At 61.2% G+C, this 96,335-nt stretch carries 81 protein-coding genes, 1 tRNA gene, 1 pseudogene and 1 other annotated feature; of the genes and pseudogenes, 41 read left to right on the top strand and 42 right to left on the bottom strand.

The features are described 5' to 3' along the window. Nucleotides 1–723 precede the first annotated feature (723 nt). Entirely contained in the window at nucleotides 724–1,398 is a 675-nt protein-coding gene (locus V6L75_RS17535; protein WP_334252772.1) for an MBL fold metallo-hydrolase, read from the top strand. Between the two features lie 48 nt (nucleotides 1,399–1,446). Here V6L75_RS17535 and V6L75_RS17530 read toward each other — a convergent pair whose 3' ends face one another. The 7 genes from V6L75_RS17530 to V6L75_RS17500 form a co-directional block, all read right to left on the bottom strand. Further along, nucleotides 1,447–2,445 carry a DUF1402 family protein gene (locus tag V6L75_RS17530; RefSeq protein ID WP_334252771.1) on the bottom strand — a complete coding sequence of 333 codons (999 nt, stop codon included), beginning with the start codon at nucleotides 2,443–2,445 and terminating at the stop codon, nucleotides 1,447–1,449. A gap of 324 nt (nucleotides 2,446–2,769) precedes the next feature. Beyond that, nucleotides 2,770–3,123 (bottom strand): DUF6665 family protein, encoded by a 354-nt coding sequence (locus tag V6L75_RS17525; protein ID WP_334252770.1) that lies wholly within the window; start codon nucleotides 3,121–3,123, stop codon nucleotides 2,770–2,772. 31 nt (nucleotides 3,124–3,154) lie between these two features. After that, nucleotides 3,155–4,483 (bottom strand): MFS transporter, encoded by a 1,329-nt coding sequence (locus V6L75_RS17520; RefSeq protein WP_334252769.1) that lies wholly within the window; start codon nucleotides 4,481–4,483, stop codon nucleotides 3,155–3,157. Further along, complete coding sequence (locus V6L75_RS17515) at nucleotides 4,483–5,124, bottom strand: chalcone isomerase family protein (RefSeq protein WP_334252768.1); 642 nt, start codon at nucleotides 5,122–5,124, stop codon at nucleotides 4,483–4,485. The genes V6L75_RS17520 and V6L75_RS17515 overlap by 1 nt, the downstream gene beginning before the upstream one ends. 201 nt (nucleotides 5,125–5,325) lie before the next feature. Then, nucleotides 5,326–6,006 (bottom strand): substrate-binding periplasmic protein, encoded by a 681-nt coding sequence (locus tag V6L75_RS17510; protein WP_334252767.1) that lies wholly within the window; start codon nucleotides 6,004–6,006, stop codon nucleotides 5,326–5,328. 716 nt (nucleotides 6,007–6,722) lie between these two features. Then, on the bottom strand, nucleotides 6,723–9,644 hold the full coding sequence (gene uvrB, locus V6L75_RS17505) for an excinuclease ABC subunit UvrB (protein ID WP_334252766.1): 2,922 nt from the start codon (nucleotides 9,642–9,644) through the stop codon (nucleotides 6,723–6,725). Between the two features lie 64 nt (nucleotides 9,645–9,708). Continuing rightward, nucleotides 9,709–10,620 (bottom strand): HNH endonuclease, encoded by a 912-nt coding sequence (locus V6L75_RS17500; RefSeq protein ID WP_334252765.1) that lies wholly within the window; start codon nucleotides 10,618–10,620, stop codon nucleotides 9,709–9,711. A gap of 858 nt (nucleotides 10,621–11,478) precedes the next feature. Here V6L75_RS17500 and V6L75_RS17495 point away from each other — a divergent pair. The 7 genes from V6L75_RS17495 to V6L75_RS17465 all read left to right on the top strand — a co-directional run bounded on the left by V6L75_RS17495 (nucleotide 11,479) and on the right by V6L75_RS17465 (nucleotide 17,257). Beyond that, the gene (locus V6L75_RS17495; protein ID WP_334252764.1) at nucleotides 11,479–11,895 is read left to right on the top strand and encodes a very short patch repair endonuclease; all 417 of its coding nucleotides are present in this window, start codon (nucleotides 11,479–11,481) and stop codon (nucleotides 11,893–11,895) included. A 102-nt stretch (nucleotides 11,896–11,997) separates the two neighbouring features. Then, entirely contained in the window at nucleotides 11,998–13,764 is a 1,767-nt protein-coding gene (locus V6L75_RS17490; RefSeq protein ID WP_334252763.1) for an alginate export family protein, read from the top strand. 26 nt (nucleotides 13,765–13,790) lie between these two features. Further along, a complete protein-coding gene (locus V6L75_RS17485) occupies nucleotides 13,791–14,813 on the top strand; it encodes an SDR family NAD(P)-dependent oxidoreductase (RefSeq protein ID WP_334252762.1) in 1,023 nt (340 codons plus the stop codon). Between the two features lie 60 nt (nucleotides 14,814–14,873). After that, the gene (locus V6L75_RS17480) at nucleotides 14,874–15,914 is read left to right on the top strand and encodes an SDR family NAD(P)-dependent oxidoreductase (RefSeq protein WP_334252761.1); all 1,041 of its coding nucleotides are present in this window, start codon (nucleotides 14,874–14,876) and stop codon (nucleotides 15,912–15,914) included. Between the two features lie 139 nt (nucleotides 15,915–16,053). Further along, nucleotides 16,054–16,467, top strand: coding sequence for a nuclear transport factor 2 family protein (locus tag V6L75_RS17475; protein WP_334252760.1), 414 nt, complete (start codon nucleotides 16,054–16,056; stop codon nucleotides 16,465–16,467). After that, on the top strand, nucleotides 16,464–16,877 hold the full coding sequence (locus tag V6L75_RS17470; protein ID WP_334252759.1) for a MerR family transcriptional regulator: 414 nt from the start codon (nucleotides 16,464–16,466) through the stop codon (nucleotides 16,875–16,877). Before V6L75_RS17475 ends, V6L75_RS17470 begins: the two co-directional genes overlap by 4 nt. Beyond that, on the top strand, nucleotides 16,874–17,257 hold the full coding sequence (locus V6L75_RS17465) for a carboxymuconolactone decarboxylase family protein (protein ID WP_334252758.1): 384 nt from the start codon (nucleotides 16,874–16,876) through the stop codon (nucleotides 17,255–17,257). The genes V6L75_RS17470 and V6L75_RS17465 overlap by 4 nt, the downstream gene beginning before the upstream one ends. A gap of 48 nt (nucleotides 17,258–17,305) precedes the next feature. On the opposite strand, the gene V6L75_RS17460 is transcribed toward V6L75_RS17465, so the two are convergent. Continuing rightward, a complete protein-coding gene (locus tag V6L75_RS17460) occupies nucleotides 17,306–18,082 on the bottom strand; it encodes a VOC family protein (RefSeq protein ID WP_334252757.1) in 777 nt (258 codons plus the stop codon). A 37-nt stretch (nucleotides 18,083–18,119) separates the two neighbouring features. Continuing rightward, complete coding sequence (locus V6L75_RS17455; protein ID WP_334252756.1) at nucleotides 18,120–18,605, bottom strand: DUF1579 domain-containing protein; 486 nt, start codon at nucleotides 18,603–18,605, stop codon at nucleotides 18,120–18,122. Between the two features lie 128 nt (nucleotides 18,606–18,733). On the opposite strand from V6L75_RS17455, the gene V6L75_RS17450 reads away from it, so the two are divergent. Next, nucleotides 18,734–19,180 carry a MarR family transcriptional regulator gene (locus V6L75_RS17450; protein ID WP_334252755.1) on the top strand — a complete coding sequence of 149 codons (447 nt, stop codon included), beginning with the start codon at nucleotides 18,734–18,736 and terminating at the stop codon, nucleotides 19,178–19,180. On the opposite strand, the gene V6L75_RS17445 is transcribed toward V6L75_RS17450, so the two are convergent. Continuing rightward, on the bottom strand, nucleotides 19,177–19,470 hold the full coding sequence (locus tag V6L75_RS17445; protein WP_334252754.1) for an Rdx family protein: 294 nt from the start codon (nucleotides 19,468–19,470) through the stop codon (nucleotides 19,177–19,179). The genes V6L75_RS17450 and V6L75_RS17445 overlap by 4 nt on opposite strands. 139 nt (nucleotides 19,471–19,609) lie before the next feature. Between V6L75_RS17445 and V6L75_RS17440 the strand changes: the two genes are divergently transcribed. Then, nucleotides 19,610–20,533 carry a choline/ethanolamine kinase family protein gene (locus V6L75_RS17440; RefSeq protein WP_334252753.1) on the top strand — a complete coding sequence of 308 codons (924 nt, stop codon included), beginning with the start codon at nucleotides 19,610–19,612 and terminating at the stop codon, nucleotides 20,531–20,533. A gap of 9 nt (nucleotides 20,534–20,542) precedes the next feature. Here the strand turns inward: V6L75_RS17440 and V6L75_RS17435 are convergent, their stop codons facing one another. The 6 genes from V6L75_RS17435 to V6L75_RS17410 form a co-directional block, all read right to left on the bottom strand. Beyond that, the gene (locus V6L75_RS17435) at nucleotides 20,543–21,541 is read right to left on the bottom strand and encodes a heparan-alpha-glucosaminide N-acetyltransferase (protein ID WP_334252752.1); all 999 of its coding nucleotides are present in this window, start codon (nucleotides 21,539–21,541) and stop codon (nucleotides 20,543–20,545) included. Between the two features lie 87 nt (nucleotides 21,542–21,628). Further along, nucleotides 21,629–21,757, bottom strand: coding sequence for a hypothetical protein (locus tag V6L75_RS17430; RefSeq protein ID WP_334252751.1), 129 nt, complete (start codon nucleotides 21,755–21,757; stop codon nucleotides 21,629–21,631). A 140-nt stretch (nucleotides 21,758–21,897) separates the two neighbouring features. Continuing rightward, complete coding sequence (locus tag V6L75_RS17425; RefSeq protein WP_334252750.1) at nucleotides 21,898–22,308, bottom strand: DUF3775 domain-containing protein; 411 nt, start codon at nucleotides 22,306–22,308, stop codon at nucleotides 21,898–21,900. Nucleotides 22,309–22,372: 64 nt separating this feature from the next. After that, nucleotides 22,373–22,648, bottom strand: a complete 276-nt coding sequence (locus tag V6L75_RS17420; RefSeq protein ID WP_334252749.1) for a hypothetical protein — start codon at nucleotides 22,646–22,648, stop codon at nucleotides 22,373–22,375. A 208-nt stretch (nucleotides 22,649–22,856) separates the two neighbouring features. Further along, nucleotides 22,857–23,153 (bottom strand): hypothetical protein, encoded by a 297-nt coding sequence (locus tag V6L75_RS17415; protein WP_334252748.1) that lies wholly within the window; start codon nucleotides 23,151–23,153, stop codon nucleotides 22,857–22,859. 4 nt (nucleotides 23,154–23,157) lie between these two features. Then, nucleotides 23,158–23,424 (bottom strand): hypothetical protein, encoded by a 267-nt coding sequence (locus V6L75_RS17410; protein WP_334252747.1) that lies wholly within the window; start codon nucleotides 23,422–23,424, stop codon nucleotides 23,158–23,160. A 243-nt stretch (nucleotides 23,425–23,667) separates the two neighbouring features. Between V6L75_RS17410 and V6L75_RS17405 the strand changes: the two genes are divergently transcribed. Continuing rightward, the gene (locus tag V6L75_RS17405) at nucleotides 23,668–24,807 is read left to right on the top strand and encodes a PAS domain-containing protein (protein ID WP_334252746.1); all 1,140 of its coding nucleotides are present in this window, start codon (nucleotides 23,668–23,670) and stop codon (nucleotides 24,805–24,807) included. A 33-nt stretch (nucleotides 24,808–24,840) separates the two neighbouring features. Here the strand turns inward: V6L75_RS17405 and V6L75_RS17400 are convergent, their stop codons facing one another. Further along, nucleotides 24,841–26,316, bottom strand: coding sequence for a methyl-accepting chemotaxis protein (locus tag V6L75_RS17400; protein ID WP_334252745.1), 1,476 nt, complete (start codon nucleotides 26,314–26,316; stop codon nucleotides 24,841–24,843). A gap of 328 nt (nucleotides 26,317–26,644) precedes the next feature. On the opposite strand from V6L75_RS17400, the gene V6L75_RS17395 reads away from it, so the two are divergent. Beyond that, nucleotides 26,645–27,844 carry a pyridoxal phosphate-dependent aminotransferase gene (locus V6L75_RS17395; RefSeq protein ID WP_334252744.1) on the top strand — a complete coding sequence of 400 codons (1,200 nt, stop codon included), beginning with the start codon at nucleotides 26,645–26,647 and terminating at the stop codon, nucleotides 27,842–27,844. A gap of 120 nt (nucleotides 27,845–27,964) precedes the next feature. On the opposite strand, the gene V6L75_RS17390 is transcribed toward V6L75_RS17395, so the two are convergent. Next, nucleotides 27,965–28,306 carry a hypothetical protein gene (locus V6L75_RS17390; protein ID WP_334252743.1) on the bottom strand — a complete coding sequence of 114 codons (342 nt, stop codon included), beginning with the start codon at nucleotides 28,304–28,306 and terminating at the stop codon, nucleotides 27,965–27,967. 333 nt (nucleotides 28,307–28,639) lie between these two features. Between V6L75_RS17390 and V6L75_RS17385 the strand changes: the two genes are divergently transcribed. Beyond that, nucleotides 28,640–30,700 carry an elongation factor G gene (locus tag V6L75_RS17385; protein WP_334252742.1) on the top strand — a complete coding sequence of 687 codons (2,061 nt, stop codon included), beginning with the start codon at nucleotides 28,640–28,642 and terminating at the stop codon, nucleotides 30,698–30,700. 203 nt (nucleotides 30,701–30,903) lie between these two features. Further along, on the top strand, nucleotides 30,904–31,875 hold the full coding sequence (msrP, locus tag V6L75_RS17380; RefSeq protein ID WP_334252741.1) for a protein-methionine-sulfoxide reductase catalytic subunit MsrP: 972 nt from the start codon (nucleotides 30,904–30,906) through the stop codon (nucleotides 31,873–31,875). Between the two features lie 851 nt (nucleotides 31,876–32,726). On the opposite strand, the gene V6L75_RS17375 is transcribed toward msrP, so the two are convergent. The 3 genes from V6L75_RS17375 to V6L75_RS17365 form a co-directional block, all read right to left on the bottom strand. Next, nucleotides 32,727–33,623, bottom strand: a complete 897-nt coding sequence (locus V6L75_RS17375; protein ID WP_334252775.1) for a LysR family transcriptional regulator — start codon at nucleotides 33,621–33,623, stop codon at nucleotides 32,727–32,729. Nucleotides 33,624–33,685: 62 nt separating this feature from the next. Next, on the bottom strand, nucleotides 33,686–34,648 hold the full coding sequence (trxB, locus tag V6L75_RS17370) for a thioredoxin-disulfide reductase (protein ID WP_334252740.1): 963 nt from the start codon (nucleotides 34,646–34,648) through the stop codon (nucleotides 33,686–33,688). A 17-nt stretch (nucleotides 34,649–34,665) separates the two neighbouring features. Then, nucleotides 34,666–35,658 (bottom strand): mitochondrial fission ELM1 family protein, encoded by a 993-nt coding sequence (locus V6L75_RS17365; protein WP_334252739.1) that lies wholly within the window; start codon nucleotides 35,656–35,658, stop codon nucleotides 34,666–34,668. A gap of 191 nt (nucleotides 35,659–35,849) precedes the next feature. On the opposite strand from V6L75_RS17365, the gene V6L75_RS17360 reads away from it, so the two are divergent. Further along, on the top strand, nucleotides 35,850–36,320 hold the full coding sequence (locus V6L75_RS17360) for an Lrp/AsnC family transcriptional regulator (RefSeq protein ID WP_019964018.1): 471 nt from the start codon (nucleotides 35,850–35,852) through the stop codon (nucleotides 36,318–36,320). Between the two features lie 35 nt (nucleotides 36,321–36,355). Here V6L75_RS17360 and V6L75_RS17355 read toward each other — a convergent pair whose 3' ends face one another. The 5 genes from V6L75_RS17355 to V6L75_RS17335 form a co-directional block, all read right to left on the bottom strand. Next, nucleotides 36,356–37,150: an SDR family oxidoreductase gene (locus V6L75_RS17355; RefSeq protein ID WP_334252738.1), complete on the bottom strand. Its 795-nt coding sequence runs from the start codon at nucleotides 37,148–37,150 to the stop codon at nucleotides 36,356–36,358. 546 nt (nucleotides 37,151–37,696) lie between these two features. Next, complete coding sequence (locus tag V6L75_RS17350; protein ID WP_334252737.1) at nucleotides 37,697–39,190, bottom strand: tripartite tricarboxylate transporter permease; 1,494 nt, start codon at nucleotides 39,188–39,190, stop codon at nucleotides 37,697–37,699. 1 nt (nucleotide 39,191) lies between these two features. Further along, a complete protein-coding gene (locus tag V6L75_RS17345; protein WP_334252736.1) occupies nucleotides 39,192–39,641 on the bottom strand; it encodes a tripartite tricarboxylate transporter TctB family protein in 450 nt (149 codons plus the stop codon). Nucleotides 39,642–39,644: 3 nt separating this feature from the next. Then, the gene (locus V6L75_RS17340) at nucleotides 39,645–40,595 is read right to left on the bottom strand and encodes a tripartite tricarboxylate transporter substrate binding protein (RefSeq protein WP_334252735.1); all 951 of its coding nucleotides are present in this window, start codon (nucleotides 40,593–40,595) and stop codon (nucleotides 39,645–39,647) included. A 33-nt stretch (nucleotides 40,596–40,628) separates the two neighbouring features. Beyond that, nucleotides 40,629–41,357 carry a GntR family transcriptional regulator gene (locus V6L75_RS17335; protein ID WP_334252734.1) on the bottom strand — a complete coding sequence of 243 codons (729 nt, stop codon included), beginning with the start codon at nucleotides 41,355–41,357 and terminating at the stop codon, nucleotides 40,629–40,631. An 86-nt stretch (nucleotides 41,358–41,443) separates the two neighbouring features. Here V6L75_RS17335 and V6L75_RS17330 point away from each other — a divergent pair, with 86 nt between their 5' ends. Next, on the top strand, nucleotides 41,444–42,229 hold the full coding sequence (locus V6L75_RS17330; RefSeq protein ID WP_334252733.1) for an amidohydrolase family protein: 786 nt from the start codon (nucleotides 41,444–41,446) through the stop codon (nucleotides 42,227–42,229). A gap of 641 nt (nucleotides 42,230–42,870) precedes the next feature. On the opposite strand, the gene greA is transcribed toward V6L75_RS17330, so the two are convergent. The 3 genes from greA to V6L75_RS17315 all read right to left on the bottom strand — a co-directional run bounded on the left by greA (nucleotide 42,871) and on the right by V6L75_RS17315 (nucleotide 47,348). Continuing rightward, nucleotides 42,871–43,344 (bottom strand): transcription elongation factor GreA, encoded by a 474-nt coding sequence (gene greA / locus V6L75_RS17325; protein WP_055454032.1) that lies wholly within the window; start codon nucleotides 43,342–43,344, stop codon nucleotides 42,871–42,873. 222 nt (nucleotides 43,345–43,566) lie between these two features. After that, on the bottom strand, nucleotides 43,567–46,929 hold the full coding sequence (carB, locus tag V6L75_RS17320) for a carbamoyl-phosphate synthase large subunit (RefSeq protein WP_334252732.1): 3,363 nt from the start codon (nucleotides 46,927–46,929) through the stop codon (nucleotides 43,567–43,569). 128 nt (nucleotides 46,930–47,057) lie between these two features. Further along, complete coding sequence (locus V6L75_RS17315) at nucleotides 47,058–47,348, bottom strand: helix-turn-helix domain-containing protein (protein WP_334252731.1); 291 nt, start codon at nucleotides 47,346–47,348, stop codon at nucleotides 47,058–47,060. 419 nt (nucleotides 47,349–47,767) lie between these two features. On the opposite strand from V6L75_RS17315, the gene V6L75_RS17310 reads away from it, so the two are divergent. Further along, nucleotides 47,768–48,814, top strand: coding sequence for a helix-turn-helix domain-containing protein (locus V6L75_RS17310; protein ID WP_334252730.1), 1,047 nt, complete (start codon nucleotides 47,768–47,770; stop codon nucleotides 48,812–48,814). A gap of 815 nt (nucleotides 48,815–49,629) precedes the next feature. Beyond that, a complete protein-coding gene (locus V6L75_RS17305) occupies nucleotides 49,630–50,073 on the top strand; it encodes a MerR family transcriptional regulator (RefSeq protein ID WP_334252729.1) in 444 nt (147 codons plus the stop codon). A 172-nt stretch (nucleotides 50,074–50,245) separates the two neighbouring features. Here the strand turns inward: V6L75_RS17305 and carA are convergent, their stop codons facing one another. After that, entirely contained in the window at nucleotides 50,246–51,439 is a 1,194-nt protein-coding gene (gene carA, locus V6L75_RS17300; RefSeq protein WP_334252728.1) for a glutamine-hydrolyzing carbamoyl-phosphate synthase small subunit, read from the bottom strand. A 254-nt stretch (nucleotides 51,440–51,693) separates the two neighbouring features. Between carA and V6L75_RS17295 the strand changes: the two genes are divergently transcribed. The 5 genes from V6L75_RS17295 (at nucleotide 51,694) to V6L75_RS17275 (ending at nucleotide 60,676) form a co-directional block, all read left to right on the top strand. Further along, complete coding sequence (locus tag V6L75_RS17295; RefSeq protein WP_334252727.1) at nucleotides 51,694–52,161, top strand: GatB/YqeY domain-containing protein; 468 nt, start codon at nucleotides 51,694–51,696, stop codon at nucleotides 52,159–52,161. Nucleotides 52,162–52,361: 200 nt separating this feature from the next. After that, the gene (dnaG, locus tag V6L75_RS17290; protein WP_334252726.1) at nucleotides 52,362–54,389 is read left to right on the top strand and encodes a DNA primase; all 2,028 of its coding nucleotides are present in this window, start codon (nucleotides 52,362–52,364) and stop codon (nucleotides 54,387–54,389) included. Nucleotides 54,390–54,860: 471 nt separating this feature from the next. Further along, the gene (gene rpoD, locus V6L75_RS17285; protein WP_334252725.1) at nucleotides 54,861–56,870 is read left to right on the top strand and encodes an RNA polymerase sigma factor RpoD; all 2,010 of its coding nucleotides are present in this window, start codon (nucleotides 54,861–54,863) and stop codon (nucleotides 56,868–56,870) included. A gap of 425 nt (nucleotides 56,871–57,295) precedes the next feature. Beyond that, entirely contained in the window at nucleotides 57,296–59,110 is a 1,815-nt protein-coding gene (locus V6L75_RS17280; protein WP_334252724.1) for a hypothetical protein, read from the top strand. A gap of 219 nt (nucleotides 59,111–59,329) precedes the next feature. Continuing rightward, the gene (locus V6L75_RS17275; protein WP_334252723.1) at nucleotides 59,330–60,676 is read left to right on the top strand and encodes a DUF930 domain-containing protein; all 1,347 of its coding nucleotides are present in this window, start codon (nucleotides 59,330–59,332) and stop codon (nucleotides 60,674–60,676) included. Nucleotides 60,677–60,705: 29 nt separating this feature from the next. Here the strand turns inward: V6L75_RS17275 and V6L75_RS17270 are convergent, their stop codons facing one another. After that, nucleotides 60,706–61,305 carry a LysE/ArgO family amino acid transporter gene (locus tag V6L75_RS17270; RefSeq protein ID WP_334252722.1) on the bottom strand — a complete coding sequence of 200 codons (600 nt, stop codon included), beginning with the start codon at nucleotides 61,303–61,305 and terminating at the stop codon, nucleotides 60,706–60,708. Nucleotides 61,306–61,404: 99 nt separating this feature from the next. On the opposite strand from V6L75_RS17270, the gene V6L75_RS17265 reads away from it, so the two are divergent. The 5 genes from V6L75_RS17265 to V6L75_RS17245 all read left to right on the top strand — a co-directional run bounded on the left by V6L75_RS17265 (nucleotide 61,405) and on the right by V6L75_RS17245 (nucleotide 65,279). Beyond that, nucleotides 61,405–62,307, top strand: a complete 903-nt coding sequence (locus tag V6L75_RS17265) for a LysR family transcriptional regulator ArgP (RefSeq protein ID WP_334252721.1) — start codon at nucleotides 61,405–61,407, stop codon at nucleotides 62,305–62,307. Nucleotides 62,308–62,430: 123 nt separating this feature from the next. Further along, nucleotides 62,431–62,820, top strand: coding sequence for a DoxX family protein (locus V6L75_RS17260; protein ID WP_334252720.1), 390 nt, complete (start codon nucleotides 62,431–62,433; stop codon nucleotides 62,818–62,820). A 131-nt stretch (nucleotides 62,821–62,951) separates the two neighbouring features. Beyond that, nucleotides 62,952–63,368: a ketosteroid isomerase-related protein gene (locus tag V6L75_RS17255; RefSeq protein ID WP_334252719.1), complete on the top strand. Its 417-nt coding sequence runs from the start codon at nucleotides 62,952–62,954 to the stop codon at nucleotides 63,366–63,368. Between the two features lie 63 nt (nucleotides 63,369–63,431). Next, complete coding sequence (locus V6L75_RS17250; RefSeq protein ID WP_334252718.1) at nucleotides 63,432–64,532, top strand: NAD(P)/FAD-dependent oxidoreductase; 1,101 nt, start codon at nucleotides 63,432–63,434, stop codon at nucleotides 64,530–64,532. Between the two features lie 159 nt (nucleotides 64,533–64,691). After that, nucleotides 64,692–65,279, top strand: a complete 588-nt coding sequence (locus V6L75_RS17245) for a GNAT family N-acetyltransferase (protein ID WP_334252717.1) — start codon at nucleotides 64,692–64,694, stop codon at nucleotides 65,277–65,279. Between the two features lie 103 nt (nucleotides 65,280–65,382). Here the strand turns inward: V6L75_RS17245 and V6L75_RS17240 are convergent, their stop codons facing one another. Beyond that, nucleotides 65,383–66,174: an SIMPL domain-containing protein gene (locus V6L75_RS17240; protein WP_334252716.1), complete on the bottom strand. Its 792-nt coding sequence runs from the start codon at nucleotides 66,172–66,174 to the stop codon at nucleotides 65,383–65,385. Nucleotides 66,175–66,382: 208 nt separating this feature from the next. On the opposite strand from V6L75_RS17240, the gene V6L75_RS17235 reads away from it, so the two are divergent. After that, nucleotides 66,383–66,458, top strand: a tRNA-Ile gene (locus V6L75_RS17235). Nucleotides 66,459–66,623: 165 nt separating this feature from the next. On the opposite strand, the gene V6L75_RS17230 is transcribed toward V6L75_RS17235, so the two are convergent. Further along, the gene (locus V6L75_RS17230) at nucleotides 66,624–68,297 is read right to left on the bottom strand and encodes a BCCT family transporter (protein ID WP_334252715.1); all 1,674 of its coding nucleotides are present in this window, start codon (nucleotides 68,295–68,297) and stop codon (nucleotides 66,624–66,626) included. A gap of 875 nt (nucleotides 68,298–69,172) precedes the next feature. Here V6L75_RS17230 and V6L75_RS17225 point away from each other — a divergent pair. Together V6L75_RS17225 and V6L75_RS17220 are read left to right on the top strand one after the other, a co-directional pair. After that, nucleotides 69,173–70,093, top strand: coding sequence for a cation diffusion facilitator family transporter (locus V6L75_RS17225; protein WP_334252714.1), 921 nt, complete (start codon nucleotides 69,173–69,175; stop codon nucleotides 70,091–70,093). Between the two features lie 537 nt (nucleotides 70,094–70,630). Beyond that, nucleotides 70,631–71,904: pseudogene (locus V6L75_RS17220) on the top strand (IS3 family transposase). Beyond that, nucleotides 70,910–71,026: a sequence feature (AL1L pseudoknot), on the top strand. (Overlaps the previous pseudogene by 117 nt.) Before the next feature lie 230 nt (nucleotides 71,905–72,134). Here the strand turns inward: V6L75_RS17220 and V6L75_RS17215 are convergent. Further along, nucleotides 72,135–73,082, bottom strand: coding sequence for a polysaccharide deacetylase family protein (locus V6L75_RS17215; protein WP_334252713.1), 948 nt, complete (start codon nucleotides 73,080–73,082; stop codon nucleotides 72,135–72,137). 247 nt (nucleotides 73,083–73,329) lie between these two features. Between V6L75_RS17215 and V6L75_RS17210 the strand changes: the two genes are divergently transcribed. From V6L75_RS17210 to ettA, 4 genes are all read left to right on the top strand, one after another. Continuing rightward, complete coding sequence (locus V6L75_RS17210; protein WP_334252712.1) at nucleotides 73,330–74,649, top strand: NAD(P)/FAD-dependent oxidoreductase; 1,320 nt, start codon at nucleotides 73,330–73,332, stop codon at nucleotides 74,647–74,649. A 3-nt stretch (nucleotides 74,650–74,652) separates the two neighbouring features. Then, the gene (locus V6L75_RS17205; protein ID WP_334252711.1) at nucleotides 74,653–75,984 is read left to right on the top strand and encodes an NAD(P)/FAD-dependent oxidoreductase; all 1,332 of its coding nucleotides are present in this window, start codon (nucleotides 74,653–74,655) and stop codon (nucleotides 75,982–75,984) included. A 491-nt stretch (nucleotides 75,985–76,475) separates the two neighbouring features. Further along, on the top strand, nucleotides 76,476–76,886 hold the full coding sequence (locus V6L75_RS17200; protein ID WP_334252710.1) for a hypothetical protein: 411 nt from the start codon (nucleotides 76,476–76,478) through the stop codon (nucleotides 76,884–76,886). Nucleotides 76,887–77,615: 729 nt separating this feature from the next. Beyond that, the gene (ettA, locus tag V6L75_RS17195) at nucleotides 77,616–79,265 is read left to right on the top strand and encodes an energy-dependent translational throttle protein EttA (protein WP_334252709.1); all 1,650 of its coding nucleotides are present in this window, start codon (nucleotides 77,616–77,618) and stop codon (nucleotides 79,263–79,265) included. A gap of 81 nt (nucleotides 79,266–79,346) precedes the next feature. Here ettA and V6L75_RS17190 read toward each other — a convergent pair whose 3' ends face one another. Together V6L75_RS17190 and V6L75_RS17185 are read right to left on the bottom strand one after the other, a co-directional pair. After that, nucleotides 79,347–81,482: a mechanosensitive ion channel family protein gene (locus tag V6L75_RS17190; RefSeq protein WP_334252708.1), complete on the bottom strand. Its 2,136-nt coding sequence runs from the start codon at nucleotides 81,480–81,482 to the stop codon at nucleotides 79,347–79,349. A gap of 306 nt (nucleotides 81,483–81,788) precedes the next feature. After that, nucleotides 81,789–83,243 (bottom strand): beta-1,3-glucanase family protein, encoded by a 1,455-nt coding sequence (locus V6L75_RS17185; RefSeq protein WP_334252707.1) that lies wholly within the window; start codon nucleotides 83,241–83,243, stop codon nucleotides 81,789–81,791. A 179-nt stretch (nucleotides 83,244–83,422) separates the two neighbouring features. Between V6L75_RS17185 and V6L75_RS17180 the strand changes: the two genes are divergently transcribed. Then, a complete protein-coding gene (locus V6L75_RS17180; RefSeq protein ID WP_334252706.1) occupies nucleotides 83,423–84,061 on the top strand; it encodes an MOSC domain-containing protein in 639 nt (212 codons plus the stop codon). Between the two features lie 15 nt (nucleotides 84,062–84,076). Here V6L75_RS17180 and V6L75_RS17175 read toward each other — a convergent pair whose 3' ends face one another. Together V6L75_RS17175 and V6L75_RS17170 are read right to left on the bottom strand one after the other, a co-directional pair. Beyond that, nucleotides 84,077–85,330, bottom strand: a complete 1,254-nt coding sequence (locus V6L75_RS17175) for an alpha/beta hydrolase family protein (RefSeq protein ID WP_334252705.1) — start codon at nucleotides 85,328–85,330, stop codon at nucleotides 84,077–84,079. 217 nt (nucleotides 85,331–85,547) lie between these two features. Next, on the bottom strand, nucleotides 85,548–87,224 hold the full coding sequence (locus V6L75_RS17170; protein ID WP_334252704.1) for a methyl-accepting chemotaxis protein: 1,677 nt from the start codon (nucleotides 87,222–87,224) through the stop codon (nucleotides 85,548–85,550). A gap of 512 nt (nucleotides 87,225–87,736) precedes the next feature. On the opposite strand from V6L75_RS17170, the gene V6L75_RS17165 reads away from it, so the two are divergent. Next, nucleotides 87,737–88,111: a RidA family protein gene (locus V6L75_RS17165; RefSeq protein WP_334252774.1), complete on the top strand. Its 375-nt coding sequence runs from the start codon at nucleotides 87,737–87,739 to the stop codon at nucleotides 88,109–88,111. A 36-nt stretch (nucleotides 88,112–88,147) separates the two neighbouring features. Here the strand turns inward: V6L75_RS17165 and V6L75_RS17160 are convergent, their stop codons facing one another. From V6L75_RS17160 to V6L75_RS17150, 3 genes are all read right to left on the bottom strand, one after another. Then, nucleotides 88,148–88,489 carry a DUF2293 domain-containing protein gene (locus V6L75_RS17160; RefSeq protein WP_334252703.1) on the bottom strand — a complete coding sequence of 114 codons (342 nt, stop codon included), beginning with the start codon at nucleotides 88,487–88,489 and terminating at the stop codon, nucleotides 88,148–88,150. Nucleotides 88,490–88,508: 19 nt separating this feature from the next. After that, complete coding sequence (locus V6L75_RS17155; protein WP_334252773.1) at nucleotides 88,509–90,488, bottom strand: putative bifunctional diguanylate cyclase/phosphodiesterase; 1,980 nt, start codon at nucleotides 90,486–90,488, stop codon at nucleotides 88,509–88,511. A gap of 156 nt (nucleotides 90,489–90,644) precedes the next feature. Further along, nucleotides 90,645–90,863 (bottom strand): hypothetical protein, encoded by a 219-nt coding sequence (locus V6L75_RS17150; RefSeq protein ID WP_334252702.1) that lies wholly within the window; start codon nucleotides 90,861–90,863, stop codon nucleotides 90,645–90,647. A 100-nt stretch (nucleotides 90,864–90,963) separates the two neighbouring features. Between V6L75_RS17150 and V6L75_RS17145 the strand changes: the two genes are divergently transcribed. Continuing rightward, complete coding sequence (locus tag V6L75_RS17145) at nucleotides 90,964–91,599, top strand: helix-turn-helix transcriptional regulator (protein ID WP_334252701.1); 636 nt, start codon at nucleotides 90,964–90,966, stop codon at nucleotides 91,597–91,599. Between the two features lie 21 nt (nucleotides 91,600–91,620). Here the strand turns inward: V6L75_RS17145 and V6L75_RS17140 are convergent, their stop codons facing one another. After that, entirely contained in the window at nucleotides 91,621–92,544 is a 924-nt protein-coding gene (locus V6L75_RS17140) for a LysR substrate-binding domain-containing protein (RefSeq protein WP_334252700.1), read from the bottom strand. Nucleotides 92,545–92,940: 396 nt separating this feature from the next. On the opposite strand from V6L75_RS17140, the gene V6L75_RS17135 reads away from it, so the two are divergent. The 3 genes from V6L75_RS17135 (at nucleotide 92,941) to metF (ending at nucleotide 96,288) form a co-directional block, all read left to right on the top strand. After that, on the top strand, nucleotides 92,941–94,026 hold the full coding sequence (locus tag V6L75_RS17135) for a DUF2336 domain-containing protein (protein WP_334252699.1): 1,086 nt from the start codon (nucleotides 92,941–92,943) through the stop codon (nucleotides 94,024–94,026). A 332-nt stretch (nucleotides 94,027–94,358) separates the two neighbouring features. Further along, entirely contained in the window at nucleotides 94,359–95,372 is a 1,014-nt protein-coding gene (locus tag V6L75_RS17130) for an ArsR/SmtB family transcription factor (protein WP_334252698.1), read from the top strand. A gap of 1 nt (nucleotide 95,373) precedes the next feature. Continuing rightward, complete coding sequence (gene metF, locus V6L75_RS17125; protein ID WP_334252697.1) at nucleotides 95,374–96,288, top strand: methylenetetrahydrofolate reductase [NAD(P)H]; 915 nt, start codon at nucleotides 95,374–95,376, stop codon at nucleotides 96,286–96,288. Nucleotides 96,289–96,335 lie beyond the last annotated feature (47 nt).

Genomic DNA, 96,335 nt, shown 5'->3' with positions numbered 1-96,335 from the left:
CCCCCCCCCCCCCCCCCCCCCCCCCCCCCCCCCCCCCCCCCCCCCCCCCCCCCCCCCCCCCCCCCCCCCCCCCCCCCGCCAGAGGCGTCTCCCCCCCCCCCGCCTAACCCGCCGCCAAATCCGCCACTACGGCGGGGGGCGCTATAGTCACCACCGCCGAATTCACTGCCGCCGCCGCCGAAATCGCTGCCGAAGTCCTGCGGACCGCCGAACTCACGCTTGCCGCCGCGCCGTCCGCGCGAACGCCGGTCCGAATCGCCATCGTGCATTGCTGAAACACCCTATTTGCGTGCCGTCTTCACGGCTCCGACCCATTCCTATCTCTCCCGCACCGAAGTGCGGACGTTCCATGCAGCCTGCTGACCCCGCAAGGCCAACGGACTTGCCACTGCCAACAACATGGTATTGGGAAGAAACAACGCTGCCGCAACCCGATCCAATCCGCCGCAGAATTATCATAGCTGTGAAAAACGGCTCCCGGCAAGCGAATCCTTACCGGACGATGGTCTAAAGGTCACAAATGCCGCAACGTGATTTGGGCGTCCGGGCTCTCGCTGTCAGATTTGCCGGTAAGCGGCAGGGTTCTGCCTTACAATCAGGCATTTCAGGCTGCCTTCTGCCAGTCCGGAGGTGCGCCTTCCGGCCTTCCATCTGATCTGCGGCTTGCGGGGGGAGGGGCTGCAGGCTACTGAAACTGCAGATGCCAGCTTTCAGGAGCCCGAAATGACTTCAACCGACGGTGAAGCGATGCAGGATGGCCTGCCGCCCGTGCAGATTGCCGTGATCCCGGTGACGCCCTTCCGCCAGAATTGCTCCCTTATCTGGAATCCGCGCAGCATGAAGGGCGTGGTGGTGGATCCGGGCGGTGATGTCGAGATCATCCTTGAAACGGTCGCCGCTTACAAGGTCGAGGTGGAACGCATCCTCATAACGCATGGCCATATCGATCACATCGCCGGTGCTGCAGACCTTGCTGACGCGCTCAAGGTGTCCATCGAAGGGCCGCATCTGGCGGATCAGATGCTGATCGACCGTTCGGAAGGTCAGGCACAGCAGTTCAACATGCCGCCGTTCCGGAAGATCGAACCCTCCCGCTGGCTCGACGAAGGTGACACGGTGGAGATCGGCGGGCTGGTGTTTCAGGTGCTGCATTGCCCCGGCCATGCGCCAGGTCATGTGGTGTTCTTCAACGCGGATCTGAAGTTCGCGGTGTCCGGGGATGTCCTGTTTGCCGGATCTGTCGGCCGCACCGATCTGCCGGGGGGCGACCATGCCACGCTGATCCGCTCCATCCGGGAAAAGCTGCTGCCGCTGGGCGATGACGTCACGTTCCTGCCCGGACACGGCGACCCATCTACCTTCGGCCACGAGCGCCTGACCAATCCGTTCCTGCGCTGACATTCAGCCAGATATGAAAGAAGGGGCCTTTCGGCCCCTTCGTCATGTTCACAGAAGCGATCTCAGCTTATCGAGTTTCTCGTTCACGAGCCAGCCGTAATAATTTTCCTGGGGCCAGGTGTTGCCGCTGCGGCGGAACTGGGCCGCACGGCCCCATGGGTCACCAAGATTGTAAAGTGTTGCCGTGAGCCCTGGGTTGTTGGAAATGTCCACGTCGCCAACAATCCGGTAGGCCTCGATGGCGTCCTGGATAATCGCTGCCATGTAATGCAGCGAGATGTTCGGATCCATCGTCGCCTGATAGACGTCGCGGGCATTGTCGGCTGTCAGGCGTTGCATGCGGCTCTGGCGGGCGACCCGGTCCGTCATCTTCAGCACTGTGAGCGGGCTGAGCTGGCCAAGGCCAAAGCTCTGGCCCGAAAAGAGCGGCTGGAAAAAAGTCTCATTGAAATTCGTGCGTGGATAGCGCGTGCCGTCCACGTTCTTGCCGCGGAACTCGCTGTCCCAGATTCGTTCGTAACAGGTCCAGAGCTTCTGGCTGTCGTTCTGGTAAGCTTCGGTGTTGCAGGCACTGAACTGCGGCTTCTGGACGAAGTCCGTCACGTTGACACCGCCATGGGCGAAATTCAGGCTGACGCCGGCATAGGACAGGGCCTTGACATAATAGCTCTGGGCGCTGTCGAGGCTGTCATAGTTGTATGTGTGTTCGCCAACGATAGCGCCGATCATATGGACAGGATCGATGTCATACCGGGCGGCGACACGCTTGATGTCGGAGATAAGCGCCGTATCACGGCGCAGGACGCCTAGGACGCGTTCAAACTTCGCGTCATAGCTTGAGCGCATGGCTGCTGTGCGCCGGGCCGAGGCAAAAGGTATTGCAGGCTGTTCCGCATTGCGGTTGCCGGGAGGTACGCTGCGCGAAGCAGCCGTAGCCTCGGCAAATGCACCAAGGAGAACCGCCGCTGAAAGTCCAGCCGCTGCAAGCTGGCGCGCGGCGAATTTCACACTGCGTCCCGCCAGACGCAATCCATTAAACATGCTCATGCCTGACTCCAGGCCCCCGCCGGGATGAATAGACGGGGCTCTCCGAAAGATACAAGTCCAAAACAAGGAAACTCACCGGAGCAGCCGCGTAACTGGAAGGGTGTTGTCTCCAATCCACAATACAGCGCTCTCAGGCATGCGAACCCATACGCGAGGCCCGCCGCCGAATCAATGTCCGCAGGCAGTTATACCGCATCATCCAGAGCTTTGGCGGCAAGGTTTCCGGCAGGTGTGGCGGTTTTATATCACGTCCCCTTGAGCCGTAACGTCTGCCCTGTCAGGGCCTGCATGATACTGCGGAGAATGGATGGGAGGAGAATGCGGTCACCGGCGCGTCTGCCTTGGTCCCATGCGCAGGCGGACGGATGCCGGCACCTGCAGCAGGTCCAGAAACTCCCGGTGCTGACGCAATCCACAGAGCTCGCGCTGGATCACCACATGCCAGAGTGCTTCGGCGGCTTCCTCCAGCCGCTCCTGATGACGCGATCGAAGCCTCTCGTCTTCTGGGGTTTCAGCCAGACGCCTGCCGGCACCCTCAAGCCGTGCCAGAGCCTCGTCCAGCTTGCGGGTCAGGCGGGCGAGTGTTCCGGCCTTCTCGGCCATCACTTCCTGCGCAAGCGCGGCTGCGAGCGGGTCCTTGTCTTCCATTCTGTACTGGCTGGGCGGGCGTACGCTCATGGCTGCCTGACTCTCCCGGCTGGTTCGTTCTCTATGTCTGGGCAGCGGCGTGACCCGCCGCTTCCCCATGGGCGAGCAGGGCCGACTTGCGCCAGAGCCATATCATTGTAACCAGTTTCAGCAGGCAAGGAACCGCAGCATAGGCAATGCTGAGCGCGAGCGCCGTCTGTGCCGTCAGCGGTTCTCCCGGCTGATAGCCAGCCAGGCCGAGTGCGGGCAGTGTGAGGCCGGTGGCGAGTGCAAGCGCGCCCTTGGTGAACAGCGCCATCACGGCATAAAGACGGCTGGCCGCCCTTTCGCTGCGGCTGCGGGCAATGTGGTCTGCCAGGATCGAGGCCGGCAGCGCCAGATCTGCTCCCAGTGCAAGGCCCGAGAGCAGGCAGACGGCCGTGTAGGCCGCGATATCGCCCTCACCGATGAAAATGGCCCAGACGAAGGTAAGCACGCTCAGCCCCATGGAGGCAGCCCAGGCCTGCAGCTTGCCCATCCGCCGGGACAGCACCTGCCACAGCAGCATTGATGCGGCGCCTGACAGGAAATAGGCCAGCAGGAACAAGCCTGTCAGATCTTCCGCGCCCAGACGGTCACGGATGAAGAAGATGACCAGCACCGCCGGAATGGCGCTGGCGAAGGTATTGGCCAGATAGATGGCAAAGAAGCTCCGCCGCCAGCGGTCACCCGTTACATCCTGCCAGCGGAACGCAGGGCTTGTTCCTTTGGCCTCCTGGGCAAGCGGTGCATGACGCAGCCAGCGCAGCAGCAGCACCAGTGCAAGCGCCAGAAGCGGCAGATAGAGCCAGGCGAGCCGGGCGAAAGCCGTTTCCTTTCCGGCTCCCTGATCCAGCACCGCCGGGGCAATGGAAGCCAGCAGCAGGCCGATCAGCCCCAGCGCCTCACGCCATCCGGCGATGCGGGTGCGCTCATGCTCGGCAGCGATCCACAACCCTCCGAGGGCCTGAAGGTTAATGGCGACAATGGAATAACCGGTGGTGCAGAGCAGGATGGACAGGGCGAACCAGCCGAGTGCCCCCTCTCCTGGAGGTGGTGTGAACACCATGAAGAAGCCGCCACCCAGCAGCAGGCAGCCCAATATAAGCACCAGCCAGCGCAGATGGGCGAAGCGGTCGCTGAGGCTGCCGATCAGCGGATCCTGGACAGCATCCACCAGCCGCAGCAGCAGAAGCACGGTGCCGAGACTGGCGAGCGGAACGCCCAGCGCGGCAGCGTAGAAATCCGGTGCATGCAAATAGACGGGCAACCCGGCAAAGGCGAGCGGCAGCGCCATGAAGCCATAGGCGAAGAGAGCGCCTTTGCCCTTGTGCTGGTCTGCAGAAGATGCCGCAGGCAAAGGGGCGTCCATCAGCGTGCGGAACCGGTCAGGCTGGCCTGCAGGCTCGGGTTCGACGTATTGTTGCCCAGCCAGATCGCAAAGAAGCGTCTGGAGAAATCTGCATCATTGATCGTGCCGATCCGGCGGCCATCCTTGTAGAAAACAGCCTTGCCGGAGGCATCTCGAACGCCGGTGATGGATGCGCCCTCGGACACATCCGGGAAAATGGCGCGCATCTGGTCGCCCCATTGCTTCAGCTTCGCCTCGTCCTTAAACCCCTGGCGGCGCATTTCATCAACCGAGCGCTTGGCAATGTCAGAGCCCTTGAAGTTGCGCAGATACGTCAGCTTCAGCGCGAAGGGTTTCGAGGGCGAGTAGCGGCCCTGCGGCGCGTAGAGTTCGGCGTCGAAGACGCGGAAACCGAAATAGGTCATGCGCCCCTGGCCGACGAGTTCGGCAGACGGAACAAGCCGGACGGCCGGGCCTGCATCGGCTGCCGCCGTGCGGGGTATGGCCGTTACGGCCAAAGCCAGCAGAAGCCCCATGACGAAGGCCATGACCATCCGGCGCGACTGTGTGCCTGTGAAGCCGCCTGCGATGGCCCGGGACATGCTGCGCGCATGTGCGGCGCGGATGGCGCGCTGCTGATCTTGCGGCGGGGTGATGGTCATGAATTCATCCTCCTGTCTGCCATTCCGTTCTTGACCTTTACGCAATGCGGGAGGGAGCGGATCGTTCCGGGCTTGAACAAGATGGCATGTGGAGTGTCACGGGCGTGTGATGCCAGTTCCGTCCGGACTGAAGCCACAACAGCACGCAAAAACCAGGCGCTGCATGGTCTGATTGCGGCTGCGCTTGGCCGGGGAAGGCTGTCAGAGACCTTCTTCGAAGGCTTCCCGCGCGCGGCGGCCTTGGGGGGAGTTCTGAAAGCAGACATGAAAATCTGGAATTGCAAGGAGCCGGCTGTTGAACTGCAACTTTCCGGCTGCGTCCTTCAGATCCTGCGTGGTTGCGATCAGGTGCTCGAACACCTGAAGATCAATCACCGCAGCTGCAATCTTTCCCTGCAATAGATTGCGCAGGTTCTGTTCGTCGCTGGTTGTTTCCACTGCGTGGATTCTGCCCGTTGCGACGAGAAGATCAAACATGTCCTCATTCTTGTAGCCGCGGACAGTGCCGATCCTAAGGTCCGCGAGGTCCCCGATCTTGTCCCATATGACGGGATTGCTGCTGAGCTCGGCCAAGCCTATGGGGCTCTTGCCGAAAGGCCGCGAAAAAAGACAGCGGTGACCGTCCGCTTCTGCATCTGCCCTGGGAGAATAGTACTCGGGAAACACTCCCGCATAGGCCTTGTTCTCAGCCGCAAGTGCAACCGCCCGGTGCCAAGGATGCACCTCTATGGTCACAGCCAAGCCTTTCCGGCTGAAGATTTCCCTGACCGCATCGGCCACAGGGCCCGACCCATCTGCAAATATATGAGGCGGCCATTCCAGCGTCGTCAGGCGCAAGGCTGTTTTGGTCTCTGCAACGGCGTGGCTGGAGGCCTGCAACATAAGAAGGGCTGCGAAAACAGCTAAGTATCTAAGGTAGTTTTGCACTCTGGCCGCCAGACACCTCACCATGCTCCCCTCCCGCAAGCGTCAGATCTCTCGTGCAGCTTGTCTCCTGCCATTTATGGACAGGCAAACTGTATGATGATGCTTGCGTCAGAGTCGGTGAGCCCGTATTGCGCGCGTGTGGTCAAGCGAGAATAATTATCAAGTACTCAAAAATTTATGGTGACAGCTTATTATACTGTCTGGTCTAATCTTAAGAATGCTCAAGCGCGCACAGGATTTTCCGGTTACTGATAAGCAGGGATCAACACGATCTGCTCCAACGCATCAACGCCATCACGTTGCAATCTTAAGGGTTAAATAAAAACGAAGTTCAGTCAACTAGCGTTGCGGAGAAGGCGGGCAGGCAACATCACCGGCCCGTGGCGCCAAGCCTCCGCCCGCAATCACATTGGCTGAACCTGTGGCGATACACCCTTCCTTGGGCGCCGCCAGCCGGACCGCAGGCTGCCCCTCGATGAAAAGACCCGGGACCGTCTCGAACATGCCTGCCGGACACCCCGCCACGTCCGCCAGCCGCAGCGCCGGCCGCCCGTTGATGAACACCGACCTCGCGCCCGTCACAGCACAGGCGGGCATTTCTGCTCCCGCTGCGAGTAGCGGGGTAGGGATGAGAGAGGGCAGAGCGAGAGCGAGAACGGCTGCAAATGACTTCACTGCCCGGGCCTTCCGGTCTTGCGGGAGCGGCCCTTGCGGCGTTTTTCGTCTGCCGGGTCTTCGTAGGAGCCGATGCCGGTCTTGCCGCGCGGGGTGAGATGCGGAGCGTCCTCTGCCTGAATGACGGGCTTCTTCGGCAGCGGGCCTGCATGGGCTGGCACTTCCGTGCGGCCGACGGTCATTTCGTCCAGCGAGTTCTTGCGCACCTTTGAACTGGGCGCAGGCATACTCGAGGACTTGGCCGCCCGGGCCCGGTCTGCTGCCGTTTCCTTCTTCTTGCCGCTGGCGCCCTCCTTGGTGCCGCCCGCGCCATAGAGCCGTTCGCCCCGATAGCTGCCGCCTTGTTCTTCCACCTCGGACTGGCGGGCGAGGGGATCGCTGCTGAGAGCAAGCTCGGTTGCCTGCAGGCGGCGGATCTCGTCGCGCAGCCGGGCGGCGGTTTCGAAGTCGAGATCGGCGGCGGCTTCGCGCATCTGCTTTTCGAGGCTTTCCAGATGGGCCTTGAAATTGTGCCCGACCAGATTGCCGTCCTCGGCAAAGCCCGCATCCACGGTGACGTGGTCCTGCTCGTAGACGCTTTCCAGAATGTCGCCGATGGAGCGCTTCACGCTTTCCGGGGTGATGCCATGCTCGGTGTTGTAGGCGATCTGCTTCTCGCGGCGGCGGGTGGTTTCCGCCATCGCCCGCTCCATGGAGCCGGTGATGTTGTCCGCATAGAGGATGACCTTGCCATCCACGTTACGCGCCGCACGGCCGATGGTTTGCACCAGCGAGGTTTCCGAGCGCAGGAAGCCTTCCTTGTCTGCATCCAGAATGGCGACAAGGGCGCATTCGGGAATGTCGAGGCCTTCGCGCAGCAGGTTGATGCCCACCAGCACGTCGAAGGCGCCAAGGCGCAGGTCGCGGATGATCTCGATACGCTCCAGCGTGTCGATATCCGAATGCATGTAGCGCACCCGCACACCGTTTTCGTGCAGATACTCGGTCAGATCCTCGGCCATGCGCTTGGTCAGGGTGGTGACCAGCGTGCGGTAGCCCTTGGCGGATGTCTCGCGCACCTCGCCCAGCAGATCGTCCACCTGCGAGGAGGCGGGGCGCACCAGAACCGGCGGGTCGATGAGGCCTGTGGGGCGGATCACCTGCTCGGCGAAGACACCGCCGGACTCATCCAGCTCCCACTTGCCGGGCGTGGCGGAAACCGCGATGGACTGGGGCCGCATCGCGTTCCACTCCTCAAAGCGCAGCGGCCGGTTGTCCATGCAGGAGGGCAGGCGGAAGCCATATTCGGCCAGCGTCGCCTTGCGCCGGAAGTCGCCCCGGTACATGGCGCCGATCTGCGGCACGGTGACATGGCTTTCGTCGAGGAAGACCAGCGCGTTGTCAGGCAGGTATTCGAACAGGGTCGGGGGCGGCTCGCCCGGCTTGCGGCCTGTCAGATAGCGCGAATAGTTTTCAATGCCGGCACAGGAGCCCGTGGCTTCCAGCATCTCCAGGTCATACATGGTGCGCTGTTCCAGCCGCTGCGCTTCCAGCAGGCGGCCATGGGCGTTCAGCTCTTCCAGCCGCTGTTTCAGCTCAGCCTTGATGGCGCGGGTTGCCTGCTGCAGCGTCGGCTTGGGCGTCACGTAGTGCGAGTTGGCGTAGATCTTGACGCTCTTCATCTCGCCGGACTTCTTGCCGGTGAGAGGGTCGAATTCGGTGATCGACTCCACCTCATCGCCGAACAGCGAAATGCGCCAGGCCCGGTCCTCAAGGTGGGCCGGAAACAGTTCCACCGTGTCGCCGCGCACCCGGAAGGCGCCGCGCTGGAAGGCTGCATCGTTGCGCTTGTATTGCAGGGCCACCAGATCGGCTAGCAGCTGGCGCTGGTCGATCCGCTCGCCCACCTCCAGCGCGAAGGTCATAGCCGTATAGGTTTCGACCGAACCGATACCGTAGATGCAGGAGACGGAGGCGACGATGATCACGTCGTCGCGTTCGATCAGGGCGCGAGTGGCCGCGTGCCGCATCCGGTCGATCTGCTCGTTGATCGAGGATTCTTTCTCGATGTAGGTGTCCGTCCGCGGCACATAGGCCTCGGGCTGGTAATAGTCGTAGTAGGAGACGAAATATTCGACGGCATTGTCCGGGAAGAAGCTCTTGAACTCGCCGTACAGCTGCGCCGCCAGCGTCTTGTTGGGCGCCAGGATCAGCGCCGGGCGCTGGGTGCGGGCGATGACCTGCGCCATGGTGTAGGTCTTGCCCGAACCGGTGACACCGAGCAGAACCTGCGTCTGCTCGCCGCTTTCAAGGCCGGAAACCAGCTCCGCAATGGCCGTGGGCTGGTCGCCGCGCGGCTCATAGGCGGACTTCAGAACGATCGGCACGCCGCCTTCGGACTTCTCCGGCCTCTCGGGCCGGTGCGGCACCCAGAGCTCGCCGTTCTTGTGCAGCGGATTGCCGCTTTCAATCAGCGCAGAAAGCGCCTGCACGGTGGCCGTGGCGCCCTGATTGCCGGACAGCTCCGGCAGAGCGTTGCGGCCCTTCTTCTTTTTGTTTTCCTTGAGGTGCTGCTCGAGCTTCTCCGCCTCTTCCAGCGAAATATCGAGCCCGGCAACCGGGTTCAGCCCGCCGGCGGCCCGCTCTCGCGCGCTTTCCGCCTTGCCGATGGACGTGCCGCGCGACGACCGGCTACCGCTCTCCGCCTTGCCCTTGCCGCGTGCGGTCTTGCGTGGCGCCGCATCTGCCGCCGGTGCGGGTGGTTCAGCCGGAAGCTTCTCCGCTGCCCCGGCGATCTCTTCCGCCCAGTCGGCAATTGATCCGGACAGGCTGACGCCCGGCAGCGGCGCTCCCTCAAACGCCGCCTGCGGCGCTTCGCCAAAGCCATCTGGCTGGCTGGAGGGTTCCGGAGTGGTGGGGGAGGCAGGCTTCTTGCTCATACCGTGCAGTATGGGCCGAAACCGCAGCGGGGGAAAGGGGGCGTTGCGGCTTTGTTCTGGCTAATCACTGTTTGAAAACCTGTTCCCGATGCCATTTGAGGCAATCTGGATGCGGCCGCAGGTGCGCAAGCTCGGGTACGCGTGCCCTCATATCCTTGTGCAAGAGGTGCGAGACATCGTAGTTCAGGTGCCGTGATGGAGTGATCGTGTAGTCGTCCTGCATGCACAGCAAGCCCCTATCGAACATCCAGTGAACCGTGCCGGAAAGAGCAATGCCGTTCTGGATTGAATCCGAACCACCATGCTCTACAGGCACGATATGTGCAGCTTCCACCTCGGGTCTGCCGCCGCCGTTGATAAGTCGCAGGCCTGTGAATGCGCATGTGCGATCGTAGACCCGACGAATATTCTGTTTGAATTTTGCGTCCCGGAAGCGCCGGTTCAGCAATTGAGGGATGATGGGCCTGTTGACCTCAGGTCCAAAGAATGGTGCCTGCGGCGTTTCGCCAAAGCCGGGCTGAGAGGGCACATGATCTGCATCCTGCGGAGCATCGACGCGATCTGGCCATTCATCGGGGTTCGCGATGCCGGCTGTCACGATAGCCTGAAATTCGGAGGGCTCCAGAAGGCGAACCGCGTTGACCGTCAGTCCACCGTTTGGCCGTCCATCAGGCAGAACCATGCGCTGCTCATAACCGCCGTTCTCCATGTAGTGAACCCATCTGTCGAAGTCGATATAGTCGGTCAGATGGGCATAGAAGTGATTTTCGATCTTGGTGTCGGTAGTTATGTTTCTGACACGTGCGACGCCAAAATAAAAACTACCCTTGGACCGCGGCATGGGGCCGTAATAGACGATCCAGTCTCCAACGGTTTGTTCCATCCGTTTAAGGTACTGCTTTGGGAAGTGATACTGCTTCCCGGTTACGTCGTCGTAGATGCTGTCAACTTTATGATACAGGACGGCTTGTGTCATGGCGGTCTCCTTATTCAATGAGTAGGAGAAAGTCGCAATTAATACAATAGCTTATGCATGTCCCAATTGCACTATCGTCGGTAGCGGTGCCCCGTTTCCTTCGGTTAAAAAGTTAGAAGCATCTGTAGGGGGCGTCAGATCGATCTCAAGTTGAAAAAGACGAACTTCCTCTCTCTGAACAATTCTTGATCGACAAAACTAAGAATAGGCCTCCCCTCAGATGTGGCTGTGCGCCATCATATTCGAAAGTATGAGAGCATGTTTGATCAAATGTTCGATATTTAATCTGAGCCAATTGAAGTGTATAGGCGCAGGAATGGGTTTTAATGGTCAGTAAAGCTACTGTTGACTGCTGGTTCCTCGGGCGCAGTTTAGGCCCAGCGTGTTATTGTTGTGCTGAAGCAAGAGTTTTCGGATATTTTTGTAAGGCCTGAGACGAAGGTCCCGGCAGCCATCGTTGATGAAACGCTGATTGATCTGATGGTAGTGCGTGGCTGGACGTGGCAGCCGTTTGGAAATAGCATTTCTCCGGCATTGCGCCAGAAATTTTGCGATCTCAAGTAGGTACTGCCGACTGAACCTGGATCCGACACGCGTGCTGCGTGCCTGGGCATAACTGGGTGTCGAGGGGCATACGGCCCTGTTTTCAGGCCTGTATCACAGTTCTCTCATTGCGGCACTCGGGCTTCCCGCCTGTGACAGGGAGGAGTTTATTGCGCGCCGCTGCGATGAGGCCGAGTGGGACATGGTGCTTGCAGGCGGGTATCTGGCGGCAAAAGACTGAAGTCACATCAGCTCACGATGAGCTTGGCTCATCGTGAGCTGACAAGCCCGTGCGGCGCATGAGCCTCGGCATCAATGGCAGACAAGCTTTCACCCGAACGGCGGTCGCGCAACATGGCGGCGATCCGGTCGAAGAACACGAAGCCTGAGATGATCGTCCGGTCATTGGTGCACGGGCTGGGTTTCCGCTACCGCCTGCACCGCAAGGATCTGCCGGGCAAGCCGGATCTGGTGTTCGGCCCGCGCCAGAAGGTGATCTTCGTGCATGGCTGCTTCTGGCATCTCCATCCCGACCCGGACTGCAAGGATGCCCGCATCCCCCAGTCCCGGCGCGATTACTGGCTGCCCAAGCTGACCCGAAACACGGAGCGGGACCGGGAACATGTGCAGCAGCTGGAGGCGATGGGCTGGCAGGTGCTGATCATCTGGGAATGCGAAGTCCGCATGCAGGATGAGCTGAAGGAAAAGATCCTTGCTTTCCTGAGACCGTGAGGACAACCCGGCGCCGCCCTTGCGTTCTGCTTCTTTTGATTGATGCAATCGTCAATTGCCATTAATACTTGAGAGAGACGGTTGGTTGGCGAGGTAGCTCCTATGGTTTCGCGGCCCCTCTTGTCACTGCAGGCCTTTGCCTCCCTTGCCCGCGGCATCGCGGTGCTTGTGGTGTCAGCCACTTTCACCTGGATGCCCGGGGCGCAGCAGGCTTGGGCGCAAGCGTCTTTCGGGGCTGATGAAGGTCAGAGGATCGCCGAAATCCGGGTCCGGTTGATGAACCCTTCCCCGGACAAGGCGATTAACGACCGCGCCATAGATCAATTCCGGCGCGGTCTTGCGGTCTATCCAGATGACCATTTCTACCGCACGCTTGTTGATTTTGCGCTGAACCGGGCCACCCGCGCGGCGGGGCTCGCCAGTGCCAGCTACGACATCGGCTTTGGCGATACCGGCGGCCTGACACTGACTTTCGACCTGACGCTTGGTGACGCGGCGGCTGCGGGGGCGCCGCGCGGCATGCTGGCAACGGGCAAGGCGTCCGATTTCCCCGTGCTCTATGACAGCGGCGGCACCTATGTGAAGGTGAAGGCCGAGTCCATCGCGCTGCACTATGGCAACGCGGATGCCTGGTACGGCAAGCCCGATCTGATGCTGAATGGCAATCCGATGGTGCAGGGCAAGCCCTCCGGCAAGGGCTATCAGCACTGGGTCGAGGGCATGGTGCACACCGGCCTCTACGGCATCACGCCGCTCAGCGAGCGGTTCTATGTCTATGGCGGGGCGAGTGTTCTTGCCAGCGGTTCGTATGGCCAGGAGCTGTTCAGCAACCGCACCCGCAGCCATGTCGCCATCGAAGATGCCTTTGCCGGCTTTATCACCGGGGTGACCCGCGAGAACGGTGACCGGCTTCAGCTTGACGCGTCCGCCGGGCGTCAGCGTTTCACGCTGGGCGACGGCTTCCTGATCATCAACACGGCAGCCAATGGCCGGGACCGGGCGGCGCTGCAGGCCAATCCGCGCTGGTCGGCGGATATGGTTGCGCTGGCGCGGCTGCGCTACAACAACACCAAGGTCGAGCTGTTCCGGGTCGATCCGGACGAGCTTCCCATTCTCGACAGCAAGACCGTCATCGATGGTATCAACATCGAGACCCGGCTGAGCAACGGCTTCGAGGCCGCCGCCAGCTTCCTGCGTGTGCCACAGTCCAGCTTCAAGTATTTCACGCCGGAGCAGACTTTCACCCGGGAAGGCCTGCAGGTCTTCGACGCCCGGCTGCGCTGGCAACCCAATCCGGCCGGAACGCCGGGGCCGTTCGTTGCGGCGGAAGCCGCGCTTCAACGCAATGAAAACTTCGACATGCAGGCCTATGGCTTCTATGGCGAGGCCGGCTGGAGCTTTGCCGACCTGCCCTGGTCGCCCACCTTCAGCTACCGCTACGCGCAATTCTCGGGCGATGATCCGAACACTGCCACCTTCGAGCGCTGGGATCCGCTGCTGTCGGGCGGCAATGGCGAGCAGTGGGTGCAGGGCATCAATCATTTCAAGGTGGTGCAGGATTCCAATGTCATCGCGCATCGTTTCCAGCTGCGGCTGCGTCCGTCTGCAAAGTTCGAGCTGGTGCCGCAGGTCTGGCTGTTCCGCGCCGACAGCCTGACGAACCTAGGCGGCAATCCGGCCCTGTCGTTCCTAGGCTCGAAGGACTACGGCTACGAACTCAACCTGACCGGCAAGTACTTCGCCTCGCGCAATGTCTATGTTCAGGGGCATGTGGCGGCGACGTTCCCGGGGGCTGCCGTCAAGAAAGCCTTCAACGCCGATCCCGATCCCTGGCTCAGCACGATGCTCTTCGTGCGCGTGGCCTATTGATGCTTTGCGAAAAGGGAGTTTTTGACATGGACCGCAGGGATCTTCTGAAGACGATGGCATTGGCTGCAGCTGCCCCCGCCGCCGCTGGCGCTGTTGCCGGAGCCTCGGCCACGCAGGCTCAGGCCCAGGCAGGAAACCCCATCGCCGCCATGCCGGGACACCATGACGTGACGCCGGTGAGTCCGGACTATTTCATCTCAGACCGATTTGCCGGCAAGACCTACATCGTGACTGGCTGTGCGCGCGGGATGGGCAAGGTGGCCGCCGAGCGTCTGGCGCGGGAAGGTGCCAATGTTGTGGGCGTGGACTGGATCGCCGATGAGGGCACAGCTGTCATCGCCGCAATCAAGGCAGCGGGCGGCAAGGCGGAGTTCGTGCCGGGTGACGTCTCCGAGAATGCCGTATGCGATCAGATGGTCGAGGTGGCCGTGTCTGCCTTTGGCGGCCTGGATGGGGCGATCAACAACGCCGGCGTCATGGATGCCATTCCGCCCAGTGAGCCCATCGACTACGACAGGCAGAAGGATCTGGCGTTCAATCCGGTTCATCTCGCCAGCGACGCGTATTGGGACGTGGTCATGCGGGTGAATGCCACCGGTGTGTTCCGCTGCATGCGGGCGCAGCTGCGCCATATGGTCGAACAGGGGAAGGGCGGCTCGATCGTCAACGTCGCCAGTGTCGCGGGTCTGCGTGGCTTCAGCTCCACACCGTCCTATGTCGCCAGCAAGCATGCGGTGAATGGCCTGACCAAGAACGCGGCCATCGACTACGCACCCTATGGTATCCGCATCAATTCCGTGAACATGGCCAATACCGACACGCCAATGGTGCAGCGCGCCAAGCAGCTCGTCGGAGCGCGGATGAAGGCCTTGGGCGGGGTGGGCATGGGTACGATCAAGACCCGCAGCCTTCTGCAATACGCCGACACCACCTACCGCGATGCCACGCCGGAGGAGCAGGTTGCGATCATGCTGTTCCTGCTGTCCGGCGAGGCCTCCAACATCACAGGCGCCAATTGGGCGACAGACGGCGGCTTCACCACCTACTGATGGCTGGAGCTGCCCGGACGCTGCGTCCTGTGTATCCCAGTGCCCCAGGAGAAAGCTGAAATGACCCTTGATCGTCGAGACATCCTGAAGGGAATGACCTTGGCCGGTGGCGCCGTTGGCGTTCGTGCCGCCAGTGGTTTGCAGATGGCGCAGGCCCAGGCTCAGCCTGCCGCCGCTGCCTCACCAGCCGGTGGCGGCGGTGGATATGCCGGCGGCCTGGCCATTGCTCCCACTGACCCGGCCTATTTCGTGCCGGATCGTTTCAAGGGCCGCACAGTCATCGTCACCGGTTCTGCGCGCGGCATGGGGCAGGCGGCAGCTGAGCGCCTGGCGCGCGAGGGCGCAAATGTCGTCGGCGTCGACTGGATCGAGGATCAGGGCGCAGCGGTGATCGACGGGATCCGCAAGGCGGGTGGCACGGCCGAGTTTGTTCCGGGAGACGTGCGCGATGCCGCCGTCTGCCAAAAGGCGGTCGACGTAGCTGTCGCCAGTTTTGGCGGGCTGTCCGGCGCCATAAACAACGCCGGTGTCATGGACGGTGTCTACTCCGGTGACCCGGTCGACTACGCGGCCCAGAAGCCGCGCGTCTTCGCCCCGGTCCACGAGGCGACCGACGCGTACTGGGACGCGGTAATGGAGATCAACGCCGGCGGTGTGTTCCGCTCGCTGCGGCCGCAGCTGGCGCAGCTGGTCAAGCAGGGGCAGGGCGGCGCCATCGTCAATGTGGGCTCCATCGCCGGGCTGACCGGCCTTGCCGGCAATCCGGCCTATGTCGCCAGCAAGCATGCGGTGAACGGGCTCACCAAGAACGCGGCCATCGATTATGCCCCCTATGGCATCCGCATCAATTCCGTGAACATGGCCGCCACCGATACGCCGATGGTCGCGCGCGCCGGTGCGCTGGTCGCCGCCAGCATGAAGGACGGCGGCGGTGGCATGGGCCGGATCAAGACCCAGAGCATCCTTGCCTATGCCGATCCGGCGCACCGTCCGGCCACGCCAGCGGAGCAAGTGGCAATCATGCTGTTCCTGCTTTCTGACGAGGCCTCCAACATCACCGGAGCCAACTGGGCGACGGACGGCGGCTGGACAACCTACTGAGCTGAGGTCTGCTGCTGGTGCTGCGTGCAGGTTCCTTCCGTCGAAGCGGCAGACATGTCATCGCCCTTCTGAATTTCGCCTCTTGACCTGAAGTGCACTCCAGCACCTAGGGTCGGCAACTGTTCAGATGGAGACGATGATGACACGGCTTGAACAGTTCTTTTCCTGCTTCGGGTCTGCGGACCTTGAAGGGGCAGGGCGGATGATTGAGGCGGATGCGGAGTTTGTCGCGGTGCGGCCTGACCGCGACGCACGGCTGCCGCTTTATGGCACGTTTCGTGGTGCTGGCGGGTTGGCAGAGTTCTGCCACGGGCTTGCCAGCGCGTTCGAAACACACGCGTTCGAAATCGGTGACGTGGTCGAAACCGGATCGCTGGCCTATGCCTCGGGGCGTTTTCATCACGTCGTCCGCGCGACGGGACTGCCCTTTGCCAGCGATTTTGCCGTGAGACTGCGGTACCGCGACGGGCTCATCACGCATTACCAGTTTTACGAGGACACGGCCCGGCTGGAGACGGCATTCCGGTTGGCCGGGCGGGAGTGCGCGCAATGAAGATCGGTGACCTTGCCGCACGTACTGGACTGAGCGTCGATACGCTGCGCTATTATGAAAAGATCGGGCTGATCCCGGCACCCTTGCGCGATGCCGGTGGCCGGCGTGTCTATGACGCGTCCATCTTGCGCTGGCTGCAGTTTCTGGAGCGGCTGAAGGCGACGGGAATGGGGATACGCGACAGGCTTGCCTATGCCGGGCTGCGCGCAAGGGGTGCGGAGACCGCGCGGGAGCGGCGCGAAATGCTCGAGCGCCATCGCCAGAAGGTCGCCGCCAGCCTCTGGGAGATGCAGAAGACGCTCGAGCTTCTGGATGAAAAGGTTGAGACCTACCGCAAGATCGAGGCTGGCGAGATCGAGGATCCCGGTGCTTTGCCGGCGCCCCGCACCGCGCAAGGTGCCCGCACATGACCTCTGCCCTCGAACGTGGACGCGGCATCGTCCAGACACTGAACCCCCGCCTCGAGCAGGTGCTGGCGGAGCGGTACGACGATCTCGTCGACGGCTTCAGCGAGAGCCTTGTCGAATGGGCCTACGGCCGCCATTACGCACGTCCCGGTCTCGATCTGAAGACGCGGCAGCTCTGCACGGTTGCCGCTCTGACGGCTCTGGGCGGGCAGACCGGGCCGCAGCTTAAGGTGAACATCGCCCATACTCTGGCGGCGGGGGCGAGCCGTGCGGAAATCGTCGAGGCGATCTGGCAGATGGCCGTCTACGGCGGTCTTCCAGCCGCAATCAACGGCCTGAATGCGGCCCTGGACGTATTTGCCGAACTCGACCAGTCAGCCTGAACCATTTTCCCTGCGGCCAGCACGATGGCCGCAGGGAAAATGCCGGACTCAGCGTTTCATCGACACCAGCGAGAACATCGCGCCCTGCGGGTCGAGGGCGTTGACGATCCACGAGCCGCCGGGCACTTCCTGCGGGCCGTGGATGACCTTGCCGCCGGCCTTGGTGACGCGGGCGACAGCCGCGTCGAGGCCGTCCACATTGATGTAGTAGCTCCAGAAAGGCTGCGGCATGTCGGGCATCTTGGTCATGATGCCGCCGATGCCCCGCCCGTTCAGGGCGAAGCACTGGTATGTGCCCATTGGCCCCATATCGACGGCCATGTCGTTCTCCCAGCCGAACATCTTGCTGTAGAAGGTGAAGGCTTCCGCGCCATCTCCGGCATAAAGCTCGTTCCAGCCGAAGGTGCCGGGAAGGCCCATGGCCGGTTCCGGCGGCAGAGGCCCATCCGGCATGTCCGGTTTGAACAGGCTGAGGACGGCGCCATGCGGATCAGCCACGACAGCGAAGCGTCCCACCTGTGGAATTTCCTCTGCGGGTCTGACAATCCTGCCGCCATTGGCTTCGAACTCGGCGGCCTTGGCATCCACATCCTCAACGTTCACATAGCCCATCCAATGCGGGGGTACACCTGAGCCTGCCAGTTCGCCTGGCAGAGCCATCAGGCCTGCGCTGGGCATCGGCTGGCCGGGGATGGTCAGAAGTGTGTAATCGAAGCCCGGCATGCCTGCATCCGAAGCCTGCCATCCGGCCACTTCCGAATAGAAGGTTGCTGCTGCTTCCGGATCCGTGGTCATCAGCTCGTACCAGATGAATTTACCGGTCATGGGAGTCTCCTCATTGCAAATCAACGGAGGCGGGCCGTCAGGCTGGAGCCAGAATGTGGGTCATGAATTCGCGGAAGGTACCGTCCTGCTGCTGCACGCTGCCGGTGAAGCTGCGGGTTCCGTCCGGCAGGAAGCGGATTACATCGCGGTAGACGGCGCTCTTGCCGGGGGTGTCGAAATCCGGGCCATCGGCTTCCAGAACCAGCGTCTGTCCCTCATCTTCCAGCCAGCCGCGGTAAACCCAGAGGTAATCCATCATGGAGCCGGTCCAGGTACCGGTGTAGCGGCCAAGGGCAGGGTCGTAGCCGATGGTCATCAGCATTTCCGCCGGTTCGCCGTCCGGCATGGGGCCGCGTGCTTCGATGATGGCCCAGAGATCCCCAAGCATGCGGCCGGTTTCGGTCCAGCGCTTCGCCGGATCCTCCGGATCATAATCCGGGTGACCGGTGGACGAGACCATCCGCCAGTCGCCCGTGAGCCTGCGCAGGACCTTGTGATGCTCAGTTGCGGTTGAAGGTTGCATGGCGGGCCTCCTCTCCCGGTTGCTGATTGGTGCCGCCTGGCACGAGCGCGCTTGCGCGCCGGATCAGGGCCCTCTATCCCCGAAAACTGCCGATTGACGATGTGAGTTGATATCAACATAAATAGGCTATGTCAAACACTCCGCCCGTTCCCTATGCCAAGACCCTGCAGGTGAAGGATACCTGCCTGTGCCTTTTCGCCCAGCGGGCCGCCCGTGCACTGGCGCGCCGCTTTGATCTGGCACTCAAGCCCACCGGGCTGACGAACCAGCAATTCTCGCTGATGATGGCGTTGAACCGGCCGGAAGCACCGGCGCTTGGGCCGGTGGCCCGGTTTCTCGGTATGGACCGGACGACGCTGACGGCGGCCCTGAAGCCATTGGCGCGTAATGGCTGGGTGGAGATCCTGCCGGACCCCAAGGACAGGCGTGGCAAGCGGCTGCATCTGACGCAAGCCGGGGCGCAGACGCTTGCCGCCGCAGTACCCATCTGGGATGAGGTGCATGGGGCGCTTGAAGCGGGTATGACAGCCGATCCGCAGATCTTGCGGGATGGGCTTGCGGAAATCAGCGGCTAGCCGCCGCTTTTATGTCCATCCGAATGGCCAAGGTCCCGCTCTGGCCAGACGAGATTGCGCAGGCGCTGTTTCAGCACCTTGGCCTCGGGAAAGCCGCCGTCCTCCTTGCGCTCCCAGATCTGCGTACCATCGCAGGTGATGGTGAACACGCCGCCGGTGCCGGGGACGAGGGTCACCGAACCGATTTCTTCGGAGAAGGTGGAAAGCAGCTCCTGGGCCAGCCAGGCGGAGCGGAGCATCCAGTTGCACTGGCGGCAGTAGGTGATGGTGATCGCGGGCTTTTCGGTCATGGCATGAGTATGCGGTGAGTCCGGCACTCCGGGAAGAGGGGCGGGGATACCGCGCTGATGGCTGGCCGCTTGCCGCCGAGCCAAGGATGGAGGAGAAGGGGGCTCTTTGCTGCCCGCCCCGGTTTCATGGGTCCCGTTCATGCCTGATTTGTCGCCCAAGCCTTTGCCTGCGCCTCTTGCGGCTGCTCTTGCGGTCTGCCCTCCGCTGGGTGATGCGCTGCGCCGGGAGGCGGGAGAACGTCTTGAGGTGACAGCAGTGTCGGGCCTCAGCAATCACGTTTACCGGCTGACGGGGGAGGCGGGAAGCCTTGTCCTGAGGGTAGAGCGGGCGGAGAACCGGGGTCTTGTCGGCCGCCAGACCGAGGCTGAGTTTTCGCGCGTGGCTGAACGGCTTGGGCTGGGGCCTCGTGTCATTCTGGCGGCGCCGGAGCAGGGCGTGATGCTGATCGAGGCGGTGCCGGATGCCCATCCGCTTGCGGCAGCGGTGGATGTTGCCGGGGCAGAGCTTCTGGGCGGCTTGCTGGCGCGGCTGCATGGGGCCGCTGCCGCTTTTGACGGGCTGGCACGGCCTCCGGTCTTTGTGCCCTCGCAGCGGCTGCAGGAGATGATCCTTGCGGCAGGGGCTGACGGCGCATCGTCTGAGGATCTTGCCTTTCTGCGGGATGCTGCCGGCCACCTTGCTGCAGTGCCGCAAGTTCTGCCCGCCCCATGCCATTGCGATCTGGTGCCGGGGAACATTCTTTGTGACGGGAAGCGCCTGTGGCTGATCGACTGGGAATATGCGGGCTGGTCCGATCCGGCCTGGGATCTGGCCTATGCGGTGCTGGAATGCGGACTGAACGCGGCTGCCGAGGCGGCGCTTTTGAGCGCCCATGCCGCAAGCCTCGCCCACGGTGAAGATCCGGATCTGATGCGCCGCCGGGTAGCCGCGATGAAACCGGTCTGCGACGGCATTTCCGCGCTCTGGGCTCTGGGGCAGGTGGTGCGCGGCAATGATGCGGCTGATTTCAAAGCCTTCGCGGGAGAGCGGCTGGCGCGGGCGCGGCGTAACGCCGGCGCCTGAGTGCTGCGGTCACTGAGGCGGATTGGCCTCGAACTCCTGCTGCACGCAATCAGCATGGCTGGTGTTCATCCGGCTCAGCAGGCCAGTGTCTTCCGGGCTGGCCAGAAGCTTGTCCCACAGGCCTTCCGCTTTCATCGTGCTGAGGGTGCAGGAACAGATGCGCGCACAGGCGGGCTGCTCCACACCGCCGGCCGTACAGGTCAGGGTGCAGTTTTCCTGAAAGTCACGGGAGGTTCTGTCTTCGATGGCGCCGCTGGCTGCGACGAGCCAGAGGCTGCCGAACAGAACGGGCTGATGGATCAGATAGACCGCCAGCGAGTGGCGCCCGCCCCGGCAAAGCAGGCGGCTGAAAGCCGAATGTGGCTGCCAGCGGGCTGCCTGCTCCCGAAGGCCGGGCCGCTGCAATATATGCCCGGCAGCAACGCCCAGCAGGGTTGCGCCCGCCCAGGGCACTAGCGGCACCCAGTCCACGCTGGAAAAGCCCGGGTCGCCGAGTCCTGTCCAGAGCCAGAGCGGCCCGTCGAAGGCAGGGCCAGCAGCCCAGAAGGGCAGGGAGAAGACCAGCAGTGCAGCCGCAGCAGAGACAACGGCCGGCAGCCGGACAAAGGGCAGGGCAAGCAGGCTGGCGGCGGCAATGCAGTGGAGAATGCCGAAGCGCACCATGCTGGCTTCGAGTGCATACCATGTGCCTGCGCTGACCGCGGCTGCAGCCATCAGGATCACGGCTTTACGGCGCAAGAAAGCGCGCCAGCGGATGCCGCTGCCATGGGCAAGGCTCAGGCTGACACCGGCCAGAAACAGGAAGGTGCCTGCAATCAGCCGGGCATAGGCCTGCCAGCCGTCATTCCCGTTCACTGGCCAGTCCACGATCCCGAACCAGGACAGATCCCAGGACAGGTGATAGGACACCATGGCAAGCAGCGCGAGGCCACGGGCAAGGTCCAGCCCGTGAAGGCGCAACATGGAAGAACCGGTACTTGTGGAACTGGTGGCCGGGCTGGCGGTCATTGCGGAGATCCGTTGAAACTCCGCCTGACATGCCCGGCGCATCTGACAGGCTGCCGGGCGGAGCCGGGCAGGTGCCTGCCGGCAAGCCTAGCCGAGAAAGGCGGACGCCAGAACGCTGGCAAAGGCTGAGATTGCAATAAAGCCCGCTACATAGGGCCAGGGTGAACGCGGACTGCTGACGAGACTATCGGTATCATAACGATCCTGAACGCTCATCTCAGGGCTCCTCCCGGTTGGGTTTGGTCCGTATGTGACATCCCTAGGAACGTTGCATATGGTTAACGTCTGGTTAAAGCCCTATTTGGCTCTCCGGTTCCCTTGTCCTGCATGTTTTTTCCGCGGCTGTGGAAAAGATCCTAAAAGCCGAGTGTTTCCAAGCCATTCTCCAGATAGTCGGCGAGCAGGGGCAGGCCTATCAGATAGCTGGCGGCGCCCTTCATGCCTCTGGCCCGCGCCTCCTCGACGGCCTGATCGAAGTCGCTGGCATCAAAGTCGCCGCGGCCAACCCAGGCAACGGCGACCAATTCGGCCGACTCATCCACGTTCAGGTCCGAGATCAGCTCCCGCAGCTCTTCTTCGCTCAGGTCGATGGATTCTTCTTCCGCAAGGCCATCGTGCATGTGCAGATCGGAGAGATGATCCTCATCAAAGTCGATGCCATTGCCGCGGTCTTCCTCGAAGGCGTCGTTGAGGGCAGCGGTGGCAGCGCGTGCCTTTTGCACCAGCATCCGGATTGTTTCAGGCGACAGGGTCAGTTCAACGGCCATGGCGGAACTCCATGTGTCTTTCTCAGGGATCATTAAGTCACTGGATGGCCCGGGAAGCAACGGGTCAGGACTTGAGATTCCGGCCGCCCCGGGTGGAGCTGATCCAGACGGCTGCATTGATGACGACAAGAAGAATGCTGAGGCTGGCAAGTGCTATTGCGGCTTCATAAGCCCCCTGATTTCTCAGGATGAAACCGAAAGGACGGCGGTCGCACCACTCGCCGCATTCTGAACTGGAAAAATAGGCCGAGATGTTGACGAGCTCGAACATGCACCAGGTCAACAGGCCCTGGTAAAGGACGATAGAAAGGATCAGTACTTTCCAGCGGGCAGCAAGCATGGGAGGGTCCGTTTGCGGGCAGCCGCTCTCGACTGCATGTTCATGTGCCAGTCCAATGTTTGACGGGCGTAATAGTTCCCTTGGCAGGGTAAGGACACTGCCGCGATCTCGCCGTGCCAGGCATGCCAAAGCCCCGGAGCACAGGTCTCACAGGGCTTTGGCAAACCAGCACGTCACGTGCTGGTCTTGAGAGGCTGCGCCGGATGCATCATCCCGTGCGCATCGGCACGGCAGATGGCGTGTTCTTGCCGGCCTGCGCAGGATGCTGGATGGCTCCTTGTGCGGTGTTGTCTCCATGGTGTTCGCGCGCAGACGGCGACGGTCCAAGGAAAGCAACCGCCACGGCCAGTATGACGCCAAAGACGATGGCCATTCCCAGAGGCCGCAGGCTTGCCTCATCCTCGGGCCGCGTCTTGTGTGGTGTCCGGATCGTTGCCATGGGCGGTGTGCTCATGCGTGTGGCCGTCCCGCTGCTGCCATCCGGTTGCGTCGTATCTCCGGTCATGCTGTCAGCTCCAGTCATCATGTGGGCGTCTGGATGAGTGCTGCGGTGCGCTGTCCGGCCGGACAGCCATGTCATGCAGCAGAGTCGCACCAACAGATAGCGTCAGCGGCGCCAAACTGGCGAAGGCGGCGGCCAGAATGGCAATCAGGCCCGGCCCTGTTGAACTTCCGGTGATCGCACAGATGGCGGCAGCCGCAAGACCAAGACCGGCAAACAGCCCGGCAAGCTGCAACGGGCAGGCCTGCCTGCGGCGGATCTGTGTGCGGGGCATCGTCCAGTTTCCCATCCCAAGGCCCTATCATCAGTGCCCAGACGGGCAGAAACTGGCCTGAAAATGCGACGGCCTGCGGCCCGGAACCGGGCGGGTTGCAGCATTTTTCATGGCCATTTCGTGGCAGGAAAGTTTCGGTTTGTAACGATCATCTTCACTGGATTTTTGCCCTTGCAGGCGATACCGGACCTACTGGATATTCCGGTGCGGGGATGGGCCCGCCGCCGGGGATGGGCAAGAGGCATGAGCGGATCAAGCGAGGCGGCAGCGGCAGTTATGCCCGCGCCGGACCAGAAGCTTTTGCAGACTGCGGCCGCCGCGGTGCCGGATGCTCACGCCGGGCCGCATCTCAGTCTCTCCGGTCTCTGGTTTCTGATCGCGGATCCATCCGCAAAGCGGCTGATGTGGCTCGAGACGGCGACAGCCCAGATCGAGGGCAAGGGTGCCGGACTGAAACAGGCCGCCCTGTCCGAGGCGCTTACCGCTCTGGCGCCGCAGACGCAGAAAAATCTTCTCAACCTGTTCAATACTGTCATTCGCAAAGGCAAGTGCGGTCCGATTGATGTGGGCACGGATGCAGAAAGCGGCATCGCAGGTATCAGCCTGACCGGCTGGCGTTACGATGCAGGCGATGGGCGCCAGTTTGTCATTTGCCATCCTTCGACGGTTAGTTCCGGTGGAGAGGGCGGGCATGTGGTGCGCGGCCTTGCGCCGATCCTGAAGCACTTCGTGGAGAATTCTGGCAAGATCGTCATGACGGCGGATAATTTCGGCTATGTCCGATATGCCAGCCCCGGCTTCTTTCACGCCTTCGGCATTGACGATCCGGCGCTTTGCATCGGCCGCAACATTGCCCACATCCCGAAGCGGGTCGGCAAGACGCTCGCGGCTCTGATCCAGACGGTTCTCGCCCGCTCGTCCAGCGCCTCCGGCAAGGGGCGCTTCAAGATGCCGAATGGCGACACCATGGTGATGCACTACTCGGCCCTGTTCTTCCGCCTCTCAGAAACAGCAGGCGGTGTTGTTTTTACGGCCGAGCCGGATGGCCACAGCGAGGCGGACTTTACCCGGATCTTTGATGTGATGACGTCGCCGGTGATCGTCGTGGATACCAAGACACGCAAGATGCTGGCCGCCAACAAGGCGGCACGCAAGGCCTTTCAGCTGACCCAGCAGTCGATGGACGAGCATCCCATCACCGAGACCCTGCTGCATCCCAAGAGCTACGGACTGCTTCTCGAAGCCGCCAAGAAGGCCAATAACATTCCCATCGCGGTGGTTGTAAACAGCCTTGACGGCGCGTCCAGAAACAAGCGCATCCGCGCGCTCTTCATCGACAACGACGAGGATCCGCCGCATCTGGTGCTGGAAACCCGGGCCTGAGGGGAGCGGCCAAGTTTTCCGGGTTTCTCTGCGTCAGCGTGACTTCAGGAAGGCCTCGATTTCGCTGTTGGCCTTCTGCACGCCCTTCACCTTGTCCACCATGCCCATGACGGTCTGTGCCGACATGCGGGTCTTGTTGCTGGCATCCGACACGCTGGAAATGGCGCGGGTCACCTCCTGCGAAGCGGCCTGCTGCTGGGTCATGGCCGCCGCGACAGCGGAAGACAGCGAATCCAGCTCGCGGATCATGTCGATGATCGAGCGGATGGCCGTCATGGCGCCGCTTGTCTGGCTCTGCATGGCCTCGATCTGCGCACGGATCTGCTCCGTCTCACGGCTGGTCTGCTCCGACAGACCCTTCACTTCCGCCGCAACGACGGCAAAGCCCCGGCCAAGCTCACCGGCGCGCGCAGCCTCGATGGTGGCATTGAGCGCCAGAAGCTTGGTCTGGTCGGCAATGGACTGAATGGTGCCCATGATAGTGCCGATGGATTCCGACGCATTCTTCAGCGCCTCAATCTGACCAGCGGTGGAATCGGCCTGTTCCGTCGCGGCGCGTGACTTCTGCGCCGCCGTCGTCATCTGGTGAGCGATCTCGGAGAACGATGCCGCCATTTCCTCGGCTGCGGAGGAGACGGATGTTGCCTGGCTTCCGGCGGCTTCGGCCGTATGCAGCATGCTGGCGGCGGTGTTGTCCAGCTCGGAGCCGATCTCGTTCATGGTCGTGACCACGCCGCTGATCTGGTCGGTCACATGGGTCTGGTCGGTGATGATCGACCAGCTCAGCATCGGGCCAAGATAGCTTCCGTCCGTGTCCTGAATGGCCGAGACGTCAAGGCGGAGGGTTTCCGGCCCGACCTTGATGTTGGCGCGCCAGGGCAGGTTGGAAGGATCGGAGAGGATCTTGCGCTGGTGGCCGGGATGCTTGTGGAACACGTCGATGGAGCTGCCGAGCAGGTCCTTCACCTTGACGGGGAGGTACTTTTCGACTGCCTCCAGGGTCTTGAGACTCGTCTGGTTGACATAGTTGATCTCGAAGGTTTTCGGATCGCAGGTCATCACGTTGATCGGCATCTTGTCGATCATCTGCAGCAGGCGCTTGGTCTCCCTGTCCGCCTTGTACTGCTCGGTGACGATGCTCCAGACCAGCGACGCCTTTGTATAGCGGCCTGCTGCGTCATAGATCGCCGAGATGTGCAGATCGATGACCTCACCGCCCAGCTTGATACGGGCCTTGTGCGGCAGCTTCTTGGGGTCTCCAATGATCCGGCGCTGATGCTCCGGATGCTTGTGAAACACGTCAATGCAGGTGCCAACGATCTTGGAGGGATCCAGATTCAGGATGTGCTTGAGCTTGTCCACCAAGCCGATCGAAGCCTTGTTGGCGTAGTCGATGCAGAAGCTCGAAAGATCGCAGGTCATGACGGCGACCGGCAAATCGTCCAATGCCTGAAGGGCATCCCGGTTGATGCTGCGCTGCATGTTGCCGATGGAGAACAGGCTGGCCATCTGTGGGCACTCCGCTTGGTGTATGCATACGTTCTTCCACGTAGTCATTACTTGAGGCTTAAGTTCACCCTGCGGAATTTTTTCCAAACTGGAAAAATTAAGATGATGATACTGATGATTTCTCGATGATCATTGTTATTTGTTTCAGGGGGAATCGCGGTTGTTCTGGTGAGGCCTCGTCGTTTCTGCCCGGCATATGCCCTTGGCCTGATCTGCAAAAAAAGTGGATGCAAGCCGCAGATCTGCGGTGCTTGGGCCTTGCAGCGCTTCTGTTGTCGGCTTAGGGTCCGCGCGCTCGAATTCACCATGTCTCCTATGGAGGACCCTCATGGGCTTTATTGCCGATGCTCTTTCGCGTGTGAAACCGTCCGCAACGATTGCGGTCACCAACAAGGCGCGTGAGCTGAAAGCCGCCGGCCGGGACGTTATCGGTCTTGGCGCTGGCGAACCGGACTTTGATACCCCGGAAAACATCAAGGCTGCGGCGATCAAGGCCATCAATGAGGGCAAGACCAAATACACCGCCGTGGACGGCATTCCCGAGCTGAAGGAGGCGATCTGCGCCAAGTTCAAGCGCGAGAACGGCCTGACCTACACCCCGGCGCAGGTGACGGTCGGCACCGGCGGCAAGCAGGTGCTCTACAATGCCCTGATCGCCACCGTGAATCCCGGTGATGAGGTTCTGATCCCGACGCCGTACTGGGTGAGCTACCCGGACATGGTGGAGCTGGCTGGCGGCACGCCGGTGATCGTGGAAGCCGACAAGAAGACCTTCAAGATCACTGCCGAAGCGCTGGAAGCTGCGATCACGCCGAAGACCAAGTGGTTCATCTTCAACTCGCCGTCGAACCCCTCGGGTGCGGCCTACACGCGCGCCGAGCTGAAGGCGCTCACCGATGTGCTCGTCCGTCATCCGCATGTGTGGGTGATGAGCGACGACATGTATGAGCACCTTGTCTATGACAACTTCGAGTTCACGACCCCGGCGCAGGTCGAGCCGTCGCTCTACGACCGCACCCTGACGGTAAACGGCGTCTCCAAGGCTTATGCCATGACCGGCTGGCGCATTGGCTATGCGGCTGGTCCCGTGCAGCTGATCAAGGCGATGGCAACGGTGCAATCCCAGTCCACGTCCAACCCCAGCTCCATCGCCCAGTATGCGGCCGTGGAAGCGCTGAACGGACCGCAGGATTTCATCCCGAAGAACAACGAGATCTTCAAGGCCCGCCGCGATCTGGTGGTATCCATGCTGAACCAGGCCAAGGGTCTGGTCTGCCCGGTTCCGGAAGGTGCGTTCTACGTGTTCCCGTCCTGCGAAGGCTGCATCGGCAAGACCACGCCGTCCGGCAAGGTCATCGAGACCGACGAGGATTTCGTGACCGAGCTGCTGGAAGCTGAAGGCGTTGCCGTGGTGCAGGGCTCGGCCTTCGGCCTTGGCCCGAACTTCCGCATCTCCTACGCCACCGCAACCGAAGCCCTGGAAGACGCCTGCCAGCGCATCCAGCGTTTCTGCGGAAACCTGCGTTAAGCCTTATCTGACGGTGCAAGTGAATGAAGAACCCGCCGGTGAAAGCCGGCGGGTTTTTTGTTGTCAAAGCCCTCTCCACCACATTGTCCGGAACGGCGGACAAGCGGGGTAAGAGAGGGCTCACTTCGCCTTTGGCTTCCCATAGACATCCCGGTACTCCGGATTGGTGGGGCAGCCGGGCTGGGTGCAGGGCTGGGCCAGTTCCTTCGCCCGTTCGCGGCGCTGTTCGGCTTCGATCTGCTGGCGCCGGTCGAGGCCTTGCGTTTGCTGCTGCTGGCTCTTGTCCAGAAGCATGCGCCCGGCCTGGCCGCGCATGGACGGGGCGGCGGCGGTGCCGTTGTCGCTGGAGCGGCGCAGGGCGGAGGTCTGGGCCTGAGCCTCGCCGCCCGGGCCGTGTGGCAGCAGGATCGCCGCCAGAAGCAGGGCGGTTGTAACAAGGCCTATGCGCTGATGGATCTGCATTCTGCGAGCGGCCTTTCGCTGCCTTGTCCAGTTGTCTCTGGCCTTGTTGTGGCCCGCAGATGCGGCAGGGGCAAGGCCGTATGATGCTGCAGTGCCGCACATCTTTTGCTTGCAAATGGCGCCTGCGCGGCGCGACGATGCCGTAAACAGCGACGTAGCGGCGACAGATCCGCGCGGAGCTGCAATGCTCAAACGCCGCAGGGCCTGGCCCGGCTCCGGACTATCCGGACAAGACGGCTCATGTCCCTGCAGCGGGTGGAAGGCGCGCATACGCGGCGCCATCTCCTGCCGCGGTGCCCGCGCTGGCAACACAAGCCAACGGGAGACGGCAGCATGAGCGGCATTCAGGAAAGCACCAGCAGCGGCAGACGATCCGGCCCCCGCTGCATCGCGATTGTCGGGCCCTTCGGAAGCGGCAAGACAACCCTGATGGAAGCCATATTGGCGCGTACGGGGGCAATTTCCAGACAAGGCAGTCAGGCAGGCGGCAACATGACGGGTGATGCCTCGCCCGAGGCTCGCGCTCATGGCATGAGCGTCGAGATGAACATAGCCGGGACGGAGTATCTGGGGGATCATTACGCTTTCCTCGACTGCCCCGGTTCAGTCGAGTTTCTGACGGAGACGGAAGGCGCCCTGTGCGGTGCGGATCTGGCAATCGTGGTGGCGGAAGCGGACGAGAAGAAGGTTCCTGCGCTGCAATTGATCCTCAAGATGCTGGAAGAGCGCGGCGTGCCCCGGCTTTTGTTCCTCAACAAGATCGACAAGGCGACCCAGCGGGTGCGCGACGTGCTGCAGATGTTGCAGCCGGCTTCCAGCGTGCCGCTGGTTTTGCGGCAGATCCCCATCTGGAAGAACGGCATCGCCGTGGGCTTCATTGATCTTGCCCTGGAACGGGCCTTTGTCTACCGCGAGCATGCGGAAAGTCTTGTGATCGACATGCCGGGTGATGAACTTGCCCGCGAGGTGGAAGCGCGCTTCTCCATGTTGGAGCGGCTGGCAGACCATGACGATGTGCTGATGGAAACCCTGCTGGAGGACATGGCGCCTGGACGCGAGCGGGTGTTCACCGACCTTGCCGAGGAAATGCGGCAGGGGCTGATCTGCCCGGTATTCATCGGCTCGGCCGAGCACGGCAACGGCATTCAGCGCCTGATGAAGGCTCTGCGTCACGAAGGGCCGGATGTTATGGTAACCCGGGCGCGGCTGGGCCTGAGTGGTTCCGCCGAGGCGGGTGTGGTGGTGAAGACACTGCACACGCTGCATGGCGGCAAGCTATCGGTGACGCGGGTGCTGGGTGGGACCGTGGCCGAGGGGCATGGTCTGCATCTGCCGGATGGCGAAACGGAGAAGCCGTCTGGTCTGCTCTCGGTCTTCGGCCAGCAGGCCAGCCGCCGGGGCGCAGCTGGCACGGGCGAGACTGTGGCGCTGGCAAAGCTCGAGGGCGCGCAGACCGGCATGCTGCTGGGGCTGAAGGAGCCGATCCGGCAGTGGATGCCCTTCCGCCGTCCGGAGCCGGTGATGGGGCTTGCCATCTCCACGGCTGATCATAAGGACGACGTGAAGCTCTCCGCTGCCTTGCACAAGCTGACGGAAGAGGATCCGGCCCTGCATGCGCGGCTGAGTGAGGCGACCGGTGAGACCTTGCTGGAAGGGCAGGGCGAGATGCACCTGCGCGTGGCGCTGGCCCGGCTCAAGGGCAAATATGGCCTTGCGGTGGAGGCGCGTGCGCCGCAGATCGCCTATCGCGAGACCATCCGCAAGGGCACCAGCGTGCGCGGGCGGCACAAGAAGCAGTCGGGCGGGCACGGCCAGTTCGGCGATGTTGTGCTGGAAATCCACCCGCTGGGGCGCGGCGAGGGCTTTGTCTTCTCCGAGAAGATCACCGGCGGCGTGGTGCCGCGCCAGTACATCTCTTCCGTGGAAGAAGGCGTGCGTGAAGCGCTGGGCCACGGTGCCCTGGGGTTCCCGCTTGTCGACATTTCGGTTGTGCTGACGGATGGGTCCTATCATTCGGTCGACAGTTCCGATCAGGCCTTCCGCATGGCGGCAATCACGGCGATGCGCGAGGGGCTGCCGGAGTGCAGTCCGGTGTTGCTGGAGCCGATGGATGAGGTGATTGTTGTGTGCCCGTCCGAAGCGACGGCGCGCATAAACGCCATCATCCCAGCCCGCCGCGGCCAGATCCTCGGCTTTGATGCAAGGCCCGGTTGGGCCGGATGGGACGAGGTGCGCTGCCTGATGCCGCAGGCCGAACTGGACGGGCTGATTGTCGAGCTCAGATCTGCCACGGCGGGAGCTGGCAGCTTCCACCGCCGCTTTGATCATCTGGCGGAGGTAAACGGCAAACTGGCAGAGCAGATACTTGCCCGCGAGCGCCAGAAGGCGGCATAAAGGAACTCTCCAGGCAGCCCGTTGGGCTGCAGAAACAGGAGGGGCGAGGCCGGTGCGGACGGGTGCCGGCCTCATCTTTTCCGGCTCTCAACGTCCCGTATGTTCAATCCTGCGTGCGTCAGGGATCGCCGGATGTCACCAGAGCGTTATTTGCATCTTCAGGGTTTCAGGCGTTTTCTGTTGGCGCTGATCAGGAGGACAAGATGCACATCATCCGCAAGCCGGGCTGGGCCCTGCCCGAGCATATGGCAACACCGGAGCACCTGTTCTGGAACCGCCGCGCGGTTCTGGCGGGCATGGCAGGCGCGGGCGCACTGGCACTGGGGGCGGGGCTGCCATCCGGCGCAAGGGCGCAGGACGGAGCCGCTGACCCGAGCGCCAGCCTCTATCCGGTGAAGCGCAACGAGGCCTATACGCTGGACCGTGCCCTCAGCCAGGAAAAGCACGTTACCAGCTTCAACAACTTTTACGAATTCGGCACCAGCAAAAGCATCGCCCGTGCGGCGCAGGCCCTGCCCATCCGCCCGTGGACGGTGACCATCGACGGCATGGTAGACAAGCCGCAGCAGATCGGTATCGACGACCTCTTGAAGGCCATGCCGCTGGAAGAGCGCCTCTACCGCTTCCGCTGCGTCGAGGCCTGGTCCATGGCCGTGCCCTGGTCCGGCTTTGCCCTGTCGGAACTGGTGAAGCTGGCGAGCCCCCAGGCAGGCGCCAAATACCTGCGCTTCGAGACCTTCCAGGACGCAAGCATTGCGCCGGGCCAGAACATGGTCTGGTATCCGTGGCCCTATGTGGAGGGCGTGACCATGGCCGAAGCCACAAACGAGCTGGCCTTCATGGTGACTGGCGTCTATGGCAAGCCGCTGCCCAAGCAGAACGGCGCGCCACTGCGCCTTGCCCTGCCGTGGAAATATGGCTTCAAGTCGATCAAGAGCATCGTCCGCATCACCTTCACCGATGAACGCCCGAAGACCATGTGGGAAGCGCTGGGCCCTACCGAATATGGTTTCTGGGCCAACGTGAACCCGGACGTTCCCCATCCGCGCTGGAGCCAGGCGCAGGAAGACGTGCTGGGCACCGGCGAAACCGTTCCGACCCTGCTCTACAACGGCTATGCCGAGCAGGTCGCCGGCCTCTACAAGGGCATGGAAGGCGAGAAGCTGTTCATGTGAGGCTGTGTAGCTTCAGGGATGTGATGTGGAAGGCTCCGGGGTATCTCCGGGGCCTTTTGCGTTCAGGCTGAGGTCCTCCTGTGTCCCCCGGCCATAGCGCAGCGGAGAGCCGGGTGACGGAGATTGTGGCAGAACGTCACTCACAGGTCCCGGCGCAAGGCCGGGACGGCACGGTGGGGATGCAGTGCGTGGTGGGCGCATAGTTGCCTGCAGCAGGCGCCTGTGTGAACGGAGCGCTGTTGTTTACGCCGTCCCGGCCTCCGTGCCGGGACCTGTCATGGGCGCACCGCTTGCCGGAGGTTGCTCTGAAGCCGTTCCCTTTTCCTAGCCACAAGGCAAAAAAAAGCCGGGTCAAAAGACCCGGCAGTTATTTTTGATTTTCCACAGCGTGGAAAATCACCTTCCAGAGGGGAACAGCTGGCTGAATTGGCGTCGCTGGGAGGAGAGTGCGACGCCGCAGAACCAACAGTGATGCTTATATGCAGTGCACAAGCTGATTAAACAAGTAGCACCTGCGCAGGTCAGCCATGCGTTTAAGGAATGACTAATATGTCAGCCCTGCACATTCCCGTCACATTTCGATCGGGGGAATCAAATTTCCCTCTTTAAATCAGGGGCTTGATGTGCGTTTTGGGCAGATTTTGACCTTATGGTCAGATTTCAAGCAGCCTCCGAATTTGCCTATTTTCCGTGCAAACTCTTCCTGTTTCATATTCCGACGGATAAATGCGCAGGAGCGCACTGGCCGCAGCCGGGTGCTGGCCTTCCGGAAAGTTCTATGAAATCAATGAGATGTGGCTTTGAAGGTGTTTTTCGCGGTGCGGCATTCTGTCCTGCGCCGCCAGCGCTGGTCAATAAGACCAGCGCTCTGCCTTGGCCAGCAGGAAGTCGCGGAACGCGGTGATGCGCGCCGTGTTCTTCAGCTCGGACGGGTAGACGAAATAGGTGTCGAAGCTGGGAATCTGGTCTTCCAGATGCGTCAGAATCTGCGTCACGCTCGTGTCGTTCTCGACGATGTAGTCCGGCAGAATGGCGACGCCGATGCCCTGATCCACGGCGCGCTTGATCGCCACCACATTGTTGACGCGCAGTACGATGCGGCGCGGCTCACCCAGCGGGCGGTGGGCGGTCTCCAGCCAGTTCATGTCGCGCAGATAGGCGGGGGCGTGCTCGCCGAAGGTGACGATGCGGTGATTGTCCAGATCCTCTATCGTCTTCGGCGTGCCGTAGCGCTTCAGATAATGCGGCGAAGCGTAGATATGGAAGTGCACGGTGAACAGCTTGCGCTGGATCAGATCCGGCTGGGTTGGCTGGCGCAGGCGGATGGCGACGTCCGCTTCGCGCATGCCAAGGTCCAGTTCCTCGTCATCGAAGATCAGCCGCAGTTCCATGTCCGGGTAGAGATCGATGAACTCGTTGATGCGCGAGGTCAGCCAGGTGGAGCCAAGGCCCACCGTGGTGGTGATGCGCAGCACGCCGGAGGGCTTTTCGCGGCTGTCGGTGAGGCGCGTCTGCACGGCCTCCAGCTTCATCAGCACTTCCCGGGCCGTGCGGTATAGGAGTTCGCCCTGCTCGGTGAGCAGCAGGCCGCGCGCATGGCGGTGGAACAGCGGGATGCCAAGATCCTGCTCCAGCGCGCTGACCTGACGGCTGACGGCGGACTGGCTCATGTTCAGGCTGTCGCCAGCATGCGTGAAGCTGCCTGCCTGCGCGGCGGCATGAAAAATACGCAGCTTGTCCCAGTCCATCATGCGCCTGTTTCTCCTCTTCCGCCGCCCGTCCGTGGCGGGTCAGGCCGAATCCGGCCGCTTCAGCCAGCCTTGGCTGCCTCCAGGGCATGTTCAGCCAGAAACTTCTCCGCTTCAAGGGCGGCCATGCAGCCCATGCCGGCGGCGGTGACGGCCTGGCGGTAGATGTCGTCGGTCACGTCACCGGCGGCAAAGACGCCCGGCACGGAGGTGCGGGTGCTGTCGGCCTCGGTGAAGATGTAGTCGTTCGGCTTCAGCGTCAGCTGGCCGCGGAACAGATCGACCGAAGGCGCATGGCCGATGGCGATGAAGACGCCGTCGGCCTTGAGTTCGTGGGTTTCGCCGGTCTTGACGTTCTTCAGGCGCGCGCCAGTGACGGCCTTGGGCATTCCGCCGCCGAGGATTTCGTCCACAACGCAATCCCAGACCACGTTGATCTTCGGATTGGCGAACAGCCGCTCCTGCAGGATGCGCTCGGAGCGGAAGCTGTCGCGGCGGTGCACGACGGTGACCTTGGACGCCAGGTTGGCGAGGTAGAGCGCTTCCTCGACAGCCGTATTGCCGCCGCCGACCACGATCACTTCCTTGCCGCGGTAGAAGAAGCCGTCGCAGGTGGCGCAGGCGGAGACGCCCGCCCCCATGAAGTCCTGCTCGGACTGCAGGCCCAGCCAGCGCGCCTGTGCGCCGGTGGCTATGATGATGGCATCGGCCAGGAACTCGGTGCCACCATCGGCAACGGCGCGGAATGGGCGCTTCGACAGGTCTACCCCGGTGATGATGTCATGCACGATGCGCGTGCCGACATGCTCGGCCTGAAGCTGCATCTGCTCCATCAGCCAGGGGCCCTGGATCGGCTCGGCAAAGCCGGGGTAGTTCTCCACATCGGTGGTGATGGTCAGCTGGCCGCCAGGCTGGATGCCTGCAACGAGAACCGGCTCGAGCATGGCGCGTGCGGCATAGATGCCGGCGGTGTAGCCAGCAGGGCCCGAGCCAATGATGAGCAGCTTCACGTGTTCCGTCGCCATGTCCAGTTCCTTAAATCTCATGCCTTGCGTGAGGCCAGTCTGTCCCTGATTGCCGCAGCGATCTGCGGGGTGCTGTCCAGCGGCTCACAGGTAGTGGTTTTGAGAGGCCCCGGAAAGGGGTGAATGGCCCCAATCTGGCGCAATCCAGTCAAAAAACGGTCCAGCCGGTGGTGCCCGCCCGAGGGCATGAACACATGCACAGGCCGCCCCGCCGCCAGAGCCTCGCCCACCATGTTTGTGCTGTCGCCCGTGACCACGATGGTATCGGCCAGCGCCAGCATTGCCAGCAACGGGTTTTCACCGCTGCCGTCCCAAAGGAAATGGTTTCCTGTTTCCGCCAGCTGCTCCAGCCGGTGGCTGAGGGCAGGGGGCGTGCGGCGTGAGGCGGTGATCATCAGGCTGCCGCCTTGCCTTGCCGCATCCCCCAGTCCGTCTGCAAAGCGGCTGATGTCTTCGGGCGTGAAGCTGTGATGGCGGCTGTTGCCGCCCGCGAGCACGGCAATGCGCGGGGAGGGCAGATCCCCAAGGCGGGTGTCTGGCTGCGCCCTTGCTGCTGCCAGCTTCTCCGCCGAATGGCGGTGCGGTGCGGTTGGCGTCACCAGAACATTGGCGCCGCGCAGCCTGTCATGCTCACCCACCCAGATGAGGTCGGCGGCGCTCGTGCCCGTGCGCGGGTCCTTGAGGAAGACGGTGAAGGTGCGCCCGCCGCTCAGCTTCTTCAGGCGGCGCAGATAGGGCACCGTGCGCCGGCCTGAGGCGATAGCTATGTCCGGGTATGGCGGCGCCAGCGGGCTGCCGGGCCGCGTTTCCGCCTCACGCGGGTCAATCGGCCCCCAGGGCATGGCCCAGACGAAGGGCTTGCGCGGGGCAACGCGGCGGATCTGATAGGGCAGGCCAAGCGCCTCTGCGACGCCCATGCACTGGATTTCGTCGCCCGCCTTGCCGTCGGACAGAATCCAGATGCTCCGGTCATCCTCAGCTTTTGCGGTTTCTGGATCTTTCTTGAGCATGGGTGCTTTTGTTATAGTCTTGCGGAAATGAGCAAAAAATCATAAGCCGCAGAGCATTGGGTCTTGCGGCCACACAAGCACGGACAGACGGCTGGAACAAGGCCGGGGGCGTGCCTGTGAAACGGAACTTTGGGGCAGGCGGCCTTTTTGCCTTGCCCGCCGGGCGCCGCCCGCACTGACTGGAGATTTCCTTGAAAGCACGGCTTGACGCGATCGACTGGCACATTCTGGACGAGCTGCAACAGGATGGCCGGATGACCAATGTGGAACTCGCCCGCCGTGTCGGCATTTCCGCTCCCCCGTGCCTGCGCCGGGTGCGCGCGCTGGAGGAGGCCGGGCTCATCCGTGGCTACCGCACGCTGCTGGATGAAAAGCAGCTCGGCTACGAGGTGACGGCCTTTGCCATGGTCGGCCTGCACAGCCAGACGGAAGCAGACCTCAACGGCTTCGAGGAGCGGGTCAACAGCTGGCCCATCGTGCGCGAGTGCTTCATGCTCTCGGGTGAGGTGGACTTCCTGCTGAAATGCGTCGCCCCCGACCTGCAGACCTTCCAGACCTTCATCATCCGCGAACTGACCGCCGCCCCCAACGTCGACAGCGTCCGCACCGCCCTCACCATCCGCCGCACCAAGGATGAGCCTACGGTGCCGATCGAAAGGTGAGGGGGCGCCCCCTATTGCTGAATAGGGCTGCGGCTCTAGCTTCCGGGTGTTGCGGCTGATCCTGCCAGAATGCCGCCATCGATCGTAAGCTCTGTGCCGGTCATGTAGGGGGCCTCGTCAGAGGCCAGAAACACGGCGAGCGCCGCGACCTCTTCCGGTTGGCCGAACCGGCGCAGCGGCGTATCGGCCACCATGGCTGCCTCCCGTTTGGCTCTGTCCGGCCCGTTGCCCAGCATTGGCTCCCACATGGGCGTCATGACGGCGGCAGGGTGGATCGAGTTGCAGCGGATCTTCAGGCCTTGGCCTGCACAATAGAGCGCCACGCTCTTTGTGTGATTGCGTATCGCCGCCTTTGAAGAGGCATAGGCGGCGGCCATCGGAATGCCGACCAATCCTGAGCGGGAAGAGATGTTGATGATCGACCCGGCGCCTCTTGCCCGCATGGCGCGGATGGCATAGCGGCACCCCAGAAACGTGCCGTCGAGGTTGACCGCATGCACGGCTCTCCAATCGGCAAGCTGCGCATTCTCGGGGTCATGCGCTGGCGGCGCGCCATTGGCCATGTCCTCAAAGCCGGTAACGCCGGCATTGTTGACGAGAATGTCGAGTTCGGGGAACAGGCGCTCCGCCCGGCTCCAGTCCGCTTCAGAGGCCACATCCAGATGACAATATGTGCCGCCGATGGCCCCGGCTGTGGCTTCACCGCCTTCGTCGTTGATGTCGGTCACAATGACGCTCGCGCCTTCACCGGCAAAGGCCTTGGCAATGGCTGCACCAATACCGCGCGCCGCCCCCGTCACGAGAGCGCGCTTTCCAGAAAGTCTGGGCATGATAAATCCCTGGATTCCAAAGTGAGGGTGTGTGGCCGCTGGTCATTCCAGCTCTCGGTGAACTGCTTTCATCGAGAGCTGCTCAAGTGCGTGCTGCCCTTTGGCAGCTTCAACGCGTGATGCGTCAGCATCCAGGCTTGGTCGAGAGCCAAGCCAGTGGCCACGGTCCGGCGAATGTCCGGATCACCGGTTGCGGTTGTCCATGTCCGTCACTCCTCAATCTGAGGCAAAGGGGTACCCGGCAGCAGGGGAGGCGTCAAGGTTAAGTGGGCTGGGGGCCTTCAGTGGGGGGTGTTTGTGGCGTTGGCGCGGTGGGGACTGCTGAAATTCGCCGCCCCGGTCTGGGGCGCTTCCAGATCTTCATCGCATGCCAACTGACCGGATCCGCCATCAAGGCCGCAACATGAGCTGGCGGACGTCCAACAAAGTTGCCGGCGAAGGCCTTGAAGAACTCCCGGAGCGCCAAAGACTACCTCCTTGCGCTCTGTATCGCAGCTACCATTTGCTGCGGGTCTAGCTCCGGGGCCAAAACTCGTTCCAGGCGACTTAAATGTTTCCAAAGCGCCCGCGCCGCATGGCCTTTAGGGCGGGCCAAACGATGATGAGCAGCGTCATGAGCGCCAGCGTTGCCGACAGTGGGCGGGTGAACAGTTCGCTTGCATCGCCCCGGCTGATCAGAAGTGCCCGCCGGATGCTTTGTTCAGCAAGCGGACCGAGGATCATGCCTAGAATGACAGGTGCGAGGGGGACATTCACCTTCTCCAGGAAATAGCCTGCCAGCCCTGCACCCAACATGATCCATACATCCACGATGCGTCCATTGATGACATAGACACCGACACACATCAGGACCAGGATCGCAGGCACCAGAAGCACACCCGGAAGCCGTTGAAACTGCGCAAACACACGTGTTGCCAACGCGCCGCCCAAAGCAAAGATCAATACAGATGTGATCAGCATCTCCATCATGAATCCGCCGATCAACGTTGGGTTTTGATGAAAGAGCTGTGGCCCCGGTTGCAATCCGTGAATCGTCAGAGCGCTCAAGACAAGAGCTGCCACCACGTTGCCCGGAATTCCGAGCGACATCGCAGGGATCATCGAGGCGGCATTGTCGGCGTTGTTGCCGCATTCTGCTGCAGCCACGCCCAGAGGATTGCCTTTGCCGAAACTCTCTGGTTCATTTGAAGCATTCTTGGTGGCGTTGTAGCTCAGAAAAGCTGCGATATTGCCACCTGCACCGGGCAGAATGCCGACAACGATGCCAATGCCGGACGCCCGCAGCCAGGTGGGTATGAACCCTCGCACTTCACCCTTCTCAAACCGTGATTTGGTGAGCTTCAGCTGTGCAGCGGACAGGCCTTTGAGGTCGCACTTTTCTGCAAGCTGCAGTACGGGCGGCAGCGCATAGAGCCCGACCAGCACCACAACCAGATCCAGCCCGCCGAGCATCCATGGCTGGCCGAAAGTGAAGCGGGCCTGCCCAGACAGATTATCAATGCCCATCGTGCCAATCAGCAGGCCCAGAACCGCGGCCATGATGCCCTTGACCGCGTCAGAGCCGACCATGACCCCTACCGAAGCCATGCCGAAGACCGCAATCCAAAAGTATTCCGCTGGACCAAACGACAGCGTCATTCGTGCCAAAAGCGGCCCCATGGTCATGAGTGCGATTGCGCTGGCGATGCCTCCAATAGCAGAGGACCAGCATGCAATCTTGAGTGCCTTGGATGCCTCGCCCCGTTCGGCCATGGGGAAGCCGTCGAACGTGGTAGCGATAGATGCTGGGGTGCCCGGAATGCGCAAGAGGATTGCCGGGATTGCGCCGCCATACATTGAGCCATTATATATGCCAGCGACCATTGCCAGCGCGATCAGAGGATCCATCGAATAGGTAAGCGGCAGTAGTAGCGCGATCGCCATGACCGGGTTCAATCCTGGCAAAGCCCCTATTAGAACGCCCAGGAGCGTTGCGCCTATCATGGCAATCATGGGACCGGGAGCCATCACACTGATCAGTGCGTGGATATAGAAGTCCATCTTAGGCTCCTATCGAAATCAGGGACATGATGGCCTCTCGCGGAAGCGGCTTTTGCAGCAAAATCGAGAAGACGAGGAAGTTCAGAGCCATGAAGACAACGGCGACCGTCACCGCATATACCCAACGGCGGAACCCCAGAACCATCGGCATGGCCAGCATCAGAAGGAAGGAGGCTGTGTAGAAGCCGAGCGGCGTGATCGCCGCCACATAAATAAACGCCACGACCATCGCAGCGGCCATCTGGACTGGTGCATCGACCAAGTTTCTTGGTTGATTGCGGCCGGACCGGGCGGCGCGAACCGCCACGGCCCCGCCGAGAAGCGTCAAGATTAGCCCAAGAACCATCGGGTATGTTCCGCTGGCGCCCCGATAGCCGCTTGCCATCCAGGCAGCAGTCAGACCAACCGATGCAAAAATGATGCCTGTGACAATGTCCTGTCGCTTCTCCATGGCTTAAAGACCCAGTGCCTTGGATACTTCGGCCAATGCCTTGTATTCATTTTCCAGCCGTATCTTGAGAGCTTCGCCTTTCACCACTTTCGGGACTTCACCCATTGTTGCGAGAAACTCGACATAGCTCGGGTCATTAACGGATTCGTCAATCGCAACGGCCAGCTTGTCGACAATACTAGGATCAAGGTCTTTGGGTCCAAGGATCGCCCGCCACAGCAGCGTTTCCTTATCGGCGAGTCCAACTGCCTCAAGCCCTGAAGCGCCAGGAAGCGCTTTCACGCCCGCAGCTGACGTGAGCAGCGGGCATTTTACGTCGCCGCTTTGGACATATGGCAGAACTGGTGCAATAGAGCCGCCATAGATGTCCACGTGATCACCGAGAAAATTCTGCAGCGTCTCGCCTGCGCCGCCGAAAGGAATGGCTACGGCCTCTATGCCCTTGGCCTGAAAAATGCGCTCGGCAGCGAGCTGCATAGTGCCACCGATACCATCATTGCCATAGGTGTATTTTCCGGGATTAGCCGCTAGCTCAGCCAGGAATTCCTCGCCTGTAGTCGCCGGAAAATCTGCTTTCACACACAGCGTGTATGCGCTCTCAGAGGTTGAGGCGATGGGTGTGAAGCTGTCCAGTGTGTAAGCTACGCTCTGCACTTGCGGCACTGTGGTCAGGGGGCTGTTCCACGTTGCAAACAGTGAATAACCGTCTGGTTCGGTCAGCATGAATTGTGTCGCGCCGACGGAGCCGCCGCCACCGCCTATGTTTATAACCGCGATTGAGGTGCCCAGCTTCTTTTCCAAAAGGATCGCGAGCTTGCGCGCGCTCGTATCCGTACCGCCACCCGCGCCTGCAGGAATGGTCAGCTCAATGGTACGCTCAGGGTATTCTGCCAGCGCTGGCGCAGCGATCATGGCCGTAATGGCTATGCCGAAACAGGTAGCCTTGTATGTCATGCTCTCTCTCCCTTTTTAACGTATTTCCACACGTCATGTGATCTCGCTGCGGTATCGGAAGCCAGTCGCGCTGCCGCTTGCGATACGCCATTCGATGGCTTTGTCTGCCATATCGAATGCAGTCCGTCTGATGATTGCGAGCGGAGCGCCGGCGCCGATCCGCAGCTTCTGCGCAACCGTTTCCGATGCTGTGCCGAAAGACACCTCGTCCGTGGCGCGTTTGACCAGCACGCCGAAATGCTCGAAATAGATTGGATACAGAAGCGGCCCCAATTCGCTTTCTGGCAGCTTCTCAAATCCAGCGAAGCGTGCTGCTGGAATGTAGATTTCTTCGAACAGAACCGGTTGATTTGAAAGGCTGCGAAGGCGCACGATCTTTATGACATCATGTGTGCCAAGTGCTTCTGCCGCAGCATCTGGTGCACTTGTAACGCTGCGCAAAATCAACTGGCTGGAAGGGATTGATGGCGCCGAGCCATCCCGGTCGCGCACGGCAAAAAAGCGGAACAGCGTCGCATTAAAGGAAGGCGCGCGCAGGTAAGTACCCGACCCCTGGCGGCGCTCCAGAAGACCCTCTTCGACCAAGCCATCCACTGCCTTGCGCACTGTCCCGATCGAGACGTCAAACTCGCGTGCAAGCCGAGCCTCGGAGGGAATCGGCCTGTCGGGCGTCCATTCCCCCTGCGCAATCCTGGCTGCCAATGTATCCCGCAATCTGGCATAGGCCGGCAGCCGCACATCTGTCGTTGCAAATCCATTCACGCCAAATGTCCTCCCTGGATCAACGCTACGCATATTGACCCATATAGTCAACTAGTCATATATATGAATCTTGGAAGGGTGCCAGAATGATCCAGTTCGACTGCCACGCGCATGTTTATGAGACCGTCTCTATCAAAGCAGGAGCGCGCTATGTTCCGTCGCGTTCTGCTCCGCTTTCGGATTGGCTTGCCCATCAGGCCGCTCACGGTCTGAAAGGTGGTGTCATTGTTCAGGTGAGCTTTTTAGGCACCGACAATTCGGAGATGTGTGCAGCGCTGGGTAAACTGGATCGAAATCGGTTCGCTGGCGTGGGTGTCGTGCCCTTGGATGTTGCTGACGAGGAGCTGGACCGCTTGGTGGCAGCAGGCATGCGCGGCGTGCGCTGGAACCTGGTTTCTGGTGCCCCACGGCCTGATCCGGGTGATGCAGCCGTTCGCGCATTCCTTCGTAAGCTGCGCGAACGCACGCTCCATCTTGAAGTGCATCTGGAAGGGGATGTTCTGGCTCCGCTTCTGCCTGCTTTGGTCGATCTCGGTGTCAATATTGTTGTCGATCATTTCGGGCTGCCTTCGCATCCGAAGCCCAGCGAAGATCCATTCATAGAGGCAGTCAGAAACCTTTGGGACCGCGAAGCTCTCTACCTGAAGTTCTCTGCGCCTTACCGCACGGCTTTCGATGTTAGGCCGCATGCGGAAGAGCTGTTGTCATTGTTGCCTGCGCACCATGTTGTATGGGGTAGCGATTGGCCCCACACCCGGCATGAAGACCGGACAAGTTACGCTGAGAACTTTGATATAGCGAAAAAGATTGATAGCGTTTTCGATATGGTTGCGCCGTACAAGCTGTATGGAATACGTCTCGAAAGAGGATGAGAGCTATAAATTTTTTAATATTATCTTGTTTTAAAGCGTAGTTTTATTGCCTGCCGTTATTAGATAACATGATCCGGAGACGCGGGCTGCCTGCTTCTTTCATTGTAGTGGGGCTCATGGTTATGCACCCTGAAATCTTATTCTCCTGACTATGAAAAGAAAGTACTTACCTGGCAGTTCCGCGTTTTTAAGCGGAGGCAGATCGTGGTGTTTAATATTTGCGTTGAGGCATGTTCTTGTATGTTTGCCAGTATCTCTCTTTTTCGGTGGTGTTTCGAAATTTTTATCAGACCGACAGTGAGCGGGGATTTTTTAGGTTCACCTAGCAGAAAGGAAGTGCCGTAGGACAACAAGGGAGGCGATCGAGACGTGCGGAGAAAGGTCCGGTCGCCGTGGCCATCTTTTTCGCACTTGCCAGATTGGAGGCATTCTTCCCGCTTGAGTCGGCGGAGAGTCTATACAGACTCATGCCCCAAAAACAAAAAATGCCCGCGGCGAGCGCGGGCATTCGGGTCTTGCCGGGCGGGAGGGCCCGGAGGTTTGTTCTCTGAATCAATCCTCAGGATCGGCCCACTTGATCGGGCCTCCTGAACAACCCTCCTGATCAGGCCTGCTGAACAGGAGAGCCGGTCAGAGACGGATCAGAGGAACTGGACGTTCTCGATCTCGTAGGAGCGGGCGCCGCCGGGGGCGGCGACTTCGACGCTGTCGCCGATCGTCTTGCCGATGAGGGCGCGGGCGATGGGGGAGGAGATGGAGATCTTCCCCTGCTTCACGTCTGCTTCCACGTCGCCGACGATCATGTACTTCTTCTCTTCCTCGGTGTCCTCGTCGATGAGGGTGACCGTGGCACCGAATTTGACGGTGGTGCCGGAGAGCTTGGAGACGTCGATGATTTCAGCGCGGCTGAGCTTGTCCTCAAGCTCGGCGATGCGGCCCTCGTTGTGGCTCTGCGCTTCCTTGGCGGCGTGGTACTCGGCGTTTTCCGACAGGTCGCCGTGGGCGCGCGCTTCGGAAATGGCCTCGACGATCCGGGGCCGCTCGACCGACGTCCGCTCCTTCAATTCCACCTGCAGCATTGCGTAGCCGGCGGCGGTCATCGGGATCTTTTCCATTGGCCGTAGACCTTCTGGTTAAGTGGTCCGCTTGCGCGGACGAAACGTCAAAAAAACACAATCCAGCCGGACGTTTCATCGTCTGGCCGGAGTGCGGATGATACAGTTCTGGAGCGTCCTCCGCCCGGGTTCATGATCCGGCCAAGAGAAAACCGCTTCAGATTTAATGCTAAGATCGCATTCTGATCGTGCGGGCCACGAGGGCCCGCACGAGACTATGCTCTAGGCGAAGTAGGACTGCAAGGGCCTGACTTCAAGCCCCCCGCTCTTGTAGGCTTCGATGCCCTTGGAAGCGGCCACGGCGCCGGCCAGCGTCGTGTAATAGGGCACCTTCTGCAAGAGGGCAGCGCGGCGCATGGAGCGGCTGTCCGACATGGCCTGCATGCCGTCCGTGGTGTTGATCACCAGCTGGACCTCGCCGTTCTTGATCACGTCCACGATATGCGGGCGGCCTTCGGAAACCTTGTTGATCTTGGCGCAGGTGACGCCATGCTCCTCAAGGTAACGCTGGGTGCCGCTGGTGGCGATGATGCGGAAGCCGTTGGCAGCCAGGCGCTTCACCGCGTCCAGCACGCCTGCCTTGTCCTGGTCGCGCACGGAGACGAACACCGTGCCGCCCACGGGCACGCCCGTGCCGCCGCCGATCTGCGACTTGGCGAAGGCGGTGCCGAAGTTGGCATCAAGGCCCATGACTTCGCCGGTGGAGCGCATTTCCGGACCAAGGATGGTGTCCACACCCGGGAAACGGGCGAAGGGGAACACGGCTTCCTTGACGGCCACGTGCTTCAGCGGCTTTTCGCTGAGGTTGAACGAGGCCAGGCTTTCACCGGCCATGACGCGGCTTGCGATCTTGGCCACCGGCACGCCGATGGTCTTGGCGACGAAGGGCACCGTGCGCGAGGCGCGCGGGTTGACTTCGAGCACATAGATCTGGCCGTCGCGGATGGCATATTGCACGTTCATCAGGCCGCCGACTTCGAGCGACTTGGCCAGGGCAACGGTCTGGCGCTTCAGCTCCGCGATCATTTCGGCAGAGAGCGTGTAGGGCGGCAGCGAGCAGGCGCTGTCGCCGGAGTGAATGCCGGCTTCCTCGATATGCTCCATGATGCCGCAGACGAACACGTCCTTGCCATCCGACAGGGCATCCACATCCACCTCGATGGCGCCATCAAGATAGCGGTCGAACAGCAGCGGGTTGGTGCCGAGCAGGGTGTTGATCTGGCCGGTCTTGTCGTTCGGGTACTTGGCGCGGATTTCACCCGGCACCAGCTCCGGCAGGGTGCCGAGCAGGTAGGAGTTCAGCGACTCTTCGTCGCGGATGATCTGCATCGCACGGCCGCCCAGCACGTAGGACGGGCGCACCACCAGCGGCAGGCCAAGCTGGCTGGCGATGAGGCGGCCCTGCTCGACGGAATAGGCGATGCCGTTCTGCGGCTGCTTAAGGCCGATCTTGGTCAGCAGGCGCTGGAAGCGGTCGCGGTCTTCGGCCAGGTCGATCATGTCCGGCGAGGTGCCGAGGATCGGCACATTGGCCTTGACGAGCGCCTGCGCCAGCTTCAGCGGGGTCTGGCCGCCGAACTGGACGATGACGCCGTGCAGCGTGCCGTTTTCCTGCTCGGTGCGGATGATCTCCAGCACGTCTTCTGCCGTCAGCGGCTCGAAATAGAGCCGGTCAGAGGTGTCGTAGTCGGTGGACACGGTCTCCGGGTTGCAGTTGACCATGATGGTCTCATAGCCCGCTTCCTGCAGCGCAAAGGCCGCATGGCAGCAGCAATAGTCGAACTCGATGCCCTGGCCGATGCGGTTCGGCCCGCCGCCGAGGATGACCACCTTCTTCTTGTCCGAAGGGCGGGCCTCGTTGGCGAGCTGACCGGCAAAGGGCGTCTCGTAGGTGGAATACATATAGGCGGTGGGCGAAGCGAATTCGGCGGCGCAGGTGTCGATGCGCTTGAACACCGGATGGACATCAAGGTCCGCACGCAGCCTGGCGACATCGGCTTCGTCCTTGCCGGTCAGCGAAGCAAGGCGGGCGTCGGAGAAGCCCATGCCCTTCAGCTTGCGCAGCATCACCGCATTGTCCGGCAGGCCGTTGGCGCGGACCTTCTCTTCCATGGCGATGATGCCGGAGAGCTGCTCCAGGAACCAGGGATCGATGCCGCAGATGCTGTAGATCTGGTCCAGCGGCGTGCCGAGGCGGATGGCCTGCGCCACGTTGAGCAGGCGCGTCGGCGTCGGCGTCGAGATGGCGGCGCGGATGGCGTTCTTGTCGTCGCCCTGGCCAAGGCCGGGGATCTCCACCTCGTCAAGGCCGGTCAGACCAGTCTCAAGGCCGCGCAGGGCCTTCTGCAGGCTTTCCGGGAAGGTGCGGCCGATGGCCATGACTTCGCCCACGGACTTCATCGCCGTGGTCAGCACGGGATCGGAGCCCGGGAACTTCTCGAAGGCAAAGCGCGGGATCTTGGTGACGATGTAGTCGATGGACGGCTCGAACGAGGCCGGGGTGGCGCCGCCCGTGATGTCGTTCTCCAGCTCATCCAGCGTGTAGCCGACGGCGAGCTTGGCCGCGATCTTGGCAATCGGGAAGCCGGTGGCCTTGGAGGCCAGAGCCGAAGAGCGCGACACGCGCGGGTTCATCTCGATGACGACGAGGCGGCCGTTCTGCGGGTTCACGGCGAACTGCACGTTGGAGCCGCCGGTCTCAACGCCGATCTCGCGCAGCACCGCAATCGAGGCGTCGCGCATGATCTGGTATTCCTTGTCGGTCAGCGTCAGCGCCGGCGCGACGGTGATCGAGTCACCCGTGTGCACACCCATCGGGTCGATATTCTCGATGGAGCAGATGATGATGCAGTTGTCCGCCTTGTCGCGGACCACTTCCATCTCATATTCTTTCCAGCCCAACAGGCTTTCGTCGATGAGGATCTGGCCAACCGGAGAGGCGTCGATGCCCGAGCGGGCGATCGTCTCGAATTCCTCACGGTTATAGGCCACGCCGCCGCCGGTGCCGCCAAGGGTGAATGCCGGGCGGATGATGGCGGGCAGGCCGATTTCGTCCAGCGCCTTCATGGCTTCCATGAAGCCGGCGTTGCGGTCATAGCCGGTGATCTTGCCGTTGGCATCGCGGATAGCAGGCGAAGAGGCAATCGAGGCGCGCGGGTTCTCAAGCCCGATGGCATCCATCGCGGCGCGGAACTTCTCGCGGTCTTCGGCCTTCTCGATCACATCGGCGCGGGCGCCGATCATCTCCACACCGAACTTTTCCAGCACGCCTTCGCGCTCAAGGTCCAGCGCGCAGTTGAGTGCGGTCTGGCCGCCCATGGTCGGGAGCAGCGCGTCCGGGCGCTCCTTCTCGATGATGCGGGCAACGACTTCCGGGGTGATGGGCTCGATGTAGGTCGCGTCTGCCAGATCCGGGTCGGTCATAATCGTCGCCGGATTGGAGTTCACGAGGATGATTCGATACCCTTCCTCGCGCAAGGCCTTGCAGGCTTGCGTGCCCGAATAATCGAATTCACAGGCCTGACCGATAACAATCGGGCCTGCGCCAATGATCAGGATAGAGGAAATGTCTGTGCGTTTGGGCATCGTGGCTCGCATCGGCCCGCCGCCGCGCTCTGTCGCGCGTGCGCCTGGGCTCGTCCTTGAGGAATGACACTGGTGGCTGAGCGCGCCTTATAGGCAATAAAGGCGAAGGATGAAACCCCGGATCGCCGTCAATCGAGCGCTTTTGCGTTTCCGCCTTCTTCCGGTGCGGGAAGAGGGGGCGCCGTGCGGGTGTTCTGCCCGTCAAAATCGCCGATTCCAGCCTGCCGTGCGTAGCAGGCGAGGCGGACGTATTTGGGGATTTCGACCGGCCGCCCGTCTCGGTTCCCCTTCTCATAATACTGGATCATCCGCTTTTTCAGGCCCAGACGCTCTGCGGCATCCTTTTGCTTGAGGCCGAGCGAGCGCCGCCAGTCGCGGAACTGCTCAGGTGTCATGCCTGCCGTCTTCTTGCCGCTCATCGCTGCTATCCTGTGAATGCTTTTTATCTGTCAGGCGGATAGCGCACTTGTTGCGTCCAAGGAAGACGCCCAATGCGTTTGCCGGGCAGATTTCTGCCGCTCGCAGGAGGAGTGGACCGTGTGAAAAGCTGGCCGTCCTTTCGTTGTTGCATCTTTTGCGGGCATATAGGCCTTCACGTGCGCTTTATGATTGCGTCTCACCTGTATCAGCTATGGTTGCCAGAAGGTAAAATACAATTGAAACAAATCATGAAGAAAATCCTTTCGAATTGATAAGGTTAATATATGACCCAGCGAGATATCTTGTTTTCTAGGTTCTCGTCCTGGCACGTTGGTGATTATACAGAGGCCCTTCTGGGAGAGATTCCTGCTGAGATTTCATTGATCTGGTCCGGGTTTCACTTCTGAAATGTATAGACATGCGGAGCGAGGAAAAGTTGGGCTCTTCATCCGGAGTGGCAGAGGTTGCCGGGCAGATTATCGAGCCGCTTGCGCGGCACCTGGAACGCAATGGCCTTGCGATTGAAGAGGCAGCGCGCAAGGCCGGTGTCATGCTGCCACCCGTCAATGGACGTTACGACCGCTATCTTCCGATGAACGATGTTGCCTGCCTGCTGCAACAGGCGGGAAAGCTGCTGGATGATCCGTTGATCGGCTTGAGATCGTCCGTCATGGAGCCGGTGGTTCCGACGCATGCACTTGTGCTCGCCTTGCCCTATGCGCCGACACTGCGTCATCTCTTTGAGGTGCTTGAGGAGGCTCATGCGTCGATCGTTGACCTGGAAGCCTGTGAGGTCCGGCAGGTTTCAGGCCGGCTTGAGCTTAGCTGGCGCCATGTTCCGCGGGTGGTGCTGCGGGATCAGCTCAACGATTGCATTGCGGTGCTGGCATGTATGTTCCTTTCCCAGGCGGCGGGTCCTGATTGCTTCAAGAATATTGCGGTGCGTCTGGAACGGGAAAAACCAGAGGACACACGGCTCCACAGGCAATGCTTCGGGCCTAATGTGCTGTTCGGCCAGGATCACTCTGCGATCAGCCTGCCTGCCGAACTGGCGGACAAGCCGTTGCCGGGAGCATATCCGGTTCTTTTTGAGGCCTTGGTGGAGTTGGCGATGCGGCGGCTTGCGGATCGCGGGCGGTTGTCGGGTATTACCGCGCTGGTCAGTGAGGAAATCGCCCGGCGTGTCGGAGAGAAAGACCTTTCTCTTGAAAGTGTTGCCCGTGCAGTTGGCGTCAGTGGCCGGGTGCTGCAGCGCAGGCTGAGTGAGCAGGGGGTGACCTTCCACGAACTGCACGACGAAGTCCGCCGGGGGATTGCGGCCGATCTGCTGCGCACAACCGGATTGCCTATTTCCGAGGTTTCGTTCCGTCTTGGGTTCTCGGCTGTTGGGAACTTCACTCGTGCAGCCAAACGCTGGTTTGGTGTGACACCAAGCGAATGGCGCAGGACTGAGGCGCGCCGCTGAGAGTTCAAGATTAGCGCCTGCTGCTGCCGTGTTTGAGCGGAGCTGGTGCTGCCCAGCCTCTTCCAAGGACGTGCAATGATGCATGCTAGGCTGGGCCTGTGAGGCATTCCAGAGCAAGCGTGTATTCCTCAGAGGTAGATACACGCTCAGTTTGCTGTTCTTCTGAACATTCAGGTTCAGGAAAGTATCGAATCAAATTGGCTTTGTTACACAGCTTGTCCATTTCTGCGTGGGGGTGAGGACATCTTTTCACCGGTCCGGTCTGCCCAAGCTTTTCGTATTTTTCCTATATAATCTTGTTTAATATATGAATTTCTCCTGCAAGATTTTTCAGCTTATCAGTCTTAAGAATTAGATACTTATGGCAATGTGACTGCGAATTGATTTGATTATTGATGGTTCGTGTTTCTTATGAATTTTTAATGTAATCTGTGTTTCGTTATATCGATAATTCGTAAATCATGTTTATGTTTGAATTTCTTTTCATATTTTCTTTGCTTCTTTGGTGTTTGTAAAAGTATTTATCCGTTCTTTCATCTTTTTTATCGTCGAGTTCAGTTCCTTTTGGTCAAATTTAAGTGCTGGTTGATCAAAAATTGGCGCCTTATGAGAAGGAATATACGTGAAATGGGTGGCATATTAGTACTTGTGACGTAAATGAGCGCTGTGCTTGGGGAGGCTTGCAAAGAGCTTCCCGGCGGCGCGAAATGCGGAAAGCGTTTTCAAAGATCCTGGTTTCCAAGGTGGGAGGTGGCCGGGATCTGCGCTGACGCATTCATTTGTCGCGCCCTGTTCAACCACCAGGCTAGAAAACGATGAACAGCTTAGCACCCAATATGGTCGTCATTCCGGATATTGCAGGTCCGGTTGTGGATGATGGCAGCGAGCCGAAACTCCTCTCGATCTCCGAGATGTCGGAGAATTTCGGCGTAACGCTCAGGACCCTGCGTTTCTACGAGGAAAAGGGCCTCATCAATCCGGTGCGCAAAGGCGCACGCCGGTTCTATTCCGCCCGCGATGTCGGCCGGATGCGGGTCATTCTTCAGGCCAAGAAGATCGGTCTGACCTTGACCGAGATTCGCCGCGTTCTGAAGCTTGTTGAGAGCAGCACACCCCGCCGCAGCCAGCTGGAAGAGCTTCGCGGCATCTGTGCCGGCCAGCAGGAGATGCTGCGTGAGCAGCATGCGCTGCTGCAGGAGCAGGTTGCGGAAGTGGATCATGTGATGCAGTCCCTCGACCGGCTGATTGCCGTCTCCTGAGCTGCAGACTTTCGGGAATTGATTGATGACAGAGCCCGGGCGGCAGGCCGGGCTCTGTTTCTTTTTTGGTGTTCCTTGCTTCGGGATTCAGCGAGGCGCCGTGAGAAAAAAGCCCCGGAAGCGCAGCTTGCCGGGGCTTTTCATTGTCTTGGAATGCCGTTCTGTCCGCGTATCAGGCGCTTGCCTGCTTTGCCTCGCGCATCACCTCGGTGAAGCGCTGGAACAGGTAGTGGCTGTCACGCGGGCCGGGGGAAGCTTCCGGGTGATACTGCACCGAGAACACGGGCTTGCCCTTGAGGCGGATGCCGCAGTTGGTGCCGTCGAACAGGGAGACGTGGGTCTCTTCAACGTTTTCCGGCAGGCTTTCCTTGTCCACGGCAAAGCCATGGTTCATCGAGGTGATTTCAACCTTGCCCGTGGTGTGGTCGAAGACCGGATGGTTCGCGCCATGATGGCCCTGGTGCATCTTCATGGTCTTGCCGCCGAGCGCCAGCGCCAGCATCTGGTGGCCAAGGCAGATGCCGAAGACCGGCAGGCCCTTGTCCACCAGCGCCTGAATGGTGGCGACGGAATAGGTGCCGGTGGCGGCCGGATCTCCGGGGCCGTTGGACAGGAAGACCCCATCCGGGCTCATGGCGAGGATCTCGTCTGCCGGCGTTTCGGCCGGAACGACGGTTACCTTGCAGCCGGCATCGGCCAGCAGGCGCAGGATGTTGCGCTTCACGCCGTAGTCGATGGCGACGACGTTGAATTCCTTGTTCTGCTGCTCGCCGTAGCCTTCATCCCAGACCCAGGGGGTCTGCGTCCAGCCCTGGCTCTGGCCGCTGGTCACGTCCTTGGCAAGGTCCATCCCTTCCAGTCCCGGCCATGCGGCGGCCTTGGCCTTCAGGGCCTCGATGTCGAACTTGCCTTCCGGATTGTGGGCGATCACTGCGTTCGGCACGCCCAGGTCACGGATGCGGGCGGTCAGGGCGCGGGTGTCGATGCCGCTGATGCCGATGATGCCGCGTGCCTTCAGCCACTCGTCAAAGCGGCGGGCGGCGCGGTAGTTGGAGGGCGAGGTGACATCGGCCTTCAGCACTGTGCCGCGCACGCCGGAGGCGGACGCCATGCTCAGCGTCTCGATGTCGTCCTCGTTCGCCCCCACGTTGCCCACATGCGGGAAGGTGAAGGTCACGATCTGGCCGGCGTAGGAAGGGTCGGTCAGGATTTCCTGATAGCCGGTGATGGCGGTGTTGAAGCAGACTTCTGCAACAGCCTCACCTTCGGCCCCAAGGCCCTGGCCCTCGATCACGGTGCCATCGGACAGCACCAGAAGTGCGGTGGCAGGCGGTATGGCCCACGCGTCTGCAGTCGCGGTCGTCATGTCTTGCAATCTCGGTGTTGTTGATGACATCATGGGCACCGAACGCCCGGATATGCCGAACCCGAGCCAGGCGCTAGCCCCGTGCTTCAAGCGCGGGAATGTAGGGGAAGCGTCCCGGCAGGTCAATATTGGTGTTCGGGAATAAAAAGTCCTTGAATCAAGGGCTTGTTCGCTTGGTACATTGCATGTGGGCAAATGGCCGGGTAAGAGGGCGTCTTTCAGCGGTCATATTCGTGGTTATTTAGGGGCAAGACATGCGCGATGACATCAGTGCGTCCTTGAAGGATGCGCTTGAGGCCGGCGACAAACGCCGCGCTGCCACCCTGCGCCTCATTCTGACTGCCATCAAGGACCGTGAGGCCGCTGCCCGGGACAGCGGCCGCGATGGAATCACCGACGAAGAGGTGCATCAGTTCCTCAAGCGCATGCTGGCGCAGCGCGAGGATTCCCGTCTGGCCTATGAAGAGGCCGGACAGGTGGAACTGGCGGTTCAGGAAGAGGAAGAAAGCCAGATCATCCGCGAGTTTCTGCCCCGGCAGATGGGCGAGGATGAAATGCGCCGCATCTGTGCCGAGACCATTGCCGATATCGATGCGCAGGGTCTGCGCGACATCGGCCGCTGCATGAACTCGCTCAAGGAGCGCTATCCAGGGCAGATGGATTTCGTGCAGGCCTCGTGCCTCGTGAAGGATCTGCTGCGCACCCGGCCTGAGGGCAGCTGAGGGGCGCAGGCTCAGATCTTTCCGGTTGGAGGCGGCAGTGCCGCTCGACCCGGTTTGCAGGGATTCACTTGCAGGCGGCTCCCTTGCGCCTTAAGTCATTGCTTCCCTCACAGGGGCACTCAAGGCTAATGTAATCCACTTGCCGCCATGGCCGGATGCCTCCGGCCCTGCGGGCCATTCCCGGCTTCCGGACAGGTTTCATGCGTTTCGACAACCGGCTACTGGACGAGATCAAGGCACGGCTGAGCCTTTCGGACATCGTGGGCCGGCGCGTGAGCTGGGACCGGCGCAAGACGCAGCCGGGGAGGGGAGACTTCTGGGCCTGCTGCCCCTTCCATCAGGAAAAATCCCCCAGTTTCCACGTGGATGACCGGCGCGGGCGCTACAAGTGTTTCGGCTGCGGCGCTTCGGGCGATCACTTCCGCTTCCTGACGGACACCGAGGGCCTGAGTTTTCCCGAAGCGGTGGAGCGGCTTGCGGAGCAGGCCGGCGTTGTGCTTCCCGTTGCTGATCCAAAGATTGCCCGGCAGGAGCGCAAGAAGGCAGGCCTTGCCGAGGTCTGCGAGATGGCGGCGCAGTTCTTCCAGATGGAGTTCGGCGGCCCGCGCGGCCAGACGGCCCGCGCCTATGTGCAGCGCCGCCAGCTGAGTGCCGAGACCCTGAACGAGTTCCGCTTCGGCTTCGCGCCCGATACCCGTGACAGCCTGAAACGCTATCTGGCGGAGAAGGGCGTCGAGGAGCCGGTGATGGTGGAGGCCGGTCTGGTGATCAAGCCGGACGATGGCCGCCCCTCCTATGACCGGTTCCGCGGGCGGCTGATGATCCCCATTCACGACGAGCGCGGCCGGGTCGTTGCCTTTGGCGGGCGCACGCTCGACCCCGAGGGCCAGCCTAAATACCTCAACTCTCCGGAAACGCCGCTCTTCCACAAGGGCGTCATGCTCTTCAACGCCCACCGGGCGCGCGAGCCTGCGTTCAAGAGCGGGCAGGCCTTTGTCGTGGAAGGCTATCTCGATGCCATCGCCCTGTGGCAGGCGGGCTTGCGCCATGTGGTGGCGACGCTTGGCACGGCTTTCACCGAAGATCAGGTGCTGCGGCTGTGGAAGCTGGCGGCAGAGCCTGTCGTGTGTTTCGACGGCGATGCGGCGGGTATTTCTGCGGCGCACCGGGCGATCGACCGGATCCTGCCGGTGCTGCGCAGCGGCCATTCCTTCCAGTTCTGCTTTCTGCCGGATGGGCAGGATCCGGACGATCTGATCAAGGCCCGCGGGATTGCCGGGTTCCATGAGGAGGCGGCCAAGGCGCAGCCCCTGTTCGAGGCCGTATGGGAGCGGGAGATCAGCGCCGCCAATCTGGATACGCCCGAGCGCAAGGCTGCGCTTGAAAAGCGCTTCGAGGACCTGATCGGCACCATCGCCGACGAGCGGGTGCGCAAGCGCTACCAGCTGGACTTCCGCCTGCGCCTGTCGAACCTGTTCTACGAGCATTCCCGCCGCCAGCGCAGCGCTGCGCAGGGGCAGGGCCAGAGACAAGGCTGGGGGCAGGGCGGCGACCGCGGACGCGGGCGCCCAGGCGACGCAGCCGCATCCCTGCAGCTTCTGACACGCGGGCCGGGAGGGGAGGCCATAACTGCGCCGCAGGGGCCATTGTTCGGCACCGAGCGGCTGGTCTGCGGCATGTGCGTGAAGTTCCCCGACCTGCTCGACAAGCATATCGAGCGCGTCGCCAGCCTGCCCTTTGCCGATCCGCTGCATGCAGGTTTCCGCAATGCGCTTTGCCGTGTAGCGCGGGACTTCAACAGCCTGACGGCCGCGCAGCTTGCAGAAGGTGTCGATGACAGCTTCTACAAGATCCTGCATGAAGTGATGACGGCAGACGAGGGCGCCGCGCAGAAGCACGGCGATTTTTCCGGGCTTTATCAGCGCTTCCCCTTGCTGAAGGCGACGCCGCCGGAAGATTTCATTGAGGCGGCCTTCCTGCATTTCCTTGACCAGATTGAGCTCATGGCGCTGGAGCAGGAGCTGAAGCAGGAGCTGGCTGCTGCCGAGCAGGCCTTTGACGAACTGGCCTGGAACCGCATCCGTGGGCTGACGCAGGATCTTTCCCGCCGCCGCGAGGAATGTGCCCGTGAAGAGGGTGAATTGGCCGAACGGGCGAAAAAACTGCGCCATGCAGGCCCGTCCATGGTGCCCGGCCATGGCAATCAGGCGGCCTCGTCCCCACATTAACCGCGAGGCAGGTCCTCGGGATGGGCCGTTGAACCCGGCAATGGGCGGCATTCACGGTCCAGACTGCGTTCTGACTGTGGCTATTTCGCGAATCACATTGACGATTCGCGAATCACACTTGCGAATCGGTGGCGTCGAGCTAAATAGGGGAATTCAGGCAGCCCACAGCGTTCATGATGGCAAGGGCCACGAGCGGAACATTCAGTCGCGCTGCATATCCTGAGGAATTGTCTGCCGGTCTGGCATTTGCCGGGGCGGTGTGGCGTCACTCGTCCGGTTTCCACCCTGCGGCTGCAGGGCTTTCCGGTACGGTTAAGTAGGACTTAAGGGACACCGATTTAAAAGCCGAATCATCGCAAGGTCTTCGAGAGCTGCGCGTTCACCCGCGCGCCGGAAGGCAGTCTGATGGTTCGGATGTGGGCGAACAGCCGGGCACGGCGCCGCAGACATGCGGCGGTTCTGGAGCAGAATATGGTAGCGAAAGCGACGCAGACGGAAGAAACCCAGGAAGCGGCAGCAGAAGGTCAGGATGGCCCGCTGCTCGATCTTTCTGATGCTGCCGTCAAGCGAATGATCAAGGCCGCCAAGAAGCGCGGCTATGTGACCTATGACGAGCTGAATGAGGTGATGCCCTCCGAGCACGTGTCTTCCGAGCAGATCGAAGACACGATGGCCATGCTTTCGGACATGGGCATCAACGTGATCGACAGCGACGAAGTCGAAGAAGCGCAGGCTGACGACGCGGAAGAGGGCGGCGAAATCGCCGTTGCCAGCCCGACGGCGCTTGCCAAGGCCAGCTCCGGCCGCGAGCCGACCGACCGCACCGACGATCCCGTGCGCATGTACCTGCGCGAGATGGGCTCCGTGGAGCTTCTCTCCCGTGAGGGCGAAATCGCCATCGCCAAGCGCATTGAGGCTGGCCGCGAGGCCATGATCGCCGGGCTTTGCGAAAGCCCGCTGACCTTCCAGGCCATCATCATCTGGCGCGACGAGCTGAACGAAGGCAAGGTTCTGCTGCGCGACATCATCGACCTTGAAGCGACCTATGCTGGACCTGACGCCCGTGGCGGCCCGGTGGCCGGTGAGGGCGAAGAGGAAGAGGAAGTGGACGGCGAGCCGCGCAGCCCTGCTGCCGGAAGTGCTCCGCGTGAGGACGGCGCACCCGAGGGCCTGCCCGAGGAAGGCGAGGAGGAAGAGGACGAATTCGAGTCCAACGTCTCCCTGTCCGCAATGGAAGCCGAGCTGAAGCCGAAGGTTCTGGAAACCTTCGACAGCATCGCAGACAGCTACAAGAAGCTGCGCCGCCTGCAGGATCAGCTGGTGGAGAACAAGCTCTCCAACAAGACCCTGTCGCCGAGCCAGGAGCGCCGCTACAAGAAGATCCAGGAAGAGCTGGTCGCCGATGTGAAGAGCCTGTCTCTCAACCAGAACCGCATCGATGCGCTGGTCGAGCAGCTCTATGACATCAACAAGCGCCTGATGGGCTATGAAGGCCGCCTGCTGCGCCTTGCCGACAGCCATGGCGTGGACCGGACGGACTTCCTCAAGCAGTATCAGGGCGCCGAACTCGACCCGAACTGGCTGCGCAAGGTGGCCAACCTTGCCACGCGCGGCTGGAAGAACTTCGTCGCCAAGGAAAAGGACATGATCCGCGAGCTGCGTCAGGAGATCCAGACGCTGGCGACGGAAACGGGTCTCGAAATCACCGAGTTCCGCAAGATCGTGTCCATGGTGCAGAAGGGCGAGCGTGAGGCACGCATCGCCAAGAAGGAGATGGTGGAGGCCAACCTGCGCCTCGTGATCTCCATCGCCAAGAAATACACCAACCGCGGCCTGCAGTTCCTCGACCTGATCCAGGAAGGCAACATCGGCCTGATGAAGGCGGTGGACAAGTTCGAGTACCGTCGCGGCTACAAGTTCTCCACCTATGCGACTTGGTGGATCCGGCAGGCGATCACCCGCTCGATCGCCGACCAGGCCCGCACCATCCGCATCCCGGTGCACATGATCGAGACGATCAACAAGATCGTGCGCACCTCGCGCCAGATGCTGCACGAGATCGGCCGCGAGCCGACCCCGGAAGAGCTGGCCGAAAAGCTGCAGATGCCGCTGGAAAAGGTCCGCAAGGTCCTGAAGATCGCCAAGGAGCCGATCTCGCTGGAAACCCCGATCGGCGACGAGGAGGATTCCCACCTCGGCGACTTCATCGAGGACAAGAACGCGGTTCTGCCCATCGATGCGGCGATCCAGTCGAACCTGCGCGAAACCACGACCCGCGTGCTCGCCTCGCTCACCCCGCGTGAAGAGCGCGTGCTGCGCATGCGCTTCGGCATCGGCATGAACACCGATCACACTCTGGAAGAAGTGGGTCAGCAGTTCTCGGTGACGCGTGAACGTATCCGCCAGATCGAAGCCAAGGCCCTGCGCAAGCTCAAGCACCCGAGCCGCAGCCGCAAGCTCCGCTCCTTCCTCGACAGCTGAGGAAACGGCGGTTCAGCGCATTCACAAAAGGCCGGAGCGGCGACGCTCCGGCCTCATTTTTTCAGCCCATCTTCTCTCCCCGCTATCTCCCCTATCCATCATCATCCCGGCCAAGCGCAGCGCGAGCCGGGACCGGTGAGCCGGGGTGTCTGTTGTTTGCTCTTCGGAAAAACCAGGCAGGGGCGCGGATTGTGCGCTCTTGAGCACCTGAGCCGGCAGGCCGTGGCTCACCGGTCCCGGCTCAAGGCCGGGATGACGATGGTGAGGTGGAGGGGAGGAACTGGTGCTGGGTGTAAAATCCACAATCCCTGCAAGCTCTTGCTGCTTGCGCTCGTCCACCGGGTTGTGCAACCTGATCAGCAATGATCTAGCGTGTTGCCACTGGCAGGCTGGGGCACGGCGGAATGGATTTGGGGTGGGGCGGAATGGCTGGCAGCGTGGCGGAAATTGAGGCGATCAGGGATAGGGCGTCGCTGGAGGCCTATCTAATGACACGGTCGGCTGCCGAGACACAAGTTCTGGCATTCAGATGTGCTCTGCGCGTAATGCCGTTGGTCACGGTGTTTCAAACTGAAAACTTAGAAAAAAGACAAAGGTTGACGCTGTCCTGTTTTCGGTCAGTTCTTTTTTCCTATGTTTCACAAGTTTATAAGGGCGATTTTGTAAAATATTCTCAGGAATTTTTTTCGGCGATTGACTTAAATATTTATAATTCTATTTCTTTTGAAGTTGTTGCCTCTGGTGCAAGTCCTGAGTTTAAGCTTGAAAATGCTATTTCAGGCCTGTCGACTGATTTTGTAGCTTCTTATGTCCTGACATCTGCCGCTTACAGTGCAATAACTGTCTTAGAGGCAATTAGCGGAGATACTTGTGCCTCTGCCGCTTCATTCGGAGCTTTCTGCGCTGCTCAAGCCACTTCCAGTTTTTTGATAAGGGGGGAGAGTGTCAGTACTTACATTTGGGACGAAATCCGAGAGAATCTATTTCTAATGCTTGGCGCTTGGCGTGAGAGTTCGATTAGTAGCCCAATTTCTTCAAGTGGCCTCTTAACGCTTGCAGTCTCTAAATGGGAGAGAGATTTTCAGTCTGCTTTGGAGGCATTCGGTCCGGATTGGTTCCTGGTCCATGAATTTTATCAAAAGCTGCGCGATGGCTATCCTCCGTTTGCCAATCTTGGAAGCCAAGCAGAAGATGTTCTGTCGGCCCTCGCCAAAGAGGGAGACGATTTCTGGGAACGCCATCCTGACGAAGTCATGCGCGATCTGGCAGAACGGCTGGGCAATGTAGCTAAATCTCCCGTCAGCGACGACGAAATCGACGGAGTTCAGGAAAATCTCATTCAGGTTGCTGCTGATTTCCGGTTTGGTGAAAATGAGAAGGGCGCAATCGATGCGCTTCCTTTTTCGGAGCTGGCGCGTGATCCGGGCTTTGCCGGAACCACGTTGTCCGAAGCCCGGGAGAAGACGCAGGAACTTGCAGACCGGCTGAAGCGGGCCAACGCGCCGGGCCGCGTTATGCGGTCTGTGACGCGCCTTCTGGACTCTTTGCCGGAGCAAATTAGCGATCTGAACCCGGCCTTGCTGCGCTCGCGCAGTCGCTCTCTGGAGGCTGATGCGATAGCATATGGTGCTGCTGGGGCTGAGGCAGAGCTCTTTCCCGATGCTGTTTCCGAACTGCTGGATGTTGTGGGGACCCTCAACGATCTGCAGGGGTGTTTTCCGGCTATTGCTGAGGTGGAACGCAACATTGCCGCAATCGATATTGCGGGCCGGGAGGACAAGGTCCAGCCTGAACTGTCGGTCATTTCTGCTTCGGCGCGTGAGTTGAGCGCGCAATATCCTCATGTGATGACCGAAGCCGCCGCAGAGGCTGTTGCCGCGCTGGATGCAGACATTGCCGATGCTGCTGATATAGAGGTCAAGCGGGATCTGCTGGCGAGATCGCTCCTGATCAAGCGGAACTTTCTCAGTGCGGTTTATCGCAAGGTATTGTCTCCCGCTGGCCGGGAAGCGTTGCGCGTTGGAAAACTGCACTATGACGGCGCCATTTCTGGCTCCGTCGAGGGCGTTAAAAAGTTTGCGGCCAGTGCGTTTCCTGCTGTTGTGGCGTTCTATTTCACCGGTCCAGTTGGCGTTCTGGCTGTCCTGCTTACTGGTCAGTTCAAAAGCCTGAAGGATGCGAAGGACGTCGTGGACCGGCTGAAGTCTGACGGTCAGAGGTCTGATAGCGATCAGGATTAGCAACGCATTGTGATTCCCTGAATGCTGCCTTGATGCGTGGGGAATTGTTTGTATGAAGTCAAAGCTCCTGCGCCCATAACAGGTCCCGGCACAAGGCCGGGACGGCGCGGAGAGTGGGTTGACCTTGCGAGTTGCCGCCAGACACATCTTCCCAAAAAGATGATCCATCCCCGCACGCCATGCCTCCCTTTTGCCTGCGGGAGCGGGTAGGAAGGGGGCATGGAGCAAGAGGTTAGGGCAGACAAGCTCACGGCAGAGAAGATCAGAGGCACGGAGCGCAGGGCGGGTGCGGGCGGGCGTGAGGACCGGGATGGTCCGGCGCTGGCGCTGATGCTGTCGCTTGCCCTGCACGGGCTGCTGGCGCTGGTGCTTTTCACCAATGTCAGCCTGCCGTTTCCGGACATGACGCCTGAGCCCGAGGTGGTGGAGGTGGCACTGGTGCCCCCGCCGCAGGAGGAGGTGCAGCCCGAACCGGAAGCAACGCCAGAACCAGAGCCAGAACCGGAGGTGGCTCCGGAGCCTGAGCCCGCCCCTGAGCCGGAAGCGGTTGAGCCCGAGCCTGAACCGGAACCTGAAGCGGTGCCAGAGCCCGCGCCGGAAGAGGCCGTTGAAGAGGCCCCTGAGCCTGCCCCTGAAGCGGAGCAGGCGCAGCCTGAACCCGAGCCAGAGCCCGAACAGACACAGGTGGCCGAGGCGCCCTTGCCTGTGGTACCGCAGCAGCCCTATCCGGTCCTGCAGCCGGTGACGGAGTTTGGCGAGGAGGACACCGGCCCCGAAGTGTCGCTGGATGGCTCTGCCGCCGAGGCACCCGAAACCGAGCCGGAGAAGCAGGGCGAGGCTGAGCCGCAGGACGTGCCAGAGTCTCGGCCAGAGTCTGGGGCTGAAAACCAGAGGACCGAAGAGACCACGGAAGAGGCAGAGGCGGCGCCGGAAGCAGAGACTCAGGCGGCAGAGGCTGATGCGCTGGCGGAGCTGGCCGCGCTGGCGGAAGCTGCTGCCGATGAAGCGGGGCTGGAACCTGGCCCTGCCGTTGAGGCGCCTGTTGCTGCCGATGGGGAGCTCGCCTCCCCTGCACCGGGTGAGGCAGAAGCTGCGCCGGAAGATTTCGGCACCGTTGGCCCGATCGTGGCGCTTGCCGCGCCCCAGCCCAAGCCGCCTGTCGGGGCTGGCAGGGGCGCCGGGCAGGTGGTGGCGGGCGGTGTGCCGCTCAACATGGCGCGGCAGCTTTTTTCGACGCGCAGCAATGGTGGTATTCGCGCCCAGACAGCCATACGCGGCATGCCGCGGGAGGAGCGGGCAGATGTGCTGTGTATGACCGAATTGCGCGCCCAGCTGCTGTTTTCCAATCCGCCGCGGGTGCCTGAGCTGCTGCCGTCGTTCCGGCTGGCCTCCGGCACTGTGCTGCAGACCCCGCAGACAGCCTTCCGCGAGCGCGGGCAGTGGTACAATCTCGCCCTGCGCTGCGAGCTCGACGCCGGCATCACGCGGGTTGTCAGCTTTGCCTTTGAAGTGGGCGGTCCGGTGCCCCGTGCCGACTGGGCCAAGCGCCGCCTGCCGGTCAATTGAGGCAGCGAAACTTAGGCGGGGCGCGCGGGTTACACTACCAGCTTCACCGCCAGCCCGGTCATCACCATGGCGATCAGCCCGTCCAGCACCTGCCAGGACGCGGGCCTGGCAAACAGCGGGCGCAGCAGCCTAGCGCCATAGCCGAGGGCGAAGAAGAACACGATGGAGCCAAGGCTTGCCCCTGCCGCAAAGGCGGCTTCATGTCCGGGGTAGTTGGTGGCGATGGAGCCGATCAGGATCACCGTGTCCAGATAGACATGCGGATTGAGGAAGGTGATGGCCAGCAGCGTGCCAAGCGTCGCCTTCAGTGATGCGGCTTGCCCGGTGCCTGCATCCAGCGCATTGCCGCCGCGCCAGGCCGAGCGCATGGACCGGAGCCCATAGGCCAGCAGAAACGCCGCCCCGCCATAGCGTAGAACCGGCTCGATGCCCGGCAGCACGGCGGAAATAGCCTTGAGGCTGGTGACGCCCAGCGTGATCAGCAGGGCGTCACAGATGGCGCAGGTGAGGCACACCCAGAACACATGCTCCCCCCTCAGCCCCTGCCGCAGGATGAAGGCATTCTGCGCTCCGATGGCAACAATGAGACCAAGGCAGAGAAGGAAACCGGCAAGGGCGGCGGTGAGCAAGGGAGGGCTCCGGGATGTGAGGGCGCGTGCTGCTGTTTGACTAGCGATATGCGCGGAATTAGAAAACTTAAAGTTTCTGATCCTGATGAAGAGATCCTAATGCGTCTTGAGGCAAGCCATCTTCAGGCGCTGGCCGCGGTGCTGCGGCTCGGCAGCTTTGAAAAGGCGGCGCGTCAGCTCAATCTGACGCCCTCCGCCGTGTCACAGCGCATCCGTGCGCTGGAAGAGCGGCTGGGCACGGTGCTGGTGGTGCGCGGCCAGCCCTGCCTGCCGACGCCCGCCGGTCAGCGCCTTGCCCGCCATGCGGAGGACGTGGCGCTGCTGGAGCAGGACCTGTGGCAGGACATCGGCAGCAGCCTGCCAGAAGGAGGCGGCAGCTCCATGCCCGGTGTTCGGGTAGCTGTAAACGCGGACAGCCTCGCCACCTGGTTCGTGGCGGCCATGCGAGGGGCGGGGGACCTCTTGTTCGATCTCCAGATCGATGATCAGGACCATAGTGCCGGCTGGCTGCGCCGGGGCGAGGTGCGGGCCGCCGTCAGCGCCGATCCGGCTCCGGTGCAGGGCTGCGATGTGGTGCCACTGGGCAGCTTGGTTTACCGGGCAACGGCAAGCGCGGCATTCATGAGCCGCTGGTTTTCTCAAGGTGTGAGTGTGCAAAGTCTCTCCCGGGCGCCCGCCATGATCTACAATCTGAAGGATGGGCTGCAGGCCGCATGGGTGCGCCAGACCCTCGGGCAGGATGTGGTGCTGCCCGCCCACTACATCGCCTCGACCCATGCCTTTGTTGACGCCGCAGCGGCGGGCCTTGGCTGGGGCATGAATCCGGAGCCTCTGGTCAGGGCGCATCTCATGGACGGCCGCCTTGAGGAACTGGTGCCGGGCACGCCGCTCACCGTGCCGCTCTACTGGCATATCAGCCGCTCCGCCGCACCGGGTTTGCAGCGGCTGACGCAAGCCGTTCGTGCCGCTGCGGCAGATTATCTGCTCGCACCTGCTAAATAAAGCATCTCGAAAACGTGAACAGAATGCCGTTCAGGAATGCGTTTGCATGCCGAATATGAAACGGTTATGCGTGATTCCAGAAGAATGGCCGGAAGCCATTCGTCAGATACACACGAGGCATTCATGCGTTTTCTCACCAGCTTTTCGCCTGACCTTCTGAGCGCCTTGCGCATCATGTCCGGCCTTCTCTTCTTGCAGCACGGTACCACCAAGTTTCTCAGCATACCGGCCACGCAGATGAGTGGTGTGTCCGTTACCACCCTGCCGGGTATGGCCGGTGTAATCGAGCTGGTGGGCGGTGCCTTGCTTGTGCTTGGCCTCTTCACCCGCCCGGTTGCCTTCATCGCCTCCGGCACCATGGCCGTGGCCTATTTCCTCGTGCATCATCCCAAGGGCTTCTATCCGATCGTCAATGGCGGTGAACTCGCCGCGCTTTACTGCTTTGTTTTCCTCTACCTTGCGGCAGCAGGCGGCGGGCGCTGGAGCATCGACGCCATCCGCGGCGCACGTTGAGCCTTTCGCGTCATCCTGGTTTTGCAACGCCGCAGCTCCGTGCTGCGGCGTTTGCGTTTGTGCCCATCTTGCGCAACTCCGGCCGATGCGCTCAGATGGATCAGTCGAATCCTGTCCTCGTGAGTTTTGCCATGACCTCTGCCCGCATCGAGACTGAAGCCCTGATCACTGCCTATTACGCCGCCTTCAACCGCGGGGACACGGACGCCATGCTGGATATGGTGAGCGAAGATGTAGCCCATGACGTCAATCAGGGCTCCCGCCGCACGGGCAAGAAGCTCTTCGCCGAGTTCAACGCACACATGACCCGCTGCTACAGGGAAGAGCTGACGGACATCGTCATCTTCGCCAGCGAGGACGGCACGCGTGCCGCGGCAGAATTCATCGTCAACGGCACTTATCTCAGCACCGACGAAGGCCTGCCGGAAGCTGCCGGTCAGACTTACCGCCTGCCGGCCGGCACCTTCTTCGACATCAAGGACGGCAAGATCGCCCGCATCACCACCTATTACAATCTGGAAGACTGGATCGCCCAGGTCGGCGCCTGAAGCCTGCCGGAGCCTCATCCCACACGCAGATGTGCGGGCATGGGCCCGCAGGAGAGCGGGACCATGCATGTCATCATCGTTGGCGCCGGCATCACCGGTCTTTCCACGGCCTGGGCGCTCATCAAGCGCGGGGTGGAGGTGACGCTGATCGAGCAGGGGCCGATCCCAAATCCGCTCTCCGCATCCGGTGATCAGCACCGCATCATCCGCCGCGCCTACGGCGGGCAGGGCGGCTATCAGCGCCGCATCAGCGATGCCTATGCCGCGTGGGACGGGATGTGGGACGACTTCGGCGTCCGCCACCTCGTGGACACCGGCTTCATGGTCATCTCGCAGGAAGAGGGCGATGAGGGCGAAGACTACTGGCGCGGCATGGTGGAGGCTGGTTACAGCCTTGACCAGATGAGCCCGCAGGAGGCAAGCGCCCGCTATCCTTTCCTCTCGCCAGAGGGCCTGCGTTTCGTGGCGGTGCATCCGGAAGGCGGCGTCCTGCTGTGCCAGAAGATTGCCGCGGACATGCGCGCCTTCCTGCTGGCGAAGGGCGCAAGGCTGCTGGAACACACGAAGGTGGTGGCCGTTGACCGGGCCGCAGGCCGCGTCACTCTGGAAAGCGGAGAGGAGTTCGGTGCTGACCGGGTGGTGATCAGCGCCGGGGCCTGGGTGCTGAAGCTCGCCCCGGAACTTGCGGTTGATCTTGCTCCCTACCGCACAGCGGTTGTCTATCTTGAACCGCCCGCAGACCTGAAGGCATCATGGGAGGCGGCGCCCGTCATTCTCGACGTCGGCGGCAAAGTGGATGGCTATGTGTTGCCGCCGGTGCCGGGCACTGGGCTGAAGTTTGGCGCCGGCATCCACAAGGTGAAGAACCCGGATGCGGACGAGAACCGGGGCATCGTGCCGGGCGAGGGCGAGCGCCTGCGCAATCACTTTTCCCCGCCCTTTGGCCGCATCGGTGAATACCGGGTCACTGATGTGGTGACCTGCGCCTACACCTTCACGGCAGACAATCACTTCTTTGCCCGCGAGGATGGCCGGACGGTTATCGTCTCGGCCTGCTCGGGCCATGGCTACAAGTTCGGGGCCGTTGTGGGGCAGAAGATCGCCGAAGGCCTGATTTCCGGGGATGTGGACACCGCCCGCATCTGGCTGGAAGCGCGCGATTGAGGTGTTACAGCGGCCAGGGCTTACGGTGAGGAAAGCCCTGCACCTGCCGCATGGCAGATCTGCAACACGCTGTTCATGCCATCAAGGGGGTTGATTTTACTGTGTGCGCCCGCATCGTGTGCGCAACAAGAACAGACCATAAAATGCATGGGAGAGAAAATGCCGGTCACAGTGAAGAGCCTGACTGGAGGAGAACTTCAGGACGCATTGGACGATCTGGCAAGGCTTCGCATCGAGGTCTTCCGCGACTGGCCCTATCTTTATGACGGGTCCATGGACTATGAGCGCAGTTACATCAGCCGTTATGCCGGTACGCCCGGTGCCCTGATTGTGGCCGCCTTTGACGGGGACCGCATCATTGGCGCGGCGACCGGCGAGCCTCTGGCGCAAGAGGTGATCCAGTTCCGCCAGCCTTTCGAGGACCGCGGGCTGAACCTCAAGGAAATTTTCTACCTGGCTGAATCCGTTCTGCTGCCGCAGTACCGGGGCCAGGGCATCGGCCACCGCTTCTTCGACGAGCGCGAGGCCCACGCCCGCAAACTCGGCTTTGCCAAGGCGAGCTTCTGCACCGTGGTGCGCCCGGCAGATCACCCGGCCCGCCCGGCGGACTACCGCCCGCTCGACGGCTTCTGGATCAAGCGCGGCTACAAGCCGCTGGAAGGGGCTACCGTCTATTTTCCCTGGAAGGACATGGGCGACACCGAGGAGACCGAAAAGCCGATGCAGGTGTGGCTGCGGTATCTGTGAAAAAGCCTTTTCCCGCCTGAGAGCGCTGGCCTGCCTTGCTTGGACGGTGAGGCGGTGCGCAAGAGAATTGAGGCTCCGGCAACGGCCGGAGCCTCATTATCTTTCAGTCCACCAGTTCGTAAACGACGGTGACGCTCGCATAGAGCGTTTCCTCGCCCGCCATGACGGGTGCCGGGGCGGGGGCTGCCTCCATGGCCATCGCCGCCATGCGGTACATCGGGCGCGCGCCACCTTCTCCACCCTCTGACATGGACATCACCCGGCCGAGCTTTGCGCCGGAGGCCTTGGCAAAGAGCTCTGCCTTGCGGCGGGCATCTGCAACGGCGGCCTCACGGGCAGCATCGCGCTTCTCGTTGGCGCCGCTGACTTCAAAGTTGATGCCGTTGATAGTGTTGGAGCCAGAGGAAACCATGGTGTCCAGCAGCGGCCCGAGTCTTGCAAGATCGTTCACCCGCACGCTGACCGTATTGGACACCTGATAGCCCTCGATCTTCGGCAGGCCGGACGGGCTGGACTTGGAGTAGTCGCCATAGCGCGGCTGGATCGAGAAGTTGCTGGTCTGGATGTCCTTGGCCGCGACGCCCGCATCCTTCAGGGCTGCCAGCACCGCGTTGAGCGCGGCAGAGTTTCTGGCGAGTGCATCGGCTGCGGTTTCGGCGTCGGTGGTCACGCCGCCCGAGAGGGTGGCCTTGTCCGGTACGGCGCTGATGGACCCAAACCCTTGCACCGTAATGAAGCGTTCGCTCTTGACGGCTGCTTCCTGTGCGAAGGCAGGGGTGAGGGCCGCTGTGAAGGCAGCAAGCCCAAGCGGCAGAACGAGCGCCAGGGCCGCTGCACGGACGGCGGCGAGGGGACGGGACGAAACCGGGCGGAGGGGGAGCGAATGCAAGGTCATGGATGAAAAAATCCCTTGAGAACCAAAAGGCAAACAGACACTTGCCCGCAATTGCGGCAGGCGCAAGGCATGCACTTGCGCGTGTGTCCGGTTGTGCGGACATCTCTGACAGGAATTCGTGGCGGAAACATGCGCATATTCCGCTCTCAAGACACTTGCAGCCTCCGCCTGCGCTGGTATACCTCACACCTGCCTGCACGACGGGCAAGGGCCTGTAGCTCAATGGTTAGAGCCGTCCGCTCATAACGGATTGGTTGGGGGTTCGAGTCCCTCCGGGCCCACCATTTTTTCAACGAAAACCGGCGTTTGCTCTTGGGGTGCCAGTGCTGGCCGGACCGGCACTTGTCCGTGCCTTTGGTGCTTCGGTCATCCTCCGCTCAGCTGCGGCTTCCATTGGATGACAGGATGCCGGAGCGGCGGCGATACCGCTCCGGCTGTTTGTCTGGCCGTTACCGAGGCTCGTTCATCAGGCCGCGCACGATCGAATAGCAGGCGCCCAGAAGCACGATGGTGAACGGCAGGCCTGTCGAGACAGCCATTGCCTGCAACGCGGCCAATCCGCCGCCAAGCAGCAGGGCAACGGCGAGAAAGCCCTCGAAGCTGGCCCAGAACACCCGCTGCGGCGTGGGCGCATTCACCTTGCCGCCTGCAGCGATGGTGTCGATCACAAGACTGCCGGAATCCGAGGAGGTGATGAAGAAGACCACCACCAGAATGATCCCGACGAGAGAAGTCAGTCCGGTAAAGGGCAGTTGCGTCAGCATCTCGAACAGCTTCAGTTCCAGTGCAGCATCTTTCGCGCCGGTGAAGCCGTCGTGAACAATCTGGCTGATCGCCGTGCCGCCCATCGCCGTCATCCACAGGATCGACAGGACCGTCGGCACGATCAGCACCGCGATCAGGAACTCGCGCACCGTGCGGCCCCGGCTGACCCGGGCGATAAACATGCCCACGAAGGGAGACCAGCTGATCCACCATGCCCAGTAGAAGGCAGTCCAGCCGGAGGCGAAATTATGGTCCTCACGGCCAAACGGCATCGCCAGGGCCGGCAGATACTCGCCATAGGCGGCCACGTTCTGGAAGAAATCGGAGATGATCTGTGTTGTCGGGCCAAATGCGACCACAAACAGGAGCAGGATGGCCGCAAGCGCCATGTTGATTTCGGAAAGCCTTTTGACACCTGCATCGAGGCCTGCCACCACCGAGAACAGCGCGATGGCTGTGATGATGATGATCAGGGTCACAAGCGTGGGGTCTTCAGTGGGGATGCCGAACAGGAAGTTCAGACCGGCGGCGGATTGCTGCGCGCCGATGCCCAGTGAGGTGGCGAGGCCGAAGATGGTGGCAAAGATGGCGAGAATGTCGATGATGTGTCCCGGCCAGCCCCACACCCTTTCACCGAAGATCGGGTAGAAGCAGGAGCGCAAGGTCAGCGGCAGGCCCTTGTTATAGGCAAACAGCGACAGTGACAGCGCCACAACGGCATAGATGGCCCAGGGGTGCAGACCCCAGTGGAAGATGGTAGCCGCCATGCCAAGGCGCATAGCTTCAGCCTCGTTGCCTTGAGCGCCCTGAAGAGGGGCCCAGTCTGTCCGCAGTCCGTTCCCGTCAACCGTGACACCGCCCAGGGCAGCTTCGAAATGGCTGATCGGCTCGGATACGCCATAGAACATCAGGCCAATGCCCATGCCCGCAGCAAACAGCATAGAGAACCAGCCGACATAGTTGTAGGTGGGGGTAGCGTCGGGGCCGCCGAGACGCACCTTGCCAAGCGGCGACACGATCAGGAACAGGCAAAGCAGAACAAAGACGTTGCCCGAGAGTAGAAAGAACCAGTCGAGAGAGCTGGTCAACCAGTTGCGAACGCCGACGAATACGGGTTCCAGCTCGCTCTGATAAGCCAGCGTGAGGAAGGTGAAAGCCACAATGCCGAGCGCGGACACGGTGAAAACCACCTGATGAATGTCGAATTCCAGTTTCCAAGAACTTGTGAAATTATCCTGACCGATTTCATAGTCTGTTTCAATGATCTCGGTCTCTCCCTCTGGCTCAGGGATAGGCTCACTCTCGGTTTGGGTGTCGATATCGATTTCGCTGACTGGCTTTTCTGTTTCTTCTGTCATTGTCTTCCTTCAGATTTGGGCGTCATGACATGTGCCCGATACTCCTCCAGGGTTCAGGAGATGCTTCAGTGTTTGACTTTACATCATATGACCCGGTTTTCCATAGCCGGTTCTATGACAAATACGCCGGGATCTGGCTCTGCAGTGATCGATTGCATATTGTCAGGCGATGCAATCGGTCCCGCGCTCATGCGGGAACAGGACGCGCCGGCGGTGAAAGCAAACGGAGTTCGGGTAACGCTTCACTCTCACCGAAAGTTCCGGTTCTTGAACCTTTGAAGCTCATGTTTGCCGGAATCGGCGAAGATTGATGCAAACATGTGTCCCAGCCTCTGTGCGGCAATCAAAATGCATGGAGGCTCTGGGCGAGTTACTCGAGTAACTCGAGGGACGGCGACGCTGGGCCGGGTTGAAGGCATCGTGACTTCGGGACGAGGTTGTACAGGCTCTTGTTGATCCAGAGATCCCTCCAAAGTGCAGCTCGCGATGATCAGTACTCACGTGTTCCGCAAGAGGTGGTGGCCGGAGCCAACGATCCGCTCATCGAGAACCTATTCAACTGAAGAGCTTCGAGATGCCACCGGTCTAGGCTTGCAGCGTAATGGTACTGAGCTTTGGATGGTTTCAGACTTCTTTCGAAATAACATGCTATTTCCCGAACATTAAAATTAGATAGAAGCGGATGACAATGGGCGAAATTCGGTGTATTGGATGCGTTCTTCTACGAATGTGAGCGTTTGAAACTCCAAGAAATTTCACTCCTGCAAGAATAGTTCATAATCAAACGGCTCTGAAAGGTTGCAGGCAGGAAACGATATTGAGGTAATAAATTAGCTTGCGGGCTCCGGGTGCATTTTTAGAGAAGAAGAAATATTATGACCGAGCAATCTCTTTTGAAGCTTTCGATCGTTGCAACCATCGCATTGGCCTTCTGCGGCATTGGCGCTGGTCTATATTCAGGTTCATTTGCAGTTGTTTTTGATGGTATTTATTCGCTTACCGATGCATTCATGACTGTTCTGGCACTGTCAGTGGCTCGATTGATTGCTGCATCAGCACAGCCAAAGCCGGAGGGAAAACTGGTCGAGCGGTTCACAATGGGGTTTTGGCATCTGGAACCTATTGTTCTAGGCCTTACCGGAACCTTGTTGATAGGCGCTGCATTCTACGCGCTGATTAATGCGGTCGACAGTCTGAAGGAGGGCGGGCGCCTGATCGCGTTCGATTACGCCATCGCCGTCACGTTCGTGACATTCGCAGTAGCACTTGCCATGGCATGGTTTGTAAGCCGCAAGAACCGCACGTTGAAGTCCGCCTTCGTCGCACTCGATGCCAAGGGGTGGTTCATGAGCGCGATGTTGAGTGCTGCGCTCTGTGTTGCTTTCGTTGCAGGCTACATGCTGCTGCAGACCAAATATGCATGGCTTGCACCTTACACGGATCCAGGCATTTTGGCATTGGTGTGCCTTATCATTATTCCAATGCCTTTAGCGAATGTGAAGCAGGCCCTGTTGGATATCCTGCTAGTGACGCCCCCCGAGTTGAAGCAGCATGTGGACAAGGTTGCGATCGCCACTGTCCAAAAATTCGGCTTCTCCTCGCATTACTCCTATGTCGCTCGCGTCGGGCGTGGCCGTCAGATCGAACTCTTCTTCATCGTGCCACAAAACTGGCCGGCACGGCGCCTTGAGGAATGGGACGCAATCCGTGACGAAGTTGGACGGGAGCTTGGCGGCGAAGGGCACGATCGCTGGCTGACAATCGTGTTCACCACGGACGAAGAATGGGCCGTATAGGCACGGTGCTGCGCGCGCCGTACTGGCAGTAACGCATAACAGGATTCTTGTGGCAGCTGCCCTCTGCTCTGCATTGGCAACGGAGGGCATTGGCCGCGCTTGAAAGGCCAGTTATTGGCTGGGCAGACGTCGCGCCGCGCATGGTGAAAATTGGGGCATTGCTTATGCAGACCCGAGCATGATGAACGTCCCACTTCGTGCGACGCTGGCGATGGCCCGCACCGTTGAAATAACTTAATTGAGTTCAGACATGGTCGAAACCTCAATTTCTGCAATAATATCCCAAGTTCCATTTGTGTTCGAGACGGGGATCAGGCCAAGGTGCGCTTTAATGCCGGAGCCTCCGGTTTCGGAAAGCCTTCAATTATTATGAGAATAAATCCCCTGACCAAATTTTGAATTATTTCGTATTTTAATTTGACTGTAAAAACTTGATTTCGCCTTGCTCTATAAGCTGTCCACTTAGAGCGGTTTTCGAGCGTATTGAACCGCGCCGGGTTTTCCGGAGGCTCCAACTCCTGAGTAGGATGGAGCATCATGAGCAAGACAACGAACAAGTTTTCCCCTGAGGTGCGCGAACGCGCTGTGCGGTTGGTGTTGGACACCGAAGGCCAGCACGGGGCGCGCTGGCAGGCCATCGTGTCGATTGCCGCAAAGATCGGCTGCTCGGCGCATACGCTGAATGACTGGGTCAAGAGGGCCGAGGTCGACAGCGGCAAGCGCGCCGGCATCCCGACTGAGCTGGCCGAGCGGATGAAGGCGCTGTAGAGAGAACCGCGAGTTGCGCCAGGCGAACGAAATCCTGCGCAAGGCCAGCGCGTATTTGGCGATGGCGGAGCTCGACCTCCGGTCGAAGTGATGGTGGGTTTCATTGACGCGCATCGGTATGCGCACGGGGCCGAGCCGATTTGCAGTGTGCTGCCGATTGCCCCGGCCACCTATTATGAACATCTGGCCAAGCGGGCCGATCCGGCGCAGCTGTCGGACCGTGTGCGCCGGGATGAGGCTCTGCGCCCCGAGATCCTTCGGGTCTTCGAAGAGAACTGGCGGGTTTACGGTGTCCGGAAGGTCTGGCGGCAGCTTGGCCGCGAGGGCTTCGATGCCGCGCGCTGCACAGTCGCGAGATTGATGAAGGACCTAGGCATTCAAGGCATTATCCGGGGCAAGCCGCATCGCACGACGGTCCCGGACAAGAAGGCACCGTGTCCGCTGGATAAAGTGAACCGTCAGTTCCGCGTGCCAGCGCCCAACAGGCTTTGGGTATCAGACTTCACCTATGTCGCGACGTGGAGAGGCTTCGTCTATGTCGCCTTCGTCATCGACGCCTATGCCCGCCGCATCGTCGGCTGGCGCGTTAGCCCCTCGGCGCATGCAGGCTTCGTCCTCGATGCCCTGGAGCAGGCGGTGCATGATCGCCGGCCCGGAAAGGGCATGGGGGACTGGTCCACCACAGCGACAGAGGCAGCCAATATCTGTCCATCAAATACACCGAGCGACTGGCCGACGCGGGCATCGAACCCTCTGTCGGGAGCATCGGCGACAGCCATGACAAGGCGCCGGCTGAGACGATCAACGGTCTTTTCAAAGCCGAGGTCATCCACCGCCGTGGCCCGTGGCGCAGCCTCGAGGCGGTGGAATACGCAACCCTCGAATGGGTGGACTGGTTCAACAACCGCCGCCTCCTCGAGCCCATCGGGAACATCCCGCCCGCAGAAGCCGAAGCCAACTTCTACGCAGCTCTGGAAACCGAGCCCATGGCCGCGCAACCAACGAAAATCAGCCTCCGGCAAACCCGGCGCGGTTCAACGTAACGATCAAACTGTGCTGGAAGGCCTTTGGCACTGAGGCCGCGCCACACCTTTACAGGGCAGACAGTGATCAGGACCGGCCTAATCAGGCGCCGGTAGCTCATCGGAACTGATATCAGCTCCGATGAGCTGGACACCTCGACAGCTCGCAAAGCCTGTGCGGCGTCTGAGCTGCTTCAAGGCGTGATGCATCAGCACTGGATGCCGTGGCATGACGGTTCGTGAACTGAAACTCAGCGCGGGAAATCGTTGGTGTCGAACCGTGGCAGCAGCAGCGGGTCGTGTTGATTAATCAAAGCTGTTGCCACTTCCGTCGTCAGCCCCAGGGTGCAATTGCGGTCTCTGAGAACGTCGAGCAGGCCCTCATTCCAGCCGCCATAGGGGTAGCACATCACCCAATGATCATCGACCGGTGAGCCTATGCGGCGCAGGAATTCAAGGCTCCGGTCAACTTCTGCTTCCTGGATTTCACGCGGAACGCGGTTAAGCCAGTGGTGAGATGCTCCGTGGGAGCCGAAATACATGCCGCAACCCTGCATCAGCCGGGCCTGCTGTTCGCTCATGTAGAGCTCGCCCGCAAAGGCCGCTTCATCCATCGAAACGAAATGGGCGAACAGGTCCACGGCAATCCTGTGGCGCAGCGCCTCGGGCAGAGCGGTTTGCAGCATCCGCTTGATATAGATCGTTTCGGCGTCATCAAACCGGTTCGGATGAGCCCATTGCGCCCGGTAGGCCTCGACAGGTTCCAGATTCCATCCGGCCTCCGCCTCCCGCAAAGCTGCATCCAGCTTCGCTGATATCTCTTCCGGATCCCCGCCCTGTGCCGCATTGGCTGCGAGAATGAAGTGGATCCGGTTCACATCCAGCAGTTTTCCATGGCAGACCGGATCGACAGGCGCGAAGAATGCGCCTTCCAGCTTGCGTTCGTAAAGCTCGGGAAAGACCAGCGCGTAATGCTCTGCGTAGGCATCGTCAAAGGTGAGCAGCGCCGCATCAGCCGGCAAGCCGCTCTCGCCGCGTTGAGCCGCCACTACATCGCGCACCCGGACGATGGTGTGGCGTGATTGAAGATAGTCCAGCTGACGCCGGAAGCCAGCCAGATCCAGCCCTTTTATCCCTGGATAACGTGTCCGCGTGAAATCGCGGATGTAGTGATACATGATAATGGTAAGTGGCTGCACGTGAGGCATCATGAAATGGCCTTGTCAAAAGGGCTGCTCCATCTGTGCGCGAGTCCACCAGGATAGACAAGGGCCGGGCAATCGCGCAGCTGGATTTCCAAATGGGGTTTGCTGCTCGGGTCCCCGCCGCACTTTTTCTTCCCTCATGCCTTAATGGCAAGCTTCACAAGGGCGTCTGCCTGTCTTACGGTTGCGCTGCACCTTCGAGGGCAGGAGGGGTGCGGATGTGCCAGCCGGGGTCTTCAGTTTGCAGCAGCTTGATCTTCTGACCGCCAATGACCGCCCGGGGCATCACCCCGCGTCCTGGTATGCTGCAACCGCGAAGCGGCGCAGTGATCACCCGGTGCTGGAAGGTTCCGTGCAGGCGGATGTGGTGGTGATTGGCGCGGGGTTCACCGGGCTTTCGGCTGCGCTTTCGCTGGCGCAGTCCGGCCACTCGGTGGTGGTGCTGGAGGCGAACCGGATCGGCTGGGGCGCTTCGGGGCGCAATGGCGGGCAGGTGGGCTCCGGCCAGCGGCTCGACCAGATCACGCTTGAGGATATGCTTGGCAAATCCGATGCTCGGCTGCTGTGGGATCTGGCCGAGGAATCCAAGGCCGTGGTGCATGACCTGATCCGCGATCATGCCATTGACTGCGGCTACCGGCCCGGCATTCTCTATGTCGATCACCGTCCCGATATCGCCAAAGACCATGCGGACTATGCCCGGCATCTGGAACAGGTCTACGGCTATGAGGGCAACGAGGTGCTGGGGCGCGATGCGGTGCGCCAGCGGCTGGCGAGCCCGCTCTATCACGGCGGCATCCTCGACCGGGGGGCAGGGCACCTGCATCCGCTGAATTTTGCGCTGGGCATTGGCGCTGCGGCAGAGGCTGCCGGCGCGCGCATTTTCGAACGCAGCAGGGTGACCGGTTACACGCACAGCCCCTCCCGCGTCCTGGTGAAGACGGAGGCCGGTGAGGTCACCGCCAGCCACATGGTGCTGGCCTGCAACGGCTATCTGGGCCGGCTGGAGCCGAAGGTGTCTGCCCGTGTCATGCCGATCAACAATTACATCATCGCCACGGAGCCTCTTGGCGCAGAGCGGGCGCAATCGCTGATCCGCGGCGGCGTTGCGGTGGCGGACAGCAAGTTCGTCATCAATTATTTCCGCATGAGTGACGATCACCGCCTGCTGTTCGGCGGCGGCGAGAATTACGGCTACCGCTTCCCTTCGGACATTGCCGCCTTCGTGCGCAAGCCCATGAGCAAGGTGTTTCCGCAGCTGGCGGACATCGGCATTGATTATGGCTGGGGCGGCACGCTGGCGATCACACCCAAGCGCATGCCCTTCTTTGCAAGGCTTTCGCCCAATGTGATCACTGCTTCGGGCTATTCCGGCCACGGTGTAGCGATGGCCTGCCTCGCGGGGCGGCTGATCGGCGAGGCCATCAGCGGACAGACCGGGCGTTTCGAGGTGTTCGAGCGGATCAAGGTGCCCTCCTTCCCTGGCGGCTCGCGCTTCCGCTTCCCGCTGCTGGTGCTGGCGATGACCTGGTTCTCCCTGCGCGACCGGCTTGGGTTCTGAACCATGCAGACAGACGGCGGCGGACCCACCGGCAGTTACTGGGAAGACAGCGCTGCCGGTGCCGCCCCGTATGATCATGCGGATCCGGAGCTGGAAGAGGCGCTGGCGGTGGATTTGGCCGTCATCGGTGCGGGCTTTACTGGCCTCAACGCGGCCTTGCGGGCACAGGCGCTGGGCGCGTCTACCGTGGTGCTGGACCGGCACCATGTGGGCTTTGGCGCCTCGGGGCGCAACGGCGGCTTCTGCTGCCTGGGCGGCTCAAAGCTCTCTTCCGAAGACATGGTGCAACGCTATGGCGCAAGGGAGGCCGAGCGCTTCTCCCACATGCAGCGCGAGGCGATTGATCATGTCGCGGCACTGCTCGAAACCCATTCCATTCATGCGGACCGTTCCGGCAGTGGCGAGGTGGTGCTGGCGCACAAGCGCTCTGCCCTGAAGGGGCTGGAAGAGGAAGGGGCCTTCGTCAATGCCCGCTTCGGCCTTGGCACGCAGATGCTGGATGAAACGGCACTGGAGGCGAGGGGGCTGAGGGCGGCAGGCACCTGCGGCGGGCTGTTCTATCCCCATGGCTTTGGCCTCCATCCGCTGAAATATGTGCGGGGCCTTGCAAGGGCGCTGCGGGAGGCTGGGCAACCGATCTTTGCCCGCTCGCCGGTGACGGCTATCCGGCCGGAGCTGGGCCGCTGGCGGCTGGATACGCCGAAGGGCACCGTCCATGCCCGCCGGGTGATCCTTGCCAGCAATGGCTATACGGATGAAACCTTGCTGCCCTGGCTGGAAGGGCGGCTGCTGCCGGTGTTGTCCAATGTCATGGTCACCCGGCCGCTGACAGGCCTGGAGATGGTGACACAGGGCTGGACCAGCCCGGTGATGGCCTCCGATGCCCGCACGCTGCTGCATTACTTCCGCCTGCTGCCGGACGGGCGGATGCTGTTCGGCATGCGCGGCGGCATCTTTGGCACGGCTGGGGAAGAAGCGCGGCTGCGCCTTGCCATCCGTGAGGGCTTCGACCGGCTGTTCCCGGCGCTTGCCCATGTGGAAGCCACGCACCACTGGTCCGGGCGTGTATGCCTGGCGCTCGATCTCAATCCTTATATCGGCCCTATTCCGGCATGGCCCGGGGTCTTTGCAGCGCTCGCCTATCACGGCAACGGCGTCGCCATGGGCTCCTACGCGGGCGCGCTGGCGGCGGAACTGGCGCTGGAGGCCCGCTCCCCCTGGCAGCTGCCGCTGCCGGTCCACACGCCCTTGCGCCGTTTCCCGCTGCCCGCCTTGCGCCGCCACTACCTGCAGATGGCCTACTGGTGGTACGGGCTGAAGGACCGCTGGAGCTGAGGGGCTGAAAGGCTGTCCCCAGCCTGCTTCCTGTGGGTTGGCTGGCGTGCGCAGCGCAAGCCGGCGTCATCCCCGCTTCAAACACTGCCGGGAATCCGGATATCCTTGGTTGTGGATTTATGGGGGCAGGCATGAAGGATAGTGGTTTTGGGGCGGGCTGGCATGCCGGGTCGGCGCTGATCGGAGTGCTCTCTGGCCTCGCACTCGGTGTGATGTTCGGCATGTGGTTTGGGCCGGATGTGATCAAGGTGCCGGAGGCTTGTAAGGGGAGCGAGGTGTCGTGCTTCCTTTACACTTGGCAGACGTTGCTTGCGGGGATCTTTGCAACTGTTGCAGCCGGAGTAGGTGCAGTTCTCCTTTGGTTTTAGATAAAAGACCAGAGAAGCCAAGTCACTATGGCGCTAATGAGAAGGCAAATCTCGGGTCGTTCAAGGATTTTACATGCGATTTCTGATGTTCATGAATATTTGACATGTGTCTTTAAATTTTTGATGAGCGAGGATCATACTTCGAGGCCGGAACCACCAAGAGGTCCGATAGATGTTATAATTGAAGAGTCCTCTTATTTTGATGGTGATACATTTGGTGCTTTGAGGGAGGTGATTGAATGGTCGCAGATATTTGAAGCGAGAATGAATAATTATTTGGGTGGCGATGGTTCAATGTCATTGTCTGATGCGTTGATAATGATCTTGGATTACTTTCATCGGTTAGATCTCTTGTTTAAGTTTACTAGATTTGAGGTTGAGGAAGCTTTGTATCGAGATCCAAATTTTGATGATTATTGGGGTCTTGTTTATACTAAATTTAAATATTCATCTTTGGATCGACGTGGTCGTGAGGCGAGTATTATAGATGGTGCTATTAATATTCTGCGGAAAAGGCTTGGTTTTGTTGATTGATTTATTGATTATGTTTCTCATGTTCAGTTTTGTTAGGGGCATATTCCCCCCACCGCGTCGCCCCGGACGAAGCGCAGCGGAGATCCGGGGGCTACTCGCTTGCAGAGCGGTGAGGGCAGGCCCCGGCGTGAAGGCTTGCACAGGTCCTGTGGCCTGAATGCCTCCCACAATAGCGCTTCTCTGCAAACGAGTGGACCCCGGCGCGCAGGCCGGGGTGACGGCCGAGGATGCCGCTAGGCCTTGCGTTCCTGACAGGTCCCCGCTCAAGGCGGGGGCGGCGCGGAGTTGGTGGATGGCTCTTCACCTCCGCCATCCCCTCCGCGTCGCCCCGGACAAAGCGGAGCGGAGATCCGGGGGCTACTCGCTTGCAGAGCGGTGAGGGCAGGCCCCGGCGTGAAGGCTCGCGCAGATCTGGTGGCCTAAATGCCTCCGGTAATCGCGCAGCTCTGCAAACGAGTGGACCCCGGCGCGAAGGCCGGGGATGCCGCAAGGCCTTGCGAGCGTGATCAGATGCCCTGTCCCGCTGTGACGCTCTCCGGATTTGCGGAGGTTCCGTGGCGCCAGGGAGAGCTTTGGTTCGCGTTGCGTGCGAGGGTAAGGGCTGCGTGCCCCACCGGGTTTGCCGCCAGCCATTGCCCCGGCCCGCTGCATGGCGTAAAAGGGCGGCCAGTTTCGATCAATTGTCGATCAGATTCCCGGCACAATTCCAAAACGGAGATGCGAGGCCCCATGGCGCGCCAGTTCATCTATCACATGCATGGCCTCAGCAAGGCCTATAACGGCAAGAAGGTTCTCGACAACATTCACCTGTCGTTTTACCCGGATGCCAAGATCGGTATTCTCGGCCCTAACGGTGCCGGTAAGTCGACCCTGCTCAAGATCATGGCTGGTCTCGACAAGGAATACACCGGTGAGGCCTGGGCCGCTGAAGGGGCCAAGGTCGGTTACCTGCCGCAGGAGCCGAAGCTCGACGAGAGCAAGACCGTTCTGGAAAACGTGCTCGAAGGTGTCGCCCACAAGCAGGCGATTGTCGACCGTTACAACGAGCTGATGATGAACTACTCGGACGAGACCGCCGAGGAAGGCTCGAAGCTGCAGGACATCATCGACGCGGAAGATCTGTGGAACCTTGAGAGCAAGGTCGAGATGGCGATGGAAGCCCTGCGCTGCCCGCCCTCCGACAGCCCGGTGGACAACCTCTCGGGCGGTGAGCGCCGCCGCGTGGCGCTGTGCAAGCTGCTCTTGAGCGAGCCGGACCTGCTGCTGCTCGACGAACCGACCAACCATCTGGACGCTGAAACCGTTCACTGGCTGGAGCGCCACCTGCGCGAGTTCAAGGGCTCGGTGCTGATCATCACCCACGACCGCTACTTCCTCGACAACGTCACCGGCTGGATTCTGGAGCTGGACCGCGGCCAGGGCATTCCCTACGAGGGCAACTACTCCGCCTATCTGGAGAAGAAGACCAAGCGTATGGAGCAGGAAGGGCGCGAGAACATGGCCCGCTCCAAGGCCATTGCCCGTGAGCGCGAGTGGATGGGCATGTCGCCGAAGGGCCGCCAGACCAAGTCCAAGGCGCGTATCCGCGCTTATGAGGATCTGGTGGCGGCACAGGAAACCCGCATGCCGAGCATCGAGCAGATCCTCATTCCGGTGGGCGAGCGCCTCGGCGCCAACGTCATCGAGGTGAAGAACGTCTCCAAGGGCTTCGGCGACCGCCTGCTCATCGAGGACCTGTCGTTCAAGCTGCCGCGCGGCGGCATCGTCGGCATTATCGGGCCGAACGGCGCGGGCAAGACCACCCTGTTCAAGATGCTCACCGGTCAGGAAAAGCCGGACAGCGGTGAAGTCATCATCGGCGAGACCGTGCATCTGGGCTATGTGGACCAGTCGCGCGACAAGCTGGACCCGAACAAGACGGTCTGGGAAGAAATCTCCGACGGCAACGAGATCATTTATCTCGATGGCAAGGAGATCAACTCCCGCGCCTATTGCTCGTCGTTCAACTTCAAGGGCCCGGCTCAGCAGGCCAAGGTGGGCGACCTCTCCGGTGGTCAGCGCAACCGCGTGCACCTTGCCAAGGTGCTGAAGCAGGGCGCCAACGTTCTGCTGCTTGACGAGCCGACCAACGACCTCGACACCGAGACGCTGGCCGCCCTCGAAGACGCGCTGGAAAACTATGCCGGTTGCGCCGTGGTCATCTCGCACGACCGCATGTTCCTCGACCGCCTTGCCACCCACATGCTCGCCTTTGAAGGCGACAGCCATGTGGAATGGTTCGAGGGCAACTTCGAGGACTACGAGAAGGACAAGGTCCGCCGCCTCGGCGCCCATGCCGCCGATCCGAGCCGCATCAAGTACAAGCCGCTGACGCGCTGAGGCTTCAGCAGCCTCAAGCTGCGGTTTTGCGAAAAGAAAATCCCCGGGCCGACGGTCCGGGGATTTTTTGTTTGGCTGGGCCTACGGCTGTGAATCCTGTGCAGGAGCACCCGCCTCCGCCGCAAGAATTCCTGCATGTGCCCCTGCTGCAGCGCCTGCGATCTGGGCCGGAGTGGGGGCGGGCAGCAGGCGGCCGTCAGCATCGGCAACGCGGACAGTGACTTCCCGGTGAGCAAAGCGGATGCCGTTCTTCTCGAACAGGTCCTGCAGCCCGGCATAGATCACCTTGCGCAGCTCGAACTGCTTGCCGGGGCGGGAGGTGAACTTGACGCGGGCGATCATGGCCGAGTCTTCCATGGAGAGAATGCCCTGGGATTTCAGTGGATCAAGAAACATTGGTCCGTAGTAGGGATCATTCAGCAGCTCCTGCCCAAACTTCTTGATGATCTTGCGCATCTTTTCGGTGTCCGTGTCATAGGTGACGCGGAAAGCAAGCTTCATGATGGCCCAGTCACGCGAGAAGTTCTGCACGTGCTTGATTTCGCCGAAGGGCACGGTCGTCAGTGCGCCCCTGTGATGGCGCAGCTGCATGGACCGGATGGAGATCTTTTCCACTGTGCCCTTGGCGCTGCCGATGTCGATGTACTCGCCTTTGCGGAAGGCGTCGTCGATCAGATAGAAGGCGCCGGAGAAGATGTCCCGGATCAGCGTCTGGGCACCAAAGCCGATGGCAAGACCGACGACACCTGCACCGGCAAAGAGCGGGGCGATGTCGATGCCGATCTGCGACAGGATCAGCATGGCGGAAATGACCACGATCGTGATCAGCAGGAAGTTGCGGAAGATCGGCAGCAAGGTTGAAAGGCGGCTGTCGCCGGTGCCGCCAATCTCGATCTCTCCGGCTTCCTGCGCGCCGGGAGCAATCCGCTGCATGTCGCGCCGGATGGTCTGGGCCACCGCGATCTCGACGGATTGATAGGCCATGTAACCGAGGAAGGCGACAATGGCGACTTCGATCAGGTTACCGAGAATGGACGAGTCGTCCATGATCGAGATCCCCCATGTGCGCAGCAGCAGCCAGGCCGAGAAGACGAGCGTGAGAATGCCTGCGCCATGGTCGAAGAGATCGCGGTAAGGCGCGCGGGCGGACTCGGCCTCCAGCGCCTCGGCTTCGGCCTGCGAGGCATTTGCACCTGCGTCGGGTGCCTCGCCTGCGGCTGTTTCGGCGCGGGCTAGGTCCTGCATCAGGCTTGCCTTGGCCTTGCGGGTATCGAGGCGCGGCAGCAGCCGGTCGATGAGAAGGAGCAGCAGCCCGTGCAGCATCAGTGCCGCCACAAGCGCGATGACCGGGGCGCCGACAAGACCTGAGGAGAAGGGCTGGTCCAGCAGGATGCGGATGCTGGACGCACCAAAGGCGAAGAGAAAGTAGACAACGGCGGCCATGTGCCAGACACGGGCCACGAAATGCAGCGCGGGAGAGATGTGGCCATCCCCATCTGCCGGGCGGGAACCTTCGATTGCTGCAGCCACGCTCTTGCGCCAGATGATGGCGATGCCGGAGAGGATGAGCGTCGATGCCGCCGCCGAGATGATCAGCGCCAGCTTGTGGCTCTGCTCGCCAAGGCCCAGCTTGGCCATCAAGACGGACAGGGAAATGATCAGGATCGACATTCCAAGACCGGCGCGCAGGGCATTGTAGAGGCTTGCGGCGGACGCATCATCCATTGTCAGCATGCGGTATGAGGCATTGTCCGGCGCCAGGATGTTGAAAAGCACCAGCCGGATCACGCGCCAGGCGGTATAGGCGAGGAGACCTGTCTGCACGGTGGCGCGTGCGGCGGCCATGTCTTCATGCAGAAGGACTGCCGTCAGCCAGGCCGTGACCAGAAAGACAATGGTCTCAAGGGACATGACGAAGCCGCGCCCCAGCAGAAAGGCGATGCGGCCTGCGCGGGTTTCCGGTTCCGGAGCAAAGCGGGTGAGATACACTGTCTTGGCCCAATGCCGGAAGAGCAGCTGAACCACGATGCCGGCGATGAGGGCGATGGCCAGCACAGCGAGCGCATTCCATAGCCATGTCAGTGAGGCATCCGGTGACACGCCGCGCAGCGTGGCCATCAGCTCGTCCGGCAGATGGGGAGCTGCGGCCACAAGCTCGCGAACGGCGCCACGCAGCTGGAAACTCTCGTTCATCGTCTGGCTCATGTCCATGGACATGAGGCCTTGCTGTGCAGGAGAGGGGGCCGTCTGCGCCGGTGCGCTGCCTGTGGCAGTGCATGCAGCCAGAACCAGAAAAACCCGCAACAGCATCGCATTCAGGCCAGAGAAAGAGGTGCGGGCCTCTCCCATGACAGCATCGTGAATACGTGATGCTCTTCGCCATGCCATCATTGCAGTCCTATCCCCCGTCAGTGCCTGCCTTTGCAGGCCGTCCCGCCGATTCTAGCGCCAAGAGAGTTTACATCTGCTGTCCGGGCTACAAGGGGATGCCGCAGCAGGATACACTGCTGCGGCCGGGAAGGGTCAGCTCGTGGGCTTTGCAGGCGCCGTCGCACCCGGCACCCATTGAAGATTGGCCGGCCAGCTGTAGACGGTCTGTCCCTCGTTCCAGCTGCCGGCCGCGTTGAGGCAGGTGCCGGCGGAGATCTGGCCGTTCTTCACCCAGATATAGGCGTCAGGACCGGCGCCGGTGAACTGCATCTGTGTCCACTCCGTCAGGTCCGGCAGGAAACCGCCGTAGGCGCCTCCCGGGCTCCCGGCCGTATTGGCGGAAGGCTCATAAACCCAATTGCCGATGCGGATCGCTCCCAGAGCGCCGCTGCCTGCACCGATGCCAAACTGGTAGGTGCCGGAAGACGGTTGGTTGCTGCCGCCACTCGGATCGGCAGAGTAACCATAGGCCATGCTGTCAGCGAGGATCGAGACGGTCACCGGCTGGGTGGGATCTGCCTGGATGAGCACCTTCAGATTGCTGTCCGCATAAGGGAAGCCGTAGGAATTGGTGCCGTTGTGGATCGCCTGCGCATAGAGGTTTCCATTGCCGCCGGCAAAGGGCGTCAGGCCCGGAAACTGGCTGGAATTGTTTGGTCCTGCCGTGGTGAGATAGCCCTCGTTGAAGCCGATCATCAGGTTGCGGAACACCGAGTTGCTGATGATCTGGGAAGCGGGCTGGCCCGATGGATCATTCGTTGCGGTGCGGTTCTGCGGAACGACGCGGCCATTGAATATGACCGTCCCGCCATCGCAACGGTAGATGATCGAGCTGCTGAGGTTGATCGCCGTCAGCTCGAATGTGTCGCCCTGATCCCCCTTCAGCGAGAGGATCACGCCCGTCTTTGGATCAGCGGCCTGGAAGTTGCCTGTAAAGGTCTCGGGAGCGCCCCCCGGCGGGGTGTCTGAAACAATGGTGACAGCGGTCTGTGCCTGAACGAGACTGCTCACATAGGGTGTCATGTCGGGATATGCTGCGGGCATAACGGTCGGCCCGATCACCATCTGCTGGCCGGAAGCTGTCGTCACCACTGCACCCTGACCAGCCCTGGTCAGTACCGAATTCTTCATGGTGTTGAGAAGGGTGGGGGTCATCGGACTTTTGTAGCCGAGCGAAAAGCTGCCGCCTCCGGCCTCCGTGCCGGCAATGCTGAGCGGCAGGCCGAGCAGATCCACATTCGACATGTTGATCCACAGGTTGTCTCCTGCCGCAAGGCAGCTGAATTCGATCCAGCCATAGTAGATTCCGCCGGCCGGGGTGGGCGGATTGGGGAACTGGCCAAGCCCGGCGTAGAGCCTTCCGGATTTTATTGTGGTGAAGCTGATGGCGGCGTTCGGGATCTGCGACAGGGATGTGACTGTGCCCAATGTGATGCCGGTAAGGCCGGTCACGTTCTCGCCGGTCAGCAGGATGTAAATGTCCTCGCCCGGTGCAGTGGGCGCACCACGCAGGTTGACGAGGTTCAGGGTGACGCTGCTGGTGCTCATTAGGATCTCCTTGGAGGGGCTGTTTCTCCTCCGGTAGGACGCAATGCGGCCGCGATTGTGCGCTCCTTCCGTGCAATTCGCGTGATACTCACTTCACGCCAATTCATTGGCCGCTTGCACCTGCTTGCGCTAAGTATCGAGCCTTGGGCAGGGCCGGAAAAGCCGGGAGGCAGAGCGTTATGAGCGTGGAGACAGGTGAGGCAGGGCAGGCGGCGCTGGCAGATATGCTGGCGCGGCTGGAGCGGGTGCCTGGACGCAAGATTTCCGGCAAGGCCGCCGAAGTGCTGCGGACCGGAAAGAAATCGGATTTTGCCACGGAAACCTGCGCGGCACTGGATCTAACCTTCGACGGTATCGAGGGCGACCGGCATGGCGGGCGCACCCGCCGCTCCGGTGGACGTGAGCCCTGGTATCCGCGCGGCACGGTGATGGTGAACGAGCGTCAGCTCTCCATCCTGTCGGTGGAGGAACTGGCGCTGATTGCCTCGCGGATGGAACTGGACGCGCTGCCTGCCGGCTGGATCGGCGGCAATGTGGTGACGCAAGGCATTCCCAGCCTCAGCCTGCTGCCGCCGCGCACGCGGCTCGTGTTCGGGAGCGGGGCTGTCTTGCGTGTGGATGGCTACAATTCACCCTGCCGGGCGGCTGGCCGGAAGATCGCGGAGCATGTGCCGGACCGCGAAGGGCTGGATCTGCTGTTCCCGAAGACCGCGCAATATCTGCGCGGCCTTGTCGCTTTCGTCGAACTGCCGGGGCGCATCCTGCCCGGCGACGCCATCACGGCGCATCTGCCGGAGCACTGGATCTATCCGGGCTGATGAGGGCAGAAGGGGTTACTTCCCCTTCTCCAGATGCTCGAAGCGCAGCCCAATGGCGCTGCCTTGCGGGAAACCTTCCCAGTATGTGTGGTCAGCGTTGGGCTTGCCATCCGCATTCATCGACCACACGCCGTCCTCCGCATAGGGCAGGAGCTTGAGGTACTTGCCCTCGTCCGTCTTGCTCTTGAGGTTGATGTTGAGGAAGGCCGTGGTGAAGTGCTGGAGGATGTTGTTCATCCGCACGCTGTCCCAGACCGGATCAGCATAATGCTGGAATGGCGGAAAGCCGATGGCCTCGCTGAAGGCATAGCTTTCTGCCGGGGCAGGCATGGGGGCCGCTGCGTTGTGTCCGGCGTTGACGAAGGTCAGCAGATAGCGGTCCGTGCCCTTGGCCTCCTGCCAGATCTTGCGGATGCCGTCGCTGTAGCCGGAAATCTCGTCCTGATTGCCGCCCACGATCAGCGCCGGAACGCGCAGGCCCGCAAGACCGTCCGCATTCATGGCATTGGACTTGCGCGCCCAGGGGCCGACAGACACGATGGCCTTGAGGCGCGGATCGATCAGCGCTTCATGGCTCTCGCTTCCGGCCAGATGGCGCTCAAGGAACGCGCCCTTGCCATCAGTCCACGAAGCCTCGCGGGCAAAATCGGCAAGGCCTGCACCGCCGGAAATCAGCGTGCCATAGCCGCCCATGGAATAGCCGATGAGACCCGTCCGTTCGGTGGACAAGAGGCCGTCCAGCTGGCCGCCCGGCGTCTTGCCAAGCTCTTCCATGGCATTGAGCACGAACATCTGGTCCAGAGGCCGGTTGACCAGCGTGGAAATGAATGCGGCCTTGTTGTCATAGGTGGATTCGGTGTGATCAATCGAGGCAACGACAAAGCCCTTGCTCGCAAGGTTCTCCGCCAGATGGCTCATCAGGAACCGGTTGCCCGGATAGCCGTGGGAAATGATGACCAGCGGATAGGGGGCCCCGCTCCGGTCAGGCTCCGCACTGCGCGAGGAACGGCCATGAAGCTCGATCATGGTGCTGCCGTCCCGCATCATCGCCTCGAGCGGCACGGGCTTTGCGCCTGCGGCGGCCGGATAGAACACCTCGACCGTCAGAGGCCTGTCATAGAGGTCAGGCTCCTTGCCAGGCTCCGAGTTCAGCACATCGATCTGGCCCGGATTGGTCAGTTCAACCGTGGTCACACCAACCCCATAGCTTCCATAGGCCGCAAGCACGGGCGCATCGGGGCGGATGGTGTCTATTCTGTTGTCGGCCATTGCAGTTCCAGGGGGGACAGCGAGGGAGAGAAGCAGCGGGGCCACTGCCAGCAAGTGCCTGATTTTCATGATGACCTCGAAGGAAATGCAAGCGTGAAATTGTGCAGATTGCAACTTGTGCCGGGATAGTGCGGCCTCAATGTGCCCGTCCTGTGGCAATGAAAAGGCCGGGCCAAGGAGGCCCGGCCTTTTCAGCCAGAACAGTTGTTTTTGCCCGTCAGGCGGCGCGGACACCGCTGAGGAAGCTTTCCACCTCGGTGCGAAGCGCCAGCGCGTCGCGCGTCACCGCTGCTGCGGCCTGTTCCACACTGTTGGCAGCGCCGCGGGTTTCGCTGGCCGCGTGGGAGACTTCGAGGATGTTGTCCGTCACATCCTGCGTGCCGCGCGAGGCCTGTTCGACGTTGCGGGCGATTTCGCTGGTGGCAGCACCCTGTTCCTCGACGGATGCCGAGATGGCGGCCGCAATGTGGTTCATCTCTTCCACCGTCTTGCCGATGGATTGCACCGCGTCCACGGCCACCCGCGTTTCCGACTGGATGGCCGAAATCTGCGTGGTGATTTCCTCGGTTGCCTTGGAGGTCTGCGAGGCCAGTTCCTTCACCTCGGCGGCCACGACCGCGAAGCCCCGGCCTGCTTCTCCGGCTCGCGCCGCCTCGATGGTGGCGTTGAGGGCAAGGAGGTTGGTCTGCTCGGCGATGGCGCGGATGAGGTCCACCACTTCGCCGATCTTGTTGGCGGCGTTGGCAAGGCCCTGGATCTGGCCATCCGTGCGCCGGGCTTCATCCACCGCCTGCATGGCAATCTGGGAGGAGCGGGAAACCTGGGAGGCGATCTCCGAGATGGAAGAACTCAGCTCTTCCGTTGCGGAGGCAACCGTCTGCACGTTTGCGGCAGCCTGCTGAGCTGCCGACGCAACGGCCGTCGAGCTGGAGTTCGTGCCTTCGGCGATGCGGGCCATGTTGCGGGCGCTGCCTTCCATGCCGGAGGCGGACTGTGTGACCGCCTGCAACAAAGCCGCAGCACTCGCATCGAAGCTGCGGGTCAGCTCCTCGATATGCAGGGCGCGTGCCTCGCGCTGGGTCTGCTCGGCGGCCTGAGACTGGGCCAGATCACGGGCGCGGATCATCGTGTCACGGAAGATTTCCGTTGCCTCTGCCATATGCCCGATCTCGTCCTTGCGGCCGGTGCCGGGTATGGTGACGGTCATGTTGCCGTCTGCGAGCTGCCTGGTGACGCTGGTGATGGCTTCCAGCGGGCGGGTGATGCTGTTGGAGAGCACGAATGTGCCTGCGGCAATCGCCAGGACCAGCGGCACCATCCACATCAGCATCGTGAACAGTTCCGAATAGAAGGCAGCGCTGATGTCGTCGATGTAGAGCGCGGATGTGATGGCCCACTGCCACGGGTCATAATTCATGGTGTAGGCAAGCTTGGGAGCAGCCTCCGTCTCATTCAGGCGCGGAAACTGGAACTCGGAGAAGCCGCCGCCCTTGCGCCCTGCTTCGATCTCGCCCTGAACAAAGAGATTGCCCGCAGGGTCCTTGGAGTTCCAAAGGTTCTTGCCTTCGACGGATGCGCTGGGATGCGCCAGAATGAGGCCCTGATTGGCCGGGCTCGCATCGATGGCGAGGAAATAGTCGTTACCGTTGAAGCGCATGGTGCGCAGCACGGCCTTTGCGTTGGCCTGGGCCGTCTCAAGCGGCACACCGGCTGCCTTGGCTTCCTCGGCAATGGCCTTCACGACGCTCTGTGCTGTCTCGACCTGTGAGCGGATCAGATCACGCCGGTCTTCAAGCATCGTGCTTCGCAGTGAAAAAATCTGTACCAGTCCAGTCAGCAAAACGGCACTGAGTGCCATCAGAGACAAGATGAGCATCTTCTGCTTGATCGTCATTCGTTCGCCCCTCGCGTCAAAGTTCTTCTGATCAGAACAGCAGAATCTTTACATGAAATTAATCGGTGTAAATTTGAAGAATGAGGTTTCCTCATATATAAGTCGAAACACACGTAGAGTTATTCTTTTATATACTTGATTTATTCTGTATTTTCCTGAGGTTGAAGGAGGCGTCTAAATGCTCTGAGTTTGTTTGTATAAAAACAAATAGGTGAGATGTGTTCCTGATGATATTTTTGCTCACGAGCCACCTTCTCAGGCGCTGGTGAGCTTTGAAAAATACCGGAAGCAGCCACTTTGGACGGTTTCATGTCTTGCACGGGCTGCTTGCATTCCTGATCATGCGGCAGTTGTTCCGCTGCTTGAGCCGCGCATGAGCGTTGGCACAGAGCGCAGAATTTCGATCTGACCGGCTTTCCGGCACGCGCCGGCGGACGCCTTGGCATGTCCTGGCGTTGCCGGCGCGGCTCAGGCAACAAATAAGGGGAACTGACGTGCTGCCGATCCATCACATGATTTCCGGAGGGCCGCGTCCTGTGGCGCCGTTTTCCCACGCGGTAGAAGCCGATGGCTGGGTATTTGTCACTGGCCAGATGCCGACGGATCCGGCAGCCCCGGACGCGCCGCTGCCGGAGGGGATCGCCGCCCAGACGGCGCGGGTGATGGAGAACCTGAAGCTGGTGCTGGCGGGCGTTGGGCTCGGGCTGGAGCATGTGACCATGGCCCGTATCTATCTGACGGACTTCCACCGCGACTATGCGCTTATGAATGAAACCTACAGCCGCTATTTCGAGCCGGGCAAGCTGCCTGCGCGCACCTGCATCGGTGTGACTGGCCTTGCCGTCCATGCGCTCGTGGAAATCGATCTCATTGCACGGCGTCCGTGAAGCGCCAGTTCCCGGGCTCTTTATGCGCGGCGTGGCTCACTCTACGTCTGCTTCGGCGATGCGCAGGCCAGAACCCCAGTCTGCGAGCTGGTCATTGATGTCATCCAGCACGAAATGCCGGGCAGAGTCCCGGTCGTAGCCTTCTGCAAGAAGCGTGTCGTATTCCGTTGCTGTGTGGCGGATGTGGGAGGTCAGGGCCTGCTGCACGGCAATGGACGGCGGCAGGTGGCGCAGATGACCGGCCATGGCGCCACTTAGAACCGCCTGTGCATCAAACAAGGGAATGCGCGGTGCGATCTGGCGCAGCGCCTTGCGCATGTCTTTCTGACGGCGCGTGCCCCCTGTCTGGGGCACCGCAGGTTCAGTTCCATCTGGCACCAGCGATCTCTCCTGATCCTCAATTCACAGGCAGAGATACCATACCTGCCGCTGCTGCAGACTGATGATAGTCCGTGTGCTCCAGCCATGCAGCCGCATCCTTGGCAGGCATCGGGCGGGCGATCAGGTAGCCCTGGATATAGCGGCAGCCCAAGCTTTTCAGGCGGTCGCGCTGTGCGTCCGTCTCGATGCCTTCCACCACACAGTCGAGGGACATGGAGCGGCAAAGAGCAATGATCGAGGAGACAATGCCGTGCCCGCTCGGGTCATCGATCCCGGACACGAAACTCTTGTCGATCTTCACCCGGTCGATCGGCAGGCGGTGCAGGTAGCCAAGGCTCGAATATCCTGTGCCGAAGTCGTCAAGAGCCAGACGGGCGCCCGTCTGGCGCAGCAGCCGCATGGACTGTTCCGCCCCTTCATAGCTGCGCATGACTGCCGTTTCCGTGATCTCGAACATCAACCGGCCGGGCTGTATCCGGCTGCGCCCAAGCAGGGTGAGCAAGGTCAGTACCGTCTCCTTGCTGGTGATGTCGTGTGCCGACAGGTTGAAGGACAGCGAGAGATGCGCCGGCAACTGGCTCATTGCCGCCAGCGCCTTGGCAAAAAGCGTAATGGTGAGGCGGCGCATCAGCCCGGAGCGCTCTGCTTGCGGAATGAACTGGTCCGGAGAGACCTGACCGAGAAGGGGGCTGTTCCAGCGGGCCAGCGCTTCAAAGCCGGTAACGCCGCCTTGCTGCAGGTCGAGAATGGGCTGCAGGTAGACCTCGAATTCCTCTTCAAGGTCTGCCCCTTGCAGGGCGCTTTCGATTGCCCGGTCAGAACGTATCTGCCTTTCATGCTCGACAGAATAAAGCGTTGCCTGACCGCGCCGTCCAGTCTTGGAATTGTAAAGGGCGTAATCGGAGCGGTCGAACAGTTCGTGGACCGTGCGCCCGGCATCCGGGAAGACCGCGAGCCCGCAGGAGCAGCCAATGCGGACAAATATTCCCTCAATCTCATAAGGGGTCGCGATGATGTCGCAGATCGACTGGCCAAGGGCCTCCAGTTCATTTGCCGGAGCCTCGATGATCATGCCGAACTCGTCGCCGCCCAGGCGGCTGATCTGAAACCGGGTACCGCTGCTGGCAAGCCCCTTCAGCCGGTCGCCCGCTTCTGCCAGCAGCAAGTCACCAAAATGGTGGCCGTAAGTGTCGTTCACCGGCTTGAACCGGTCAAGGTCAAGGACACCGACAGCAAAGCTGCCATGCGTTGCGGCTGCCTCCTGGATGCGTTTTTGAAGGGTTGCGAAGAAATGGCGGCGGTTCGGCAGGCCGGTGAGCGCGTCCGTATGGGCCAGGATGGCATTTTCCTCGCTCAGCCGTTCCGTTTCCTGCTGCTTCTGTGCCAGAGCCCGCTGTGACTGGATCACTTTGGTGAAGGCTTTGTGGCCGTTGAACAGCACCTGGATCAGAACAAGGCTGACTAGAAAGATATTCATTGAGATGGCATGGAAAACCGTCAGATCCAGGCGGCTGTAATAGGCAATATAGGGCCCTGTGACCAACGCCATGACCAGCAGGGCAGCCTGAGGCAGGTTGATCAGGCAGAAGATGCAGCCGACGACGGTGATCGCGATGAAAAGCGCGACATGCCCCCGCTCCAGCGGTCCGCCATAACTGTCAAGGGCCAGCGACCAGGCGACATAGGCAAGCGCCAGGACACCGCTCAGGAATAGCGTCTTGCGCAGCTGATAAAGTGCTTCTTCCGGAGTGACCGCGTCTCCTGGACGGCGCAGCCAGACGATGGCCCTGACTGTGCAAATGAGGAAAAGAGGCAACAACAGCCAGATTGTCAGGTAATCCGGTGCCAAGCCGTAGTGAGTAAAAGATACGGCACCTGCGTTTACCACCAACAAGGCATAGAGCAGCGGAACTTGCCGGCGCAGCTCTCTGAACTGAGCCTGCAGGATTTCCGGCTGCTGCCCGGACAAAGTCATCCAGTTCAAAAAGCGGCGCATCGCGTTCACTCTGGGCACTCTCCTTTTCCAGAGAGTATGATGCCAAAATGATAACTTGCATTTAATGCGAACTAGCGTTTTTTGAAACTCTGCCGCAAAGGCATGTTCATATTTAATGCCTTTATTACCTCAGGTTTTGGGGGGCTTGGGATATTCTCATCGCTGCAGAAAGATATGCAGGCTTCTCTTCTGTATTTCTCTTTCTTGCTGCAGCCGTTCTTGGACATTCTGCGGCAGTTGAATGTCCTCAAGGAGCTCCGGCGGCAAATCAAGCAGCCGGACCGTGCAGTCGCGCCTGCTGGCTGCCCGCCTGAGGCGTGCTGCAATGAGAATGGCGAGTGCGGCGGCATATTGATGAGCTCTGCTGAAAACCATGACAGTCTCCTATAAAGAAAGTTTTTCCTTTCTAAATTTGATTTCAGAATATGGAAAGTGAAATCTTTTTATATGTCCGGTGCCGTGCTATGTTCGGCGCATGTCAGACAGAACCCGTACCCGTATTCTCAATGCCCTGAAGGCCGGTGGCCCGCAGACTGCGGCCGAGCTCGCCGCGTCGCTCTCCGTCACGCCTGTTGCCGTGCGCCAGCATCTGGACGGTCTGCTGCAGGAGGAACTGGTCGCCTTCGAGGACATGAAGGGGGCCGTGGGCCGTCCGCGCCGCGTCTGGGCGCTGAGCGCTGCAGGTCATGCCCGTTTCCCGGACAATCATTCTGCCCTGATCCTGTCGCTGCTGTCCGGATTGCGGGAACTTCACGGGGAGCAAGGCGTGGAGGACCTGATCGCCTTCCGTGAGAAGGAAATGCAGGCGAGTTACGAAAAGGAACTGGCTGGCGCCTCAGCGCTGCCGGACCGGCTTTCCTGCCTTGCGGATCTGCGCAACCGTGAAGGCTACATGGCCGAAGTGGAGCGCGACTTGGACGGCAGCTGGCTCTTTATCGAGAACCACTGCTCCATTTGCGCTGCGGCTTCCGTCTGCCAGGGGCTTTGCCGCTCGGAACTGTCGCTCTTTGCAAGTGTCCTCGGGCCGCAGGCTGAAATTGAGCGCTGCGAGCATCTGCTGTCGGGCGGACGGCGCTGTGTCTACCGTATCCGCGAGCGGGCCAGCAGCTGATGCAGCTGAGCGTTTTTCTCTTTAGCTGTCCTGCAGGGCTGTTGCGGCCACGCCAAGCCCGCTGAGTGTGACTGCCAGAGTGTCACGGAGGATCTCGAAATCCTTCCGCCGCGGGGACGTCCGCCGCCAGGCAAGGCCTACCATGCGGGCTGGCTGTGGATCCTGAAAGCGGAGCAGGGCAACGCGGTCGTCGCGCACCTCCACATCGGCGCAGATTTCCGGCAGGAGGGTGACACCATAACCGGCGGCCACCATCTGCATGACGGTGGCAAGGCTGGTCGCGCCCAGGGAGGAGCGGCGGCCCGAGGTGACGATCTGGCAATAATTGAGTGCCTGATCGCGCAGGCAGTGACCTTCCTCCAGCAGCAGCAGTTCTTCCTGCCGTATCTCGTCGATGCCAATCCGCCGCCGCTCGTCGAGATCGGGTGTATTGTGGACTGCCAGAAGGAAGCGGTCCTCGAAGAGGGGCAGGGTGGTCAGCTCCGGCTGAGCCAGGGGCAGGGCGGCGATGATGGCGTCCAGTTCTCCGGCCATCAGTTCCTGGACCAGCACGTCCGTCAGGGTTTCGCGCAGGGTCAGACGCAGATCCGGATGGCCGCTCTGCAGTTTGGGCAGGACCCGTGGCAGAAGATAAGGCGCAATCGAGGGAATGATGCCAAGACGCAGCGGTCCTGTGAGCGGCTGGCCCCTGTGGCGGGCGTAATCCATCAGATCACGCACATCGGCGAGGATACGCCGCCCGCGCCTGACCACTTCCTCGCCCTCCGGGGTCAGCCGTGCAAGGCCGGAGCGCCGCTCGACAAGCATGACGCCCAGGCTTTCCTCAAGCTCCTTGATCTGCATGGACAGCGCGGGCTGCGTCACGGCAACAGCCTCTGCTGCCTTGCGGAAATGCAGGTGGGTGGCAAGAGCGTCGAGATAGCGAAGCTGGCGGAGTGAGATCATGTGATCAGTTTATCTTATTCGGTGGCCAAGGCAATCCTATTGGATCTTATTGCGCTGGTTCGGCATCGTGGGCCGGTGAGTAGTTTCCAGCTACTGGTGCCAGACTGGGCGGTCCTGAGGGCCGCCCTTTTTTTTATATTTGCTCAATAAATTACGCTACGTAAAATTCCTTTGAAACGCGTTCCGGCAAGCTTCGCGCAAGCTTCGGAGGGAGGCATTTCCCCCATCTGCGGGATTCTGTCTAATGCAAACTCTTGAACTGACAATCAAATTCGAGTTGATTAAAATTTTACGCGATAGTTGGTAAAACAAACTTAGAGAATACGTTTTGCCGTTACTCTTATCTTCAAGAATCGCTATTACGGTGCTGGCGTGTCCTCGAATGTGGGTTGAGAGATGACAGAAGCGTTGCAGACGGAGCTTGTGAATTTCGGCGGACTATCGTCCGAAGCCAGCGCAGACCGGAAGGCGGAACTTGCCCGCCATGTTGCCGTCCTCTTCTCTCTGACCTCAGACAAATGCTCTGACGAACAGATCGATATATACGATGCGGTTCTGCTGCGGCTTGTAAACATGGTGGAAGTGGAAGTCCGGCGTTTCGTTTCCGAGCGCCTGGCCGAGCTCCGCCGTGGACCCGAGCGCACCATCCGCCAGCTGGCGGGCGACGAGATCGAAGTCGCCGAAGCTCTTCTGCGCCGTTCCAGTGTACTCAAGGATCCCGAACTTGCCGGGATTGCCGATGTCAACAGCAATGCCCACCGCCTTGCCATCGCCCAGCGTGAGGTTCTGTCCGAGGAAGTCACAGACGTTCTGGTCCGCCGCGGCGACATCCGCGTCAAGCGCCGCGTTGCTTCCAACCCAGGTGCAGCGTTCTCGCTTGAAGGGTTCGAAGGCCTGCTGGATGCTGCGGCTGAGGATCATGCCTTGCAGCTTGCTCTCAGTGAGCGCCGCGATCTTGCCGACGCGCATATTGCCCGGCTTGTGGAAGTGGCAACCGAATCCGTCCGTCAGAAGCTGGTGATTGCCGGTGCGCTGGCCGATGCGGAGCAGCTGCCGCAGGCCGCCCGGATAGCCGAACAGCGCATGTCCAATGACTACTGGCTGAGCCGCTACGACTTCGAGGCGGCGCGCACCCGTGTACTTACCCTGATGCGGGATGGGCGCCTCAATGAGAGCAGCCTGCGCTGGCTGGCGGCAGACGACCGGTTTGCCGAAGCAGTGGTGGCTTTTGCCTCGCTGACGAAGGTCAGCCTGACCGAGGCCAGCAACTGGATGGTCCGTCTCGATGTGGAGCCGTTCCTCGTCGTTGCCAAGGCCAACAATCTGTCATCCTTGACGGTGGCGACTTTGCTGAAGGTCGGCCCGTGGCGCCACCGCCTGACTGTTCAGGCCAGGGCACAGGCGCTGGCGCGTTTCGATGCCATGCGGGTTGACGACGCGCGGCAGCGTTTCGCCCAGCGTTCAGAGCTTCCTGCTGACTGAGTTTCTACTGCGCCTCAAACTGATCTGGCCCGGCTCGAAAGAGATCCGGGCCTTTTTTCAAGGACTTGGCGCGAGAGCTGAAGTCCGTACATGTGCGTGCGCTAGGGCTGTATCAAACCGTCTGAACTGGCGCGGAATTGCGAGCCGCCAGAGTCACTTGGCCGGAGTGGCTGATGCTCTGAGTCCTGTGCTTCGCCTCACCACTCACATGAAGCCTTTCTTCACCTTGTGCCGGAACATGAGGCACCTCAGGGCTTGCACGTACGTCGAGCGTGGTATAAAGATATCTTTATATCAAGAAGCGCCGGTTGCGGCGGTATGGTGTGGACGGCATGAGCGGCGATCAGCATCTCTCCATCGAAGACCTGTTGTCGGGCCTGCGGGCAGCCGGTGAGCCGAGCCGTCTGCGGCTGCTGGCGCTGCTTGCCCGCAGCGAGCTGACGGTGAAGGATGCAACGGCAATTCTCGGCCAGAGTCAGCCGCGTATCTCCCGGCATCTGAAGCTGCTGGCGGAAGCCGGCCTTGTGCGCCGCTATCCGGAAGGCTCGTGGGTGTTCTACCGGCTGGCGGAAGATGCTGCGGGTGATCTCGCCCGTGATCTGGTTGCCCGGCTCACACCCTCCGATGATGTCCTCGAGGCCGATGCGGCCCGATTTGACGCACTTCGCAAGGCCAAGGCAGAAGAAGCGGCGGCCTATTTCGCCGCCAAGGCGCAGGTTTGGGATCAGGAGCGCTCGCTGCATGTGGCCGAGCGCGATGTGGAAGCGGCCATGCTCCGGGCGCTTGGCAGCAAGCCTTTCCAGTCGTTCCTCGACCTTGGTACCGGTACCGGGCGCTTGCTGGAGCTGTTCTCCCCGCTTTACACCAATGCCCTTGGTGTTGATGCATCGCATGATATGCTGGCTGTCGCCCGCGCCAATCTGGCGGGGCAGGGGCTGACACAGGCGCAGGTGCGCCATGGCGACATCTATGCGCTCAATGTTCCACCCGCTTCCTTTGATGTCGTGGCGGTGCATCAGGTACTGCATTTCCTTGATGATCCGGCCCGCGCCCTTGCCGAAGCGGCCCGTGCGCTGCGGCCCGGCGGGCGGCTCATGATTGTCGATTTTGCCCCGCATGAGCTTGAGTTCCTGCGCGAAGAGCATGCCCACCGCCGTCTCGGATTCTCCCGCGAGCAGATGGGCCGCTGGCTGCAGGGGCTTGGGCTTGACGTGGAAGACGTCACCGATCTTGTGCCTGCCGCTGCAGGAAATCATTCAGCACTGACTGTCACCCTGTGGCTGGCGCGCGACCCGAGGGTCGTGACGGACCTGCCGCTGGCTGATCTAACCCGCGAGGTTGCGTAACATGTCCACTTCCTCCGACGCCCGCCGCTCACGCGGCAGTGATTGTGCACCGGTCAAGGTGTCCTTCGAATTCTTCCCGCCGAAGACGGACAAGATGGAAGCGACCCTGTGGTCCACCATCCAGCGCCTTGAGACGCTGTCGCCGTCCTTTGTGTCGGTCACCTATGGCGCTGGTGGTTCCACCCGTGAGCGGACCCACCGCACGGTCGAGCGTATCCTCAAGGAAACGCCGATGCTTCCGGCCGCGCACCTGACCTGCGTTGGAGCCTCGCGCGCCGAAGTGGACGCGGTGGTGCAGGACTACTGGGACCTCGGCGTGCGCCATATCGTTGCCCTGCGCGGCGACCCGCAGGAGGGCATCGGTACGGCCTATGCGCCGCGTGAGGACGGCTATGCCTATGCCAGCGATCTGGTGGCCGGGATCAAAGCCATCGGTGACTTCGAGATATCCGTCTCCGGCTATCCGGAGCGCCATCCCGAAAGCACGGACTGGCAGGCCGAAATCGACAATCTGAAGCGCAAGATCGACGCTGGCGCGAGCCGCGTCATCACCCAGTATTTCTTCGACAACAACCTGTTCGAAGCCTATCTGGAGCGTATCGCCAAGGCGGGCCTCTCCATTCCGGTGGTGCCGGGAATCCTGCCGATCCTCAACTTCGATCAGGTGGTGAAGTTCTCGACCAGCTGCGGAACGACTATTCCCGAGTGGCTTTTCCGCCGCTTTGCAGGCCTTGATGATGATGCCGAAACCCGCAAGCTTGTCGGAGCAGCCGTTGCCTATGAGCAGGTAATGGATCTCGTCGACCGGGGCATCAGCGACTTCCACTTCTACACCATGAACCGCGCCGAACTGACCTTCGCTCTCTGCCACATGCTGGGTCTGGGGCAGGGCGAGACGGCACGTCAGGTGGCGTGAGGATCGGGCCGGACCAGAACCGGAAAGCATCTAAGGAACACATCCGG

Source organism: Pannonibacter anstelovis, from assembly GCF_036881715.1.
In the GTDB taxonomy this organism is placed as follows: domain Bacteria; phylum Pseudomonadota; class Alphaproteobacteria; order Rhizobiales; family Stappiaceae; genus Pannonibacter; species Pannonibacter anstelovis.
Note: the sequence above shows the minus strand (reverse complement) of the source record. Positions and strands in the feature narration are given on the sequence as shown.

Excerpts from the sequence above, each read along its gene's own strand:
- V6L75_RS17535 (WP_334252772.1), top strand. The coding sequence starts at position 724 with ATGACTTCAACCGACGGTGAAGCGATGCAGGATGGCCTGCCGCCCGTG.
- V6L75_RS17530 (WP_334252771.1), bottom strand. The coding sequence starts at position 2,445 with ATGAGCATGTTTAATGGATTGCGTCTGGCGGGACGCAGTGTGAAATTC.
- V6L75_RS17525 (WP_334252770.1), bottom strand. The coding sequence starts at position 3,123 with ATGAGCGTACGCCCGCCCAGCCAGTACAGAATGGAAGACAAGGACCCG.
- V6L75_RS17520 (WP_334252769.1), bottom strand. The coding sequence starts at position 4,483 with ATGGACGCCCCTTTGCCTGCGGCATCTTCTGCAGACCAGCACAAGGGC.
- V6L75_RS17515 (WP_334252768.1), bottom strand. The coding sequence starts at position 5,124 with ATGACCATCACCCCGCCGCAAGATCAGCAGCGCGCCATCCGCGCCGCA.
- V6L75_RS17510 (WP_334252767.1), bottom strand. The coding sequence starts at position 6,006 with ATGTTGCAGGCCTCCAGCCACGCCGTTGCAGAGACCAAAACAGCCTTG.
- uvrB (WP_334252766.1), bottom strand. The coding sequence starts at position 9,644 with ATGAGCAAGAAGCCTGCCTCCCCCACCACTCCGGAACCCTCCAGCCAG.
- V6L75_RS17500 (WP_334252765.1), bottom strand. The coding sequence starts at position 10,620 with ATGACACAAGCCGTCCTGTATCATAAAGTTGACAGCATCTACGACGAC.
- V6L75_RS17495 (WP_334252764.1), top strand. The coding sequence starts at position 11,479 with ATGGCAGACAAGCTTTCACCCGAACGGCGGTCGCGCAACATGGCGGCG.
- V6L75_RS17490 (WP_334252763.1), top strand. The coding sequence starts at position 11,998 with ATGGTTTCGCGGCCCCTCTTGTCACTGCAGGCCTTTGCCTCCCTTGCC.
- V6L75_RS17485 (WP_334252762.1), top strand. The coding sequence starts at position 13,791 with ATGGACCGCAGGGATCTTCTGAAGACGATGGCATTGGCTGCAGCTGCC.
- V6L75_RS17480 (WP_334252761.1), top strand. The coding sequence starts at position 14,874 with ATGACCCTTGATCGTCGAGACATCCTGAAGGGAATGACCTTGGCCGGT.
- V6L75_RS17475 (WP_334252760.1), top strand. The coding sequence starts at position 16,054 with ATGACACGGCTTGAACAGTTCTTTTCCTGCTTCGGGTCTGCGGACCTT.
- V6L75_RS17470 (WP_334252759.1), top strand. The coding sequence starts at position 16,464 with ATGAAGATCGGTGACCTTGCCGCACGTACTGGACTGAGCGTCGATACG.
- V6L75_RS17465 (WP_334252758.1), top strand. The coding sequence starts at position 16,874 with ATGACCTCTGCCCTCGAACGTGGACGCGGCATCGTCCAGACACTGAAC.
- V6L75_RS17460 (WP_334252757.1), bottom strand. The coding sequence starts at position 18,082 with ATGACCGGTAAATTCATCTGGTACGAGCTGATGACCACGGATCCGGAA.
- V6L75_RS17455 (WP_334252756.1), bottom strand. The coding sequence starts at position 18,605 with ATGCAACCTTCAACCGCAACTGAGCATCACAAGGTCCTGCGCAGGCTC.
- V6L75_RS17450 (WP_334252755.1), top strand. The coding sequence starts at position 18,734 with ATGTCAAACACTCCGCCCGTTCCCTATGCCAAGACCCTGCAGGTGAAG.
- V6L75_RS17445 (WP_334252754.1), bottom strand. The coding sequence starts at position 19,470 with ATGACCGAAAAGCCCGCGATCACCATCACCTACTGCCGCCAGTGCAAC.
- V6L75_RS17440 (WP_334252753.1), top strand. The coding sequence starts at position 19,610 with ATGCCTGATTTGTCGCCCAAGCCTTTGCCTGCGCCTCTTGCGGCTGCT.
- V6L75_RS17435 (WP_334252752.1), bottom strand. The coding sequence starts at position 21,541 with ATGACCGCCAGCCCGGCCACCAGTTCCACAAGTACCGGTTCTTCCATG.
- V6L75_RS17430 (WP_334252751.1), bottom strand. The coding sequence starts at position 21,757 with ATGAGCGTTCAGGATCGTTATGATACCGATAGTCTCGTCAGCAGTCCG.
- V6L75_RS17425 (WP_334252750.1), bottom strand. The coding sequence starts at position 22,308 with ATGGCCGTTGAACTGACCCTGTCGCCTGAAACAATCCGGATGCTGGTG.
- V6L75_RS17420 (WP_334252749.1), bottom strand. The coding sequence starts at position 22,648 with ATGCTTGCTGCCCGCTGGAAAGTACTGATCCTTTCTATCGTCCTTTAC.
- V6L75_RS17415 (WP_334252748.1), bottom strand. The coding sequence starts at position 23,153 with ATGACCGGAGATACGACGCAACCGGATGGCAGCAGCGGGACGGCCACA.
- V6L75_RS17410 (WP_334252747.1), bottom strand. The coding sequence starts at position 23,424 with ATGCCCCGCACACAGATCCGCCGCAGGCAGGCCTGCCCGTTGCAGCTT.
- V6L75_RS17405 (WP_334252746.1), top strand. The coding sequence starts at position 23,668 with ATGAGCGGATCAAGCGAGGCGGCAGCGGCAGTTATGCCCGCGCCGGAC.
- V6L75_RS17400 (WP_334252745.1), bottom strand. The coding sequence starts at position 26,316 with ATGGCCAGCCTGTTCTCCATCGGCAACATGCAGCGCAGCATCAACCGG.
- V6L75_RS17395 (WP_334252744.1), top strand. The coding sequence starts at position 26,645 with ATGGGCTTTATTGCCGATGCTCTTTCGCGTGTGAAACCGTCCGCAACG.
- V6L75_RS17390 (WP_334252743.1), bottom strand. The coding sequence starts at position 28,306 with ATGCAGATCCATCAGCGCATAGGCCTTGTTACAACCGCCCTGCTTCTG.
- V6L75_RS17385 (WP_334252742.1), top strand. The coding sequence starts at position 28,640 with ATGAGCGGCATTCAGGAAAGCACCAGCAGCGGCAGACGATCCGGCCCC.
- msrP (WP_334252741.1), top strand. The coding sequence starts at position 30,904 with ATGCACATCATCCGCAAGCCGGGCTGGGCCCTGCCCGAGCATATGGCA.
- V6L75_RS17375 (WP_334252775.1), bottom strand. The coding sequence starts at position 33,623 with ATGGACTGGGACAAGCTGCGTATTTTTCATGCCGCCGCGCAGGCAGGC.
- trxB (WP_334252740.1), bottom strand. The coding sequence starts at position 34,648 with ATGGCGACGGAACACGTGAAGCTGCTCATCATTGGCTCGGGCCCTGCT.
- V6L75_RS17365 (WP_334252739.1), bottom strand. The coding sequence starts at position 35,658 with ATGCTCAAGAAAGATCCAGAAACCGCAAAAGCTGAGGATGACCGGAGC.
- V6L75_RS17355 (WP_334252738.1), bottom strand. The coding sequence starts at position 37,150 with ATGCCCAGACTTTCTGGAAAGCGCGCTCTCGTGACGGGGGCGGCGCGC.
- V6L75_RS17350 (WP_334252737.1), bottom strand. The coding sequence starts at position 39,190 with ATGGACTTCTATATCCACGCACTGATCAGTGTGATGGCTCCCGGTCCC.
- V6L75_RS17345 (WP_334252736.1), bottom strand. The coding sequence starts at position 39,641 with ATGGAGAAGCGACAGGACATTGTCACAGGCATCATTTTTGCATCGGTT.
- V6L75_RS17340 (WP_334252735.1), bottom strand. The coding sequence starts at position 40,595 with ATGACATACAAGGCTACCTGTTTCGGCATAGCCATTACGGCCATGATC.
- V6L75_RS17330 (WP_334252733.1), top strand. The coding sequence starts at position 41,444 with ATGATCCAGTTCGACTGCCACGCGCATGTTTATGAGACCGTCTCTATC.
- greA (WP_055454032.1), bottom strand. The coding sequence starts at position 43,344 with ATGGAAAAGATCCCGATGACCGCCGCCGGCTACGCAATGCTGCAGGTG.
- carB (WP_334252732.1), bottom strand. The coding sequence starts at position 46,929 with ATGCCCAAACGCACAGACATTTCCTCTATCCTGATCATTGGCGCAGGC.
- V6L75_RS17315 (WP_334252731.1), bottom strand. The coding sequence starts at position 47,348 with ATGAGCGGCAAGAAGACGGCAGGCATGACACCTGAGCAGTTCCGCGAC.
- V6L75_RS17310 (WP_334252730.1), top strand. The coding sequence starts at position 47,768 with ATGCGGAGCGAGGAAAAGTTGGGCTCTTCATCCGGAGTGGCAGAGGTT.
- V6L75_RS17305 (WP_334252729.1), top strand. The coding sequence starts at position 49,630 with ATGAACAGCTTAGCACCCAATATGGTCGTCATTCCGGATATTGCAGGT.
- carA (WP_334252728.1), bottom strand. The coding sequence starts at position 51,439 with ATGACGACCGCGACTGCAGACGCGTGGGCCATACCGCCTGCCACCGCA.
- V6L75_RS17295 (WP_334252727.1), top strand. The coding sequence starts at position 51,694 with ATGCGCGATGACATCAGTGCGTCCTTGAAGGATGCGCTTGAGGCCGGC.
- dnaG (WP_334252726.1), top strand. The coding sequence starts at position 52,362 with ATGCGTTTCGACAACCGGCTACTGGACGAGATCAAGGCACGGCTGAGC.
- rpoD (WP_334252725.1), top strand. The coding sequence starts at position 54,861 with ATGGTAGCGAAAGCGACGCAGACGGAAGAAACCCAGGAAGCGGCAGCA.
- V6L75_RS17280 (WP_334252724.1), top strand. The coding sequence starts at position 57,296 with ATGGCTGGCAGCGTGGCGGAAATTGAGGCGATCAGGGATAGGGCGTCG.
- V6L75_RS17275 (WP_334252723.1), top strand. The coding sequence starts at position 59,330 with ATGGAGCAAGAGGTTAGGGCAGACAAGCTCACGGCAGAGAAGATCAGA.
- V6L75_RS17265 (WP_334252721.1), top strand. The coding sequence starts at position 61,405 with ATGCGTCTTGAGGCAAGCCATCTTCAGGCGCTGGCCGCGGTGCTGCGG.
- V6L75_RS17260 (WP_334252720.1), top strand. The coding sequence starts at position 62,431 with ATGCGTTTTCTCACCAGCTTTTCGCCTGACCTTCTGAGCGCCTTGCGC.
- V6L75_RS17255 (WP_334252719.1), top strand. The coding sequence starts at position 62,952 with ATGACCTCTGCCCGCATCGAGACTGAAGCCCTGATCACTGCCTATTAC.
- V6L75_RS17250 (WP_334252718.1), top strand. The coding sequence starts at position 63,432 with ATGCATGTCATCATCGTTGGCGCCGGCATCACCGGTCTTTCCACGGCC.
- V6L75_RS17245 (WP_334252717.1), top strand. The coding sequence starts at position 64,692 with ATGCCGGTCACAGTGAAGAGCCTGACTGGAGGAGAACTTCAGGACGCA.
- V6L75_RS17240 (WP_334252716.1), bottom strand. The coding sequence starts at position 66,174 with ATGACCTTGCATTCGCTCCCCCTCCGCCCGGTTTCGTCCCGTCCCCTC.
- V6L75_RS17230 (WP_334252715.1), bottom strand. The coding sequence starts at position 68,297 with ATGACAGAAGAAACAGAAAAGCCAGTCAGCGAAATCGATATCGACACC.
- V6L75_RS17225 (WP_334252714.1), top strand. The coding sequence starts at position 69,173 with ATGACCGAGCAATCTCTTTTGAAGCTTTCGATCGTTGCAACCATCGCA.
- V6L75_RS17205 (WP_334252711.1), top strand. The coding sequence starts at position 74,653 with ATGCAGACAGACGGCGGCGGACCCACCGGCAGTTACTGGGAAGACAGC.
- V6L75_RS17200 (WP_334252710.1), top strand. The coding sequence starts at position 76,476 with ATGAGCGAGGATCATACTTCGAGGCCGGAACCACCAAGAGGTCCGATA.
- ettA (WP_334252709.1), top strand. The coding sequence starts at position 77,616 with ATGGCGCGCCAGTTCATCTATCACATGCATGGCCTCAGCAAGGCCTAT.
- V6L75_RS17190 (WP_334252708.1), bottom strand. The coding sequence starts at position 81,482 with ATGTCCATGGACATGAGCCAGACGATGAACGAGAGTTTCCAGCTGCGT.
- V6L75_RS17185 (WP_334252707.1), bottom strand. The coding sequence starts at position 83,243 with ATGAGCACCAGCAGCGTCACCCTGAACCTCGTCAACCTGCGTGGTGCG.
- V6L75_RS17180 (WP_334252706.1), top strand. The coding sequence starts at position 83,423 with ATGAGCGTGGAGACAGGTGAGGCAGGGCAGGCGGCGCTGGCAGATATG.
- V6L75_RS17175 (WP_334252705.1), bottom strand. The coding sequence starts at position 85,330 with ATGGCCGACAACAGAATAGACACCATCCGCCCCGATGCGCCCGTGCTT.
- V6L75_RS17170 (WP_334252704.1), bottom strand. The coding sequence starts at position 87,224 with ATGACGATCAAGCAGAAGATGCTCATCTTGTCTCTGATGGCACTCAGT.
- V6L75_RS17165 (WP_334252774.1), top strand. The coding sequence starts at position 87,737 with ATGATTTCCGGAGGGCCGCGTCCTGTGGCGCCGTTTTCCCACGCGGTA.
- V6L75_RS17155 (WP_334252773.1), bottom strand. The coding sequence starts at position 90,488 with ATGCGCCGCTTTTTGAACTGGATGACTTTGTCCGGGCAGCAGCCGGAA.
- V6L75_RS17150 (WP_334252702.1), bottom strand. The coding sequence starts at position 90,863 with ATGGTTTTCAGCAGAGCTCATCAATATGCCGCCGCACTCGCCATTCTC.
- V6L75_RS17145 (WP_334252701.1), top strand. The coding sequence starts at position 90,964 with ATGTCAGACAGAACCCGTACCCGTATTCTCAATGCCCTGAAGGCCGGT.
- V6L75_RS17140 (WP_334252700.1), bottom strand. The coding sequence starts at position 92,544 with ATGATCTCACTCCGCCAGCTTCGCTATCTCGACGCTCTTGCCACCCAC.
- V6L75_RS17135 (WP_334252699.1), top strand. The coding sequence starts at position 92,941 with ATGACAGAAGCGTTGCAGACGGAGCTTGTGAATTTCGGCGGACTATCG.
- V6L75_RS17130 (WP_334252698.1), top strand. The coding sequence starts at position 94,359 with ATGAGCGGCGATCAGCATCTCTCCATCGAAGACCTGTTGTCGGGCCTG.
- metF (WP_334252697.1), top strand. The coding sequence starts at position 95,374 with ATGTCCACTTCCTCCGACGCCCGCCGCTCACGCGGCAGTGATTGTGCA.